This is a genomic window from Paenibacillus sp. URB8-2, from assembly GCF_013393385.1.
GTDB lineage: Bacteria > Bacillota > Bacilli > Paenibacillales > Paenibacillaceae > Paenibacillus_AQ.
In genome coordinates, this window is sequence record NZ_AP023239.1 from 3,977,139 (window position 1) to 4,092,481 (window position 115,343).

Below are 115,343 nucleotides of genomic sequence, written 5' to 3' on the forward strand. Positions count from 1 at the left end.
TATGCATCGTTGACGGCAACCATCGGGAACTTCAGGATGCCTTGTTTTTGCAGAGCCTTCAGCCGGATAATACCGGTAGTCGTCTCCTCCGCCCCGCCGCGGATGTTCTCCATCAGGTCGGGCCGTTCGGAATGCAGCAGCGTCGCAAAATCGCCGCCATCGTCGATAATGAGATCAGGCTTGCTTTCCAGCGCCTTGATGTTGAGCGCCTTAAATTCCTCGGGGGTCGGATTATACTTTGCAAATACGGTAATGCCGTCTTCCACCAACGCGGCGCATACATCGTCCTGCGTGGAAAGGGGATTCGAGCCGGTAATCGTAACCTCCGCTCCGCCGGCCTGAACGACTTTGGCCAAATAAGCGGTTTTCGCTTCCAAATGCAGCGTAATCGATACTTTCAGCCCTTTGAACGGCTGCTCCGCTTCGAATTGCTCTCGGATACGGTTCAATACGGGCATATGCTGGCGAACCCAATCGATTTTGAGATGCCCCTCGGGAGCGAGCGACATATCGGCTACGATACTTTTTTGCCGGGATAAAGAACTCATTGAATAACCTCCTGATTATCGTATGTTGTTATTTCGTTTACATATATATAATGCGATGCGTTCCGCTGTAATCCGCTGGAATCTCCATCAATCCGTCCAGCCAGGAAAGGCCGTACCGGTTCAAATAATACATGATATTATAAACTCGTTCCTGGAGTCTGCCCAGAGGCATTAGCGAACGTTCAATCCGCTCCCACTGCCGCAGCGCGGCTTCGCTCTGCTTGGCCATCGCATCTTCCACTTTACTTTGCAAAAAGGAAATCTGATCCAGTATTTTCTCTTTGTTGCTTCCACCCAGCTTGATCAGACCGGCCTGGACCGTGCCGATTTGTTCGATAAGGGGATCGTACATGGCGGCAAAAGCAGCCTTGGTCTCTTCAAACCGCCTGCCAAGCTCCAGCTCATCCTGAGCCTCCAGCCACCGGCGCTTCTTTTCTTCGAGGCCTTCCAGAACATCGCCGAAAGTCAGCCCGTACTTCTCCAAGTGCTTGTGCAGCGTACCTTCTATAATGGTAAAAGACATGCGGGGAATGATCAGCGGCATCCGCAGTCCCATCTGACCAAAAGCCCGGCCCGTAATCCCCCAATACGATATCTCGCCCTGTCCCAGCACGGTTGCCAGTACAGGCAGAAGATAATCCTGCATAAGCGGACGGGTCAGCACGTTATTGCTGAAGCGTTCGGGATGGCGGTCCAGAAGGTCCAGCAGTTCTTCGCGGGAAAAAGATACCGTCCCCTTGCGGTCCGTGAATACGCCGTCCTTCTTGATCAGCAGCAGCCGCGCGCCTTCATGAATGTAAAAAAGGTTCGCTCCGCCCTCCGCCACATCGGCCTGAAGCTGAAATCCCGCATCCTTAATATCGGCTGCCGTCTTATGGTAGGCGGCTTCGAGAACCTCATTGTTCTCGATCAGCGAGCGGAAGAACGGCTGTTCCAGCCGCCGCAGCGCCGGGTCCGCCGAATCCAACAGCACAAGACCGAATTTGCCGAACAGCGAGCCCATGATTTCTGCAAAAGCAGCGCTCATGCTGCTCTTACGGGCGGCGGTCCGTATAAGCTCCATCATTTCCGCCTTAAATTCACTTTCTTGAAGCAGCTCTTCCAGCTGTTGAAGTGACTGTCCCCAATGCTCCTGCCCTACTTCAATATGGCTGACCGAGGAACGTCCCGTTTCCGGAGCCTCGATTTTCAACTTCGTTACTTCCACCGAACGGTTCAGCAAATACGTATGATTGACCTCGTCCCAGTCGTGGTCCTCTCCGGCAATCCAGAACAGCGGCACGACCGGCCGGTCCAGCTCCCGGCTCGCATCTTTTGCGGCAAGGATGGCCGTGACCGCTTTATAGACGACAAGCAGCGGTCCCGTAAACAGGCCGCTTTGCTGCCCTCCGGCTACGACCAGCGTCTCCGGCCGTTCGAGCAGGTCAAGCGATTGCCTTACCGCTTCGTGGTTATTGTATTTTGCGTTATAGGCCCGCAGGACTTCCGTTAGCCTGCCGCGGTCAGCCCGGGCGCTTGCGCTTTCATCCAGCCAGGCGGCTCGCTGCCGCTTGCTGTGCGGTTTATGAAAATGACCGCCGTAGAAATGCGCCGCCGTCTCGTCGTTATCCATGAACCCGCGGGCGAGCGCCGGTCCGCCAGGCAGCGGCTCCGGTACAACATTCATCTCATGTAGCCTCCTGTTCTCAAACTTCTTAAATGATTGTATCCAAAGGAGCACGCCGCGTCAAAGCTCGTCCCCGAATTTCTTCATTAATATAAGAAGTGCAGTTTATGAATTCTTATATTTTAAAAAAACAAGGTTTCCGGCAGCTCCCTTAGAGCGGCCGGAAACCCCGGTGCTTTCATGCTTTTAACCTTTTGAACATGAGACTTCAACTGGACGGAGATTTAAGCGAATGCCTTGGCTACCCAGTGGCCTTTCGAAACCTCAACCAGCTTCGTCTCTTCTTCATTAGTCTTCTCGTCAGCCGCATAAATCGGGCTGGCAAGCTCGTCATGCATATGCAGCCGCTTCTTGTTGACCTCGATTTCCGGATCGGGAATCGGAATGGCCGACAGCAGCGTTTTCGTATACGGATGAAGCGGGTTGGCGTACAGCTCTTCACTTTCAGCCAGCTCGACCATTTTGCCCAAGTACATAACTGCTACACGGTCGCTGATATGCTTAACCATGGACAAATCATGCGCAATGAACAGATAAGTCAGACCCAGACGGTTCTGAAGCTCTTTCAGAAGGTTGACGACCTGGGCCTGGATCGAAACGTCAAGCGCCGAGATCGGCTCGTCGCAGACGATGAATTTCGGATTGACCGCAAGGGCGCGGGCAATCCCGATCCGCTGGCGCTGGCCGCCGGAGAATTCATGCGGATACCGGGTCGCATGGTCATGATTAAGGCCGACCATGTCGAGCAGCTCTTCGATCCGTTTTTTCCGTTCCGCGCGGCTTCCGGCCATGTTATGAATGTCCAGCGCTTCGCCGATGATGTCCTGTACCGTAAAGCGCGGGTTGAGCGACGCATACGGGTCCTGGAAAATCATCTGCATGTCGCGGCGCATGGCTTTCATTTTGCCGGGAGACAGATTGTAAATATCCGTGCCGTTAAACTTGACGCTTCCTGCAGTCGGTTCGTACAAACGCAGGACCGTACGGCCTGCCGTCGTCTTGCCGCAGCCGGACTCGCCAACCATACCCAGTGTCTCGCCTTCCCGAATCGAGAAGCTGATGTTATCAACCGCTTTGAGCACTTTTCCTTTGCCTACATTGAAATATTTCTTAAGGCCATCGACCTCAATCAATTGCTTGCTCAAGAGCGTTGCACCTCCTTGGCCATCGCATGCAGATTCCAGCAGCGCGCGGAATGCGTGTCGCTGAATTCCGTAGCGTCCGGATCAATTCTTTCACAGATCGCCATCGCTTCGCTGCAGCGCGCGGTGAACGGGCAGCCGATCGGCGGTTTAATCAGATCGGGCGGCGTGCCGACGATCGGAATCAGAGGCTCGCCTTTCTTTTGATCCAGACGCGGCATCGAACGAAGAAGACCCTTCGTGTACGGATGCTGCGGATTTTTAAAGATTTCCCATCTTGTACCCGTCTCTACCACTTCACCCGCATACATGACGATAACCCGGTCGCACATGCCTGCGACAACGCCGAGGTCATGCGTGATCAGAATAATGGAGGTGCCGAGCTTTTGCTGCATATCCTTCATAACGTCCATGATCTGAGCCTGGATCGTCACGTCGAGAGCCGTTGTCGGCTCGTCCGCAATGAGCAGCGCCGGACGGCAGGCAAGCGCAATCGCGATCATGACACGCTGGCGCATACCGCCGGAAAATTCATGGGGATATTGATAAAAGCGGGCCTCGGCATTCTTGATGCCGACAAGCTTCAACATATCGATGCCTTGCTTGGTAGCTTCGGCCGCTGACATTTTCTGATGTTTGATCAATACTTCCGTGATTTGCTTGCCTACTTTAATCGTAGGATTCAGTGAGGTCATCGGGTCTTGAAATATCATGCCAATGTCTTTGCCGCGAATAGCTTCCATTTCTTTCATGCTCTTCTTCAGAAGATCTTGTCCCTGGAAAATAATTTCGCCCTTCTTCACTTTGGACGGCGGCGAAGGAATCAGCCGCATAATTGATTGGGCGGTAACGCTCTTTCCGCTGCCGGACTCACCGACGATCGCTACCGTTTCCCCTTTGCCAATCTCGAAATTCATACCGCGGACAGCCTGTACTTCACCGCCCTTTACAAAAAACGAAACATGCAAATCTTTCACCTGTAAAATCGGGTCCATTATCGTTCACCTCCTATTTCTTCAATTTAGGATCAAGGGCGTCGCGAAGACCGTCGCCGAAAATATTAAAGGCCAGCATGGTCACACTGATCAGAATTGCCGGGAACAGCATGCGCCACGGGAATGCCAGCCAGCCGGTCAGCGCATCACTGATCATCGAGCCGAGCGAGGCTTTAGGGGCCTGCACACCGAGTCCGAGGAAGCTCAGGAAAGCTTCGGCAAAAATCGCGTTCGGAACGGACAGGGTAACCGTTACAATGATAGGCCCAACAGCGTTCGGCAGCAAATGCTTGAACAGCAACCGCTTGGAACCGGCGCCCATCGAGCGGGAAGCCAGCACGAACTCGCGGTTCTTAAGCTGCATAATCTCACCGCGCACAATCCATGCCATGTTAATCCAGCCCGTAATCGTCAGCGCCAGAATAATCGTCCAAAGGCTTGGCTCCAGAACGACCAGCAGCAGGATAACGGTCAGCAGATAAGGAATGGAATACAGAACTTCGGAAATCTTGTTCATGATGCTGTCCGTACGACCGCCGAAGAATCCCATAATTCCACCGTAAATTACACCGATCAGAAGGTCGATCAAGGCTGCGGCCAGACCTACGATCAAGGAAATACGAGCGCCGTACCAGGTGCGGACGAATACATCGCGGCCCAGATCATCGGTGCCGAACCAATGCTCGCCGTTTGGAGGCTGGTTCGTGTTCAGCAAATCATTGGAATAATAATTGAACTTGGTAATATGCGGTCCGATAATTGCGCCAATAATAACCAATACCAGCAGTCCGAGCGAAGCCATTGCCATTTTGTTCTGGCGCAGCCGCTGCCAGGCATCCTGCCAAGCTGACAAGCTCTCGCGCTGAATGACTTCCGCCTGCTTCTCGTCCACGCCGATCTTGCGGAAATCTTCGGGCTTCAGATTGACGCCCTGCGGAACCCTATGTTGTTCAGTTGCCACTCTTTAGCCCTCCTTTCCTCCGGTCAGTTTAATGCGCGGATCTACGAAGACATACGCAACGTCCGTAATAAAGCGCGCAACCATCAACAGAAGTCCGTAAAATATCGTAATCCCCATAATAATCGGATAATCGCGGACCCCGATCGCTTCGACAAATTGTTTGCCGATGCCTCCGATCCCGAAAATCTGCTCGATTACGACGGACCCGGTAACAATGTTGGCCGTCATCGGTCCCATATAAGTAACGACCGGCATAATACCGTTGCGGAGAACGTGGCGGAACAGGATGACTCCCCAGCTAAGGCCCTTGGCCTTCGCCGTCTTGATATAATCCGCATGCAGCACTTCAAGCATGCTTGAACGGGTCAGCCTCGCGATGAACGCAATCGGCTGGGCCGACAGCGCCGCTACCGGAAGAATATAATCCAGCGGATCATTAAAGCCCATAACATCAACCCAGCCCAGCTTGGAAGCAAAAACATACTGCAGCACCGTTGCAAGCACAAAGCTTGGCACCGCAATCCCGAGCACTGCGAGAACCATCGCCGCGGTGTCGATAAATTTCCGGTGGTACAGCGCGGCAAGCATTCCGAGCAGTATGCCGACAATAACCGACACGATAATGGCGACAAGCCCAAGCTTGAGCGAAGCGGAGAATGTCTGGCCGATAATGTGCGACACGTCTTGGTTCATTCGTTTCATGGAAACCCCAAAATCACCCTGAATGATGTTACCCAAATATTTGATATACTGCTGGGAGACGGGCTTGTCCAGACCGTATTGTTCATACAGCCGCTGGCGGATTTCGTCCGGAATTTTCTTCTCGGATGTAAACGGATCACCCGGAATGGCTTTCATCAGGAAAAACGTGGCCGAGATCAGCACAAATAGCGAAACCAGCATATAGAAAAACTTATTGGCAACATAGCGTACCATGCCCGTCAACACCTCCTTCGACAATTTTTTCACACCTAATAATAATTTTATGCAATTATTAACCACTTGTCCATTTTCTATATTTGTAAATTACCCATAACATTCACAAGTCAACTGACACATAAGAAAAGCACCGATTGGTGCCCTTTCGAGATGTCGTCGGATCCTTCATTAGCTTAGCTGAAAACTTATACATTCATTAATCTTAAGAAAAAACGGCTGCGCCTTCTTTGCAGGGACGGCATCCGTTTCTCGTAAAAATATAAGATAAAGGATAAACGCGCAGCTTATAAAGCTTATACTTCAAAAAAAAAGGGATATATATGGAATTCCACATATATATCCCGAAGTGCAAGATCTACTTCAGATATTTAATCATTTAATTAAATATACTTACTGAAGCGTAAGGCAATTCTTCAATCTTAGTGCTCGAGCAGGTAAGCGCGAGTCAGGTCAACAGCGCCGCTGAAATCAAGCGTTACACCTTTGAGGTAAGGCTTGATCAACGAGTTGTTAGTATAGTAATAAATCGGAATCAGGATCATGTCGTCCTGAATGATCAATTTCTCAGCAGCCGCGAACTTCTCTTGACGAACCGCAGCATCACCCGTTGCTTTCGCATCAGCGATCAGCTTGTCATACTCTGGGTTGGCATAGCCGGTATCGTTGTTGCCGCCTTTGGTTACCCACATGTCAAGGAAGGTCATAGGATCGTTGTAGTCAGCTGTCCAGCCTGCGCGGGCAACCTGGAAGTTCTGATGTTGACGGTTTTCGATAAATACGGCCCATTCTTGGTTTTCCAGCTTCACGTCAATGCCCAGAGCGTTCTTCCACATATCAGCGATTGCCAGGGCAATCTTCTTGTGGCCTTCACTCGTGTTGTACGACAGCGTGAACGTAGGCAGTTTGGTAAGGCCTTCTTCTTCCAGACCTTCAGCCAGCAGTGTCTTAGCCTGTGCGTCATCTTCAGTAAAGTAGCTGTCTTTAACAGCCGTGCGGTATTCGCCGTCAGCGCCGGCAATGCCCGGAGGAACATAGCCGAATGCAGGCAGTTGTCCGCCCAGCGTAACCTTGTCGATCAGAGTTTGACGGTCGATCGTCATCGCAAGAGCCTTACGGATTTTAACGTTGCTGAAAGGTTTCTCGGTTACGTTAAACTCGTAGTAGTACACACTTGCAATACCTTTTCTTTGGAACTCATCCGGATATTTTTGCTGTACGATCGGCAGCTGCTCGGTCGGAATTTCGCCGTTAGGACCGCCTGCGCGGTCAAGCTGGCCGCTTTCGTAAGCTGAAAGCTCGGTAGCACTGCTGTTTACAAGGGAGAAGTCGATTTTGCTAAGTTTGATGGAATCTTTATCCCAGTAATTGTCGTTCTTGGATACTTGGATGGATTGGCCTGTTGTCCACTCAGTCAGAGTGTAAGGACCGTCAACGATCATAGTATCTTTATTTGTTGCCCATTTTGCGTTGGTTTCAACCGATTTGTGAACCGGATAGTAAGTATAGAAGGAAAGCAGACCCAGGAAGTAAGGAGTCGGCGCTGCCAGAGTCACTTCCAGCGTTTTGTCGTCTACCGCTTTAACGCCTACTTGGTTGAAGTCGGTAATTTTCTTGTCATAGTATTCTTGAGCGTTCTTGAGGTAGTACAATTGGTAAGCGTAAGGTGCCGGCTCGGCAGCGGCCGGGTCAAGGACCCGTTTCCAAGCGCGAACGAAGTCGGCGGAAGTTACAGGGTCGCCGTTGCTCCATTTAGCGTCGCGCAGGTGGAACGTATATACTAATCCGTCAGCGGAAATATCCCATTTTTCAGCGATGGCCGGCTCAGCTTGTCCGGTTTCATCATTCATGCGGGTCAAACCTTCATACATGGTCTTCAGAACCGTGTTGGCTTGGCTGTCTTGCGCCAAAGCCGGATCGAATGTCGGAGGTTCAGCGCTCAGGTTGATTTTAAGCGTTTGATCGGCGGCAAGTTTCTCGCCCGATGCGCTACCGTCAGTAGCTGCCGGAGTGTTGCCTGTGTTGCCCGCAGTGTTGCCTGTGTTCGTGGCAGCATTATTGCCACCGCCGCATCCTGCAAGCACAGTTCCGATAACTAAAACGAGTGCGAACAGGAGCAAAAGACTTTTACTCTTCTTCATCTAGCAGTTCCCCCTAAATAGAATGTGGTATATGGTTTATGATTATACAACCAGTGGTCAAAAAAATCTAGAGGAATGTCCTCCGAATATGATTTTTTTTAAATTTTTTAACGTTATGTGACAACCGATCTCCTTTTATGTTAGATTACATTACATTACATAACCCGCAAGATATACTTGATCATCCCAAAGACCATGAAGATCACATAGCCAGTCCCCATTACCAAAAAGCCGAGCCTCCAGACCGCCCGCAGCAGTCTTTTTCCATCCACCCTCCCCTTGATGCGATTCTGTGCGCCGCCAATCAGTCCGGCCGAAATCAGCACCAGCAGGAGAATCAGATAGAATCCGAAGCCATTTTGAAAAAGGTTGTTAAACAGCGCCGAAACGGAAAAAAGAAGAAAGACGGTCGTCACGTCCATAGCCAGCTGAAGTGCCGGTTTCTTGCCCCGCCCCAGAGCAACAGAGATATAATAGACAAGCAAAAAAGGCAGTACAGGCATAACGCTTAATACGATCAGCGAATTGCGGAGCCATTCCAATCGGCTTCACCTCTCCTTTACAAACATGCCCTCTACCATCCGGATCACCCATCGGTGCGCCGCGACATCCACGCCCGCCTGTTCCGCCATCGCCACCAAACTGCCGTTAATCCAGCGGATTTCCGTCTCCCTTGAAGACTGAACATCCGCCAGCATGGACGAATGATTGCCTGATGTCGCCCGGCATACCTCCAATATGTCGTCCCACAGGCTGTCTTCATGGGAAATTCCGCAGGCATCGTAGACGGCGGCCGCTTCCTCGTACAGCTCTCTCATCATTCGCACGCGCAGATCTGTACGCAGCAGCTCACCGTTCGGAATACGCCATATGGCGGTCAGGGGATTGATTACCGCATTGATTACAAGCTTCCGGAAAATCATGGTATTCACTTCATTCGACAGAAGAACGGAAAATCCTGCTGAAATAAACGTATCCGCCAACCGGACAGCCCCATTGTTTCGAACGGTCTCGCCTCCGCCCCACAAGCCGATGGACGTCTGCCCGGCCCCGGCATGAACGACCCGGACCGGAGACTCCCGCTTTGCTCCCTCCGTCGTAACGGCGGCATATAAAGAAGCCGCAGGCAGCAGCTTCTGCAGTAGTTCCATATGCCCCCAGCCGTTCTGCAAGCATAAAAGATTCAATTCGGTCTCCCGAAGAGGTCCAAGAAGCTCCGGCAATATACGGTGCAGCACCCCCTGTTTAACAGTGAGCACGAGCCAATCTCCGGGCGTTTCCGGATAGCGCTGCGAAAATTCGCGTATAGGCACCGCTTCGAACTCGCTTCCCGGAATGATGATCGGCTGCCTTCCGTCAATATGGCTTATCGTCAAGCCGGATTCTGAAAGCGCCGCGCACTGCTCATCGCTTCTGCACCACAGCCGGATGCTTGTTCCGGAACAGATGAGCTTCCCTGCCAGCAAAAGCCCGAGCGAGCCCGCTCCGATAATATCAATTTTCACCGCGCCAGTCACCGCCCGTTAATCTTTAGATTATTAATTTCAGAGGTCCCCGCGAAGCATCTTAGCATGCTTAGAAGCCAAGGTCAGCTTTGCGGGGTTACTGGTCTAGTATACCGCGCCGATGACAAAAGGAAAATCCCGCCATCACGGCATTCTTCATGCCAATAGCGGGATTTATTCAAACTTGCGAGACTTCATTCGATCCGTTCCAGATTTCCGTTGGCGTCCATCTTGAACCGGTTCTTGATTTCCTCTTCTTCTTCGCTTAAAAAGGCCAGTCTGCGGGCACGGTCCATGATCTGAATCAGCGCCTTGTAATCGTCGTTAACTACACGGTAATCGCTTTGGGCCGTATTGACTTCTTTGGACAATCTCTCATTTTCCGCTCTCAGCTCAGCCAGTTCCTCTTCCTTATCACGAAGATCCCTCTCCAGCATTTTCAACTGACGGCCGGCTTCCTGGTAAGTGCCTTTCCACTGCCTTAAGAACCGGATGACAGCGTCGATGGAGAGGGAGTTCTGGGCCTCTTCACTTCCGTAATCGTCTTCGCCGTCAGCGATGATGAAACCGGCTACCTGCGCCCCTCTGGACGAGTTTTGTTTTTTCAGATAGCTCCTTTTCTGACGCTGACCTTTCGCAATGGAAATCGCTTCCTCGTAGCTTTTGCGCACACAGCTGTTCCAGCGAAATCCGCAGGCTGCCGATGTCCTGCCGATTTTCTCGCCCACTTCTTCAAAAGCAGCCAGCTGCGTGCTTCCTTCCCGGATATGGCGCAGTGTAACCTCCGCCAGAATGAGATCGTCTTCCTCGCTCCAGGCATCTTGTCTAATGGCTGTCATAGAGCCAAACCTCCTAGTAACATCTTGAAATAACCATCTTCGTAACCGGCGGTGCCACCGGCAAGTGAATGGGGATAAAAGCTGCTTACTTCATTCCTATGCCTCTCATAGAGTTCATAGAATCTATTTGATACTCATTTGTATTTCCATTTTGACTTCCGCTCATACGCAGAACGGGAAATTATCGCTCCACAGCGCCCTTTTTCCTGTCAATAACACAGGTCACATTTCCAGTGAAAACGGCCTCTTTTTTGTTGAATTCGTTTACACTATTTTATTCGCCGGGTATAATGGATTAGAGGTATTCCGTTCGTTCTAACCTAAGGAGGGGATGGTAACGTGGCTCGGATGTTTCGGGTTCTGGGATTCTTTACGCTGGTAATCGGCCTGATGGCCTTTGCTGGAAAAATGGTCGAGATGGCTTTGCTGTTCTTTTTGCAGACCGCATTTTTCGTTATCCTAGGGTATATGAAATTCACCGAAAGAACGTATATCCTTCTGTTTTGGGGTTATATGATCGTTACTTTTACAGGTTTCAGCTATTGGACGATCTTCGAGATGGGCCTTCCCTTGTAAGCCGAAAATCCCCCGCGGTACATCTCAGACAACTTAGTATGTCGAAGCCCCACGCGATGTGGGGTTATTTTGTGTCCCGTGATATAGGCCGAAGCCCTGAAAAGGGGTATGATATTTTTACAGGGTCAAACATATCATACCTACATAAACGTTTAAATCTTGCAAGGAGGTGAAACGGTGCTCTCCCCCAAACGACTGGCTGCCGCCCTGGCTATACCGCTCTTCTGTTCGCTGCTGCTGATCCCGCCGGCACCGTATCTGTCCGCCGATCCGCAACCAAGCGGGCTGGCCCCCGCTCCTTCCGTTTCCTCCCCTTCTTCCATATCGTCTTTTCCGGATAATGCCGAGACCCGCAGGCTCATGCAGCAAACACTGTCCGCAGCTGAAATACAAAAGGAAATCGAACGCATCGGAACTGAGCAAAGCCTACTTGAGCAAACCACTACGGCATTGACACGGCAGGCTGCTGAGAAGAAGAAGGATATCGCGGAAAAAGAAAAGCGGGCAGGCGCCGTTGTGCGCGCTTACTATACGGGGGACAGGGACCCTCTGATTACGGCCTTACTGTCGGCAAAAACCTTAAGCAAATGGTTTATTTTGCTCGATTACTACGAAATGATAATGGGACGCGACAAGGAAATCCTGGCGGAGTATGAGCAGCAATATAAAGGCATGCAGACCACGCTGGCTGCGGCGGAGCGTTCTTCGAAGGAACTGGCAGAGCTAAAGAGTGCTTTGGAGGAACAGAAACTGCGAATCGAGGCTTTGCATAAAGATATTGAAGACGGCATTCAGAGCAGCGGCGATCCGCAGAATATGACGGCGCTGCTGGAGGAGTTTACGGCATACTGGCAAAACATCGGGATGCATGAAGTCAAGACCTATTTCAAAGCGCTGTCTTCGGCGATGGATCATCTGCCGGAGTACGTCGAGAGCCGTGACGGTGTTCTGACACGCCGGGGGATGACTTACGATTTGAATTTGAAAGAAGAGGATCTGAACGCATTTTTGCATTCGCAGAACAAACTGTTCAACAATTTCGCCTTTACGTTCAATAACGGTTCGGTAACCGCCGCCGGCAAGGATGGGGACTTATCGCTTCGTCTGCAGGGTCATTACACGATACAGGAGGAACCGGTCAACGGACTGATGTTTCATGTGGACAGCATCGTTTTCAACGGCCTGGAGCTGCCGGATACGACACGCGCATCGCTGGAGGAGGAATTCGACCTCGGTTTCTATCCATCCAAGATCGTCTCTTTCCTTCACGCCACCGAAGTGGACAGCAAGGACGGCGTTCTTCATGTGAGGCTTGGGCTATCGTTCTAATAAGGATAGGCCAAAAGCACGGTCACGGCTTGTCTTCCTCCGCCCCGGTTGAAGACAAAATCGCTGCGATATAGCCTGCTGAGTCCACTTTGCCGGCCAGCAGCAAACCTGCTGCCGATGTGATTTCGTTCCATTCCGCCTCCGGCTCCCCTTCCAGAGTATCTCCATCCGCCAGAAGACTGACGGTATCAAACGGAAGACTCCCGCCGCCGGGCAATCCCGAGCGGTACGGCTCCTCCGCCCCCGGCAGCCGCCCGGTACTCTCAAGCCAATCGTGCTGCGCCTTCTCCGAGGTTACATAGGTCAGCCAGTCTGCCGCGGCCTCCGGACTTCGGGACTGCGCGGAGAGGGCGAAGCTGCGGCTGTACAGCGTCCGCTCCCCCGCTCCGTCTCCCATCCAAGGCAGTTCCGCCGCCAGGGCTCCGCCTCTGTTCTTCTCCCACTCGGACAGGCGAACAATAGCTGCGGCGATGTTCCCCTCCCGCAGCATATTCCAGATTCCTCCGTCCAATCCATCCGTCAGATAGAGGGAGCCGCGGTTCTGTATAATCCAGTCGAGCGCCTTGCGGCTCGTCGGAAACAGACCGCTCCCGGTGCTTTCCATAAAGGCGGACAAGCCGTAAGCATTGTTCGCGTCCAATGCGAGCACGTACTTCTTGGGCTCTTTGGGGATCTGCTCCAGCAGCCGGTTCCATTGATCCAGTGATCTCGGAAGCGCCTCCGTTTCAAGCTCCTTCATCCGCTGGGGAGAATAAACGAAGACATAAGGATCGATATCCAGCGGCACGCCCCAAGCGTACCCGTTCCATTGCAGCAGCGGCAGCAAAGGGGCCAGCGGCGTTCCCCCGGCCGAGCTTTCATATACTTCTACGGGCAGCAAATATCCTTGCTGCGCCAGTCCCCTGATATGATGGGCGTCAGTCATAACGATGTCGGATCTGTCTCCGATCGTCAGTTCCTTCATCAAAGCGTCTTCTCCAGCTGCCTCCCCGAGATTGTTCAGCTCGATGGTCACACCGCTGAACAGTGTGTAATGGCCGCTTATTTTTTGCAGCTCCCGCAGCTCATTATCGCTGAGCGATACCGATATGCGCAGATGGACAGGCTCGCCTTTTTGCCGGGAAGAGTAGTCTTGTGCCTGCGACTGATATTCGTTCAGGGGAGGCGGCCCGTCCAGCCGGTTCAGATCCATGCTGGGAGATAAGCTCGTCAGCGACAGCAGCAAAATTGCAAACAGAAGCCAATAATTTTTGCGTCTCAGCATGTTCTCCTCCTTGTCCGTTCCAAGCCCGTCCTTTCCATTGTACCAGCCTGCGGCTCATTTGTCTGCCTGTTAATGACAGCGCTTTCTTTCTATTATATATAACAGGAAGGGCCGGGAGTTGGCCCCCCGGCCCTTCCTGTTATCTGAGATACGAACGTCCTTACAGCAAATCCGCAGCCAATTGGGCCAGACGGGAACGTTCGCCTTTTTCCAGCGTAATGTGGCCGCTGATGCCCTGCTGTTTGAACTTTTCAACGATATAGCTAAGTCCGTTGCTGGCGGCATCGAGATAAGGATGATCAATCTGCTCGGGGTCTCCCATCAGAATGACCTTGCTTCCCTCGCCCGCTCTGGAGACAATCGTCTTCACTTCGTGGCGCGACAGGTTCTGCGCTTCATCAATGATGATGAACTGCCCCGGAATGGAGCGTCCGCGGATATAGGTCAGCGCTTCTACCTGAATGCTTCCGAGCCCCATCAGAATTTTGTCGATGTCTCCGGCTTTCTTCGTGTCGAAGAGGAATTCCAGATTATCGTATATCGGCTGCATCCACGGCCGGAGCTTCTCGTCCTTTTCTCCGGGCAGATAGCCGATGTCCTTGCCCATTGGAACGACAGGCCGGGCAATCAGCAGTTTCTTGTATTTATGCTCATCCTCCACCTTGAACAGTCCGGCGGCCAGCGCAAGAAGCGTCTTGCCTGTACCTGCTTTGCCGGTGATGGTGACAAGCGGAATGTCTTCGTTAAGGAGCAGTTCCAGAGCCATCCGCTGCTGCGCATTGCGGGCGCTGATCCCCCATACGGGATCGTTGCCTAGATACAGCGGCTCCAGGCGGCTGGCGTCGCCACTCACCTTGAGCAGCGCCGATTTGCCGCTGCCGATCTCGTCCTTCAGAATGATGAATTCGTGGGGGTACAGAGGATAGGACAGCTGCAGCTGCTTGACGGAAAGGGAGCGGTTGCTGTAATACTCGTCGATCAGCGCCGGGTGAACGGGCAGCGTCTGGTAACCGGCATACAGCTCATTCAAATCGCCTGTCCGGTCGGACAAATAGTCCTCCGGTGTAATACCAAGCACATCAGCCTTAATGCGGACCAGAACATCTTTACTTACAAGTACGACCGGCCGGGGATCGGCCTTCTCGTTCTCCTCCTGCAAATAATTAAGCGCCACAGCCAAAATCCGATTGTCAGTGGATACCTCGCCGAACATTTCCTGCACCTTGATAAAGCTGCGGTGATTCAGTTCAACCTTCAGCTTGCCCCCATGCTCAAGCTCCACGCCGCTGTGCAGATGGCCCCGCTCGCGAAGCCCGTCGAGCAGGCGGGACACCGTGCGGGCATTGCGTCCGATTTCATCGGCGTTCCGCTTCTTATTATCGATCTCCTCCAGCACCACGGCGGGAATGATGACTTCATTCTCCTTAAACGAAAAAATCGAATTGGGGTCGTGAAGCAGTACATTGGTATCCAGTACAAAGATCTTTTTCATGTTATCCCCTCCACAGCGCCTGGTTTGTCTTAAAGATACATAACTCTTTCCGCCCCTGGTAAAGATAAAACCAGAACGTATATTGGACGAAAGGAGCAAGCATCCATGAGAAAATCAATGTGTCTGTTGCTGGTCCTTACGCTGCTGCTGACAAGCTGCGGTATGGTCAAAAAACAGTCATCACCCTCTCCTCAGGATAAACAATCGGCAATGAATGGCATAAATAACAGGGAACACGGGGTAAGACCGCTGGCAGACGAGGGAACGGAAACGCCTCAGGCTTCTGCACCAAACGGAACGGGCGTTGTTACGCTTAGCGACGCCGAGCTGAAAGACCATCTGGAACGGTTGGCCAAAAGAGTTCCCGGCGTAAAGGGAGCACACTGCGTCGTGATGGGCAAAACCGCCGTTGTCGGTATCGACGTGGATGGATCGCTCAGCCGTTCCAGAGTAGGTACGGTCAAATACTCGGTTGCCGAGGCTTTGCGCAAAGACCACGTGGGCGTTAACTCGCTCGTGACCGCGGACGCCGATGTGGCGGCGCGTATCGCCGAGCTGAGCCGACACTTCCGCCAAGGCCGCCCCGTCTCCGGGTTTGCCGCTGAAATGGCCGATATCATCGGGCGGATTATTCCTCAGCTTCCTGATGATACGACGCCACGGGGCCAGCAATAACCTTTATATCGTCAGTTTCACCCGCAAATTAAATGATGACAAGGTCAAAAAAAGCCCAGTGAACTCCTCACTAGGCTTTTTGCATTGCGGCAAACACTTGTCCATCGAGCTTCTCCGCCGCACGCTGGTCGTAGGTTTTGGCATATTTTGGAGCCAATTCCAGCTGCGCGCCATAAAAGAGCGCATTCCGCACCGCCGAGATTTGCACATCAAAGCAACACATCTCGAACGGAACCTCGGGAAGCGGATCGATCTTGACAACGGAACGGCCGTTAATGGCATGAACCGTCCCCTCCCCAAAAACGGTCAGCGTGACCAGAGGGTTCTCCTTCATGTTTCTGACCAGCCGGGAACGGTGGTCGATCGCCAGCCGGAGCGTGGAAGCATTCACCGCATACACCCACGAAATAGCCGTGGAGGTAGGGCCGCCGCTTTCCGCATCGACGGTATTAAGAAGCACGAATGTTTCGTTTTGCAGCATCTTCAGCAGAGATTCGGTAAGCTGGGCAACGGATTCGGACATGATGACAGGCCCCCTTGTGCGGCATAGTAGAGCTTAGTTAATTATATTATACCATAAGCCCAAACTTGCATTCAATTTGGGAAAGCGACGGCTATTGTCAGATGCGGCGCTTCTAAGGGGCTGCGGTTGCCGCCGGAGCGGCTCCGGCCAGCCGGTCTTTCAGACTCCGCTTCGCGGCGTCAAGCTCCTCTTCGTTAATATATACATAAGGGCTGCGCCAGGTGCCGGTTACCGGCTTGAATTCCACGTTATTTTTGGACATTTGCCAATACGCCGCGATCATATTCTTGATCTGGTTCTTCTCAAGGTCGGTCTGCATATTGTCGTTGATCGCATCCAGCACGCCGCCGATTTTGACAACTCCGCCAAGCGACTGCATCTGATCCATGAGCGAATGTAGCACTTCGCTTTGCCGCCGGTTGCGGTCGAAATCGTCGGAGGCTTTCGTCTTCGGATCGCAGTTGGATTTGCGATAACGGACATAGTCGAGCGCCTTGTCGCCGTTCAGCTCGGCGGGACCCTCTTTCAAATTGATGTCGGTGCCGTCCGCGCTGTCCGTATAACACATATCTTCGCTGATGTTAACCTTGACGCCGCCAAGCTCGTCGACCGCCCCGCGGAAGCCCTGGAAATTAAGGACCGTTACATAGTCGATTTTAACGTCAAGATACTTGCCCATCATGGTCTTCATTTCATCCTCGGCCGAGATGCCTGAAGTATCTTCCTTACTCTTGAACCTCGAATAGTATTCGTTGATCTTCGTCCTCTTGTAACCGGCCAGCTCCATATACGTATCGCGGGGAAGCGAAACGATCGTCGCCGATTCCGTCTCCGGATTGAGCGCGACCACCATGATAACATCCGTCAGATACGATTTATGCTTCGGCCGGTAATCCGTGCCGAGCAGCAGCATGGTCAGCGGCTTGACCTTAGCCGAGCTATCGGCGGCCACCGGTCTGTCGACGCCCGTATCCAGCACTCCGCTGTCCAGCTTATAGTACAAATACAGGAAGTAACCTACCACGACGAGCGCCGACAGCATCATGAGAATTAAAATCAATTTTCCGAGCCGGGCCATAAAGCCAGGTTTCTTGTTCTTCTTGCGGATCACATTCTTGGAAGCTTGCCCAGCGGGCCTTCTGTTTCCGCCCCCCTGTCCTCTGGACCTTGGAGGCAAACTGCCTTTACTTGTACTCATAATTAAATAAAGTCCTTTTCTTCATTGGGAATAAGTAAAATGTTACTAAAATATCAGACGTACCTTTTGCTCAAAAGTTGCGTTTCACCGCCGCTTTGCGGTGTCTGCCGCCGCCTTGCGTTTCTGCCTTGCCTCGACGAAATAACGGACCCGTACGAGCAGCATCAGGCCGACCGCGACCAGCAGGCACTGAATAATCGGCAGCTTGTCATGCTGAAAAACGAGCAAAATACCCGCACCGATGGCCATCATCGCATAAAGCAATATTTCCTTCAGCAGAGGCAGCTTCTGATTCACCCGAAATACCCGGTTATACACATAAGTAAGCAGAATGAAAATAACGACATAGGCAATTAAGGGGTGCTCCGCAAACCAGATTTGCAAGGGTACAGTCACTCCTTCCGGGTAATGGATACTGCATCCATTATATCATCGAAGGGTACTCTGCCGCCTTAAAAACATTCGGATGCCTATAGCCAAATAATGCCGCTCTGCTTTTATCACATATGTCCGCAAGGACAAATCAGCCGCCGGAATAAATTCCGGCGGCTGATTCCGTTATAGGCGGATTGCCCTTAATTACATATTGGCCTCAGCCATTTTGCGGTGTTTCTCCGCGCGCTCGCGTTCGCTCTTGTTCAGAATTTTCTTGCGCAGGCGAACCGATTTCGGCGTAATCTCGCAATATTCGTCATCGTTCAGGTATTCCAGCGCCTGCTCCAGGGAGAAGAGGACCGGAGTCTTCAGCTTGACAGTCTCGTCCTTCGTTGCAGAACGGACGTTGGTCAATGCTTTTTCCTTACAGATATTCACGACGATATCGTTGTCGCGCGTATGCTCGCCCACGATCATGCCTTCGTAAATGTCGGTGCCCGGCTCCAGGAACAGCGTACCGCGATCTTCCACACCCATCATGCCGTAGAAGGTGGAAGTTCCGGTCTCGGTCGAGACAAGCACGCCCTGGTGGCGTCCGCCAACCTGGCCGCCGATCAGCGGGGCATAGCTGTCGAACGCATGGTTCATAACGCCGTAGCCGCGCGTCAGTGTCAGGAAATGCGTGTTGTAGCCGATCAGGCCGCGCGCTGGAATCAGGAATTCAAGACGGACCTGGCCGTTGCCGTTGTTGATCATATTGACCATTTCGGCCTTACGGCTGCCCAGGCTTTCCATAACGGAGCCCATGCTGTCTTCCGGCACGTCGATAAGAAGGCGCTCCAGCGGTTCCATCTTGGCGCCGTCGATTTCCTTGACGATAACTTCAGGCTTGGAAACCTGCATTTCATATCCTTCACGGCGCATGTTCTCGATCAGAATGCCGAGATGCAGCTCGCCGCGGCCGGAGACGATAAAGGCGTCCGGACTGTCGGTTTCGTTCACACGCAGGGAAACGTCTGTTTCCAGCTCCTTGAACAGACGCTCGCGCAGTTTGCGGGAGGTTACCCATTTGCCTTCCTTGCCGGCGAACGGAGAATTGTTGACCAGGAAGGTCATCTGCATTGTCGGCTCGTCGATCTTCAGAACAGGCAACGCTTCAGGGTTCGCAGGATCGGCAATCGTCTCGCCGATGTTGATGTCCTTGATGCCGGCAATCGCCACGATGTCGCCCGCGCCGGCTTCTTCGGTCTCCACACGCTTCAGACCTTGGAAACCGAACAGCTTCTCGATGCGCGCCGACTTGTGCTTGCCGTCGCGCTGGATAACCGTTATGGCCTGACCTTGGCGGATAATTCCGCGGTTGACGCGGCCGATGGCGATACGGCCCAAATACTCGTTATAGTCCATCAGGGTAACAAGGAATTGCAGCGGCTCTTCCACGCTCTCCGTCGGAGACGGGATATGCTCGATGATGGTTTCATACAGGGCAAGCATGTTGTCGTCCTGCTTCTCCGGATCAAGGCTGGACGTTCCGTTCAGCGCGGAGGCGTATACGACAGGGAATTCAAGCTGATCGTCGCTGGCTTCCAGCTCAATGAACAGGTCCAGCACTTCGTCGATTACTTCGCTCGGCCGGGCGGCCGGACGGTCGATTTTGTTGACGACGACGATTGGCGTCAGATTTTGTTCAAGCGCCTTGCGCAGCACGAATTTCGTCTGCGGCATGCAGCCCTCGTAGGCGTCGACGACGAGCAGAACGCCGTCAACCATCTTCATAATCCGTTCAACTTCTCCGCCGAAGTCGGCGTGTCCGGGCGTGTCCACAATGTTGATGAGAAAATCTTTATAAGTAATGGCTGTGTTCTTGGCCAGAATCGTAATGCCGCGTTCGCGTTCCAGATCGTTGGAATCCATGGCGCGCTCCTGTACCGTCTCGTGCTCGCGGAAAATACCCGACTGCTGCAGCAACTGGTCGACGAGCGTCGTTTTGCCATGGTCAACGTGGGCAATGATCGCTATGTTGCGAATTTGTTCTCTTGAATGCATGATTTGTATCCAAATCCTTTCATTTATCAAATAAAAACTTTAAAAATTTGCAGCGGGAATCGAAGGCTTCATAAAAGAAGCGCCGGACGCTAAACCCGACGCTTCAACATTATTTTCAATTGTATCGTGAAAGCACAGTGAAAAGCAAGTCTTTTCATGAAAAAACAATTTTCCAAGAAGAAAGAAACTTACCAGCCCTTGTTCCATTTGTTCCGGCCGCCGCTCCGTCCCACGATCAGCCATATTCCTCCCAGAACGAGAACCGCTCCGAGAATATACATGATCCCTGTACCGAGCAGGCTGAAAAACATTAAAACAAGACTGATCACACCAAGAATGACAGCACCGGCAGTCAGTCCGCCGCTCCTCGGAGAAACGAACAGCGAATACTCGTACAAGCCGACCGCCACGCCAAGCGGCAGCACCGGCCAGAGATAAGCCATCAACCCCCAGCCCCACGTATTGCAGAGTCCAAACAGCAGACCGTACACAGTGAGAATACCGGCAGGCATAAGGGCGGCAGGCGTCAAGCGTCTGCCAAAGACAAGAACATGCAGGAACAATCCCGGCAGGAGAACTATAAGCGGCCACAACGCCCGTCCCAAAAATCCGAACACTCCCAGTTTTCCCAGCAAAATAACGAGACCGGCGCACACGATGAACAGACCCAGCTTCATGTCGTTTTTAGAGGACATCCTACCACTCATCCCTTCAACAATCGCATCTCTTTCCCACCGCATCGGCATGTCCGACGCTTCGGGATTCTTCTTTATTTTATCCGAAAAACGCAAAAAGCGCCAACATGCGCCACATTGCGCGAAGCTTTTACTTTTTCATAATTCAAAAAAAGACCCCCTAAATGGGGTCTCTCTTGAAGGTTTGTTCCGATGCCTGATTATTATATCAACAATTGGAGCGCACAGTTACTTATTCTACCCCGCCTTCGGTGTGTGCCGTTTAATCCCTCCAGCCGCAACGACGGCGACGCCCAGCGCGACGGGCAGCAGAGTATGCATAGTCGGAAGCAGGATGGACAGCACCGCACCCAGCTTGGCGTCATGCAGCAGCATCTCCCCGGCGGTGTAGGCGAGAATGTAAGCCCCTATGTAGATAAGCACCGGAAAACGGTGCAGCCATCCGACGATAATGCCGCTGCCCCATACAACAATCGGAATACTGAGCGCAATCCCGATGACTATAAGAGCCAGATCGCCTTTCGCCAGACCGGCAATGGCAAGCACGTTGTCCAAGCTCATAATGAAATCGGCGGCCAAAATAGTCCGGATCGCTTTCCACACCGTGGAGCCTTCGCTCACGCGGATTTGGTCTTCTTCCTCCAGCAGCAGCTTAAATGAAATCCACAGCAGCAAGATTCCGCCGCCCGCTTGAATGTAAGGAATCTTAAGCAGCAGCACCGCCGCCAGCGTCAATATGCAGCGCAAAAGGACAGCTCCCGCCGACCCCCACCATACCGCCTTTTTGCGCTGTTCTTCCGGCAGGTTTTTGCTCGCCATCGCGATAACCATCGCATTGTCTCCGCTGAGAACGAGATTCACCATTAATATTTCTCCAAGCAGCCATATCGAATCCATTGCACATACCTCCCGAACCGGCATGTAACTACTTGTATGCTCGGAGGCGACAAGCTATGCTTCCCGTCCCATTTTCACTGTATGGAAGAATGTCCCCATGAGATTCTGCGTATACAATATTAGGAGATATCTGGGCTTTGCATAGGAGTGAATAGTGTGAACATGCTCGGGGAATTTATGCTGGGATTGCTGAATATCATCTTCTTGGATCTTGTGCTGGCCGGAGACAATGCAATTGTTATCGGCCTGGCCGCGCGGAATCTGCATCCCGCTACACAGAAAAAAGCCATTGTCCTCGGGACGGCGGGAGCCGTGGTGCTGCGTATTGCCGCCACGCTGCTCGTCGTCTGGCTGCTGGAAATCCCCTGGCTGCGGCTGGCGGGCGGAATGCTGCTGCTCTGGATCGCTTACAAGCTGCTGACCGATGGCGGCGGCCCCGCCGAAGTAAAAGCGGGAGACAGCATCGGGTCGGCGGTAAGGACCATCATTGTTGCGGATGCCGCCATGGGCCTGGATAACGTAATCGCCATTGCCGGTGCGGCGCGGCACAATACGGTTCTGGTTGCCCTAGGTCTTCTCATCAGCGTGCCCATCGTCGTCTGGGGCAGCACGCTGTTCATCCGGCTGCTCTCCAACTTTCCCTGGATCATCTATGCGGGGGCCGCGGTCCTGGGATATACAGCTGCCGGAATGATCGCCGAGGAGCGGGAGATGGAATCTTTTTTTGCTTCGCATCCCCTGCTTCGCGCCCTGTTCTACGGACTTGTCATTACCGTCATCCTTGCCGCAGGGTACCGCAAGCGCCGGTCCGGCAGCTCGGATGAAGGACAAGAGAAAGCAGCCGGTTAAGCCGCAGATGCCGGATGCCGGATGCCGTTGGCGCACACGAAAATGGCCGTACTCCGGTGGATTCAGAAGGCTTCGCGAGCCGCCGGCAAGCTTGGAGCGACCGATCGCCGCAGACTGCGCGGATAGATCGAAAGACCCGCCCAAGCAATAGCAGGGCGGGTCTTTTTCAGAACCAGTCTTCCTTGGCGGAAGAGATTAAATCGGCTTCATCGTCAGGGCTCTCATTTCCGTACGGAGTAATATCTACCGTAACAGCCGCCTCAACCGCCTCGGCAAGCCGCTCGGCATAACCAGGGAGCGTTTCTTCGATCTTCTCGACGATCCGCAGATTCGGATTCGTTGTCGGCGACTTTGGCATGAACAGCGTACAGCAGTCCTCATAGGGTAAAATCGATAAATCGTAGGTGCCGATTTGCTTCGCAAGCTCCACAATATCGGCTTTGTCCATCATGACGAGCGGCCGCAGCAGCGGCAAATCGGTCGCCCGGCCGATGACGTTCATGCTCGGCAGTGTCTGACTCGCGACCTGGCCCAGACTTTCGCCGGTGACCAGTGCCAGGGCACCTTCGCGTTCGGCCAGCTTCGTCGTTATCCTCAGCATTGCCCTTCGCATCAGCGTAATCATCAGATTGTCCTGGCCGATTCCGGCAAAAGAGGTCTGCACTTCAGTAAACGGAACCAGGTGCAGCCGGATTCTTCCGGCGTACCGCGACAGCACCCTGGCCAAATCGATGACCTTTTGCCTTGCTTCCCGGCTTGTATAGGGATAACTGAAGAAATGGACGCACTCCACCTCCAGCCCCCGACGCATAGAAGACCAGGCCGCCACCGGGCTGTCGATTCCTCCTGAAAGAAGGAGCATCGCCTTACCGTTGGTACCGAGGGGAAAGCCGCCAACCGCGGGAATATTCTCGCAGAAAATATATGCATACTGCTCCCGGACTTCCACCCGAAGCTCCAGCATCGGTGTTCTGACGTCGACGGACAGTGCCGGGAAGGTCTTCAGCAGCGGGGCAGACACCAGACGGTTCATTTCCTGGGAGCCATGCGGGAAGTCCTTCCACACCCGCCGGGCGTTCACCTTAAAGGTCGTGCCCGGTTCGGGGTTGACCCTTTCGATAAATCGAAGGCTGGCCTCTACGATTTCTTCAAGCTCGGGCTTGACGGCCCTTACCGGACTGATGGATGAAATGCCGAACACTTTGGCGAGCGCTTCCACCATTTCTCCAGCCGGTTCTCCGTTCAATTCCACGTAGATTCGCCCATATTCCTTGATCAATCTGGCCATCGGATAAGGCTTGACTATTTCCTTGACATGCCGCAGCATCGTTTTCTCGAAACGGCTGCGGTTCTTGCCTTTGAGCGTAAACTCTCCGAAACGCAGCAGCAGCATGTCGGCGTATTCTGTGCTTTTTCCCGCCAAACGCGCGGGTTCTATCGTTTTCATGTTACCGCATGCCTCCTTCCACAATCTTTAAAGCTTTAACCGCGCCCAGCAGCGCCTGTTCCAAAGCGTCCACATCGGCCGGGGTATGCTCATCCCCGAAGCTGATGCGGATGCCGCCAAGCGCCGTACTTTCATCCCGCCCGATCGCCAGCAGCACACGGCTCGGTTCGGCCAGCCGGGACGAACAGGCGGAGCGGGTGGATACCTGCATGCCGAGCTGCTCCAACTGACGCGCCATAACTTCGCCCTTCATGCCGGGATAAGAAAAATGCACGATATGCGGCGCCCCCGACTCGCTGCTATTTACAGTAAATTCTGGTATTTCGCGCACAAATGCGAGTAATCTGTTCCGGAGCGGCAGGTTGCGGGAGACGAAGTCTCCGCGCCGCTCGGCAGCCATCCTTATGGCCTTCGCCCCCGCGACTATCGCCGGCACATTTTCCGTTCCGGCGCGGAGTCCCCCCTCATGGGAGCCTCCGCTCAGCAGCGGAAACAATTGAATCCCTTCTTTGACATACAGCAGGCCGACTCCGCGGGGACCGCGGATTTTATGCGGAGACAGGCTGTATAAATCCGCTCCGAAATCCCCGGGACTAGCGGGAAGCTTGCCGAAGCCCTGAACCCCGTCCACATGAAACAGCGTCCGGGGATTGGCCGCCTTGACGGCGCGGCCGATCTCCGGCAGCGGCTGCACTGATCCGATTTCATTATTGACATGCATTACACTCACAAGCACCGTATCGCGGCGCACGGCGGCGCCAACATCCGTAGGATTCACCACTCCGGCCGCGTCAGGCCGGACGAAGGTTACCTCCCAGCCCATTTTTTGCAGCTGCAGACAGCTTTCATAGACGGAAGGATGCTCCAGTTCTGTCGTTACGATATGGCGTCCCCTACCCGCATAATGCAGGGCTGCGCCTTTGATGGCCAGATTGTTGCTCTCGGTCGCCCCGGAGGTGAACCTGATTTCCCCCGGAAGAACGCCAAGCGCCGCGGCGCATACTTCCCGGGCGCGCTCAATCAGAGCCGCGGCCGCGGCTCCGGCGCGGTGCAGCGAGGAGGGATTCGCATAATGCAGCCTCATCAGCTGCTCCACTGTCCGCGCGACCTCATCATAGGGCGGCGCTGCGGCGGCATAATCCCAGTAAATCATATATGGCAAAACTCCTTTGCTGGCAATAAAGTGAAAGGATCAAACAGAGAATCCGGCGTCCGAAACACGGCGCGGGCGAATTGTCCCGTTTGACCCTTTCTATTATACCGCTATACCGCGTATTTGGCGCGGGCGCGTTCAATTTTGGCAATATAGGCCTGAGTCTCTTCCGGCAGCTTGTCCAACTGCCCGAGCATCTCTTCATCCGTGCTGACTCCAAGCTTGAGCACGCGGCCCGGGCCGGCGTTATAGGCGGCAAGCGCCATATTTTCCTGTCCGTTGAACCTCTTAAGCTGATACGATAAGTAGCGGACGCCTCCGTCGATGCTTTGGGCCGGATTGAACGGATCGGAAACGCCCAAGCCTTCGGCGGTGCCGTCCATCAGCTGCATAAGCCCTTTGGCGCCCGCAGAGGAAACGACATTCGGATTGAATGAGGACTCCGTATCGATGACCGCCTTAATCAGGTCGACAGGCACTCCGTATTTGGAAGAAGCCGCCTGGATTAAATCGTCATATTCAGTCGGCTCTGCCGCTGTATGCGCAGCGCCGTTAATCGCCGAATCCGTCATTTCCCCGGAAATAGCGCCTGCCGATACGGCACCGACTCTCTGCCACAGCAGCCCGACTCCGGACGAAGAAACCCGAGATGGTACTTTATCCGCTTCTGTTCCTCCAAGAATTTCCTCAAACCGGGAAGATCCCGATGTTGAACTTTCATTATTTTTTGCCGAAACGCCCGGATCGGCTGAACTTCTCAAGTTAATCCACTTCAATTGGCCAGACTGGCTGGCAACGGCGGGGTTAATCTCCATGCTGCCGCATTCCCTCTTCCCATGATTTCATACTATATCCTCTATATCGGCATTTGGATTTAAATTGTTAAATCTGCCTTCAAAAAAGGCTTTCAGCCCCTTTTTCCAGGTCTGAAAGCCTTTTTCGCGAACCGTGCTTGCCTTCTGATCTTACCGTGCGAAAGGAATCATAACAAAATAGCTCAGCGTCGCGACAATGCCAAGACCGATCGCCCAAGCACCGGCTGTCTTGCGGCCTTTATTGTAGGCATTATAGCCCAGCACTGCCGCAGACGGCCCCAAAATAACCGGCCAAATGAACAGAGAAGCAATCCCTAAGACAAGTCCGACATAACCGACCGTCTTATACGCTTCTCCTTCCCTGTCCGCCGACCTCACAGCCGAACCGGCTGAAGGGTTGGAACGGACCGGAAGCGGACTTACCTCGGCGGCGTATTCCTCTCGATGCTCAGGCGCTTTCCGAGGGTAATCGACTCTGCGCGGACGCAGCGTGATTTTTTTACGTCTGGAACCTTTCGGTCCCGAACCCTTTTGTCCACTGTCCATAGGGCGCCTCCTACGCTTTCGGCTTGAAGGTCAGACAGCAGGTTGCGGAAGAGTTGTTGGCGACATCGCGATGATCCGCGAAGGTCATCTCTTCGGCGAACTCTTCCTTAGCGCGGCTGCCCGAGTGCTTGTCGATTTCGATAATGATCGAATCGGCCCGGCAAATATTGCTTTCTCCCCAATAATTACAGTTGCTCACACTGCAGTTAACTACCGTTTTTGCGGTATTATTCATTTTTATCACCTCGAGTTCATTATGTCCTTCCGGCTGCGCCGCTATACGGCTGGGGAGCTCCCAAATGTGGACAGTCCGGAAGAACTTTGTAATCCAAGGATGTGATTGTATGAGAATGAAAAAAGCCTCCCGCGCACTTAACATGCAACCGGGAGACTTTGGAGGGTTATACTTGATTTTGCATACGTCGTTCGGTCAAATAATCGTTCTCGTAATACGTAAGGTCATCCCGCAGTTCTTCATACACCTTGGTAATGTCCAGAATGATATCGCGCGCCGGACGAACCGGCTTTTTGCGGAAGCGAATGGCATCTTGTCCGGTATAGGCATAACGGCCGTCTTCCGAGTAGCTTTCATTCTTCGGATAAAAGAAGTTGTTGACGCCAAAATGATAAACGTTATAAAGCGCTTTTTGCGCAAAATCCTCATTAAACGTGGCACGGCGGAGTGCAACTCCCAGCTTCTCATACGACATCTCGGAGAATACCAGCAAATGGCGGAGATCGGACAGAAATCCTTGGTAAAAATGCGTCAATTCTTCGTCCTGCTCGGGCGAGAGCTGCGGCAAAGCGTAGTGGTTCAGGAACGCCTCCATTTTCTCGATGGCATATTTAAGCTTTTCTCTCGTCGTTTCGCACAATTTCTGAACATTGGCTGACATGGCGGTAGCTCCCCCTTATTGTCGTTGGCTTTAATTTCATTTGCCTGCTGTTACATTCCTTGCAATTCAATCGTTTTCATGTCTATCCTATCACAAAATAATGAACGGCGGTATCCTTTTTAAGCATGCATAAATCCGGCTGCTGTCTCCCATTCTAACCTTATTACATTGCCAGGGAGGAGCGGAAATTATGTCCCGTAAAAATATAGCCATCGCCGGTCTGCTCACCGCGGTCTGCGCTTCCGTGCTTGTGCTGAGCCTGACTTCGCGTCCCGAAACGGGTCCAATCGGGCGACGTCAAGGAAACGAGCGTCCCCCACAGGAGCATTCCCTGAAAAAGACCGCCTTGGTACAGGATGTGTACGCCACGGAGAGGCTGAACCGCGTCGACGCGGGCAGAGATTTGCGCGCGATGCTCACGGGAACGGCAGGAAAGTCGCCGCGTGATGTTGCATTATATGCGGAAAGCTTGCAGCGCAGCCACGGGCATATTGCCATGCTGATGTGGATTGATTTTTCTTCGGGAACGGTCAAAACGTTCAAATCGGTTCCGCCGGACGGCACACGCGAGCAGCAGCAGCGGCTTCGTCAGTATCTGAATGCCGCCAAGTCGGCCGTGAAAAAGCATCAAGCCTACGAATCGCCTTCATTTGCCGTCGGTGAGCGCAAATACTTCGTTATGAGCCAGCGGAGCTCGGATGGAAAGATCGGCGTTCTCGCCCTGATTGACCAGACCGTGCTGAACCGGGTGGCGGAGCATCAGCGCAAAAATCTTCGCCTCATTCCCTACCCCAAGGAAGGCAAATTCCGCATCGAGTCCGTGCATGCCGACACGCTGCGTGACATCACCGTCAAGACCGGTCATGACAACGAGAACGCGAGCCATTATTACGAGAATGAAATCGTTGTCCGGTTCAGGGACGGGCATCCGAGGTCAAGCCAGCTTCAGACGATATCCGCAGACATTCACTGTGCTGCGCCCCGCAAGCTGGGCTATGCTTACATTTTCCGCTCCTCCGATATGACCTACTCTCAGCTAAAGACGTATTTTTACTATAAGTGGCAGCCGCTGTATACGGAACCGCACTATATGTACTTAACCAATGATGCGGAGGGTGAAAATACAGCCGAGGTGGTAACGCCGAACGATCTGCTGTTCTCCGACTATCAATGGAATTTGCCGGCAATCGAAACAAGCCGGGGATGGAATTTATCCAAAGGAAGCAACAAAGTCACAGTCGCGGTAGTCGACACCGGCGTTCAGGCCGACCATCCCGACCTAAAAGGACAACTGCTCCCCGGATATAATGCCATTACCAAAAAAGGGAAACCGGATGACGATGTAGGCCATGGCACCCATGTCTGCGGCATTATCGGAGCCTTGGTCAACAATAGTGAGGGTGTGGCGGGCATCAGCTGGTTCAACAAAATTTTGCCCGTCAAAGTGCTGGACAGCACCGGAGCCGGCACTACCTATTCCGTTGCCGAGGGCATTATCTGGGCGGCGGATCACGGGGCCAAGGTCATTAACCTCAGCCTGGGCAATTATGCCGATTCGCAGTTCCTGCACGATGCAATCAAGTACGCCTACGACCGGGACGTCCTGCTCGTATCCGCCTCCGGCAACGACAACACGGAACGCCCCGGTTACCCTGCGGCATACCCCGAGGTGTTGGCTGTCGCCGCGACGAACGCTTCGGGTGAGAGAGCGTCCTTTTCCAACTACGGCGATTATATCGATGTTTCCGCGCCCGGCGAGAGCATTGCCAGTACGTATACGGGCAGCCAGTACGCCGCGCTGTCGGGGACTTCAATGGCCAGTCCGCATGCCGCCGCCCTCGCCGGTCTGGTTCGTTCGCTGAACCCGGATCTGTCGAACAAAGAGGTAATGGATCTCATGACCAAGAACACCGTCGATCTTGGCACCCCGGGCCATGACAAATATTTCGGCTGGGGGCAGGTGGACATCTACAAAACGCTGCAGGCTGCATCCGGCGGCGAGGTTCCTCTGGAGCTGTGGCCGCAGCATGTCAGGGAGAAAATCAACTTGCTGGAACGCAGACTGAAAGCCAAGCCGTAAATAGCGGCCGGTCATCTCGTTGTTCCGGTCATGGATTCCTTCAGCAGCGGCATCAGAAGCAGCAGTCCGCGTTCCATTTGCTCTTCCTCCATTTGCGCATAGCAGAGCCGGATATAGTTTGTCGAAGGTTCGCCGACATGGCATACATTTCCGGTCAGAAAAGAGATGCCCAGCCGCGACGCCCTTCTGTACAGCTCCCCGACATGGACCGAATGCGGCAGCTCCAGCCACAAATTGAGTCCGCCTTCGGGGAGTCTCCATTTTACCCCCTGAGGCGCATGACGTTTCAGGAGCTTTGCCGCTCTTTCCATCCGGGACCGCAGCGCGGACCGCAATCCCTTCATATAGACGTCATATCGGTCCGAAATGAACGGGAGCACCGCAAGCTGGATCAGCAGCGGACCGCCAAGATCGCTGGCCGCCTTGGCGGCGGTCAGCCGTTCGAGGATATCGCCTTCGGCGGCGACGCAGGCCATCCGGCAGCCCGGGGCAAGCACTTTGCTGAAGCTTTTCATGTAGACAACATGCCCATCCCTGTCCATACTCTTGATGGATGGCGGAGGGGGAGAATGAAAATACAGATCGGAAAAAGGATCGTCCTCCACAATGAGACAGCGGTAGCTGCGGGCAAGTTCCAGCAGCCGCTGTCTTCTTTCCATGCTCATCGTTGCCCCGCTCGGATTCTGGAACGTAGGCACCGTATAAATCAGCTTGGGCGGACGCCGGTCGCACAGCTTCGTCAGCAGGTCGATGCGCATGCCGTCTTCATCCATGGGAACGGATATCATCTCCGCCCCCCTTCCCGCAAACACATCGATGGCTCCCGTATAGCTGGGCTCTTCCAGGTATACCGCATCGCCAGGACCAATAAATGTTCGGGCCACCAGATCGATTCCCTGCTGGGTTCCGCTCGTAATCATCAGACTTGCGGCAGACAGCGAAATGCCGCGCGTCCGCAGATGCCTGGTCATCACTTCCCGCAGCTCCAGATCCCCTTGAAAATTACCGTAGGCCGACATCAGTTCCGGCCGCTTCGCCACAAGCATCGTCATCGCCTCGCCGATTTCCTTCAGGGGAAGCAGTCCGGAATGAATGGCTGCCAGATGGAAAGAATATTCCGCCTCGGAATAGTCAAAATTCCGCCAGAGCTGCGCCCTCGGCAAATAATCTTCAAAGTCTTCCTGCCATCCGAATCTCTTCCTTGTTCCGGTCTTTTCCTGTCCAGCGTTCAGGCCCGGAATCGGGCTTCGGCCGCGCTCGCCCTCCCCGTTATTCCCGTTCTTCTTTCCGGCATCATGCTTCCAATTCCCGGCCCGTCCGGCTTTTCCTGTACGGTATTCCTCATCCTCGCGATTTCCGTCTTTCGCCGGGGAGACAAAGCAGCCGAGGCCGTGGCGGCGAACGATCCGCCCTCGCCGTTCCAGGTCGGCGTACGCTTTGCTGACCGTCACCTGGCTGACGCCGAGCGAGACCGCCAGCTTCCTTACGGAGGGCAGCCTCATTCCCGGCTGAAGCAGTCCGGAAGCTATGCGCTGTCCGAGCGCCTCGCTGATCTGCAGCGGGAGCGGCTTGCCGCCGGTTCGGCATAATTCGATATGCATCGTCAGGTCGCCTCCACTGTTATATTCGCATCTTTACTGTTATACTGCTCTGCCGCTATGATACCATCAAATCACTGGGTAAGGAGCAAAATAGCATGAATATTGTTTATTCCACTATGGCGCAACATCTCGGCTCGTCGGCCGTACGCGATATTCTGAAACTGACTCAAGGGAGTGATGTTATCTCATTGGCCGGCGGACTGCCGGCGGAGGAGCTGTTTCCCCTCGAAGCGGTTCGTGAAGCTTACAACCGGGTTCTTTCCGGACACACCTCCGTACTGCAGTACGGCCTGACCGAAGGCTATGCCCCGCTCCGCGAAAAAGTCGCGGCAAGGCTGGCCCGGCAGAGAATCTCGGTATCTTCGGCCGAAGTGGTGCTGACCACCGGCTCCCAGCAATCAATCGACCTGCTGTGCAGAATGCTGCTTGACCCCGGCGACACCGTTCTCGTCGAATCGCCGACCTATCTGGCCGCGCTTCAGGTGCTGGGTTCCTACCGCGCCAATATCGTGGCGGTCGCCAGCGACAAGGACGGCATGCTCCCGGACGATCTGGAGCATAAGCTCCGGCTCCACCGCCCCAAGCTGCTGTATGCCGTTCCAACCTTCGGCAACCCCACGGGGGCGACCTGGAGCGAAAGCCGCAGACGCAGCGTTGTAGAGCTGTGCCGACGCACCGGCACGCTCATTCTGGAGGATAATCCCTACGGCGAAATCGCGTTTGCCGGGGGAGACAGAACCGGACTTCCGCCGCTCGCAGCCATCGACGGCGAAATGGGAGGCGGCGCCGTCGTTTACACCGGCACTTTCTCCAAGATTGTCGCCCCGGCCCTGCGCACAGGCTGGATCGCGGGCAGCCGGGAGCTTGTCTCCACGGTCGCAAGAGCCAAGCAGGCGGCCGACCTGCATTCCAGCACCATCGACCAGCGCGCCCTGGATGAGCTGCTGTCGGGATATGACCTTGACGGTCATATCGCCGCCATTTCCAGAGAGTACGCAGCTAGGATGAAGGCACTCTCTTCCGAGCTGCGGTCCCGGAATTGGAAGGGCGCCCATTGGGAAGAGCCTCAGGGAGGCATGTTCCTGTGGCTGACGTTGGACAAGACAGTCAATACGGCGGAGCTGCTGCCGCTGGCCGTCGCCCGCGGCGTTGCCTTCGTGCCGGGTGAGGTGTTCTATCCAGGTGAACCGGATCGCAGCACCATGCGGCTAAACTTCACCCATACGCCGCCGCATCTGCTGCCGCTGGCCGTGAAACGGCTGGGAGAAGCGCTGGAAGAATGGAGCGGCAGACAGCTGGAATCCTTGCTCCCCTGAAGCCTCTGTAAAGGACCTTTTCTATATGCATTTCAAGTAGCTATTGCAGTTAAAAAGCGGCGGCGCTTCCGGTTTCCCGGATGCGCCGCCGCTTATGACGTGCGATAGACTTGTCTGATATTAGGTGTTGCCAGTTTAGGAAAGTTTGCCGTAAGCCGGGTTCTGTGCTCTTTGTGGTATTGACGGGAACTACCCTCCCACTGTGAGCGACAATCATCTATCTAGGCCGTACATTGCTGCACAGCTCCAGCGACCAACCCGAACGCGCCTCAGGCGAAGGCTGCCTCCTCCTTGCGGAATCGGCCGCGTTCCATTAGGTCTTGCTCCAGGTGGGGTTTACCAGGAACGAAGTCACCAGCGTTCCTCGGGGTCTCTTACACCTCGGTTCCACCCTTGCCTGTGCCGCCTGCAAGCAAGCGGCCATCGGCGGTCCATTTCTGTGGCACTATCCTTCGGCTCGCGCCGACTGGACGTTATCCAGCACCCTGCCTTATGGAGCCCGGACTTTCCTCCCGCGGCTCAAGGCCGCCGGCGATTGTCTGTCAAACTTTCCGAACAACATTGTATATTATACAGACTGCACAGTCTCAGTACAAGTGTAAAGATTACCCTTTTTCCGGTGAAGTGCTCTCAGAATTCTCTTAGCTAATTAGGTAAATTGGAACGGCTCCGTATTGACTTCCGAAGCAAAGACCTGAGTTCCGTACTTATGCTCCGCCAGCTTGGCCTTGATCCATTCGGCCACCTTTTCCTTCATAATCTTCTCGGCGTTATGGCCGGGATCGATCAGCGCGACGCCGGCCATCAGCGCATCCTGCGCCGTATGGTAGTCGATATCGCCCGTGACCAGCACATCGGCGCCGCGGAAGATCGCGCTGCCAAGGAATTTTCCGCCCGATCCGCCAAGCACGGCGGCTTTGCGGACAGGCCGGTCCAAGTCCCCCACCACGCGCACCTTGTCTACGTTCAAACCGGTTTTTACGGTTTCCACGAGCTGCCCCAGAGTTGTCGGCTCTTTAAGCTTGCCAACCCGGCCCAGTCCGAAGCTGCGGCCTTTGAGATCCATGGAATAGAGGTCATAGGCGACTTCCTCGTAAGGATGGGCCTTTAGCATCGCCTGAATGACCTTGGTGCGGATGCCGAGGGGGACGATCGTCTCAATCCGGATTTCCTCCGCCCGCTCCATTTTGCCCTGTTGGCCGATGAACGGGTCGGTTCCTTCGCGGGGAACGAACGTGCCGTAGCCCTCAATGTTGAAGCTGCAATGGCTGTAATTGCCGATCCACCCCGCCCCGGCGTTCAGGACGGCATCCAGCACCTTCTGATGATGGTCCTTCGGCACGAAGACGACGAGCTTGGACAGCTGTTCGGTATGAATATCCTTCAGTGGAGCGCCATTCTCAATGCCGAGCGCCTCGGCCATCCAATCATTCATGCCGCCCTCGGTCACATCCAGGTTCGTATGGCTGATATAGACGGCGATATCGTTCTTGATCAGCTTCTCGTACAACCGTCCCATAGGCGTATCCGTCTGCAGCTGCTGCAGAGGCCGGAAAATAATCGCGTGATGCGCAATAATGAGATTGCAGCCGCGGGATATCGCCTCCTCCACGACCTCGTCGTTCACATCAAGCGCAACCAGAACGCCGGTGATTTCTTTTTGCAGGCTGCCGAGCTGCAGGCCGATTTTGTCGCCTTCCTCCGCCACATGCTTCGGAGCAAGCTGCTCCATGTATTGAATTACGGTTTGTCCTTTGGCAAGCATGCCAGCACCTCCGTGATCTCTTCGATGAATTCCCCGATCTCCGAGCTTTTGCTTTCGGCAGATTCCTGCTCCGAGTGCGAGAGCGACTTTCGGATACGCTCCAGCTTCGATATTTCGTCCTGCCATTTGGCAAAAAAGACCGGGCTTGGCTGCCTGATCAGCCAAGGTCCCATATTCAGCAGCAGATCCATGCGGTACGGGCGTTCCCCTCCGGCCTTCGCCGCATCAGCATACAGGCGTTCGTTGGTTACGCCCGTCTCCATGTCTTCCGGCACAGCCGTGAGGACTTCATACCGTTTGCCGTCCTCTTCAAGAAGAGTTTCGGCGGTCAGCACCCAGCTGTTATCCAGCAGCCACCGGCGAAGGATATCCTCGCCGACGTTCGGCTGAAGCAGCAGAGTCCTTACACCCCCCAGCTTGCCTTCCAACGAGCCCCGGTTCAGAATCGAGGCAATGAGAGCGCCGCCCATGCCCGCAATTGTGATACAGTCCGCTTCTTCCGGCCGCAGCACCTCCAGCCCGTCCCCGCGGCGGACGGATATACGATCCGTCAGTCCCGCATCCTGCACAGCCTTTTGGGCCGCGCGGAACGGTCCAGGGTTCACCTCCCCGGCCACCGCGCTTGCGGCCCGTCCGGACTGCACGGCGGCTAACGGAAGCAGCGCATGGTCTGAGCCGATATCGGCCAATTTACAACCGCGCGGAATTTGTTCCAGCAGCAGTCCCAGTCTTTGCGATAATTTGACGTTGTTCATGTAGCCACCCACGCAATCCATTTTTTTCGAAAAAGAAACAGCGCCGTAAGTTCGGCCGCGATTTTGCCGATCAACAGCAGAGAAATCCACGCCGGGTAATCCCGCCGCAGCAGCAGGCTGTCTATTTCGGGCATGAGCCACAGCAACACGCCGACTCCGAAATAGACACCGGAAACGCCTTTTACCCTATGGTACAGCAGCCAGCTCAGCCAGATCATCAGCACGCATAGCGGTAGCCAGAGCAGTTGCAGTTCCAAAACCCCCGCCTCCGGACGAACCCTGCCCGCGAAACCCGCGTACAGTAGACAGAGTGCTCCGTATCCGCTGAAATGAAGCAGGCCGATCCGAAGCACAAAGCCAAGAATGATCCAGAGCAGCCCGCAAGCTCCCACGAAAATCGGAATCGAAATCCCACCATCCAAATTATGGAGAAAGATCATCCATAAGCCGAAGCCCAGTGTCAGAAAACTGCCGATTCCCGCCAGAGACAGGCCGATTACCGGCATTTTGTTCCTCAATAAACCGGCATATCCATAGCATACCACAAGCACCGAGACTGCTGTCGCAAGTTGCAAACCCCAGGGAAAAACGCTAAAATAAAAACCAATTAACAAAATCAAGGAAATAATTCCAAAAGAAAACATCCATATTTTAATACTTCCCTGCTGCAAATTATCCAGCGTTATCGGATTTCTATTGTTTACCGTGCCTTCATCATTGTATAAATTGGTCAGAAAATCGCAGTACTGTTCCGGAAGGAGCTTGGTACGGCGCCAGTACTGAATTTCTTTTAAAATAATGTCACGCTTCTCCACATTCAACGGCTCTTATCCCTCTTTTCAGGCGGTCCCTATGGCAAATAGACAAAAGGACCTCCTGCCGCATGCAGCAGAAGGTCCTTGAAAAGCCGTTTATTCCAGAAAATCCTTAAGCCGTTTGCTGCGGCTCGGATGGCGCAGTTTGCGCAAAGCCTTGGCTTCGATCTGGCGAATCCGTTCCCGGGTAACGCCGAATACTTTGCCGACTTCCTCCAGCGTTCTCGTCCGGCCGTCATCGAGGCCAAAGCGCAGGCGAAGCACATTCTCCTCACGCTCGGTCAGCGTATCGAGCACATCCTCCAGCTGCTCCTTGAGCAGTTCGTAAGCGGCTGCGTCCGCAGGGGCAAGCGCCTCCTGATCTTCGATAAAATCGCCCAAATGGGAATCGTCTTCCTCACCGATCGGGGTTTCCAGCGATACCGGCTCCTGGGCAATCTTCATGATTTCCCGTACCTTCTCTACGCTAAGCTCCATTTCGGCCGCAATTTCTTCCGGCGTGGGTTCGCGCCCCAGCTCTTGAAGCAGCTGACGGGACACGCGGATCAGCTTGTTAATCGTTTCCACCATATGAACGGGAATACGAATGGTCCGCGCTTGGTCGGCAATGGCGCGGGTGATGGCCTGCCGGATCCACCAGGTTGCGTACGTACTGAATTTGAAGCCTTTGTTGTGGTCGAATTTCTCCACCGCTTTAATTAGGCCCATATTGCCTTCCTGAATGAGATCGAGGAACAGCATGCCCCGGCCTACATAACGCTTCGCGATGCTGACAACCAGCCGCAAATTCGCTTCGGCCAGACGGCGCTTCGCTTCTTCGTCGCCGTTCTTGATCCGCATGGCCAGTTCAACCTCGTCGTCGGCCGACAACAGCGGCACCCGTCCGATTTCTTTCAGGTACATGCGGACGGGGTCGTTAATTTTGATTCCGGGCGGAAGCGACAAATCATCGTCAAAGCTGAAATCGTCGCTGTCTCCGCTCTCATTCTCGTCATTCGGACGAAGCGTCACTTCCTCGTCGTTGTCGTTAACGACTTCAATCCCCAAATCACTGAGCTGCTCATAAAATTCATCCATTTGCTCGGGGTCCTGATCAAATGGCGACAGTTTCTCCATAATATCTTTAATATTCAGTGAAGATCTTTTCTTGCCAGACTCAATAAGCTGATCTTTAACCTGGTCGAGCGTAAATTCCGTCTCCAGTTCGGTATGCTGTTCGTTCGCCATTATTCGACTCCCTCCTCCCTAGGTACATCCTGTCAATCGTTCACTGTCTGTCTAGGGCTATAATCTCACTTGCTATTTGTGCCGCACGCAAAAAATCACCGGCTTTTTCTGCCTCAATCATTTCTTCCCGTTTCTTATCCATCATGCGCTGCACGGGGTATTTCCGCACTTCGCGGATATAATCGTCCAGCACCTGCGGACTCCAGTCCGGCGGCGATTCCATCATTGAAATGGAGGCCGCGATCTTCTCCAGCCGGTCGTCCTGCAGCGAGGACAGAAACCGGCTGATATCCGGCTGCTTGCCTTGCGCATAATAGGCGTATAGATAAGCGGCAATTGCCGCATGATCATCGATGTTGAAATCTTCTCCCAGATGTTCATTAACATATGCGGCGGCGTCACCATCCTGAAACATCAGGGACAGCAGACTCCGTTCCGCTGCGTGGTAAGCCGGCAGCAGGGCTCTTGCCTGGATCCGCTCTTTTTTATGCCTACCATTATTCCACCTTTTATCGTTATTATCCCCTTCGGGAATGTTTTTTTGCATCGAAGCCCTGAGCAAATTGCAATCCTGCTTCAAGCTGTCATAGCTCAGTTCCAGCTCGGAGGCAATTTCCTTCAGATATACTTCTCTTTCCGTAGAGGAATGAAGGGATGCGATTACTTGCAGCGCCTCCTTGACATAGGCGATTTTGCCGTCTTCCTCTAGGAGTATATGGTTTTTTTTCAGATATATAAGCTTAAATTTCACGGTCGAAACCGCAGACTCAATGATCTGTTCCCTGAAGCGCTCTCCCCCGTACTCCGACACGAACTCGTCTGGGTCCATGCCTCCGGGCAGCACCGCCACCTTGACGCGCAAGTCCACGGCTTCGAGCATCGAAAGGGTCTTGATCGCCGCAGTTTGTCCCGCCCGGTCTCCGTCATAAGCGATTACGACTTCGTCGGCCAATGCCTTTATCATCGACGCATGGTTCTCCGTAAGCGAAGTCCCCATAGTCGCGACGCCGTTATGCACACCCGATTCCCAAGCCGAAATGACATCCCCGTATCCTTCAAAAAGAACGATTTGCCGCGTTTTGCGGATGGATGCTTTGGATTGGTGCAGATTGTACAGAATCCGGCTTTTGTTAAAGAGCTTGCTCTCCGGGGAATTTATATACTTCGGCTGTCCTTCCCCAAGAATTCTACCGGCAAAAGCCACTACTTTACCGGCACGGTTCGCAATCGGAAAAATAATCCGGCCGCGAAAACGGTCGATATAGCCTTTGCCCTCACTTCTGGCCGACAGCAGGCCGCCTCTCTCCATTTCGGCGAGGTCAAAATTACGTCTTTCCAGAAACTGCAGAAGCGTATCCCAGCGGTCCGGGGCAAATCCGATCTGGAATTGGTCGATCATTTTATCGCTGAATTTCCGGGATCTTAAATAATCCATGGCGGCTTTGCCGTGTTCCGTATTCTTCAGCAGATAATGATAGAACTTCGCAGACCATTCATACGCCTGGAGCAGCCGGTCGATTTCCGGGTTGTGCGCAGACTGAATGCCTCCCGCGCCTTCCGGCACCGGAATGTCACTTTCTTCGGCCATGATTTTAACGGCTTCGGGAAAGGATAACCCTTCGATTTCCATCCTGAATTTGATGGCATTTCCGCCCATGCCGCAGCCGAAGCAATGAAACACTCCACGATCCGGAGTTACTGTGAAGGAAGGGGTGCTTTCCGAATGGAACGGGCAGAGGCCCCATAAATATTTCCCCCGCTTGGTCAGATGGACAACCTTTCCTACGGTATCGACAATATCATGCCGCGCCAGCACGCTTTCGATAACTTCCTCGGGAATATTGCCGTGTCCGCTTGCCACTAACAACCACCTTCATCTCTTGACAAATAAATAATATTCGCTACAGCTGAACATTCTCCTGCAATAAATTCAAAAGTTTTGTCAGTTTATGTTGAAAAAAATTTCGGTCCTCCGCGGTAAACGGTTTTGGGCCTTTGGAGTGACGGCCTCTTCTGCGCTCTTTCGCCCTTGCATGCCTTCCTTCCAGCATCATATCCATGTTGGTCTCGTCGTATGTCTGTCCCCTGAAGGATAGGACATGGCATCCTTTCGCAAGCGCCAGAGCCGCCAGGCCGTAGTCGCCTGTCAGCACGACATCCCCGGGCTTGATATGGTTGGCGATGTAAAGATCGGCGCTTTGATCGCTGTTGTCCACACGGACGACCGCGACGCCTTCTCCGCCGCGAAGCTCATGGGCGTAAGACGACACCATCATTACCGGAACGCCGCAAGCACGGGCGATGTCCGCCGTTTCCTTCTTGACCGGACAGGCGTCCGCGTCGACCACTATAGTCATTCCCTGAGCATCCGAGCTGTTCATAGGCTGTCACCGTTTCCCGTGTAATATATATACGCGCCTATCCCCAAAAATCCTTCCGTCTTCTTCCGAATCTTTAAAAAGCATAAAATACGGAACGAAAGCCGCAAGCTTACGCTTTTGGCGCCGTTCCGTATATTTATACCCTAAACCGGCGTTCTATACCACCAGGCTGACATTTTCTTCATGAATAGCCCTATTATCGGCTAAATGACAAGCTACCAGACCAGTTTGCTGAAGTCAGCAAAGTTCTTCAAATCGGCGTCAATGCCTGCCAGCAGCGAAAGCCGGTTCGCCCGCACCCGTTCATCCTCGGCCATGACCATGACGGAATCGAAGAAGACGGTTATCGCATCGCTAAGACCAGCCAGCAGCGTGAGCGCCTCAGCCGCATTATCCGCTTCCAGCGCTTTTTGGTACGGCGTGTGCAGCGACTGCCAGGTTTCGTACAGCGCGCTTTCGGCCGCTTCACCCAGGAGCGCGGAATCCAGAACGGCACCGGCAGCTTTGGCCGCCAGATTGCTAACCCGGTTGAAGGAATCCACTGTATTCTTGAAATTCTCCTTGGACTCTACAGCATCCGCGAGCGCCTGACTTCTGGCGACAACGGCAACAATATCGTCGTATCCCGCGGCCATGACCGCGTCGACCACATCATAGCGAACATTGTCCGACAGAAGACGCTTTACGCGCAGTCCGAAGAACTCATACAGGTTTCTACGCAGCTCATCCACTGAAAGTTTCAATTTTCGAGTATTTTCATGAACCTGAACGGCAATTTCGAAGATTTCGTTCAAGCCGACCGGAAGCCCCCGCTCCAGTACGATCTGTACAATGCCCGCGGTCTGGCGGCGCAACGCATAAGGGTCCTGTGAGCCGGTTGGAATAATGCCGATGGAAAAGCAGCCGACGATCGTATCAATTTTGTCGGCAATGCTCACAATCGCGCCGGCTTCCGTAGACGGAATGGCATCTCCGGCAAAACGCGGCTGATAGTGCTCGAAGATCGCCTTGGCCACCTGCTCGTCCTCACACGATTTGCGCGCATAATCCTCGCCCATCGTTCCCTGAAGCTCCGGAAATTCGTACACCATCTGGGTAACCAGATCGAATTTGCAGATATCCGCTGCACGGCTAACTTGAGCGGCCGCCTCCGGTGCCGTCTGCAGCTTGCCAGCCAGGCTGTCCGCGATTTGGCGGATGCGGCGGACCTTGTCGGCGACGCTGCCGAGTTCTTCATGGTAAACAATGTTTTCGAGCTTGGCGAGCGCATCCTCAATCTTAAGCTTCTGATCTTCTTCATAGAAGAACTTCGCATCCGACAGACGGGCGCGCAGCACCTTCTCGTTCCCTTTGGCGATGGTCTCCAGATGTTCGGCATTTCCGTTGCGTACGGTAACGAAATACGGAAGAAGTGTGCCTTCGGCATCCAGTACGGGGAAGTACCGCTGGTGCTCACGCATCGAAGTAATCAGCACTTCCTGCGGAATATTCAGGAAAGCCGGATCGAACGTTCCGAACAGTACCGTCGGCGTTTCCACCAGGAACAGCACTTCTTCCAGCAGGTCGTCCTTGATTGCAATCGTCCAGCTTTTATCTGAGGCAAGCTTGTTGATTTGTTCAAGTATCAGAGCCTCACGTTCCTTCACATCGGCAATGACATGCTGGGACCGCAGGCTTTCTACATAATCGGCAGGCTGTCCGATGACAGCTTCCTGCCCGAGGAACCGATGGCCGCGGCTGACATTGCCGGTTTTGACGCCCGTAATTTCAAAGTTGATAGTGTCGCTGCCGAACAGCGCGACCAGCCAGCGGATCGGACGAACGAACTTGAAATCATACGCTCCCCAGCGCATATTCTTCGGGAACGTCATCGCGTTTACAATTCCGGTTAGCCCTTCGGCAAGCAGGGAAGAAGTGTCTATACCTTCGCTGTTCTTGGTAGCATAAATATATTCGACTCCGCCCAGTTCCTTAAAAGTGAACTGTTCGGGAGAAACTCCCTGGCTGCGGGCGAATCCAAACGCCGCTTTGCTCCACTCGCCGGCCGCGTCAAGCGCGATTTTGCGGGAAGGCCCTTTGACTTCTTCGCTGACATCCGCTTGTCTTTCGGCTACATCCTTTACAATAACGGCCAGACGCCGCGGCGTTGCGTACGACTTCACTTCCCCGTGCTCAAGGCGGGAAGCATCCAGCCATTTTGTCATTCTGTCCTGAAGCTGCTCCATCGCCGCCCGGATAAACCGCGCGGGGATTTCTTCCAGCCCGATTTCAAACAGCAAATCCTTAGCCAAGCTGAACACCTTCTTTCTTCAGCAGCGGGAAGCCGAGCTTCTCGCGCTCTTCCACGTAAGTCGCCGCCACCTGGCGGGCCAGATTGCGCACTCTTGTAATAAAACCTGTTCGCTCCGTCACGCTGATTGCGCCCCGGGCGTCCAGCAGGTTGAACGTATGCGAACATTTCAGCACATAGTCATAGGCGGGGAATACGAGATGGCGGTCCATCGCCCGGCGTGCTTCCGCTTCATACGTATTGAAGAGCCCAAACAGCATGCTCACGTCTGAAACTTCGAAGGTGTAAGTGGAATGCTCCACCTCCGGCTGATGGAACACGTCGCCGTACGTCAAGCCGTCCACCCATTCCAGTTCGAACACGTTCTCCTTTTCCTGAATATAGGAAGCGAGACGCTCCATGCCATAGGTGATTTCAACCGAAACCGGGCTGGTCTCGATGCCGCCCACCTGCTGAAAATAGGTGAACTGCGTAATTTCCATTCCGTCCAGCCATACCTCCCAGCCGAGTCCCGCGCAGCCAAGCGACGGATTCTCCCAGTTATCCTCGACGAACCGGATATCATGCTGCAGCGGATCAACGCCCAGCGCCTTCAGGCTGTCCAGATAAATCTCCTGAATGTTATCCGGGGATGGTTTGATAATAACCTGATACTGATGATGCTGATATAGACGGTTCGGGTTCTCTCCGTAACGTCCGTCGGAAGGACGGCGGGACGGCTCGACATAGGCGACCTTCCACGGCTCGGGTCCGAGCGAACGCAGGAATGTCATCGGGTTCATCGTGCCTGCGCCTTTTTCCGTGTCGTACGGCTGAACGATAATGCAGTTCTGTTTCGACCAGAACTCATTCAGCGTCAAAATCATCTGCTGAAAATTCATGTTACCGACTCCTTCGCTTAAAGTTTGAGCACTGCCGAAATTCGCGGTTTTTGGGACCGGCGAACTTAACGCCCGGCAAAACGCCTTGCGATGGAGGCGGTGTTTCTATGCCGGAAGAGAAAAGATTATCCCTTTCCAGACCAAAAAGCTCCCGCCCCCATGCCTGAAATTCAGACATAGGGACGAGAGCCAATCCTATTCTCCCGCGGTTCCACCCTACTTGATTCCGTTCTTCACTGACTGCTGCCGGTGCTGACGAAATCCACTTTTCATGCTGCCGCTCCGCACTCCCGGGTGCCGTTTCATGATCGCTGCTTTACCGGGCTCTCACCGTCCCCGGCTCGCTATTTCAAGCAATCGCTCACTACTTTCCCGTTCTACATGCGTGCCGGCTCAGCCGGCGGCGGCCTTCTCGTTATTTGCCTTTGGTAAGGCATATTTCAACAAGAAGAAACTGTTCCCTATATTAACGGAAAATCCGGCGTTCGTCAAATATTGTATTTATCGAGCTGATCCAGAAAATTCTGCGACTTCAGCCGAAGACCCAACTGGGTATCCATGAACGCCCGCATGTTTTTTTTCAACTCTGCCCGTGTACTCTCCTTGACGTCGACATTGCCCAGACGGGTGAGATCCAGGGCAGCGAACAGACGGAGGAGCTTTAATGCGCGGGGCGAAACCTCCATTGCCGGCGGATCATTGTGGCGGCAGCTTCGGCACAAAGCGCCGCCCAGCCGGGGACTGAGCAGCAACTCATTGTCCGGCTTCTCCCGACCACAGGCGACACAGGAATCAAGCTGCGGACCGTAGCCGGCCGCCTGGAGTATTTTCATCTCGAATACATTGATAATAACTCCCGGGTCCTTCCCCTCTTCCAGCGCGTCCAAGCAGGCTGACAGCTGCCGGAACCAGAAGCTCCCCGTCTCCTCATCATGCAGCACCCGGTCCAGCAGCTCGCAGGCATATGAGCCGTAGGCGGCTTTAATCAGATCTTCCCTGATGGGATGATGGGAGTTCATAATCTCGCCGGAATTCAGCGTACCGAGCCCTCCGTTATTCCTGAAAAAAACATATTGCCCTAACGTAAACGGCTGGATCAGGGCAGCATGGCGGCTTTTTACTTTTTTGGCTCCCCGGACGAGAACACCTACCTTACCCGCGTTTTCGGTGCAAAGCGTAATGATTGCATTCCCCTCGCCGTAGTCCATACTGCGGATGACGATCCCTTCCACCCTGTGTAGCATGCCTCTTCCCCCAACCACTCGGCAAGCAACCAGTCTTTATTGCGCTTCTTCGTCATAGACCTGCTCTTCTTCCGCCGGGCTCTCAGCCGCCAGATTCAGCGGTTCTCCCGCTTCCCGGTACAGCAGATAAGCATCGACATCACCAGTCATTGCAAAATACTTCCACGAAAAATCTCGCATTCGTATTTATCCCCCTTCGCAAAACACGATGTCTTCACAAAGTAGGATGTGCGATGGAACGGGTTCTATCCTTGCAATTACTGGCAGTCGATTGTGATGAAGATCACAGGTCTTTGTGAAAGCCCAAATCGCGCAGTACGCGTTCGTGGTTACGCCAGTCTTTTTTCACCTTTACCCAAAGCTCCAGAAACGTCTTGGACCCCAGCAGATTCTCAATATCGGTACGGGCCCTTCTGCCGACTTCTTTCAGCATGGCGCCTTGTTTGCCGATGATAATCCCTTTTTGCGAATCCCGTTCGACAAAAATAACAGCGGAGATATGCACCACTCCGTTCGGCTCTGCGCGCATATCCTCAATGGCCACCGCAATGGAATGCGGCACTTCCTCGCGGGTCATGTGCAGAATCTTCTCGCGGATCAGCTCGGCGATAACGAACTGCTCCGGATGGTCGGTCACCTGATCCTCCGGATAATACTGCGGACCTTCCGGCAGGTATTTCTGCAATTGGTCCAGCAGTGTATTTACATTGCTGCCTACCTTGGCGGAAATCGGAACGATCTCGGCAAAATCATGCAGCTTGCTGTATTCCGTGATCATCGGCAGCAGCGCCTCGGGCTCCAGCTTGTCGATCTTGTTCATCACCAGAATAACAGGCGTCTTGAGTCCCTGAAGCTGCTCGGCAATAAAACGGTCGCCTCCGCCAAGGCCCTCGGCGGCGTCAATCAGAAACAGCACCGCCTCAACCTCGCCGAGCGTGCTCATTGCCATCTGGTTCATGTAATCGCCCAGCTTGGACTGGCGTTTATGGATGCCGGGCGTATCGAGGAAGACGATTTGCGAACCGTTCGTTGTATACACCCCGTGAATTTTGTTGCGGGTCGTCTGCGGCTTGTCTGACATGATGGCGATTTTCTGCCCGATGACTTGATTCATCAGTGTCGATTTCCCTACATTGGGTCTGCCGATAATGGCGACAAAACCCGATTTGAATGACATATAATCTCAACCTTTCTAAAATCGTTTTCGATCCCCCTAAATCCCCCTTAGCCATAGCTTAGGCTTCCGAAGAGAGTTTCCCTGAAGGAAACTTGCAGGACCCCAAGGGCCCGCCCTCTGGACACCCGGAAATGGGCGTGCCTGCTACGGTTGGAGAGATGAAGGGGAATGCGGCGAATGACACGCTTACGTTCCCTGCGGTCGCCCGCTCCGGTTTGCGCCGGGAAGAGCGGTGCGTAGAGTGACGAGCGGCTGTGTACGGAAAGACTCCGTGCGGGTAATCGCTGGCGGCTTCGCCGCTTCGCTTACGCTTGCGCCGACATAAGCGCATTACTGCGGCGGGGTTTCTTCCACTGCCTGCGGACAATCGCTGGCGGCTTCGCCGCTTCGCTTACGCTTGCGCGGACACGTGCGTGCTACTGCGGCTGGGTTCCTTCTACTGCCTGCGAGCAATCGCTGGCGACTTTGCCGCTTCGCTTACGCTTGCGCGAACACGTGCGTGCTAATGCGGCGGGGTTCCTTCCACTGCCTGCGGGCAACGCTGGCGGCTTCGCCGCTTCGCTTACGCACTTACTCCGAAGCTTGTCCCTGTTTTAGCTCGTCGGGGCCGAAAGCGCCGGGGAGCAGCTCGCGAACCGTTGTCTCGCGAATGTCCCCTTTCATATTGCCCAAGATAACCTTCATATCGGGATCGCACAGCTCCACGATTACCTGCCGGCAAGCGCCGCAAGGGGTAATCGGCAGGTCGGTGTCACCTACAACGGCAAGCGCTTTAAAGGTGCCGCGTTTATGACCTTGGCCCACGGCGCTGAAGAGAGCGGTGCGCTCCGCGCAATTGGTGACGCTGTAGGCGGCGTTCTCAATATTGCAGCCATGATGAATCTGACCGTCCTGGTCCAGCAGAGCGGCGCCGACACCGAAACGGGAGTACGGAATATAAGCTTTCGCTCGGGCTTTGATCGCCTCTTGCAGCAGCGTGATGGAATCCATAGTTGTCCTCCTAAAAGTTTTGTTAGCTTAGACTCCCTTGAATGTTCTTCGGCAAAACTTGCTTCGGAAGCGTTACTTAGTTTTGTTAGCATAGGCTCCCTTGAGTATTCTTCGGCAAAACTTGCTTCGGATGGAAGCAGGCCTTAGACCTTGAGAACGGGCTGATCAGCGATACAAAAAAAGCGGAACAAAGACAAAGATGGCGGAACCGCCTAACGGCTTATCCGCCTTTTCCGCCTGTAAAGTTGTAGTTCGATTATGACATAAATGCTGCAATCCAGTCTATCACCGGATGGTAAAAAACATAAATACCCGCGATAACGGCAAACGCCGCTGTCAGGAACACGGCTCCCGCAGCGGTGTCCTTGGCCGCCTTGGCCAAGGGGTGGATTTCCGGCGACACAAGGTCGACTACCGACTCGATTGCCGTATTGAGCAGCTCTGCCGCCAGCACAAGCGTGATGGCCAGCAGAAGCAGCATCCAATCGCCCGGCGGGACGCGAAAGAGCGCGGCAAGCAGCAGAACGAGGACGGCGAAGCCGGTATGCACTCTCATATTCTGTTCGGTCCGGAAGGCCTGTCTGATCCCCTGGGCCGCATACCAAAAGGACTTCCAAAATCGTTTGGGGCCTGCCGCCGTATTTTTGGGCATCAGCGGGTCAACCCTACCTGTGACAGCACCTGCTCCTGCTTGCCCATCATTTCCGCCTCGGAAGCCTCATCCTGATGGTCGTATCCCAGCAAGTGGAGAAATCCGTGCACGAACAAAAAACCCAGCTCCCGCTCCAGCGAGTGGCCATAATCGTCCGCCTGCTCCTTGGCACGGGTGACGGAAATAATGATATCGCCGAGCATATCGGGAATTCCTTCCGATTCCTCCTCGTCTACCTCATAGATGATTTCAGGCTCGTCCTCTCCGGATTCGTTCAGCGCGAAGGACAGCACATCGGTGGGGCGATCGATGCCGCGGTACTCCCTGTTCAGCTCATGAATCCGTTCATTGTCGACAAAAGTCAGATCCACCTCGCCGCTGCCGACTCCTTCCAGCTTACCCGCTTTTTTCAGAATGTCTTCCAGCAGCGAGATCAGCCGATCGTCGATTTCCATTTCATCTTGCTCATTGTTCCAAACCAGCTGCAGGCTCATGCGTTAATGGCCCCTTCCTCTTTTTTCGGCTTTTTCACTTCCTCCGGATATTCGATACGCGAATGGAAGATGCCCATCACCGTTTCTTTCAGTGTCCGGGCGATAATGTCCAGCTCTTTCAGCGTCAGATCGCATTCGTCGAATTGATGATCGTCCAGCCGGCTCTTGATAATTTTCTCGATCATCGTCTCCACCTGGTTTACCGTAGGGCTGCGCAAGGAACGGACGGCCGCCTCCACGCTGTCGGCTATGCCGATTACGGCGGATTCCTTGGACTGCGCCTTCGGACCGGGGTAGCGGAAATCGTCTTCGGTGAAATCGGGCTGGGTGCCTTTTTCCTCCGCCTGTTTCAGGGCCTTATGGTAAAAATAATGCAGGAACGTAGTGCCGTGATGCTGCTCCGCGATATCTCTAATGGGCTTGGGCAGCTTGTATTCCTTCAGCATCTCCACTCCGTCGCGAGCATGGGCGATAATAATCGATTTGCTCAGCTTCAGTTCGATGGAATCATGCGGATTCTCCATATTGTTCTGGTTCTCGATAAAATAGAACGGGCGCTTCGTCTTTCCGATATCGTGATAATACGAACCGACCCGGCAGAGCAGGCCGTCCGCTCCGATCGCCTCGGCCGCCGCCTCCGACAGATTGCCGACCATTACGCTGTGATGATACGTGCCCGGCGTTTCCGTCAGCAGCTTGCGCAGCAGCGGATGGTTCGGGTTGGACAGCTCAACAAGCTTGAGCGCAGACAGAATACCGAATGTCGATTCAAAAAAGGGCATAAGACCGATAACCAATACAACCGTCAGCAGACCGCCGGCAAAAGCGAAACCGATGGCGTACAGCGTATGAATCTGCTGCCATGCGCCGCCTCCGAGCAAATTGATCATAAAGACAACGAGCGAACCGAACAGGCAGACCATGATGCCGCCTTTAAGCAGCGTCGTGCGCTGCCCTGCCCGATGAGTTGCGAATACGGCCACATACGATACGACCAGCGCAAAGAAACCAAAATTGAAATCAAAAATCGTATTCTGCTGCACATTCAAAATAATGCTGGCCAATGCGGCAAACAGAATGGAGCAGAAGTAGGCAAGCGTGATATCCAGCAGCAGCGCGACCAGCATCGCCCCGATGGCTACCGGCGCCAGAAATCCCATAAACGGCCGCGTATCGGTCTGCAGGAACGCCGCCAGCCGCAAAGAGATAATCGTAATCAGAAAGACAATCACCAGCATCAGAAGCTGGGAGTTGTTGTATTTGAAGCCGGAAGAGCCGGAGGTTCCAGACTGTCGGATAAACATCAGCAGGCCTACCGACAGGATTCCCGCGAGCATGAGCAGTCCGAGCTGCGGCCAGTAGTTGATATTGTTGCGCAAAAGGCCATTCTCGTCCAGCAGCTGATACAGCTCCGGTGTGATGCGTTGTCCTTTGGCCACAAGCACTTCACCCTGCTCAATATATACAGGAGGTGTATTCTCTCGGGCCTGCACTTCCGCTTCCTTCGTCGCGTCCTCATCGTAGAATTTATTGGCCGTGATTGCAGCGCGCGCCAGTTCCTGGACCACTTCCCGGGCAGTGCGCTGGGTGAGTGAGCTGATGCTGACCTGCTCCGCCACCTTGGCGCGGGCGGCGTTAGCATCGGAAATCTGGTCATTCATCAGCCGGCTGACGATATCCCGGGCCACGGGCTTCATCTCGATGATGTCCTGCGAGGTCAGCCGGGGTATTTTGATATACGTCTCTTCCGGGATGGAATAGGCCTGCTCCTTGATTACCTTCTGCATTTCATTCAACAAATTGTCCGAGTAAGCTCCGTTGCTTCGGCTCGACGCTACAAAACCAAGAACGAAATCATTCGCCCTCTGCGGAATCTCTTCCCGGTAAATGGAAGTCTTGTCGCTTTGGGAAATGGTATCGTCCTGATTGAGGCGGTCGATGCGATCCAGCAGAGAGGTGACGAGGTTCTCCGACCGGAGCGGGATAATTTGATATTTGGGCTGAACGTTCTCGGCGGCTTGTTCCTGCGCCTTCAGCGTCGCCTTTTTATCCAGAATTTGCATCGGCGCCACAATTTCCTTGGCACTGTTCGTTTCTTCTTTGATGTCATACCGTTTTGGGAGCAGATCCGGAGACAGACTGAAATAAACCAGAATGCCTAGCAGCAGAAATAGAGCATAGCGCGTAACGGCGCTATACTTCCATCCGCTCACATTGTATGAGAATCCGCTGAATTTCGACGGTTGTTTTGAAGCCATGGTGACAGTCCCCTTTATTCAAGGTTTTCGGCTGAATGTTCATAAGCAACGATGATTTTCTGCACCAGGGAATGCCGCACTACATCCTGCTCCGCAAAATAAACGAACCCGATATCCTCAATGGAGGACAAAATCGTATTCGCCTCGATGAGGCCCGATTTCTTTCCCCGGGGCAGGTCGATTTGAGTCACGTCGCCCGTGATTACCATTTTCGAGCCGAAGCCGAGCCGGGTCAAGAACATCTTCATCTGTTCCGGCGTCGTATTCTGGGCTTCATCGAGAATAATAAACGAGTCGTCAAGCGTGCGGCCGCGCATATATGCCAGAGGCGCAATCTCGATCAGTCCGCGCTCCAGCGCCTTGGCTACCTGATCGGGACCCATTACGTCATATAGGGCGTCGTACAGAGGCCGAAGATACGGGTCTACCTTCTCCTGCAGATCTCCCGGCAGAAAACCGAGGCTTTCTCCCGCTTCAACGGCTGGGCGGGTCAGGACGATGCGCTTGACAGATCCTTCCTTCAGGGCGGAGACGGCCAGTACGACCGCAAGATACGTCTTCCCCGTGCCTGCCGGGCCGATGCCGAATACGATGTCCCGTTTCTTGATCGTCGTTACATAATGTTTCTGTCCGATCGTCTTGACCCGGATCGGCTTGCCGCGGAATGTCGTAGTGATTTCGCCCTTGAACAGATCCAGCAGCTGATCGGCGCGGAAATCCTTAGCCAGCTCTACGGCATACTGCACATCCCGCTCGCTCAGGATATACCCGCTCCGGACAAGGGAGAGCAGCGAATGAAACAGCTGCGCCAGCATGTCCACTTCCCTTTCCCCGCCGAACACCGTCAGCTCGGCTTCGCGCGAGTCTATTCGAGCGGGAATTTCTCTCTCGATCAGCTTTAAGAATCCGTCCTGTGGGCCGAAAAGCGCCAGCGCTTCTCCCGCATTTTGCAAAGATATGCTTATACTTGCAGTCTTATCTGACAAATAGCCTCATTCTCCTCGGTTGTATACTATCGGAAGCTCTTCCGTGATTCTTTCTTCCACCTCAAAAAGCACTTTCATATAAACTTTACCATTCTCTTTCTTCTCATGCAAAATTTTTTGGCTTTTAATGACACTGTCGCTGCCGTAACGGGCAGCAATATCGGCCTCCGCGCGGGCCAGCCCTTCTTGTTTTGCCGCCTGCGGCGTCAACGTTTCGACAGTCTCCCTGACTTCCATTTCTTTCTCCGTCATCCAGCCGAACGGCAGCCGGGTGCCCCGCCAGGTCAGCGGATCAAGCTCGGTCAGCGTGCGAGACTCTTCAAAAGGCGATTTGCCGTAACCCCACAGTTGGACCGCCCTGTTGCCGAGAACGAGGAAGCTTCGGTCCTTCCGCTCCCCGGTATAGGCGGTATTCTTTTTTTGCAGCGGAACCTCAATATTGTACTCATGCCATACAAGCCCCTTGACTTCACCTTTGGCAACAACCGCCTGCATATTTGCCTCATCGCCAATAATCCCGGAAATGAGAATATCCCCTTTCTTCACTCTCGCGTTGCGCTGAACCACGGGCCTGCCCTGTTCGGCGTAGATGTCGGAAATCACCGCATCGGTGCGGCTGATGAGATGGCGCGGACTGTTCAGCGGCTTTGCCTCTGGGAGGGCGGCTTCGACAATCTGGATTTTCACCGTTGTTCCGTTCCGCTCGACTCCAACCCAGGATACGCCCGGAAGCCGCGCCGCCAGGTGCTTGGAGAGCTTGTCCGGAGAATCCATGCGCCAAATCCACTGATAGGGATAAATCCCTTCCTGCCGGGCGGCATCCAGCACGTCCTCCGATGCCAGGCGGTTATTCCCCTCTACCCGGACGGTCCAGACCAGAGAGCACAGCAAAACCAAAACAATGCCGAACAGCAGCAGGCCCGCGGCAAAAAAACTCCGTTTCCACAGCCTTGCCGCCACGAACGGCAGTCCGATCCGTCCCGTAATATGCATCCTGCAGCCTGTCTGCTTCAGCAGCGGCCGGAGAGCGTAGAAATCGTTCAGCAGCAGCCGGAGACTGACTCCGCTTTCAGTCGCTTTGACATTCCATATGACAATCCCGGCTTCGGTGACGGCATTAATCAGCCCTTCCGTCCGATCGCCGGATATATGCAGCGCAACAGTCCCCCGAAGCCATGACAGTGGCGGTTCCTTCATCGGTTCTCCCCGCTTTCCTTATATCTGATTTCCCCGATCACGCCCTCCACCGCCAGCTCCCTTCCCAGAATGGAAGTGATGACGAGCCCTTCTCCGGCGATTTCGAGCGATCCCTTCGCAAGCTTCAGCGTCAGCTGGCCGGGGGAAAAATTCAGTACGCCTTTATGATTCTCTATTACCATTTCCTTGTTTCCGATGAGGGTGATCCGGGGCATGTCGCTCAGCAGGTCCTGCGGCAAATCCAGCATCCCGTTTGTCCATCCCCGCAGACTGCGGCCAATCCGGGTCATATGTAGACGCCCCCCCTTCCTGTACTGTACACCTTATGCGGGAAGTCGCTGTTTTATGAAAGCCGGGAGGCTTGAAATCACTAGGAAAGGAGTTCGCCAAAAAAGAAAAACGGGTGACCGCCGCACCCAAGAAACCGCCATCCTTTCAGAGATGAACGAATTCTATTTTGCGGACGATACACCCGTTTTGAGACATCTTCGTACATTCGGTTGAAATTTAAAAAGAGGCGGAAAGGCGCGCTTCTCACAATCCGCCGGGACGGCGGGAGCCCAAGGACCTGCGGGAGCGCGGAGGACCGAGAATTTCCGCCCAGATAAGCCCGCTGCGCAGATCGCCGCCAAGAGCCTCCCGCTTGCGTGCAGACGAAGCCGAAGCGCTGCCGGATGATGCCCGTCCGGTTCCGCCGCTTCCCATATCGTCGGAAATCCGGTCCAGCGCGCGGTGTACGCGTTCCAGTTCGCGCCGCATGCGCTCCTGCCGGACCTCGACTCCGTCCTCTTCTTCAGGCTGCTCCAGCGATGCCCCTTCGCCCGACTCGTAATCCGGAGTCGGAAAGAGGGCTGGCTCGGGGAACGCCGGTGCCGTGTCGGACTCACGGCCTTCATCCATCCGTTCCGACTGCCGGGATGAAGGTGCTGGAACAGGGAAGCCGCTGCCCTGCGATTCCGCTGCTCCGCCCCTTTCGGGCAGTCCGGACCCTTGACGGCGCAGGGGACCATCGCCCGAACCGCTGCCAAAAGGCGGCATTCCACCGCGTGGCAATCTTCCATTTTTATTTTTATTTTTGTTCGCCTTATTGGCCTGGGACACAATCGCAAAAATAATGACCGCAATGACATAGATCCAGCTCATGGGGCCTCATCTCCCCTGCTTGTTGTATTCATTACTTATCGTTCTTGGAACCGTCGTTATCCTGATCGCCCATTTTGCCGAGCGAACCGCGCATCTGCGTGTCGGCTTCGATATTTTTCAGATTCATATAATCCATGACGCCGATTTGGCCTCCGCGCAGCGCTTCCGCCATGGCCAGCGGCACCTGGGATTCGGATTCGACGACCAGGGCTTTCATCTCGACGACGCGGGCTTTCATTTCCTGCTCCTGGGCCACGGCCATCGCTCTGCGCTCTTCGGCCTTTGCCTGGGCAATCCGCTTGTCGGCCTCGGCCTGTTCCGTTTGCAGATAAGCGCCGATATTTTTACCTACATCCACGTCCGCGATGTCGATGGACAATATTTCAAACGCCGTTCCGGCGTCAAGCCCTTTCTGCAGCACGGTTCGGGAGATGGAATCCGGATTCTCGAGCACGTCCTTATGCGAGTTGCTTGATCCGACTGTTGTAACGATCCCTTCGCCGACGCGGGCGATAATCGTCTCCTCGCCGGCGCCGCCGACGAGCCGGTCGATATTGGCGCGAACAGTGACCCGCGCCTTGACCTTTACTTCAATACCGTCGCGGGCAACCGCGGCCACGGTTGGCGTCTCGATTACACGCGGGTTAACGCTCATCTGAACGGCCTGGAGCACATCGCGTCCGGCCAGATCAATGGCGGCCGCCCGGGTGAATTCCAGCGGAATATCGGCACGCTGCGCGGCGATCAGCGCGTTAACGACACGGTCGACATTGCCCCCCGCCAAATAGTGGCTTTCCAGCTGGTTGATGTTCAACCCAAGGCCAGCCTTGGTCGCTTTAATCAGCGGATTAACGATCCGGCTTGGCGTGACGCGGCGCAGCCGCATGGCGACCAGCGTAATAATGCTGATCCGGACGCCGGAGGCCAAAGCCGAAATCCACAGCATGACCGGAAAGAAGCTGAGAAAGATGCTCAAAACAATGATCACTACGACCGCGATCAGTAAGACGGTTATTAGAGATGCTTCCATTTTTACATCTGCCCTTTCTATCTACCAAATTGGATACTAACGCAACACTTCCATAGTTTACCTTATTCCCGCGCTTCCTTCACTACAATCCTGCCGCCTTCCACTTTGACGACGGCGACGGGAGTATTCGCACCGATAAATCCGCCCTCGGTCACCACATCAAGACGCTCATCCTCAATAAGCGCCGTTCCAGACGGACGAAGCGGTGTAATGCTTATTCCTCTCCGGCCTACGAGCTCTGATTTCTCGGGACCGGGGATAAAACCCTGCTCCTTGCTCAGACTGTCGCTGAGAATGAACCGATTCCATATGCCCCGGTCCTTGAATGCAATTGCGACAATGATAATGACCACCACGGCAGCCCCAAAAGCGATGCCCAGACTGAACAGCGCATGTGTAAAGCTGTAGGCGGCCCGCACGACGCCCGCAATCAGACTGACGGAGCCCAGAATACCCAGAATGCCGAAGCTTGGAACGAACAGTTCAAGCACCATCAGAACCAGACCGATGATAAACAGCAGCCAGGTCTCCGCTCCGGCGAATCCCGCCACATAATTGCCGAAGAAATACAGCACAAAAGCCAAAGTTCCCAGAATGCCCGGAACCCCGAAGCCGGGGACAAGCAGTTCTATGACCACCCCGGCGATCCCGATGAACAGCAGTATGGTCATAACGGCGGGATGGGTCAGAAATTGCGACAGCTTCTCCGCGCCGGTATGCTGCACGCGAAAGATCTCATCGGTGGAATAGCCCATCCAGGCAACCGCCTCCTCCGGCGAATCTCCGGTGGCATCGGCGTAGCCCGCCTTCAACGCTTGTTCGCTGGTCAGCGCGATAATCTCGCCCTTGCTCTTGTGAACGCCCAGTTCAGGCTTGTCGACGACCAGATTGACGTCCGTCATTCCTGCGGCAATATCCGGATCGCGCCCGTTCAAAGCCGCCGCGCCCGCCATTTTGGATTTCCAGAACGACACCAGCTTGGCGTCGTCCACCCTTTTGCCGCTCATATCGACAAGCGAAGCCGAACCAATCATACTTCCGGGCTTCATTACAATCTTCTTCGCGTTAAGGGCGATATAGCTGCCGGCGGAAGCCGCGTCTCCTTCGATAAAGGCCAGCGTCGGAATTTTGCTCTCCCTTACCATGATGCCGATCTGCTCCGCGCTGTCCACCCGTCCGCCCGGCGTGTCGATCTCCAGCACAATTAGCGAAGCGCCGTATTTCCCGGCTTCCTCGAAGCCCCGTTTCAAGAAGCTCTCGAGTCCCCGCTCGATTTCCTGGTCCACAGGCAGAATAAATACCGGGCCCTTTTTCAGTCCGCTGCCAGCAACCTGCGAGCCCGGGCTGCCGGAGGCCTGAACCGTCAAGGCTCCAAACGGCACCAACAGGAGCAGGAACAGGGCGCAGACGGCCAGCATCATTTTCCGCAAACCCGTCACATCATATCCCTCCGATCCACTTAGATTAGTTTCGATCATTTTTCCGGATAATATAATTGGCGGATATAAATGTTATTACGGGGTAGACGGATCGGCGTTTCATCAATCACCAGATGCGCGTGGCTTCCTGACCACTCATCTATCTTGCATCATAGGTTTTAGGCTTATAAAATCAAAACCACCCGTATAACGGGTGGTTTGTTCTGCGGCTGAAAGCCTTTATTACTGGCCAGCCCTAAAGGGCACTGAATGGTTCGCCAACCGCACTACTTTTACTGCTACCCCTAAAGGGGTTTTCTATTTCTTCTTCTTTCGATTATCTTTGATCTCTTCTCCTGTAAATGGATCAATGTATTCCATGATTGTTATTTGTTCCGCGACGATATCCTCCTGCAGTTGATTTTGGATATATTCTTGTATCACTTTCTTGTTCCTTCCGACGGTATCCACGTAAAACCCTTTACACCAAAATTTCCGATTTCCATACCGATACTTTAGGTTGGCATGTCGGTCAAAGATCATCAAGCTGCTCTTTCCTTTTAAATATCCTATAAACGCCGATACACTGAGCTTTGGTGGAATACTCACCAGCATATGAATATGATCTTTACACGCTTCTGCTTCGATAATTTCTACATTCTTTCTTTCACATAGTTGTCTCAGTATTTTCCCAATATCTTGTTTCAATTTCCCATAGATTACTTGGCGTCTATACTTTGGGGCGAACACGATATGGTACTTACAATTCCATTTTGTATGTGCTAAACTGTTCACATCAGATGACATCTGTATTCCTCCTATTGTGCGATAAATTCGGTTGGCGAACCAAATTTATTGTAACATTAGGAGGAATTTTTTTTGATACATCGCTGGAAGCTCTCCCGAACCATACGCATAGCGTATGGTTTTCTTTTGCCAAAAAGAAAAACACCCCTTAAAAAGGGGTGTTCACCTTATGTTATTGCAGAAATTTCAGAACCGCCTGGTTCACGAGTTTACCGTCAGCGCGGCCTTTGACTTTCGGCATCAGCGCGCTCATCACCTTGCCCATTTCACTTTTCGAAGAAGCACCGGTTTCCTGGATGGTCTGCTGTACAATAACCTGAATTTCTTCTTCGGAAAGCTGTTCGGGAAGATATTGCTGAATAATCTCGATTTCTGCTTTATTGCTTGCAGCAAGCTCGTCACGACCCGCTTTTTCAAATTCTTGGAGGGCATCTTTGCGCTGTTTGATCTCACGACTAAGGATATCAAGCACTTCGTTGTCGTCTAATGTTCTTTTCAAATCTATCTCAAGATTCTTGATCGTAGAACGAACCATTCGAATCGTGGAGAGTTTGAACTTGTCCTTACTCTTCATCGCCTGCTTCATATCTTCGTTCAATCGTTCGCTAAGATTCATGCTTGGGTAATCCTCCTAAAACTTTCTCTTACGAGCAGCCTCGGACTTTTTCTTGCGCTTAACGCTTGGCTTTTCATAATGCTTGCGTTTCTTCACCTCAGCCAAGACGCCATCTTTAGCGATGGAACGTTTAAAGCGACGAAGTGCAGCATCAATTGTCTCGTTTTTGCGAACTTTCGTTTCAGACACCAGTTTTCCCTCCCTCCGACCAGACCGTCCAAGAGCATAACACGGTTCATCAAATTTCATTATAGGTCAAACCGAAATAAGGTGTCAACCTTCAAGCCCATTCTTTTTTCGGTAGAGCTATATTTCCCGGTCACTCTCTTTAGGCGTGGGATTTGGAATTGCCGATCAGCGCGCCCAGTTTCGCTCCACCGATAAGATGATAGTGCAGATGCTGAACCGCCTGCCCGCTGTCCGGTCCGCAGTTGTTGATCAGACGGTACCCGGTTTCCGCGATGCCCAGTTCTTTGGCGATTTGCTGCGCCACGCTATGGATTTCTCCGATCAGCGGCAAATCCTCCGAAGCTACCTCGTTCATCGACGGAATCGGTTTCTTGGGAATAATCAGCACATGCACCGGTGCGGCGGGCTCGATATCGTAAAATGCCAAAATCCGTTCATTCTCAAACACTTTGTTGCAGGGAATGCTTCCCTCAATAATTTTGCTAAAAATGGTTTCCATACCGCAGCTTCCTCCTAAAGGATATTTGAAGCGCCCTTCCCGTTCGTGGTTCGGGCCGTCCCTGACAACAATCGGACTCTCGGATCACCGGCAAAAATAACCCCGTAGAGGCCGTCGTCATTATTCATTTATCATACAGGAATTTGTTCTTTTTCGAAAGCGAAGCGGCGGAGCACGGAATATAGGCTTTCTCCCATAATAAATATCGGTTGCTGAGGCTGTACCAGATACAGCAGCAACAAAATTTCATTGACTCCGGTAAATAGGCAAAAAAAAAGAAACACCCTTCACAGCTGATAAAGCTGATTCGGCGGCGGACGTATGAAAAGGAAGAATTTCCCGGTCATACGTCCGCCGAGGTGTTTCAAATGATGTCGGCTTAGCTGTATTATAACAGGGGGGTGTTGCTGTCTCTGTGACGGATATCACAACCCCCTGCCCGATTTTAATTTTTTTCCAAAAGGATGCGGGAACCCTCTCCGCCCGGCAAAGCAGGAACCACAATCAGCTTGCGGGCAAGCCTTGCCCGAAGCTCGGGAACGTGGCTGATAATGCCGACAGACAGCCGATCGTTATGCAGCCGTTCAAGCGATGTAATCACGGTATCCAGCAGTTCGGGGTCCAGCGTGCCAAAGCCCTCGTCCAGGAAGAAAAATTGCAGCGGATACTGGCCCCGAAGCTGAATCTGCGTGGACAATGCAAGCGCAAGCGACAGTGAGGTCAGGAACGTCTCTCCGCCCGACAAGGTGGATACCGGCCGCTTGACTCCTCCGTTTCCGTCGTCGCGGATGACAAAGCCGCCGCCGGAGTCAACCTCCAGCGCATAGCGCTGTCTGCTCAAGAAGCGCAGACGCTGCGAAGCCGCCTGGCATACCTGCATCAGCTGCTCCTCCGCGATATATTCGACGAAGGCGTTGCCGCGCAGACAGGACTGCAGCTTGGACAGCCGGCTCTGCAAGCTCTCGTGCCCCGCCCGCAAGCTCTCTAGCTCTGTCCACCGGATATGCCTTTGGCGCAAATCCTCCAGATCCCGTTCTCCCCGGGCCTTGGCCTGCAGCGCCGCTTCGTCATCCTCCTTGCACCGCCGAAGATTCGTCTCGCATTCCCGCCACTCGTCCTCGGTCAGCGAGGCTCCGCCAAGCTTCTCTTCGATGTGGCGAAGCTGAACCTTGACTTCCGCCTCGCCGTCGCGGTGCGACCGCACACGCGCGAATGCCGCTTCGCGTTCTCCGTCATCCAGCGCTGCCGCTTCTGCTTCATCGGCCGAAGCGAACGGCGAAGAAGCAAGGCATTCTTCCCAGTTCGCAGCCGCGGCATCGCAGTGCTCGCGGGCCGAATCCGCCGCCTGGCGGGCGATCGCCGCCTCTCTGGCATCCTGCTGCGCCCGGTCTGCAGCGGCCCGGTGACGGCGTCTGCCTTCCTCTGCGGCTGTCTGAAGCTCCTGCAGGCGCCGCTCGCATTCGGCCAGCAGGGAACCGGCGGAACGGCCTTCGGTCCACTGCTGCAGCCGTCGCTCTTTCTCGTCCAGCAGTTCCTCTTTGCCCGTATGCTGAGCTGTCCAAGCGGCAAGCTCCTTATCCAGCCCAGCTATTCTTTCCTGCAGCATTTGCACGGAGGCGCTCTTCTCTTCCAGAAACTTCACGCTGATGTCCAGTCTGCCCCGGATTTCCTCGGCTTCTTCGTCCTTGCGACGCAGTTCGCCGTAGGCATTCTCCGCTTCCCCCGGCGCAAGCTGCGGAAACCGGCGCTCCCATTCCTGGCGCAAAACCGAGAGCTGCCGCTTCAATTCTTCCGCCTTGGCAGCTGTCTGCTCCTCCCAGCTCCGTGCGGCTTCGGCTTCGGCCGTTTCTTTCAAGAGACGCTGCTGCGACCGGCGGTCTTCCTCCTGCCACTGCGCAGCCTCGCGGCGCAGCTCCTTAGAGCGGCTCTGCAAACCGGCAAGCTGTTCTTCCAGCTCCGCCACGCCGGATGCTGCCGGCCATGCGGAAGCAGCTTCGCTTCCGGCTGCCGCCGCGCCAAAGACAGGCTTCCGGTCCGTGTCCGGAGCAGATTCAGTTAAGCCGGAGACAGCCTCCCGGCTCAGGGCCGCAGCAGCTTGGCTAGATCCGGATACGCCTTGCCCGGTTCCGGCCAGTGAAGCGCCTGCCGCCGCGGGAATCCCGGAGAAGGAGCCGGATTCACCGTACGCCTGCTCCAGCCAGGCGCGGTCCTGCTCCCGCAGGCTCCTCAGCCCGGCCCGCGCTTCAAGCGCACGGCCCGCCAGAGCCTTCGCCTCCTGCAGCCTTCGCTCCTCAGCCGGATCTTCTCCTCCGTCCCGCAGCGACGCCGGGGCCGGATGGTGGCTGCTGCCGCAAACGGGGCACGGAGCCCCGTCCTGCAGCTCGCGGGAGAGCGCCAGCGACAGCCGGTGCAGCTCCCGCTCCCGGAGCGCGGCTTCCAGCTCCGCGCAATGCTGTTCCAGCCGCCCGGCAATGGCGGCTGCGGCATCTTCCGCGGACGCCGCCCGCTCCAGATGCAGGGCGGCGTTCCTCACGGCGGCTGCTCGCGCTTCAGCCAGCCGCGCCCCAGCCGCCTCGGCCTCCGCGAGGCGGCCCCGAACCGCGCCGAGCGCAGCGGCGCGCTCAAGCCACTCCCGCTCCGCCTGCTCCCATTGGGACTCGGCGGAGCGCAATCCCTGCAGGCTCTGCATCGCTTCCTGCAGAGCCTGCCGCTCCTGGGAGCGGACCTCGAGCGGCAGGAGGCTGCGCTGCAGCTCCTGCTGCCGCTTTTGGCCCTTGGCCAAAAGTTCACGCTCCCGCGCCAGCGTCTCCCGCGAGGCTTCCAGCCCGCGGGACGCCTCGCCCTTGCGCTCGGCAAGCGCCGCGAGCTCGCGCCGCAGCCCGGCGAGCTCGGCTTCCAGCTCGAGCGCCTGGCGCAGCCGGCCTTCGCGTTCCCGCAGGGCCGGCTCTTCCGCGCCGAGCGCTCCATGCGCCTGCTGCTCGGCCTCGGCGGCCCGGACGGCTTCCTGCTCGGACGCCGCAAGATGCGACTCCAGCCGCTCCGCCGCCGCGCCCCGGGTTCGCCAGGCCTCCTCCGCGCTTCTCCATGCCTTCAGCGCGGGTGCGATCTTCGCGGCTTCGTCGCCTTTAAGAAGCCGCGACTCAAGAGAGGCTATCTGCTCCTCCCGCGCCCGGAACTCCAGCAGCTGCATCTCCCGGCGGGTGCGTTCCTCCTGCAGCTCGCGGATTCTTCCGAACCGCTCGAAGCGGCCGGTCGCCGCCTCCAATCGCTCTCGGCATTCGGCGGCATGGCGGACAGCCTCATTAAGACGCTCCTCGGCCGCCTGCACATCCTCCGCGCCGGCGCTGCCCAGACCCTGCTGCTCTGCCTCCACAGCGCGCAGCGCCGCTTCGTTCTCCTTGACCCGGCGGCTGAGCTTCAGCGCCAGCTGGTCGCCATACTGCTCCAAATGGAACAGACGCTGAAGCATCTGTCTGCGGTCCACGCCGCGAAGGGATAGAAACTCGGCGAACTTGCCCTGAGGAAGGACTACGGCTCGGGTGAAATCGTCCATCTTTAGCCCGATTTTGTCCTCGACGCAGCGTGTCACCTCCGCGAGCTTGTCCGCCACTACGGTCTCTCCGTCCGGGCCAATCTCGATGAAGCGGCTCACCGAATTGCTGACGGACTGTTCTCCTGTCCGTTTGAATCTTCGCTCTACCCGATAGCGGTGCGACCCTTCGGAGGAAGCCAGCTCGAAGGTAAACGCCACGGCAAGGGAATCCTCAGAATGATTCATGATCCCCTGCGTCCCGTTCACCGCCCGTTCCACCTTGCCGTACATCGCTAGGGTAATTGCGTCGAGCAGGCTCGATTTGCCGCTGCCCGTCGGTCCGAAGATGCCGAACAGCCCGGTCTCGCACAAGCCCAAAAAATCGATCTCCTGGCTTTCGCGGTAGCTCTGCAGCCCGCTTACTTTCAATAGTATCGGCTTCATCTCGTATCCTCCGCCTCCTGTCCGTCACGCTCTTCCTCCGCTAGCTCCAGAAACAGCTCCACAAGGCTGTCCTCCGGCTCCGCTCCCCCGGTCTGGCGTTGATAGAACTTTCTGAACAGCTCCTGAACCGGCATCCGGGAGCGGAGGGACGCTTCCAGTTCCTTCTCCATCTCCGGGTATACCGGCCGGATATGTACGATACCTTCCCGCGACTTGCGCAGCCGCTGAATATCTCCCATCGACAGCGCCTCGCTCAGGCGGATTCTCAGATCGATGAACGCATTGGCGTCTCTGCCCTCGTCCAGCCACCGGTACACTTCATCCAATCCGCCTGCGCAATCCCACTCCACCAGGGGACGGCCGCACCGGAGCAGAATTTCTTCCGGCTTCGCCTCCGCTCCCGGCGAGAGCTCCAGCATCGTCACGGACTTGGCTTGGCCCGCCTCCGAAAAGCTGTACGCCAGCGGAGAACCGCTGTAGCGGATCATCCCTTCTCCCTTGACCTTCTGAGGCCGGTGGAGATGGCCGAGCGCCGTATACTGCGCACCGCAGGCCAACGCCGAAGGATCGACGGTATACGCCCCGCCGACCTGGATCGGACGCTCGGAGTCGCTCTCCACGCCACCAAGCACATAAATGTGGCTCATCGCCAGATTGACCGTGTCAGGCGTGAATTCCCGGGACAGCAGCTTCATCAGGCGTCCTACGCGCGCACTGTATGCGAGCCGCAGTCCGGCTTCGTCGCTGTCCTCGGCCAGCAGCTCGCCAAGGCGGGCTTCGGAAGGGTATGGAAGAGCCGCGATACGCGCGGTTTCTCCGGTACGGGCCACCCGGACCGTCACCGGATTGCTTGCGGGCAGGCCGACAAGAGTAATGCCCTGTCCGAAGACAAGCGGGGACACGGAGGATACCCGCTCTGGCTGGTCATGGTTGCCAGCAATTACGACCAGCTGCCTTCCGCCGGAGGCAAGTCTTGAGGCCGCTTCGTAGAACAGCTGCTCGGCCGCAGCCGGAGGGTTGACCGAGTCGTACACGTCCCCTGCCATCATTATGAGGTCCGCCCGTTCCTCCTCGGCAATGGCGACCAACTCATCAATAAACGCCTCCTGCTCCTTCTGCCTGCTTCTTCCCTCCAGCGTACGGCCCAAATGCCAGTCGCCCGTATGCAAAATCCGCATGTTCCGCCTCTTTCCCGCCCCAGCCGGGCGAATATGAATATCATAAATTTCGTATGGTATAAACCCTAAGTCAATTGCCCCTTGCCGCAGATCCTTGTTTAATGGTGCGAGTTCAAGGTATGGGTGGTTAGTGGCATGGATGGTTCACGGTATGGGTGGTTTACGGTATAGCAAGTTCAAGGTATAGCCGATTCATGGTATATCAGGTTCACGGTATAGCAGGTTCACGGTATAGCAGGTTCATGGTATAGCCGAGACTGGTCCAGTGTCGTCTGGCAGCGTCAACCTGATACTCGGACGGCATGGCCGCCGTCAAAGAAATACAACCATGATTCAGCGATCTCTTCACCCAAAATATCGCCGAGCGCCTCTGAATACAGACTGAGCTGGTAGCGGTATTTCTCCTCCAGTGCTTCCAGTCCGCCTTTATGCTCCAGAATCGCATCGCTCTTGTAATCCAGCAGGATCAGCCGCCCTTCCTCGCGGAACAGACAGTCGATAACCCCTTGGATTAATACGGAAGGAGAGGCTGTGCCGCTCTCTCCAAGCAGCTCCGATGATGCCCTGTCCAGAGCCTGAAGACCCCGGTAGGCTTCGGAAGCGGGCACCATATAGCTGAAAGGCATTTCCCTTCTCTTCCACGGAGAAGCGAGCAGCCTGCGACCAAGCGGATGGTCGTAAAAAGCCGCTGCTTTCTCCGGATCGACCGCCGCCGCTTGTTCTTCCGTCAAAATACACAGCTGCACCAGCCTTGCCAGCGTCTCCTTCACTTCGGCAAGGCCAACCTCGCCCTCCAGCGGAATATGCTGCATGACGGTATGGTATACCGTCCCGCGTTCCGCCGGGGTTACGCCGCGCTGTTCCATGAACCTCGGACGCCGCAAATGCAGGCTGTCGGCGGCGGCGGAGCTGCGCTCCCGTGCTCCGGGAAGCTGTTCTTCCAATAGGTCGAACGAAGGTTGATCTTGCAAAGACAACAGGGATTTCAATTCCGTAACGGAAGTCTTGGCCGGAATACCGGCAGCCGCCTCATAAGGGTAACGCCATGACAGCCGCTCGGCCGCTCCGGCCTTTTCCCCATCATAAGCCGTAACCGGAACCCCCCGTCTCAGTTCATGAAGCGCCGTTCTTCTCGCTTCTTCACCGTCTTCTCTGCCATCCCTGGCTGTTAGCGCGCCCGCTTCCAGTTCGGAGGATGGCAGGACGCTGACGCTCCAGTTGGACAGATCGCCACGCAAGGTAAGCGGAGCCGCTCCTTCCTTGCCGGCGATTTTCCGCAAAATCGCCGCGCCGGGGTGTCGGATCAACGCCGGGCCCACCCAATCCAGATAGCTGCGCCCCCGGGCGAGCAGATGATCGGGGAGCAGTTGATCTTCTCCGGCGCCCGACGACATCCAGTTCGCCGCTTTGCCCGCAAGATCCCGGACGGTTCCGACGAGAATCATCTTGTCGCGCGGGCGTGTAAGCCCCACATACAGCACCCGCATTTCCTCCGCCAACAGCTCCAGCCGAGAACGGCGGCCGATGGCGAGATAGGGCAGCGTCGGATAGCTGACCCGGGTCTCCCGTTCCAGAAAACGCGGGCCGAAGCCGAGCTCCTTGTGCATCAGAAACGGCGCGTAAAGATCCTGCCGGTTGAAGCCCTTGGACATTCCGGCAAGAAAAACGACCGGAAACTCAAGGCCTTTGCTCTTATGGATCGTCATGATCCGGACGCCTTCACCCTGCTCGCCGCTTCCGCCGGCCGCGCCCAAATCTCCGCCGTTCTCCCGGAGCCGGGATATGAACACCAGGAACCGGAACAAGCCGCGGGCCGAAGTATCGTTCTCGAATTGAACCGCCCGGTCGTACAGCGCTTTAAGATTGCTCTGACGCTGGGCGCCCCCGGGAAGACCGCCGATCCATTCCAGATATCCGCTTTCTCGGTAAATGCGCCAGATCAGGCCGCTTACGTCGCCTTGACGTGCCTCATCGCGCCAGCCCTCGAGCTGTTCGAGAAACCGGTTCAGCTTATTTCGGAGACTGACGGAAATGGCCGGACCGACGGTTTCCGACTCACCGGACACCGTCGGCTCAGCATTTACCGTCTCGCTGGCAGCCGCCGTCTCCTCCGCGTTTTCGGCGCCGCCCCGAACGTCGAATGCACCCTCGACTTCGTTTCCGATTACGCTCCCGACGCCGGCTGTAGTCACGTCTGTAGTCACGTCTGTAGCCACGGCAGCATGAGCGGCTTCATGTCCGGTGCTTCCCGCGCCGCCCGCCGTTAGGCCTCCCGAGACCGCCGCGATTACCGCGTCGTAAAACGAGCCTACGCCGCACAGGCGCACCTTCGCCAATTCTTCTTCGGTCAGGCCGACGACAGGCGAGCGCATCGTTCCGGCCAGCGGGATGTCCTGCTGAGGATTGTCGACGACTTTCAGCAGGGAGAGAATAACCTCCACCTCGGTCGCCTGAAAATAGCCCCTATTCTGGTCGCCATAGGCCGGAATGCCTTCCAGCCTTAGCTCTTCCATCATCAGCGGCGCCCACAGGCTTGCGGAACGCAGCAAAATCACAATGTCGCCGTAAACAACCGGGCGCATCGTTCCAAGTCCCTTATCATAAATCTGCAGCGGCTCGCCGCCATCCATGCCCGTCATACGGATAATCCGCCGGGCGATGGCGCGGGCTTCCAGCTGCGCCGTTTCACTTTCGATCAATTCGCTTTCAGCCGTCTCCGCTTCCCCATCCTCGGCCTTTTCCTCCGGCATGCCTTTAGAGCTTCCCCGGTCGATCAGCAGCAGTTCCGGAGCAAAATACGTATCCGGCCCCTTGTCCGCCGCGCCGGGAAAGTTAGCGCCGTATACAAGCTCCGCCCGCTCGTCGTAGGCGATTTCGGCCACCGTTTCGTTCATAATCTGGCGGAACAGCATATTGACGGCGTTAACGACCTCCATCCGGCTGCGGAAATTTCGCGACAGATCGATGACAATTCCTTTTTTCTCTCCGGTTTTAGTCTCGCTTATCGCTGTGCCGCCAGATTCGTCCGTTCCCTGACTTTCCTGCTTGTGTTCCTCTTTGAATCCGCTCTTGCCATAGCTGCGGTACTTGTCCAGGAACAATCCCGGCTCCGCGAGGCGAAAGCGGTAAATACTCTGCTTCATATCGCCTACCATGAACCGGTTGCCCGGATCTTCTCTCGAGATCAGCCGTACAATTTCTTCTTGGACACTGTTCGTATCCTGATATTCATCAAGCAGCACCTCGTCGAACTGCGCCCGGTACTCCAGTGCGGCATCCGAAGGCATGGAATATCCCGCCGCCGACTCGGGGTGGCGCAGAATTGCCAGGCAGTAATGCTCCAGGTCACTGAAATCGACCAGCCCTTTGCCCGCTTTCTCCGCGCGGTAACGCTCTCCGAACAGGATCACCGTTTCCGCCAGTTCCGTCATCAGCGGAGCCGCTTCATGCAGCTCCCGGAGGAACGCGTCCGCCGGACGTCCGAACAGCGAATTCTGCAGCTCGACGATGATCTTCTTGACTTCGTCCCGCAGACCCTTGACGGTCTCCTGCAGAGCGGGATCAGTCGCGTCTTTCTTGCAGGGCTTCAGCTTTCCGAAGGCGGCGCCGCTGAACAGGTCATAGAGCTCGGCCCAGGGCCTCTCTTCCACGGCCCGCCGCAGCCCTTCGACCATGTCCAAATCCGCCGCCAGATTATCGGCGTATGGCGCGGGTCCGCCGGGCTGAAGGGCGATTTGCCGTCCCCGCTCCAGTTGGCTGGCCGCGGCGGCCAGCGCCAGCGCCGCCTCCTCGAGTATGCTCCGCACCCAGGGGGTGCGGGACAAGGCTTCGGTATCCGGCAGCGAGAAGCCCGCAGCTGTCTCTCTCAGCCACTCCTCCGGCCACGGATGGCTTCGCGCAAAATCATGCAGCCGCTGAACGAGCGCATGCACGGCGTCATCGGTGCGCTCCCCGCTGAACCAGTCCGCCAATTGCACGAACACGCCGTCTTCGCCGGCCTCTTCATATTTTTCCTCGAACAGCTCCTCAAGGATTTCCTGGCGCATGATCTCCGCTTCGTGTTCATTCAGAATACGGAAACCAGGGTCTAGCGGAATCAGTTGATAATAGCGCCGGATGACCTCAAGGCAGAAGGAGTGCAGCGTCGTGATCGAGGCTCTGCCAAGCAGCGCCAGCTGGCGCCGTAAATGGGCGTTGTCCGGATCTTGCTCCAGCTTACGGTCCAGCGCCTCGCGGATGCGCTGCCGCATCTCGGACGCGGCAGCTTTGGTAAAAGTCGCCACCAGCAGCCGGTCCACGCTGAAGCCGCTGCTTTCGTCGCCGATTTTGCGGATGATCCGCTCAACGAGCACAGCGGTCTTGCCGGAGCCGGCAGCAGCCGCCACAAGAATGTCGTCCCCGCTCTCCACGATGGCCCGCCATTGATCGTCGCTCCATATGCTTCCTTCCGGTTTTGCCGGCATGATCACGGTCTGTTTCCTCCTTCGTCTTTGCGGGACAGCATCTCCCAGATTGCGTCTTTGCCCGGCTTGCCCAAATGCTTGTATCCGTTGCCCTCCACGGCCTCGTCGAACTGGCACACCGCCCTGTACGAACAGAACGTGCACGCGGTCTCCTGCTGAATCCGGTAAGGCGTGATAGCCACGTCCCCTTCCGTAATACGGGTTCCGATCTCCGTGATCGTCCCTCTTACCGAAGACAGCAGGCGGTCCCACTGCTCGGGCGTGGCAACGGAGGCGCTGCTGTAGAAGCTGCCATCGCTCTTCAATGCAACCGGCACGATGCTGGAATGTCCCTTGTCCAGACTCGTATCCATGAGTGAGACAACCTCTCGGTCCGCCATAAGCAGACCCTTCATCTTGAACCGCTTTAGCAGCTCCTGCTGCGCCTGCTCCCGGTTCATGCCGTTAGGCGACGATAGCAGCGGATCATGGACGTGAAAATACAGCGTTCCCGCCGGGAATGCGGGCTCTCCAAGCCACTCCTCGGCATAGGTCAGCAGCACGTCCAGGTAGGTCAGCATCTGCAGCGACAACCCGTAATACACTTCATGCAGCTTAAGGTCCTTGCGGCTTGATTTATAATCGATGACCCGGAGCAATATCCCGTTCTCGCCCTCCGCGGTATCGACGCGGTCGATCCTTCCTACAACTTCCATCAGGCAGCCGTTCGGCAGCTGGATGCGCAGGGGCGGCAGCGACTTGCCCGGACCGAAATCCAGCTCTAGAAAAGCGGTGTCGAAGCTGCCCCGGCGCGCATGCTCCCCGAGAATAACGGAAGCCCGCCCGACAATATTCTTAAGCTTGCGCGAAATATACCCGTAACGCTTGGAGCTCATCAAAATCTCTCCCTGAAGCATCGGAGACAGCATATCCACCGTCTTTCCGGCTTCATTCCGGCATTCCTCTGGGGTCATAGCGCCCCAGCTTCGTCCCTCGTCCCGCAGCTTTGTCGCCATGGTGCTCAGCGCGGCGTGAAACAGCTGCCCGATATCCGGAGCCTGAAGCTTATAAAGCTGGCGCTCCTTGAGCCGCAAGCCGTAGGAGGCGAAATGAGAGAACGGGCAGGAGACGAATTTCTCCATACGCGAGACGCTTCCGCGCAATGTGGGGCCGCCATATAACCGCAGACTCGTTTCCCGCCTGAGCGGAACTCCGGGATTGCTGTAAAACAGCGAGCTTATCAACGTCTGCATGCGCGGCCGCCATTCCGCGCTCTCCGCAAACCAGTTGTAGACCTCCCACCAGATTTGCGGGATATCCTGTCCCTGCTTCCATTGGCGAAGCTGTACGATCAGCATGCGCAGACTCTGCTCCGGATTGCCGATGAAGTCATGGTGCTCCTCGGGCGGAGCCGATAACGGAAGGCTCTGCAGAGGATGCTCGGCAACCGCCGGATACATCCGGCGCAAATGGCGGATAACCTCCGACGGAAGCAGCGCCTTGCCCTCATCGTCCGTACACGCATAGCTGATCCACAGCTTGCGGGAAGCCGCTGTCAGCGCGTTGTAGATCAGGAAGCGCTCGTCCAGCAATTTTCGCGAAGCACCCGGGGCCAGTTCCATGCCCGCGCCTTCCAGAAGGGACCGCTCCGACTCGGACAGCACCCCGTCCTCATGGAACTGAGCCGGTACGACACCTTCATTGAAGCCGAGCAAAAAGGCATATTTGACTCCCGACGTCCGGGTCCGGTCCATCGTCCCGACAAGCACCTGATCGAGCGACGGAGGAACGAGACCCATCCGCAGTTCGGCAAGCCCTGTCTCCAAAATGCCGGCGAACATGTCGAAGCTTAAAGCCTCTTCGCCCATCATCTCCACGATCTGATCCAACAGATCGAGGACGGCTCCCCACAGCTGCCGGTGCTCCCGGGCGTCCTGCGTTCTTCCTTCTTCCAATGCCGCTGCGCCCATGTATTCCAGCTTCCGGGCTGCGGCGGTGTCTTCCAGCAGTTCGAATACCGCTCTGCATAAGTCCTCGCCGCTGCGGCTCTTATTGATTCGCTGTTCAAAAGCTTTCAGCGGCCCGGTCACCGCCACCCGGCATGCTTCCATCAGCGGCACCAGTCTGTCGTCAGCCTTTCCTCCGCCTTCCAGCGACAGGCTCGGGATCGCCTTCCATTTGTAATTCTTGTCGGTCCAGCGGTAGCCTTGAATGCCGCAGGCAAGAACGTAGTTTTCCAGGATGTCCATATCGTCCCTGGTCAAGCTGCCGTCCGGCGGAAGCAGAAAATCCGTCTTTATGCACCGGAACACATCCTCATACCGCCAGCGGCGTCGGACGATGTCCAGCGACGAACGGATAAACTCCACCAACGGATGATGCAGCTCGCCTGCCTTGCGGTCCAGGAAGAACGGTACGCCGTAATCCCGGAAAAGCGCAGGCACGAGGTAATCGTAATCCTCCAGCTTGCGGACGAACACGGCCATTTCGCCGTACTTCGCTCCTTCTTCGCGCGCCAGCCTCATCATCTCGCGCAGCGCACCTTCAATCTCCGCCCGCTTGTTTACAGCCGCCCGGATCGTAATTCCCTCCTCCACGGGCTCAGGTCCCCGGTACGCCAGCCTGCGGTCAAAGCCCCGCTCCAGATGCGCCAAAGCGGGAGCCTCTGCAAAGCGCGGAAGCGCCGCAGGGGCGAGCACTTCATCCCTGACATCCCCGCCGAGTTCTTCCGCCATCCCTCTCAGCTTGATGTAAGCGGAGGCCGAAGGATGGAACAGATCCAGCTCATGGGGCCGGTTAACGCCAAGAAAAGGCCGGTCAAGCGTCAGCGCGATCGTTATATCGGCGGCATGCAGCATCAATTGGCGCAGCACCGTAAACTCGCGGGCCGTAAACCCCCGGAAGCCGTCTACGAAAATGGACGAGCCCCTTACGAAAGAGGAAGAGGGTATCAGCTCCGTAAGTTCGGCCAGCCGGTCTTCTTCGTCCATATACAGCTTGGACATTTCCATCTCAAGATCGTCGAATACGAGTTTCAAATCCTCCAGCTTGCCGGTAAGGATCGGACTTCCGCCCGCAGACTCCCGCAGCCGGGACATCTGCTCCTCCAGATCGGATGCGCCGAGACAGCAGCGCTTCAGTTCGGAATGCAGACGGCTCAGCCGGTCCACAAATCCCGGACGGTCCGACGAAGCTCCGAACAGCTTCAGCTCTTCCTTGCGCCGGCTCAAAATCTTGTAAAGAAGCATCTTCTTGCCTTCATCGCCGATCGGAACGCCGCCCTGGCCGCCGGTTTCCTGCTTCACCCGGTAGGAGAGGCGCGGAAAGCTCAGCGTCTGCGCCCGCAGGCTTCCCCGGGCGTCGCAGGCACTCAGAAGCCCTTGCTCGGCGCTAAAGGACCCCTGCTCCGGAACCAGTTGAATAATCGGAGGGCCGAGCGGGTCTTCGCGCAGAGCGGAACAGATCGCATTCCATATTTTCGTGGTCTTGCCGCTTCCCGAGCGGCCGATCAGAAACGTTACCGACATGCTTCATAAACTCCTTCCGCAAAAAAACTGCAATTCGATCGTTCTGTACAGCAGAGTCTGCCGCTTCAAAGCGAACAGAGGCTGTCATTCGTTCTATCATTATATCATACGATAATGAATCGGAACATACGTTTGCAGTTCTTCCAATACTTAGCGCGAAAACCAGAGGCCACACAAAAAGAAACGAACGCCGTCCCTATAAGGCAGCGCTCGTTTCTCACAGATATATGACCAAAGATATACGCCCAACAGGCTGGCTCACCAGACGTTGTAAACAGAGGCCGAACGAAAACACCGACCTATCACGGCGCGTTCAGTCCCTTGGTGCCTATGCCGCTTACTTGGAAGTCACCTCAAAAATAGCAAACTTCAGGTAATGCCCCTCGTCCACGCCCAGAATTTGCGGATGATCCTTGCCGGCTGCTCGCCACTCGATCAGCCGCAGCACCTTGCCTGCATCCTCGGCGGCTTCGGCAATGGTCTGCAGAAACAGCTCCGGACGCATGTGATAGGAACAGCTTGCGGTAACCAGATAGCCGCCTTCATTCACAAGCTTCATACCGTGCAGGTTGATGTCCTTGTAGCCGCGGCAAGCCCCTTTAACCGCGCCCTTTGTCTTGGCAAAAGCAGGCGGATCAAGAATGACGACATCCCAGGTACGTCCTCCTCCGGCTGTCATCGGCTTGGAGGTATCCGTCTTTGAGGCGGATTTGTTCCCTCCCGCTTTGGCTGCGGATTGTTCCGGCGAAGCTCCGACGGCGTTTATGACTGCCCGTTCCGCCCGTTCCTCCAGCCCTTTCACCTGGCTGCGCAAATACTGGAAAGCGTCGTCCACGACGAACTCCACCCGGTCCCCGAAGCCGTTCAGCTCCACGTTCGCCTGGGCGCTTTCAATTGCATGCGCGGAAACGTCGAGACAGGTGACCTTTTTCGCTCCGTATTTACAGGCGTTTAGCGTAAAGCTGCCCGTATGCGAGAAGCATTCGAGCACGGTGGCGCCGTCCCAATAAGGAAAAGAGACTTCTTTGCCGCTCTTGTTGACGGGAACCTTCCGGCTTATGCCGTCCTCACCCGCAACCTTTTGCAGTGTAATGCCGCTGCGTGCCCCCCAGCCTGTCATCAGCGGAGCGATGGACGCGCGGTTCTCCCGCTGATCGAAGAAATACCCCGTCTTCTGGCCCTGCTCGATGTCGACAATCAGCTTTAGTCCATTCTCGGTCACGGTAACATGACGAGGGCATTCGCCGTACAGAACCCCCGTCTTCTGCTCCAGCCCCTCAAGCTCGCGCACGCCGACATCGCTGCGCTCGTAGATGCCTTTCGGCTCCAGAACTTGCACCAACGCTTCGACGATTTCGGCGCGGCGCTTGTCCATTCCGAGCGTCAGCAGCTGCACGACGAGCACGTCGCCGAAGCGGTCGACGATCAGTCCCGGCAGAAAATCGGCCTCCCCATACACCAGCCTATAGGCGTTCTCCCCGCCAAGAAACCGCTCGCGGTGATTCAGACAGCGGGCAAACCGCTCCGCGAAAAAGGCCGTATCCATTGCCGCAAGCGGCTTGTGCGACACGACTCTGATCCGGATCTGCGATGCCGGATTGTAATATCCGGTTGCCAAATATTTTCTTTGATGGCTGAGGACGTCCACCAGCCCACCTTCTTCGGGATTTCCCTCCACCGTTTCCACTTCGTTGCCGAAAATCCACGGATGTCCCGATTCCAGCCTTTTTTTGCGGCCGCGCTGTAAAATGACCGATGCCACTAACCTCAACTCCCAGTTGTTTGTTTAATATAGGACCCTGACCTCAGTCATGTCCCGGTTGCTGCATTCATATATTGGTGTACAACCTGCTAAGAAGAAACGGCTTCGCCGTCCTTTTAGGGACGGCATCGTTTCTCGTAAAAATACAAGGTCTTTGATAAGCGTGAAACTTATAAATTCTTGTATTTTAAAAAAAGGAGAACCGCTGCCATGATTCGCGAAGTGCTGTTCCCTGTATTATACGGCATTGTTATTTTTCTTGCCGGGATGAAGCTGATGGAGACCGCGCTCTCCAAGCTGGCCGGTCCGCTTCTTACCGGCTTCCTGAACAAGGCGACGGCCACACCCCTTATGGGCGTGGCCTCCAGCACCCTGCTCACTGCCGTTCTTCAAAGCAGTACCGCCGTAACGGTTCTGTCGATCGGCATGGTCAACGCCGGCCTGCTGACCTACGCCCGGACGCTTGGGATTATACTCGGCAGCAATATCGGCACCTGCCTGACGACGGAGCTCATCGGCCTGCAAATCGGCCGGTTCGCCGCTCCGCTGCTGGCGGCCTCGCTCGCCATATGGGCTGCGGCCGTTACGCTCGGCGAGCTTCCGCCATATAAATCGCGTCTCGTGGAAGCCGGACGCAAAATCGCCCTGCCGCTTCAGTTCGCCAGTCTGGCGTTCGCCGGTTTCGCGCTCGTGCTGTGGGGCATCTCCGTCATGCAGTCCATCGGCCCTGCGCTGCAGGAGAGCGGCCTCTTCGGGTGGTTCCTGGGCCGGGCGGCGGAGAACGTCCTGTGGGGCTTTGCCGCCGGGGCCTGCCTGACGGCGCTTCTGCACAGCAGCAGCGCCGTCATCGGCATGGCTATGGGCGTCGCCGCTTCCGGGGCGCTGCCTCCCGAGCTCGGCATCGCCATCGTGCTGGGCGCCAATGTCGGCACCTGCGTCACCGCCGTCATCGCTTCCATCGGCGGCAGCCCGTCCGGCGTCTTCGTCGCCTGGTCGCATGTTGCGCTCAATGTCGGCGGCGCGGCTCTGTTCCTGCCCCTGACCGGTCTGCTCCAGGAGACCGCCGCGTGGATCGGCGGGGGTCCGGCCGCGCAGATCGCGCACGCGCAGACCCTGTTCAACGTCGCCTGCTCGCTGCTGGCGCTTCCCCTATGTTATCTGCCTGTATGGTCAAGGCTGGAAAGGCGGCTGCAATAAAGCAGGCCGCCTTTCGTTTATTTTACCGTTACTGTTACCGATACGGTTTTGCCGTCGAATTTCCCTTTTAACACAGCCGTTCCTTTGGCAGAGGCGGCGATAACGCCGTTCTGGGAAATCGCCGCCACGGACGGCTTGGAGCTTGTCCACATGACGCTACCTGTTACGTCCGCTGTTTTCCCGGTATCAAATTCAGCTGTAACGGAAACCGAAGCCGTGCTTTCCGGAGACAGTTTAAACCGGGTCTCGCTTACTTTCAGCTTGGCCAATTTCGGGACTACGGATACTTTGACCGTAACCGAAATTCCCTGGTAAGAGCCCGACAAATCAGCCGTTCCTTCGGCCAGCGCCTTGACGCTTGCTCCCTTAACGGAAGCCACGGCCGTATTGGATGACGTCCAGTTCATTCCCGAGGTCAGACTCACAGTCTTTCCAGCCGCAGTATATCCGGTGGTCTTAATGGATTTGGAGCTCTTGATATTCATTGTCAGAACGGCGGGTTCCACCGTGATTTTAACGATTTTTTGCTCAATCCTAACCGGAATGGAGATGGTCTTGTTGGAGTAAGTGCCTTTCAGCGTCGCAGACCCTTTGACAAGCCCCTTGATGACTTTGCCTGTGTTTGTCTGCTTAATAACGGCATTGCTGCCTGAAAGCGTCCACTCGATCTCCTCTGTGACAACCTTCTCGTCTCCGTTTTCCATAACGGCATTTACTTCGGGCAGCTGCGTTTCTTCGCCGGTCACGAGACCGAGACCGTCTTCGGGACCGATCAGGACGAGCACTTTATCTTTAACCGTCAGCGCGACGTCCACGCTTTTGCCGCGAATGTCCGATTTGGAAGACACCGCCTGAGCCTCTTTCAACTTCCCCGTAAGATGAACCGTCCCTGCGGAAACCGCCGAGATTTTGCCGTCCTTGATCATGGCGATATCTTCGTCCGCGGAAGTCCACTCCATTTCCTGACTGATATCCAAAGCGGACTCGTCCAGCCTGGTTCCGCTGACTTTTGGCAATCCTGCGGTATCGCCGGTATAGAGTTCAAGCTCTGTGCTGTCCGCCTTCATGGCGCTCAGTGTCGGATAAACAGTCAGCTTGAAGCTTTTGGAGCTGCCCTTGTATTCCGCCTTCACCGCCGAAGTTCCGGCTGCCTTGGCGGAAATGACGGTATCGGTGCCCGTGTCCAGCGTCGCCGCAAGCTTGTTGTCCAGGCTGAAATCCGCAGCGCTTGTCACATCGACAGTCGAATTCGCCGCATTGCGCACCTCGGCCTTCACCTTCAGCGATTCACCGATAAACATTGTCTGATCGCCGGACGGTGTAAGCAGCAGCGCCTCATAAGGAGCCCGCACATAGACGTCGACCGTCTGTGAAACCCCGAGATACTCTGCCTTTATCGTAGCTTTTCCGATGCCCACGGCTGTAATGGAACCTTGCGAAACCGTCACGGCGGACACGTTGGAGGAAGTCCATTTCGCATCCGCGGTTACATTCTTCTCATCGCTCTGATCAGAAGCCTTGGTAAAGGCGCTTAAGGAGACGGCATCGTCCCCAACCAGCATCTCCAATTCATCCGTACTTGCCGCGCCGTTTCTAAGCTCGAGACCGGAATACGGCAGCGACACGACCGCTTTGAAGGAAGCGGTAAGCCCGCCCAATTTCGCCGTAACGGTGGCCGATCCCTCGCCGATAAGTGTTAGCAGTCCATCGGACACGGTCAGTACATTGGTATTGGAGCTGCTCCACTCGGCATCTTCCGTCACGTCGTTTACGAAGACTTCCGAAGCGCCGCCGGTAGCGGTCGCCGTGACCTGCAGCAGGTTCTCGCTGTCGCCCAGCTTGTAGTTGCCGGAGTTCTCATGCTCCAGCTTCAGATTTTTGTAAGGATAGGATACGGATACCTCTATGGTCGCCACCGAATTATTATACGTGGCCTTTATGATGGCGCTGCCGCTTCCCTTGGGTGTAAGCAAGCCGCCGGCTGCGGTCGCCACGCTAATATCGGACGATGTCCATACGGCGGCGGCCGTAATGTCCTTCTTGGAGGAGCTTCCTTCCACGGTGGCCAGAACCTTCAGCTGCTTCGGCGTCTGGCCGACTGTCAGTTCGATTTTGGAAGCGCCGTCGATTTCGATAGCATTAATATCGCCGGCTGCCGCGAAGGCGCCCGCCGGGAACAGGATTGAAACGAACAGGGTGACAATCAGAACCCATTGAGTCATTTTGTTGTTCGATAACATGGTAGGTCTCCTTTGGTAATGAATAGTTGCGCGATCTTCTCCAAACCCTTCCAAATATATCGACAACCCTGCCCGAAATCATTACCTTATTGGAAAAAAATTCATGAAAAATGAAGGGTCCCATCCTCCGGAGAATGAAACCCTTGAATAGGCGGCGGCTTCCCGGCTAAATCGAACGCAAAGCTTCTCCGTGTACGCCGACCAGCTCGCCCCTGCACTCGTTCACGCCGGCTTCTGTCACCTTAACGCGGCACAGCTGGCCTTGCAGCTCATCGCCGCCTTCAAACAGCACCTGCAGATAGTTGTCGCTGAAGCCGTGCTGGATATCCCGGCCGGGTGCACCTTTCGCCGATCTCTCCGTGACCACGCCGACCGTCTGTCCGACGAATCTGCGGGCATAAGCCAGCTGCATCTCCTCGGACAAGTCGATCAGCTGCTGGACGCGGTCGTTCTTGATTTCCTCGTCGACCTGATCCTCCATGCGGGCCGCGGGCGTGCCTGTGCGCTTCGAATAAGGGAACACATGCATTTCCGAATAATCGACCGCCTTCATGAAGTCGTAACCCGCGCGGAACATCTCATCCGTCTCTCCCGGGAAGCCCACGATGACGTCGGTGGTGATGCCAACGTCGGGCATCGCCTGGCGGATCAGCTGCATTTTGGCAAAATACTCTTCGGTCGTATATTTCCGGCGCATCCGTTTCAGCACTTCGTTGTGTCCGGCCTGCAGCGGAATATGCAGATGACGGCACATCTTGGACGAACGGTTCAGTACATCAAGCAGCTTCTCGTCGATCTGGCTCGCTTCAATCGAGCTGATGCGCACGCGCTCCAGTCCGTCCACCTTGTCCAGCTCCCAGAGCAGATCGGCGAGGCGGTAATTGTCGAGATCGTCGCCGTATCCGCCGGTATGGATGCCGGTCAGCACAAACTCCTTGTACCCGGCCTCCACCAGCTGATGCGCCTGTTTAATAATACTCTTCGGATCACGGCTGCGGGACAGCCCCCGGGACCACGGAATGATGCAGAAGGTGCAGAAGTTGTTGCAGCCGTCCTGAATTTTGAGAAAAGCTCTCGTCCGTTCAGCAAAGCCCGGCACGTCCAGCTCCTCGAACTCCCGCGTCTTCATAATGTTGCGCACGGCGTTGACGGGCTGCCGCGACTCGCGGATGCCGTTCACATGCCGGATGATCTGGTCGCGGTCCTGGTTGCCGATGACCAAATCGACGCCGGGGATATCGAGAATCTCGCCCGGAGAAGTCTGCGCGTAGCAGCCGGTAACGGCCACAATCGCTTCCGGATTGCGCCGGACGGCGCGGCGGATCATCTGCCGGCTTTTTTTATCGCCCGTATTGGTGACTGTGCATGTATTTATGATGTAAACATCGGCCTGTCCCTCGAAATCCACCTGCTCGTAGCCTTCCTGTTTGAACAGCTGCCAGATGGCTTCGGTATCGTAAAAGTTGACTTTACAGCCTAAAGTATAAAAAGCAACGGATGGCATTTTCAAGCCTCCCCCATTTCTCCAGTTTCATATAAAATGCAGGCTGCGGCCACCATTCCGGCCGTCTCGCAGCGCAGAATGCGCTTGCCCAGGCCGACAGACACCGCGCCCGCCGCTTCGGCCTCCCCGCACTCGCCCTCGCTGAAGCCCCCCTCGGGTCCGACAATAACCAATACAGAGGCTTTACTTGCGGCTCCGAGCTGCGCCGCCCACGGCGCAACCGCGGAGCGCAGCTGAAGACCTTCTTCCTTCTCATAGCAGAAATAGACCGCATCATAGCGATCAACCGATTTCAGCAGCTGCTTCCAGGTCAGCGGCGCGGCGACTTCCGGCACGATGTTCCGGTGGGCCTGCTCCGCGGCTTCCTTAGCGATCTTGCGCCAGCGGTCCAGCCGCTTGCTCTCCTTGCGCTCATCATACTGAACAATAGTACGCTCCGATAGAAACGGCTGGAACGAGGCCGCGCCGATCTCGGTGCATTTTTGAATGACGATTTCCATCTTGTCGCCCTTGGGCAGACTCTGGGCCACCGTAATATTGACACGGGCCTCCTGCGTCATCGGCATGTTCTCTATAATGGAGACGGTAACGATTCCCTCGCCAATCCACGCGATTTCGGCCAGAGCCTCGCGGGACACACCGTCGCTTACAATCAGCTTGTCCCCGGCCTTGCCGCGCATCACCCTGGCGATATGACGGGCATCTTCACCGCCGATGGATACACTGTCTTCCCCGAAGTTCTCGGGGGATACGAAATATCGCTGCATGCTTATCAACATCCTGTTCTGAATTAAAAAGCATAAACATTCTTATATTTCAGGCGAAAACGGCGGCGTCCCTCGCCTGCCGGGCCCTGCCGCCGTTTCTATTCAAACACATTCCATCATACAACGTTTGTTTCATGATGAACAGTCCTACAGATTTATTTAAGTAAAAAGCTGATAGAAAAAATTAAGAGTATCCGACCGCATAATATAAGCCCACATGCTCAAAGGCGTGATCGTGTACGCCTGAAGCGCGGGTATAAACACAATCAGCAGAAACAGAAACATCGCCCACTGCTCGATTCGCTGAAGTCTTCCCCGAAGGGGACGCGGTGCGAGATCCTCGACAATCCGGTAGCCGTCCAGCGGCGGCAGTGGAATCAAATTAAATAAAAACAGGAAGAAGTTCCAGAAAGTAAAAACGCTGAAAAACAGCTGTCCCGCCTCCTGACCCTTGCCCGAAGGTATGGCGTCGAAGACACCGGTCGCAATCAGCAGCGCGTAGATCAGACAGCCGATGATCGCCATCAGCAAATTGCTGACCGGTCCGGCCGCCGACACGATGATGCCCATGAGACGCGGACGGCTGAAATTGTCCCGGTTGACCGGCACCGGCCGCGCCCAGCCGAAGCCCGCAATCAGCAGCAGAACAATGCCGAAAAAATCAAAGTGCACCGCCGGATTCAGCGTCATGCGGCCCAGCAGACGGGCCGTCGGGTCGCCGAACCGGTTGGCGAAATAAGCATGGCTGAACTCATGCACTGTAAAGGCAATCAGAATCGTTACCAGAAAAAACGGGAGCTGATCCAGCGGCATACGAATAATGCTTTGCAAAAAATCCATCTTTACCTCTTTCCGGCTGTAAACGCCACCCAGTCTTCTTCCTTCGTTACTTCCCGGATTTCAAATCCGGAGGCCAGCAGAGCGCGCCTTACCAGCTCTTCTTTATCCTTGTAAATGCCGGAAGTGATATAAATCCCGCCGGGCTGAAGCGCCCGGTACACATCATCCGTGAACAGCACAATAATCTCCGCCAAAATATTGGCAACCACAATCTGGACCGGCAGCGTCACGCCGAGTCCGCCCGGCGTCGTACCCGAGCCGGCGGCCTTGCCGGCGTCTTCGTCACGGCGGCTTCCGCCGTCCGCGCCGCTTAGTATCGGCGCGTCCTTTCCGGCTGCTTCATCGGCCGGGCCATCCCCGTCCGGCCGCTGCGCCGGTCTTGCCGAGGGCCACATCGCCCCGGCAGGCGTCTCCGCCGCTCCTTCACCGCCGAGCAGGGACAGAAGGTCGCTCTCTTTTACCGTTATGACGTCCGAGAGACCGTTCAGCTGCACGTTCTCTACGGCGCTTTGAACGGCCACGGGGTCAAGATCCAATGCAAGAACGGACCGCGCGCCCAGCAGCATCGCGCCGACGGCCAGGATGCCCGAGCCCGTGCCGACGTCGATCACTTCTTCTCCGCCGGAGATCGCTTTCTCCAGCGCCCTGAGACAGAGGGCGGTTGTCGGATGGGTGCCGGTGCCGAAGGCCATGCCGGGGTCCAGCTCGATGATTTTCTCCTCAGGACTTGCGGGAGCGTACTCTTCCCACACCGGCTTGATCGTCAGCCGTTCACTTACCCGAAGCGGCTTGAAATACTGCTTCCAGGCATGTGCCCAGTCCTCCTCGTCAACCGTCTTCCAGCTAATCTCGGCCTTCCCGGGATCGATGCCGAATTCCCGCAGCTCCTCGATGCGGGGCGTAAGTTCCGCGCAAATGCCGTCCATCGGCGATCCTTCTGTGAAATAACCCTTGATTACCGCTTCCCCTTCGGGGATATCGTTCAGCGGCTCGTCGTAAAGCTCGCCGTAGCGCGTGTCGCGCGCCTTGTTCAGCGTGCCGGATTCTTCAATGGAAACGCCGCCTGCTCCCGCTTCATGAAGCAGCGCGGATATCATCTCCTGCGCTTCCTCGGTTGTATGTATCGTCAATTCATGCCATAGCATTGCTGTCCCGTGCCTCCTACAAGTTTTGCTTCCGCACTTTCCAAACGGAAGTCGTAGTTATTATACCTTACCGCCGCGCCAAGCGCCAAACACGAACACGGTCCTGCGCTAAACCCGCAACTGAATGAGCCAGATTGACAAAGGCGGCTCTAACTTTTCAAGGCGCCTTCCTTTCGGCAAAAACAGTCCCTTACATGGTCGTCCACCATTCCCGACGCTTGCATAAACGCATAGCAGATTGTGGAGCCGACGAACTTCATGCCTTTCTTTTTCAGCGCTTTGCTCATGGCATCCGACTGCGGCGTCGACGCGGGAACATCCTTCAGGCTCTCCCTGTCGTAAGCGACTGGCGCGCCGCCGGCAAAGCTCCACAAATAACGGCTGAAGCTTCCCTCATCCCGGCATATTTCGCCATATACGCGCGCGTTGGCAATGATAGCCTTTATTTTTAGACGGTTGCGTACGATCCCCGCATTGTTCATCAGCTCTTCGATTTTAGCGTCGTCATACCGGATAATTTTTTCCGGATCGAATCCATCGAAGGCCTCGCGGTAGTTCTCTCTTTTTTTCAAAATCGTGTACCAGCTCAGGCCCGCCTGCATCCCTTCCAGCATCAGCAGTTCGAACAGCTTAAGGTCATCGTACACCGGCTTTCCCCATTCTTCGTCGTGATAGGCTATATACAGCGGATCGCTGTTTACCCAGCCGCATCGGGTTACATTCATGGCTCATTCTCCTTTTCGCCGCCCGCTTAAACGCTCGTTCCAAATTCACGCAGACGGCCATATATCAGTTCAATAACTGTATACGAAAAAAAGGGAGGGGCACAAGGCCCGCTCCCAAAATAGCTGAACAACACGTCTTCACTTTAGCCGAATTCGGCGTTTCTCTCCATCCCTATTCTATCCCTCTCCATCAAGGCTGCAGCGAAACCCTCGCTTCCCTCTCCGGTTCATCAGTCGAGTAAAAAAACATATAGACGGACGCTTCCGTTCCCCCGAAATTCTTATACATGTCGATTGCCTTGTTATTGCCATCACCGATGAAGTTCGCCGTCACCGGCTTGCCGATCTTCCGGTTTTTTCCCGTGCCGATGTACGTTTGATTGACACCGCCGAAAACGGGGCTTTCGCTCTCTGATTCGACATACAGGTTCCCGTTCTGCTTGTAATACGTCCATTTCACTGGATACCCGGAGATATTCGTAGTCAGCGTTTGCTTTTGCGTACCGATTCCGGTCAGCAGGACCGGAGTATCGCCCCCGCTATGATACGTAACCTTGTACCTGCAGACCAGAACGATCGGCGTGTCCGGGGTTATGACCAGATCCACAGGCCGCTCAAAACGGAAAGTTTCGGTACGCGGCTTGCGGCCTTCGCTAGACCATAATCTCCCTTCCAAGGTTTTGCCTCCAACCAGCAGTTCATATTTTTGATAAGGCATGATCCCTAACTTGCCGGAGTTTTCTATGGCCACGCGGATTTGCATGGGAGTGATCACCATTTTCTTCAGCACCGACTGGGAGTTTTCTTCCAGCGGCGTATTCAGCGTCCGGATAACCGTACCACTCTTCATTTTCTCCTTGCTGAGTTTAAGATCAAAGGTCCACGGGCCGTCCAGCGATTGCTCCAGCTTCGTGTAGAGAAGCCTATAGGACACGGACCCGTCCGTAAGATCGCTGCGGTTAAAATATTGCTGCATCGTGTATTCCCCATGCTCTCCGGGAGTCCCGAACGTTCCGCCGGACAGGCTGCGGACCTCGGTCCCGTTCCGGTATACGGCAATGCGCGGATAAGCCCAGTCTTTCGTTTCAGGCCGGTCGAAAACGACGGATGACGCCAGCAGCACTTTGTCCTCGCCCTGCTCGAAAGCCTGCACCGCTACCGATTTCAATCCGTCTTGGCTAATTGCGGTTTCCTGGAGCTTCGGCGAACCGGGGTCCAATTCAAGTCCCTTCTCCTGTTGGCTGTACGACTGCAGGCCGTGCGCGGACAATTCAACCTCCGCCGTACCGCCGGAAGGCGTCCAGTCGGTCTGCAAATAGCCCGTAAACCGGCCGCTCTTGTCATCCCACACTTGGGAGCCTTTTTCCAGATCGACGACTTTCCCCTCTTTATCCTTCAGGCTGACCCCGGCAAAGCTCCAAAGCTCTTCTTTGTTGTGTTTGCCGATGTCAAGACTATACAAAATAACCGTCTGGTTCTCGTCAACAACCGCCGTGTGGAGCGTCAGCGTAACTCCGTCACGGGTGATGGACTGCCCCAGCTCCTGGCCAAGATTCTGCTCCAAGGCGCTCTGCACGCCGCTGTTCCACCGCAGAAGAGTGTCCCAGTCATAATGAATGGCGGCATAGACGGGGGCGGCGGCAAGCAGCGCTCCGAGGGTTGCGGCAACCGCGATTCTCTTCACCTTCCGCTTCCGGATGAAAGGAACGGAATGGGTCATCATCCTTTCCGGACCGGCCTGATCCGGCTGCTCCATCCGTTCCCACATTGCACCGAAGTCGGGATAAGGCACCTGTTCATCGTCATTTAACCGAAGCCTGAGCTCGTCTTCCAGCCTCTTCATAGTTCTCCTCCTTCTCTGCCTGTCCTTCCTTTTCAAGCATCTTCTTCATCAGCCTCAGTCCTTTATGCAGTCTCGATTTAGCCGTTCCCACCGGAACGGACAGCATTTCCGAGATGTCGGACAGGCTGAAATCATGCATATACCTCAGGGTGATGGCCGCCCTGATCTTGATAGGCAAACATTCCAGATAAACGGCCCATTCCCCCGCCGTCTCCCGGTCCTCCACAATCCGGTCCACCGGCTTGTTCGCCGCTCCGGCCAGAAGATGCCGGTTGTCCTCGACCTTCAGCTTCAATTTGCGTCTGCGGCTCAGATGGTTCAGACAATGATTGACGGCGATTTTTAAAATCCATGCCTTCGGGTTCCCGATCTCTTCCCGGCGGCTGCGGAACGCGGCAATAAAGACGTCCTGGCATAAATCTTCTGCGTCCGCCGCGTTATGCACCATATAATAGCAGGTTCTGTAGACATCCCGGTTGTAAGTCTCAAACAACTCACGGTCATCCAATACAAGGCCCTCCTTTCCTGTCGGTTTCGTCTATATAACAATCGGCGAGGCAAAAAGGTTCATTTTTAGGGTACGCAGCATAAAAAAAAGGGGCCGGCTCCAGGCCGTCCCCAAACAAGATATTTTCATTTCTTATACAAACCATTTCAGCAGGTGGTACGGCAAATAGTTGCCAATCCCGACCGTCCCCTCCGGGCTGACCTTAACTCCAATTCCTCCGCCGAACTTGGTGTTGTCCGCTTCCAGCTTGCCGGCCTGAATTTTATCCCCGGAAAAGCGAACCTCCAGCTCGCTTCCGTCCTCCAGCGTCAATGCAGCTCTGGCCTCGGCGCCGATTTGCAGCTGATAGACAGGCCGCCCGGTATTGTCCTTAACCGCAAACACGCCGGGAACCGAATTAACGATATTCGAATGCGGACTGCCGACGGGTTCATTCTTCAAAATATCGAATACCGGCGCTTCCTCCAGGTCGAGCAGAACGCTGACCTTGAGACCATCCGGGGCCGATTCAAGAATAAAATAGCGGTTCGCAAAAGACAGCGGTATTGAATACTCCTCAAATTGATAGCCTAAAATGAGTGTCATTTTATGTATCCCTCCCAAACATTCTCAATTCGACGCCGGGAGGCGGAACCCTGCCAGGCGGATCCGCCAAAATTCAAAAAGTCCCTGGATCAGAGCCTATACCGAGGGCTGGGCAACCAGGGACAATCCGTTATTTAATTCAGACAACACGGCTAAAATATCTTCTATTCCTCTTCCTCAATAATCTCGTGAAGCTGTCTGCGGTCCGCTGCCTGCGCCCGGTCCAAAGCCTCTATGTCGTCCCGGTCCGCTTCCACCGCGGAAAATTCCACGTCTTCATTCTTGGCTTCGAACAACTTCTTCATCTTCTCGTTCTTGGACAGCACTTTTGAATTTCTGACCATTCCGCACAACATCCCCTTTTCTTATTCATATAGAACCATTTTCTGGCAGAGACAATCAGATCATGCCGCCGGCTTCCTCGATGATGGACAGAGCCTGATGGAAGGAGGCCTCATCAACCACGACGGTCAGCAGAATATCCCGTCCCGTCGGCCCTCCCGACCCTCCATGGCTCATTCCGCTCGCACTCGGATCGGCGGCGGCCATAACGCCGGCGTCGGGATATCCGGCAGCAGCCGTTCCCAGGCTTGAAATTAAGCCGCTGGCCGGATCGGCATGGGAGGTGAAGCCTCCGCCGTAACGGCTGAAACGGTCGATGGATAAATCGACAACCCGCAGCGACTGCAGCTTGCGTGAGACGCCCTCCGCTTCCTCCGGACTTTTGAAATAAGCAAGTATACTTTTTTCAGACATAAATCTTTCGCACGCTCCTCTTCGAATGCGGATAACTGCCCGCCGGGATTTCAGGCTTAGAGTGTGCAGGTATGCATTAATTTATCCTGTTCGCGGCCCTCTGTGCAAAAAACGGACAGCGCGTTGAGTCGCGCTATCCGCATTGGGGGATGATCGTCAGGCTTGATTGGCAACCGCGTAGTTAACCTTTATAAGCCGGTCGGCGGCAGCGGTTACATGTCCGCTGGAAGTAAGGCTGAAATCGAGCAGGCCTTCGGTTCCGTTTGGAATAATAACGGGAGTAATGGTGGACAGTCCCGCTCTGCGGATCGTCTCCGGGTCGAATTCGATCAGCAGCTGTCCCGCCTTTACTTGGTCGCCGGTTCGGACGCTCAGCGCAAATCCTTCGCCTTTTAAAGAAACGGTGTCGATTCCAACATGAATCAGCATCTGCACTCCGCTGGCATGCTCAAGAATTACAGCATGTTTGCTCTTCTCCATGACATGTGCCACGACAGCGTCAAAAGGAGCATAGACCTTTCCTTCATCCGGCTGGATCGCAACACCGTCTCCCATCTGTTTTTCGGCAAAGGCCGGATCGGGCACCTGTTCCAGCTTCACCAGCGTTCCGCTTATCGGAGATAGCACGGTGAGCGTTCCGGGAGCATCGACCAAGGCAATGCGGCCTTTTGCAAAAACAGGGGCCTTTGCGGGCTCGGCACTCCGGGCGGCGGAGTCTGAGGAAGCTTGAACCGCAGCACCCGCGCTTAAATCACGCCCCGTTGGGTCAGCCGACATGTTTTCCGTACCTTCCGTACCTATGGATTCGGCATCACGGTATCCGAACATCCAGGTGAGAACGAAAGAGACAGCCATAGCGGTAAGGTTGCATACAATGTACAGCGGAAGCTGGCCGTTCATATAGAGCAGGGTGCCGGGGATGACGGTAATCGCCATGCCCGTGGCGGACAGCTGAACAAGGGAAGCCAGGAAGCCGCCAACTGCGCCGCCGACTAACCCCATAATGAATGGCTTCATGTAGCGCAGGTTCACCCCGAAAATGGCGGGCTCGGTAATGCCAAGAAAAGCCGACAGCGAGGATGGCAGCGCCAGAGCCTTCAATTTGAGATTCTTTGTCTTCAGCCCGACGGCCAGACATGCCGCGCCTTGAGCGGCCATTGCGCATGTAATGATCGCGTTGAACGGATTGGAGCCCGTTTTCTCCAACAGCTGAATTTCCAGGAAATTAAAAATATGATGCACACCTGTAACCACAACGATCTGTTGAAAGAAACCGATAAGCAGACCTGCAATGCCAAACGGCAGGCCGAGCAGATAAGTGGTTCCGTTTAATACAACAGTTTCCAGGGAATGAAACACCGGTCCGATCGCGAATAATCCGAGCGTAATCATGACCAGCAGCGTAAGGAAAGGCGTCAGAATTAAATCAAGCGCTTCCGGAATGCGCTTACGTAAAAGTTTTTCCAATTTGGCACCAAGCAATCCGATGAAAAAGGCAGGCAGAACGGACCCCTGGTAACCTACGACAGAGATGAATCCGAGAATTTTAAGCGGCTCAGCGCTTCCTCCCGCAACGGCATAGGCATTGGGCAGCGCCGGATTTACCAGCATCAGCCCAAGCACGATTCCGAGAACGGGACTTCCCCCGAATACCCGGAATGCCGACCATGCGACAAGAGCGGGCAGGAAGGCAAAGGCGGTGTCGGTTAAAATCTGCGTGAACAGCAGAAAGTTCGGCGAAATGTCTTCGGGAGCAGCTCCGAACAGGGAAAGAATTTGCGGCTGAGTCAGCAAACCGCGCAGGCCCATGAACAGGCCGGTCGCCACAAGGACGGGAATAATGGGGACAAATACATCTCCAAATGTGCGAATGGCCCGCTGAAGCGTATTCCCCGCTTTTTTCCCCTCCTGCTTCAGATTCTCCTTGGAAGTGCTCTGAATACCGAGCTTCTCCACCTCCTCGAAGATCCGGTTGACGGTACCCGTACCGAATATAATCTGATACTGCCCCGAGTTGAAAAAGGCTCCCTTTACCTTATCGATGCTCTCCGTGAGCTTCTGGTCGATCAATTCTTTATCGCGTACCATAATCCGCAGGCGGGTGGCGCAGTGCGCAAAAGAAACGATATTTTCTCTTCCTCCAACAGCATGCACAACCTGCTCGGCGATTTTTTGATTATCGGACATGGTTATCTTAGCCTCCCTAATTATTGAGTATCCCATTTTACAGCGTCAAACACGGCCTTGCCGCCTTCGGCGAACAAGTTGACCCCCGTACTTTCCCGCTCCGGAAAAATTCTGGCCGTAAAGGTTGCCTCCCCGTCATTCGCAAAGACTTCTACCGAAGAAATATCGACGAACAAATGCAGAATCAGCATTCCGTCCCGAAGCTGCAGCGGGCATTTTCGTTCCGTTCCGTATTCCAAGGCAAAGCTTTGTCCGGAAAGGGAACGGTCCAGCACCAGCTTTCCCTCTTTACGGTCGTAATAAATTACCGTTCTCTCATGCCGGCCTGCCCGGAATTCGATGCCGAAGCGGTCCGCTCCATCCTCTTGGATATGAACCAGCAGCTCATACGCCGTGCCTGCAAGCTCAGCTATGGATACCGTTTCGTCCTTCACAACCGTTCCTGCTTCAGTCTTGCAGCCTCTTAGCTTAGTCAATTCCCGAACCGGGCGTTGAATCAGCCTGCCGTTCTCCAGACTTAATTCCCGGGGAAGTGTAAGGCAATGCGCCCAGCCATGATCATCCGTCGGATAATCGATTTCCGGCAGCCCCATCCAGGCCGTCATTAGACGTCTGCCATCAGGTGCCTGCGTCGTCTGCGGAGCGTAGTAATCAAAGCCATAGTCCAATTCGCGGAACTCGCCGTGGTGGAATTCCCGGTCAGATAGGTTAATAGGCTTTCCAGTCAAATATCCTGACTGATAGATGTTACGGAAACGGTCTCCCTGCGGAGTCATCCCCTGCGGCGAGAACAGCAGAATTCCCGTTCCATCCAGTTCAAAATAATCCGGACACTCCCACATATAGCCGAACGACTTCAAGCTCGTGCCGATTTCTCCTTCAAAATGCCACTGGCGAAGGTCGGGGGAGCGGAACAGCACCGCGCTTCCCGTCATGTCTAGGCGTTGCGCGCCGATTACGCAGTAGTAGCTTCCGTCCGCCTTCCACACCTTGGGGTCCCTGAAATGATCGGTATAGCCCCGGGGCACTTTAAGGATAACCGGCTGCTCCAGCTTGGTTATAGCCCCATCCGGCTCCATAACGGCCATACACTGAAAGGGATGTCTGATCCAGTCTGGACTGCGGGTATTGCCTGTATACATCAGGTACAGCTTCCCGTCTTTCTCAATGGCGCTTCCCGAAAAGGCTCCGTGCGAATCGAAGGGTCCGCCAGGAGCGATGCCAATCCCACGATTCTTCCAGTGAACGAGATCGGAAGAAGAAGTATGATACCAATACTTCATGCCATGCCCTGTTCCCAGCGGAAACCATTGGTAGAACAAATGATATTCCCCTTCATAAAAGGCGAAGCCGTTAGGGTCGTTAAGCAGCCCCGCAACGGGTTGGATATGATACTTCTGCCTCCAGGGACTCTGTTCCGCCAGCCGTTTCAGCGATTCCCATTCCCCTTCTTCCGCTTGATCGATTCGCCGGTATAATTGCGCTCTGCTCATTTTCATAATTTGCTCTCCGATTTGATTTGTTTTTTCTTCATGATTCTCTTAAACTTCGTTTGGAACCGGTTCCAAGTAGGATGTAGAAAATAACGGAACCGGTTCCAACCAGTTGAATAAAAACGCCTCTCCAATGAATTCGAAAAGGCTCGGAACCGGTTCCAAAGTTATTATATGCTGCGTCTATACAAAATGTCAACGCTTTCTCTATCGATAATCTGACAATCCAAAACGGTCACCATGTCTACGTTCTCACGGTTTACTAAAGAAATGATGTTTTCGGCGGCGAGCTTGCCGGCCCGCTTATAATGGTATTTTACAGTCGTTAAAGCCGGATGTATGATTTCGGTGATTTCGTACCCCCCGAACCCGGTTACGGAAAGGCCCGACGGGATAGGGATCTGCTTCAAAAAAGCGGCCCTCATCACGCCCAGCGCAATATTATCGGTTCCGCAAACGACGATCGTGGGCGTCCAATCCTCCAGCAAATGATTTGCGGCTTCTACGGCCGCATTCATTCTGAAGCCGGACTCATAATATCGGACCTCGCATCCGTTATATTCGGCCAGCGCTTTTCTAAAGCCTTCCTTGCGCATTACACCTACCGCTATATCCCGCTCGGTAACCCCCAGATAAGCGATACGGCGGTGGCCTTTATCCAGGATATGCTTGCCCATCATGTAGCCCGCATGAAAATCGTCATGGATTACACTGTGAAGCAAAGAATGCTGCTGACCAATTACCACAACCGGGACTCTGCAATCCCGGATGGCTTTTAGATGCTGTTCCGTAATTTCGGCGGCCAAAAGCAGCAGACCGGAAATTTTCTGCCGGGCCAGGTCGTAGATCGCTTCAATTTCACGGTTCAAATCCTGATTGGCGCTGGATATCAGCAATTGATGCTGCCTGTCCCGGAGTTCATCGTCTATTCCCATCAAGGTCTGCGAAACCGCAAACGAGTCAAGCCGGGGAACGATGGTTCCGATAATGCTGGTCTTCTTCGCTTTCAGGCTTTGGGCAAACGTATTGGGCACATAATTGTGCTGCTTGATAATACGCTCGATCTTTTCCCTTGTCTCTTCACTGACAGATCCTCCGTTAAGGTAGCGGGAAACCGTGCTCTTGGCCACTCCCGCAGCCCGGGCTATATCGATTATGGTCTTCATCCTTCGGCTCCTTGCTGCATTTTGCCGGCGTTCGCCGTGCAATTATACTCCATTATACAACAAACGGCAGCCGCTCCGGGAAAGGAGAGACTGCCGTTTGTAACAACATGGATCAAATACGGGCTGACTCAGCTTGAACTAATCTCCGCGGAATGCGCGTTTCATGCGGTCAAAGAAGGACTGCCCCTGTTCATGCGTATTCTCGCCGTCGAAGGAAGAGAACTGGCGAAGCAGTTCTTTCTGTTCTTCACTCAGCTTGCTTGGCGTCACCACGATGACTCTGACATGCTGGTCACCGGTGCCGCCCCCGCGAAGCCGCGGAACACCTTTGCCCTTAAGGCGGAAGAACGTGCCGGTCTGGGTGCCTGCGGGAATTTTGAGCTTGACCTTCTCGGTCAGGGTCGGGATCTCGATCTCATCTCCCAGCGCTGCCTGGGCGAAGGTCAGCGGGACCTCGCACAGGATGTCGTCGTTCTCGCGAACGAAGAAATCATGCGACTTGACGCGGATGACAATATACAGATCGCCCGCAGGACCGCCACGAAGGCCGCCTTCGCCTTCGCCGCTCATGCGCAGCTGCGCGCCGTCGTCCACGCCCGCCGGAATCCGGACATGGATTTTGCGCTGCTTCTTCACACGGCCATTGCCGGAGCAGGTCGGACATTTCTCCTTGATGATCTTGCCAGTGCCTCCGCAATTCGAGCACGGTCTGCGGTTGACCATCCGGCCAAGCGGCGTGTTCTGCACAACCTCTTGCTGCCCGCTGCCATGGCAGACGGAGCAGGTATGCGGCTTCGTGCCGGGCTTTGCGCCGGAGCCAAAGCAGGTGTCGCAGGTTTCCGTCCGCGGAATCGTGATGTCGGTTTCTTTGCCGAACACCGCTTCCTTGAATTCAATGGTCATCGTATACTGCAAATCATTCCCGCGCTGGGGAGCGTTCGGATCGCGTCGTCCTCCGCCGCCAAAGAACATATCAAAGATGTCGCCCAGGCCGCCTCCGAAATCGCCGCCGCCAAAGCCGCCGCCCATTCCCTGGTTCGGATCAATATGGCCGTACTGGTCATACCGCGCCCGGCCCTGAGGGTCACTCAGAACGTCGTACGCTTCTTTAACTTCCTTGAATTTGGCCTCGGCGTCGCTGGCCTTGTTCACATCCGGATGATACTGACGGGCAAGCTTGCGGTACGCTTTTTTTATCTCGTCTTCCGCAGCGTTCTTGCTTACGCCAAGCACCTCGTAATAATCGCGTTTATCTGCCAATGCCTTCACCTCCGTACAGGAACGTATCCCTTTTACATAAGAAGAAACGGCTGCGCCGTCCTCTGGAAGAGGAAGGCATCCGTTTCTCGTAAAAATATCAGGTTAAGGATAAGTGCGAAGCTTATACTTTCTGATATTTCAAGAAGAAACGGCTTCGCCATCCTTTGACGGACGGTGCCCGTTTCCCGAAAATATAAGAACAAATGATCAGGCGCACAGCCTGCGAATCTTATATTTTATTAAAAGGAAAGCCAAAACTCGGGATGCCCCGGTTTTGACCTTCCCCTGACTTAGAGCTATCGTTTAACTTTATCCTTGATTCTTCTCGTCGTCAACCACTTCGTAATCCGCGTCGACCACGTTATCTCTCTTTGCGCCCTCGCCTGCGTCAGCCGCGCCTTCAGCGCCTTGCTGAGCTTGCGCCGCTTGCTCATACAGCTTCACGGACAGCTGCTGCACAACTTCGTTCAGCTCGTCGGTAGCCGCCTTGATCTCTTCCAGATTGTCGGTTTCCAGCGCGGACTTCACTTTGTCCTTGGCCTGGTTCGCCTTTTCAATCTCGGATGCGTCTACTTTGTCGCCAAGGTCCTTGATGACCTTATCCGTGGAATAAACGAGCTGGTCGGCATTGTTCTTCGCTTCTACCAGTTCCTTACGGACGCGGTCCTCTTCGGCATGAAGCTCGGCGTCCTTCATCATTTGCTCGATATCGGATTCGCTGAGGCCGCCGGAGGAAGTAATGGTAATCTTCTGGCTCTTGTTCGTGCCTTTATCCGTAGCGGACACGTTCACGATGCCGTTGGCGTCGATGTCGAAGGTAACTTCGATTTGCGGAACGCCGCGCGGTGCCGGCGGAATCTCGCTCAGCATGAAGCGTCCCAGCGTTTTGTTACCGTTCGCCATTTGGCGTTCACCTTGCAGAACATGAATTTCAACGCTCGGCTGGCTGTCGGCGAAGGTCGAGAAGATTTGCGATTTGCTGGTTGGGATTGTCGTGTTGCGGTCGATCATCTTCGTGAATACGCCGCCTGCGGTTTCAATACCCAGGGACAGCGGGGTTACGTCCAGCAGAACCACGTCTTTTACGTCGCCGGTCAATACGCCCGCTTGAACCGCTGCGCCAAGAGCAACGACTTCGTCCGGGTTAACGCCTTTATGCGGCTCTTTGCCGGTCAGCTTCTTGATGGCTTCCTGTACGGCCGGAATCCGGGTGGAACCGCCGACGAGCACGATTTTGTCCAGATCAGCTGGAGTCATGCCGGCATCGTTCAGAGCCTGGCGTGTAGGTCCGAGCGTGCGTTCAACGAGATCGGATGTCAGCTCGTCGAATTTCGCGCGGGTCAGGTTGACCTCCAAATGCTGCGGTACGCCGTCTACAACGGTGATGAACGGCAGGGATACCGTAGTGGTCAGTACGCCAGACAGCTCTTTCTTCGCTTTTTCGGCTGCGTCCTTCAAACGTTGAACAGCCGCCTTGTCCTTGCTCAGGTCGATGCCCTGCTCTTTTTTGAACTCGGCTACGAGATAGTCGATGACTTTTTGGTCAAAGTCGTCGCCGCCGAGGCGGTTGTCACCGCTCGTCGCTTTTACTTCGAAGAAGCCATCGCCCAGTTCCAGGATGGAAACGTCGAACGTGCCGCCGCCAAGGTCATAGACCAGGATCGTTTGATCTTCGGATTTTTCCATACCGTACGCCAGGGCTGCCGCCGTAGGCTCGTTCACGATACGCAGAACGTCAAGACCGGCGATTTTGCCCGCATCCTTGGTCGCCTGGCGCTGACCGTCGTTGAAATAGGCCGGAACGGTAATAACCGCCTGCGTAACCGACTGGCCGAGGTAAGCTTCAGCGTCGGATTTCAGCTTTTGCAGAATCATTGCAGAAATTTCTTGCGGCGAATAGTCCTTGCCGTCGATCGTTTCTTTATGGTTCGTGCCCATATGGCGTTTGATCGAGATGATCGTGCGGTCCGGGTTCGTGATCGCTTGGCGCTTCGCTGTTTCGCCGACAATGCGCTCCCCGTCCTTCTTAAAGCCTACAACCGAAGGGGTAGTGCGCGCGCCTTCCGGGTTGGGGATGACGACGGCCTCGCCGCCTTCCATTACGGCCACGCATGAGTTCGTGGTTCCAAGGTCGATACCGATAACTTTACTCACAGTAATTTGCCTCCTTAAAAGTTTTACGAATGTGATTCAACTACAACCAAGCTTCAAGTAAAACTCGCTTCGTAAGCATCTTGCTTAAGTTTTACGATTGAGTTACTGCCCCGTGACTGATTTGCCTCGGCCGAGAGCCGCCGCATGATGAGTCCGGTCAGGCGCACGGCAATATCGCCGGAATACAGTTCCGGCGATCCATGCGTCTATATGAAGACTACATGCTGACTTTAACCATAGCGGGACGAAGCACCTTGTTTTTCAGAAGATAGCCCTTCTGGACTTCCTCCGTAACAATGCCCTCTTCGTACTCGTCGCTCTCCACCTGCATGATGGCCTGATGGAATTCGGGGTTGAACGGCTGTCCCACCGATTCCATTGGTGTAAGTCCCTCAGACTTCAATACCCCATCCAATTGGCGAAAAATCATATTTACGCCTTTGGCGAAAGCATCGCTGTCCGATCCGGCCGGCGCCGTAGCCAGCGCGCGTTCGAAATTGTCCAGCACCGGCAGCAATTCCGTAACCAGTTTGGAGGTGGCGTACTGAGCCAGTTCCTCTTTCTCCTTCAATGTACGGCGGCGGAAATTGTCATAGTCGGCCTGCACCCGCAGCACACGACCTTGATAATCGTCCGCAAGCTCCTGCAGACGCTTGATTTCATCGCTGTCGCCGGAAGTCGCCTGTACGGCTTCATCGACCGCTTCGCTATGGTTATCCGAGACGGCTTCGGCCTGATCGGCCGCGCTCTCCTCGTTGATGGCGTTATCTTCGGTCACACCTGATTCTTGAACCTGTTCCTCTTTCAAGTATGTTCACCTCCTTAAGATTATCACGGCAATCGTCTTGCACTAAACTCACTTATACCAGTGACCCAGCAGCGCTGTCAAATCCCGGGACAAAACGCCCAGAATGCCCATCACTTTCGCATATTCCATTCGGGTTGGCCCCAATATGCCTATGCTTCCCAGCGCTTCGCCGTCAACCGAATAAGTTGCTGTAATCAAGCTGCAGTCAGCAAAAGCTTCATGCTTATTCTCGGTGCCGATCCGCACCTGAATGCCCGTGCCGCCGGCGGCCGGCGCCAGCATTTTGAGCAGGGTGGGCGTCTCTTCAAGCAGATCAAGGATATCCTTGACCTTGTCGACATCCCGGAATTCCGGCTGGGTCAGCATGTTCGTCGCGCCGCTGAGGTATATGCGCTGTTCCGGGTCGCTTTCGAGCGCCGCGTCAAGCACATGCATCAGTTCCTCATAATGGGAAATATGACGCTGCATTTCCTGTCCGAGTTCGGAATAGAGCCTGGTCTTCAATTTGTATAGCGGCACATTGACCAGCTTGCTGTTGAGCAGATTGACAACCTTCTCCATTTCCGAGACCGAAATCTCCGGCGGAATGCTGACTTTCCGGTTCTCAACTTGTCCGGTGCTGGTGACGATAATCGCCACGGCGGTTCGGTCATCCAGCGGCAGCAGCTGAAAATGGCGCAGTGAAGTATGAAAAACCTCCGGTCCCAAAAGGATGGAAGTATAATTCGTCATCGTCGATAAAATCATGGCCGCATGTTGAATCAACTGCTCCATCGCATTCAGCTTCTCGGCGAAAAAAGCGCGGATCGTTTCCGTTTCAGTCGATCCTTCTGAATTCCACGGCACAAGATGATCCACATAATAGCGGTAGCCTTTATGGGACGGGATCCGGCCTGCCGACGTATGCGGCTGCTCCAAGAATCCCAGGTCTTCCAGGTCCGCCATTTCATTGCGTATCGTCGCGGGACTGTATTTGACATCTCCCCGTTTGGATATGCTGCGCGATCCTACCGGCTCGGCCGAACGGATATAGTCATCCACAATGGCATTCAATATCATTCTCTGGCGTTCGGTTAACATGTCATCCCCTCCTGACCGCCTGTGGAATTCGTTCGTTAGCACTCATCTGCATAGAGTGCTAATCACTAATACAAAAATACCAAACCGAACTTAACATTGTCAAGTAAGTCGGCAAAGCAGAGCAGGCCATTTTGTGTACAGATACGCTGCCCCGCGGTCACATTCTTGGTTCGATACCCAAATAGTCAAATAACCACTCTCCGCCGGGTTGGACAAGCATCCGGCAGGAGAGTGGTCGGTTTATGAAAGCAATTTAGATTAGTTCAGCATTTTGAGTACGGCGATTTCGTCGCAGGCATGCTGCTTGGAGCAGTTGACGCAGTCTGTCCATACCTTTTCCGGGAAAATCTCCTTGTTAACGACCTGAAATCCGTTCTTCAAGAAGAAGTTGACGGCATAGGTAAGAGCCATAATCTTCGGAATCTTCTGGCGTCTCGCTTCCTTGGTCAGTTCCTCCACGATCATGGAACCGATGCCTTGGCCCTTGCACTCATCGCGCAGGCCGAGCGAGCGAACCTCGACAAGATCGTTACCAAGACGGCACAGTGAACCGCAGCCTACAACCCTACCGTTTATTTCCGCTACGACGAACTGATCTATCTGCCTCTCCAGCACCTTTCGGGAACGGGGCAGCATGATCCCGCGCTGCGCATACTCTTCTATCATTAAATACAGCGGTTCGACATCTTCCAAAGTAGCGCTTCTGCAAATGGCGGCGGATGTTGGTTCCGGCTCTGCGGGTTTCGGTTTCGGCTTGGCTAGCACTGTGCTTCACTCCTCCATCAATAACTATGAATAAATATACAACACAGTGAATTAGGATTCAATAGTTATTTTAAAAATTAACCTTCTGTCAACGCTCCGACAAATTCTCCGAACACATCATTTCCGAACAAAATCCCCTGACGGCTTAATCGGTAGTTTCCGCCTTCCCGCTCAAGCAGGCCTGCGCTCAGCATCTTCTGCAGCGGTTTGCCAAACACGTCCTCCAGCTGCCGGTCGAACTGCTCCCGAAAAGCCTTATCGCTGATTCCCTCCCGCATCCTCAGCCCCACCATCATGAAATCTTCCATGGCCTCTTCCTTCGACACAGGATAAGCATTCAGCCGGGGCAGTCCGGTCTTTGTCGCTTCGATGTACGGGCTCACGCCCTTCACATTCATATGCCGCATACGCCGCGCATATCCGTGCGCTCCGGCACCGAGCCCGTAGTAATCCTGATTGCGCCAGTAAGTGATATTATGACGGCTCTCCATTCCGGGCTTGGCGAAATTGCTGATTTCATACTGCCTGTAGCCCGCCTCTTCCATGGAAGACATCAACAGCAGGTACATGGCCAGTTCGTCCTCTTCGGCGGGAAGCGGAAGCTGGTTCTTGTTAAAAAGCGTATGGAACAGCGTGTTCTCCTCAACCTTGAGGCTGTAGATGGAATAGTGGGGCAGGCCTAGGTCAAGCGCCCGCTTGATACTTTCGGCCAGCATATCGACCGTCTGGTTCGGCAGGCCGAACATCAGGTCGATGGACAGGTTGGACAGCCCTGCTGCGCGGGCATTGTCAAGGCTGCGGTAAACATCATCGGTGTTGTGTATGCGGCCGATCCCGCTCAGCAGCTCGTTCTGGAATGCCTGAACTCCAAAGCTGACGCGGTTCACGCCGCCCGCCTTCATAACCGCCAGCTTGTCCGGATCAGTCGTACCGGGATTCGCCTCCATCGAGAACTCGATATCCTCCGCCCAGTCCGGGAAGTAGGTGCGCACCGTCTTCAGAAAATACTCCATTTCATCCGGTTTCAGCACCGTAGGCGTGCCTCCGCCCACAAATATGCTTTGGATAACGCCCGGCGGATTGTCGCGAACGGTGAGTTCCATCTCCCGCTCCAGCGCGCGAAGATAGTCCATTACAGGCTGATCCTTCAGCACATAAGAGTTGAAATCGCAATAAAAGCACTTGTTCGTGCAGAAAGGAATATGAATGTATACCGCCTCGGGCGGACGGCTCCCTTGCAAGCCTGAAAGGTTAGTCATTAAGCGGTCCTCCTTAGATGAAAAGGGAAGCCGGAAGGCTTCCCTGAATAAGCTGCAATATTTGCCTGATTGTCTACTCGTCGATCTTGAGCACCGCCATGAACGCTTCCTGCGGCACTTCGACGCTGCCGACCTGCTTCATGCGCTTCTTGCCTTCCTTCTGCTTCTCCAGCAGCTTCCGCTTCCGCGAAATGTCACCGCCGTAGCATTTGGCAAGAACGTTCTTGCGCATCGCCTTAACCGTCTCGCGGGCAACAACTTTGGTTCCGACGGAAGCCTGAATCGGCACCTCGAACATTTGGCGCGGAATGATGCCGCGCAGCTTCTCGCAAATGATACGGCCGCGATTATAGGCGCGGTCGCGGTGCACGATGAACGACAGGGCGTCGACCTGTTCGCCGTTAAGCAGAATGTCCATTTTCACCAGGTTCGACTGGCGGTAACCGGACAGTTCATAATCGAAGGACGCATAGCCTTTCGTTCCGGATTTCAGCTGGTCGAAGAAATCATAGACGATTTCCGACAGCGGAATTTGGTAAGTGATGGTCACCCGGTTCGCGTCCAGGTATTCCATGTTCACGAATTCGCCGCGCTTGTTCTGGCACAGCTCCATGACCGTCCCGACGAAATCGTTGGGCACGATAACGGCTGCCTTGACGTAAGGCTCCTCGACATAATCGATCTTGCCGATCTCCGGATAGTTCGACGGGTTGTCAATCTGGATCATTTCGCCGCTCGTCAGCATAATGCGGTAAATAACGCTCGGCGCCGTCGTGATGAGCGGCAGATTGAACTCCCGCTCGATCCGCTCCTGGATGATCTCCATATGCAGCAGGCCGAGAAATCCGCAGCGGAAGCCGAAGCCGAGCGCACTGGACGTCTCGGGCTCGAAGCTCAGCGAAGCGTCGTTGAGCTGCAGCTTCTCCAGCGCCTCGCGCAGATCATTGTAATCCGACGTCTCGATCGGATACAGACCGCAGTATACCATCGGATTGATCTTCCGGTAGCCGGGCAACGGCTCGGGCGTCGGGCGTTTGGCGTCCGTCACGGTATCGCCGACACGGGTATCCCCCACATGCTTGATGCCGGCCACGATAAAGCCAACATCGCCTACGTTCAGCTCGTTCACGATGCTCATGCGCGGCATAAATGCGCCGACTTCAATAACCTCGAACGTCTTGTCGGTCGCCATCATCTTGATCTTCGAGCCGGCGCGGATGCTGCCGTCAACAACCCGGACATACACGATTACACCTTTGTACGGGTCGTAATGGGAGTCGAAAATCAGCGCCTTCAGCGGCTGATCGGGATCTCCCGTAGGCGCCGGAACCTGCTTGACTACCTGCTCCAGAATCTCCTTGATGCCGATTCCCGCCTTGGCGGAAGCAAGCACCGCCTCGCTGGCGTCCAGGCCGATGACGTCCTCAATCTCCTGCTTCACCCGTTCCGGGTCGGCGCTCGGCAGATCGATCTTGTTGACGACCGGCAGAATTTCCAGATTGTTGTCCAGCGCCAGATACACGTTGGCCAGTGTCTGGGCTTCAATTCCCTGGGCCGCGTCGACGACGAGCAGCGCGCCTTCGCAGGCCGCGAGACTGCGCGAAACTTCATAAGTGAAATCGACATGCCCCGGCGTGTCAATCAGATTGAGCAGATATTCTTGCCCGTCATCGGCACGATACGTGAGGCGAACGGCCTGCAGCTTGATCGTAATGCCGCGCTCGCGCTCAAGATCCATCTGGTCGAGCACCTGTTCCTGCATTTCGCGCGAGCTGAGCGCCCCGGTGTATTCCAAAATCCGGTCGGCAAGCGTCGACTTCCCGTGGTCTATATGTGCAATTATCGAGAAATTGCGGATTTGTTCTTGTCTTTTCTTAACGTCAGTCATTCCTTACCCCCACAAACAGCCTGTTGTTAATCATCTTATTATAGCAGTACATGTTCCCACCAGCAATCCAGCTCCTGCATTCGAGCGCATTATATTTTAAAATAGAAGGTTTTGGCTGCGGAAACGGATACCACCCCCTGAAGGGCGGAGAAGCCGTTCCTTCAGGGGGTGGGAAAAGATAAAGCGTTTATTCGGAGGATTCAAACAGCGAGACTACCCAGCGGATTCCTTTTTGCGACGCATTCTGGAGCAGGCCCGCCGTCTTGTCCGCCAGTGCGTCCACTGTGGATTTATGCTCTCCGGGAATGAGAATCTGACCCGGCGTAAGCGTAGTGTTGTTAGGGACAGTCTGCTGCGGAAGGCTAGCCGGGGACGAAGGGGTACCTGCAGCAGGCTGTCCCGCAGCCGGAGTCTGGACTTGCGGGGCGGACGATGGAGCCAGCGTTACGGGGACGTAGATGTATCCCCCTTTCCCGTCGCTCTGCACCTGAAGCCCGGTAACCGCCCCGGACTGGGGCTGGGACACAGGCGCCGCATTCTGAACGCCGCCGGAAATTACGCTCCAGCCCGGGACGGGCGAGGCGGCGGTTCCGCCGCTCCCGCCGAACTGCATACCCACCAGCACACCGATGCCGGCCCAAATGCCGACCGCCACCATCTTTTTTCCGAAACGAGACATGGATACCCACCCTTTCTTTCCATTCTTGCAGCGGCCCCCGCCGGGGAGCTACACCATATTATTGGGCAGCCGGTTCCGTGCCCGTTCCGCTATTGGCCGTTCCAGCCTCGGCGTTTGCTTTTTCTGCCTTATGACTGCTCCAATATAAATCCGCGATGGCGTCCGCCAGCACATCGGAGGTTGCCTTCAGTTCGGCTTCGGTGCTGTCTATTCCGCCCACCTCGATCAGGACGCTGTTCGGCGATATCGACTGGTTGTACTCCCCGTTATTGCCTTTGCCCGACGATTTGCCCCAGATGCCGCGGGAAACACCCGGATACCGTTTCTCCAGTAGCTGATGAATTTTATTTGCGAATTCCTCATTCTTTTTCCAGTCCTTGTTTGAACGCCCGAGAATAAAATACACCTGAGCGTAGCTTTTTCCGCCGATAACCGTAGTCGTCTTGTCATGCCGCTGCGAGTCGCGGTGGATGTCGATCAATTCGGTCATTTCCTCATTCTCGGTCATCGCCGTCTTGACGGTCACCCGGGAATATTTATAGGAAAAGTTCCAGTTATAATCGGCGACATTAGTAGCATAGTCCACTTCCGAGTGGAGGGTGCCGATGCCCCGTTTCTCCAGCCGCTGGGCGATGAAGGACCCCACCAGCATGACATTTTTGGAAGGATCGGCGGAGCTTGGATTGTCGCTCTTCGCGGAGAGCAGCGGATTGTACGCTTCGCGCGGATGGGAATGGTAGATCATAATCCGCTTCATATCCGTGTCCGAAGGTTCCGTATCCTTTGCGGGAGCGGAGGACGGCGCCGGAGCGTCGCTGTTCTCCGGCAGCGGCGACTCTTGCGTGCCGCCGCTGCCCCCTGAGGTCGGCGCCGGCGTCGCAAGCTCGTCCGTTCCAGGATGATAGTCGACCGGGGCGCCCTCCACTCCGCCGGAACCTTTGCGCAGCAGCACGGCGTCGTCGGCGGCCATTCCCGGCACCTCCCGGGACAGCAGGCTTTTTGGGTCCCCCGGGTTCACGCTGGTAAGAAGCTGAAAGACAAAGCTTGTGACTTTCCCTCCCGACAGCGCGGACGCTTCCGTGGTCTTGGGCAGATGTGGAACCTCCATCCCGAGAATCTCCTTGAATAGTCCGCCGGAGAGGGAAGCCGCAAGACCTTTCATCGAAGGAAGCGGCGAATTATCCAGCTTTTCTCCCGCCATGCCTCCGGTTCCCAGCAGGATGAAGAAGACCAGGGAACCGCAGGCGAGCAGCAGCATCGTCCTGCCGAGCGCCAAAGCGTCAAGCGCTTTTGAACGCAAACGGCCAATGTTCCACAGATGAAACCATTTTCTGTTCATTATTGTTATGTCCTCCTCAAGCTCTCTGTAATCTCTTATACTTCAAATCTATGAGAGGAAGAGAGACGGTAGAACGAAAGGAAGACAAAATCTCCCACAATATCCGGTCACGGCTTATTTTCCAAAAAAAAGAGCCGGCCCAGTAAGGCTAGCTCATCTGAAATATATTCACTTAATGATTCCCGGATGTTACCCTGATCTTAAATACGCAAGAAGTATCGCCCGTGGAATACAAACCATCCTCCGTCTTCCAAAAAGCCGAAACTCCGTAGTAGTATACGCCGTCTTCGAGAGGTGCTGTAAAAAAATTACCGTTCATCGCAATCTCAGTCAATCCGTTCTCGGTGAACCGGACGAGGTTCATTTGACCGGGCTGCTGCTGATACGGATAGACGACCGAGATTTGTTCCCCGGGGCGGACAAGAGCAGGCGGCGTCTCCTCCATTCCCTGCATCCCCCCTATATAATCGGCGCAGCCCAGCTTTCCCCAGCAGTAGGACCGCTGTTCCGACGGAATTTCGTCTCCGCTGCCTTCGGCGGTAATTACGGGAGTCGGCACTTTGTCATCGGTAACGGATGGATATGCGGTTTTCCCGGAGTCTGCGGATAATGACCGCGTTCTGTCGCAGCCAGCCAACAATACCGCTATCACAATGAACAATATAGCTGAAGTTATAACCTTGCTCATGCGTTTCCCTCCTTTTTCTATTAGACGGTTCGTAGAACAAGGCGGTTGCAGGAGAAGCGGGATTTCAAACAAAAAAAGGGAACCGGCAGGAGGAAATGTCCCTCGCCGATTCCCACTCGTATATTCATAATCCGCGCCTGCTGCGGGCGGCACAGGTCAGTGAGTATAAGCGCCGACGTTGCCGGGATCAACGGCGTCATGCAGCGCCGCATTCAGTCCGGTTGCCACAACGTTGGCGATATCTTCGATAAATTCGTCAATTTCCTTCGGCGTTACAATCAGATCATGGCCGAGCGGCTCAAGAACCTCCTTAACCAGAGCCAGCCGCTCTTGTTCGGAAATACTGTCCAGCAGCCCCATAATTTCCTTGGTGCGCCCGTCCGCCCCGCCGAAGTGGCTTCTCATCATTTCCAGCACGTTGCCCACAATGGTGGAGGCGTAGCATACCGTCGGCACGCCGATTGCGATGCATGGGACGCCCAGCACCTCACGTGTCAGCCCGCGCCGCTTGTTGCCGATGCCGGAACCGGGGTGGATGCCGATATCAGCAATTTGAATCGTCGTGTTGACCCTCTCCAGCGAACGGGAGGCCAGGGCATCGATGGCGATAATGGCGTCCGGCTTCGTTCGGTCGACAATGCCCTGGACGATCTCGCTTGATTCGATTCCGGTCAGCCCCAGCACGCCGGGAGCGACCGCGCTGACATTGCGGTAGCCGGGAGATACCTGGTCCGGCATCAGCTCGTAAAACTGGCGGGTAACCAGGGCGTTCTCCACCACAAGCGGCCCCAGCGAATCCGGAGTCACATTCCAGTTGCCGAGCCCGACAATGAGCACGGAAGCGTTTTTGCCGATGCCGATCCGTGACATAAAACCTTCGAACTCGCGGGCGAAAGCTTCGGACACTTTTTGCTGAAGTCCCGTATCTCCGCCTCGAAGTCCCGGGATTTCCAGTGTGACATAATTGCCGATCGCCCGGCCGATTCTCTGAGAGCCGGCATCATTGCTCACGGCAAGCCGCGTAATTTTGATCCCGTCCGATTCCTCCACTTCCTCGTTCACGCCGGGAATCGGCATGTTGTTCAAGCCCTGGGCCATTTCCTTGGACTCTACCGCCAAGTCGGTACGCACTGAATAAAGCTGCAGATCCAGTTCCATACGTTATTCGCCTCCTAACCTTTTATTCACTAGTGTGCGGGAGGAGAGGCAGGATTATACAAAAAGGAATAGGGAATTTACACGGTTTCTTGTTGCATTTTGCTGTTCTGCATGCTAAACTATTTTAAGTTGTGAATCATTTTGATGATTTCCGAATGCCTTACAGGAGGTGAATGCAATGCCAAACATTAAATCCGCGGTAAAACGCGTTAAGACAACGGAAAAACGCCGCGCGCTGAACGTTTCCCAAAAGTCCGCGCTTCGTACAGCTGTTAAAGCTGCCGACCTCGCGCTGGAAGGTACGGAAGTAGAAACTGCCAAAGCCGCTTTCCAAGTTGCTTCTCAGAAGCTGGACAAGGCCGTAACGAAAGGTCTGGTTCATAAAAATGCGGCTGCCCGCAAGAAATCCCGCTTGGCTAAGAAACTGAACGCTCTTTCCGCTCAAGCGTAAGAGCTTCCATAACAAGCAATTGAAGAACCTGACCGCTCCCGAACGATGCGGTTCAGGTTTTTTTGTGTTTATTTTCCCCCTATCCCTCCATTCACAAACTCTTCACTGGACATATTAAAATGGAAATTATATCCTCTTAACATACCGAACGTTCGGTATGTTAATGAAAGGAGGCATCCCAGGTTTGACTGCTAAACATCGTGCCTATGATTCTGTTCAGACCAAAGAAACCATACTCCTGCATGCCAAAGCCCTATTTTCACAAAAAGGATACAAGGGCGTTTCGATCAGCGATATTTGCGCGGCGGCGGGTCTCAGTAAAGGAAGCATCTATCATCATTTCAAGAATAAAGAGGATCTATTTGTCCAACTGGCCGAAATTTCGTTCGTGGATTCCTGGAAAGATTGGGACAGCCGCTCCGCACGGTTCTCTTCGGCGATCGACAAGCTGTATGCTTACAGCGAGCTTTATGCCGACAACGTAGATCTTTCGCTTACCAAAGCCGGCGAGGATTTTATGGCGACCACCCGGGCCGATTCCGCAGCGTTTCAACAATTTGGAGCCATTCTTACAGACTATGTGCGGCGATTCGAGGAAATTATTCGGGAAGGAATCGAAAGCGGAGAATTCAAGCCGGAGGAGCCCGGCGATATGGCTTTTGCCCTGCTCAGCGCTTATTCGGGATTGGCGAACAACACCCGCTATCTGGACAAGGAAAATGTGAGACGGCTGTTTCGCAAGATGACGGACATGCTGCTTGACGGCATCCGAAATAGGAGATGAAATCTAATGGAACGACCCTTGTTTGCCGGGCCGGAAGAAACGGAAGAGATCTTGTTCTCCGTCCTGATTCCCGCGCATAACGAAGAAAAGTATATTAAGAAATGCCTGGACTCCATCGCTGCCGCCTCGGAGAACTGCGTCGGCCGGGTTGAGGTCATTGTTATTCTGAATCGCTGTACCGACAAGACGGAAGAAATCGCAAGCTCGTATAACTGCGTTATTGTACGCGACGACCGCAAAAATTTATCGCAAATCCGGAACAGCGGCGCGGCTGCGGCCAGAGGAGAAATCATCGTGACAATCGACGCGGACAGCCGGATGACGGCCAACATGCTCTCCGAAATCGAGTGGCATCTTTCCACAGGGAAATACATAGGCGGCGGCACCACCGGGAGATTCGAGCGGATGAGCCTTGGCATCGTCGTATCCGCACTGGCGCTCCTCGTGCCGATGGCCATTAAATATGGAGCGATCTCGGTCGGTATATTCTGGTGCCGCAAGAGCGACTTCGACACCATTGGCGGCTTCAATGAAGATATGCTGATGTCCGAGGATGCCGATTTTGCCCGGCGGCTCAAAACTCACGGAAAGCGCTTCGGAAAAAAATACGGGACGTTGACCAAAGCCTATATGATTACCTCCTGCCGAAAGTTCGATCGGGAAGGAGACTGGTTTCTTGTCAAGCATCCGAAGCTGATTCTCGCCTACTTGAAAGGTACCGACCACCGGCATGCGGACCAAGCCTATTACGAGAATCAAGGAAGATAGTCCTCACCGGCCGTGCACTTAAATCCTAAGCCGGCTTTCCGGCGCCAAGCCGCAGCATGAACAGCTCCAGCCCCAGCACCTTGTCGATTCCGCCTGTCTTCATCTGGTAATCCAAATCAGCCAGTCGGCTTAAAATTTCTCTAAGCTGTTCCCCGCCGAACTTGCGGGCCTGCTCTCCGGCCAGCTTGACGGCATACGGATGAAGCCCGAGCTGGGAGGCGATTTGCCCCTGGGAATAGCTCTGTGCCGACAAGTCCTTGACCTGCAAAATAATCCGGAACTGCCGCGCGATGAGCGCGGCGATCTTGATCGGCTCCTCCCGCTGCTTCAGCAGTTCATGCAGCGTTCCCACAGCCTTGTCCAGCCGCAGGTTTGCAATATCCTCCACCAGCGTGAACACATTCTGCTCCGTTCCGCGCGGCACCAAGCTCTCAATAGCCGCCGTATCCACCGTTCCTCCGGAGCCTGCAAACAGGCACAGCTTGTCCATCTCCGCCGTCAGCCCCTGGAGCCCCGTGCCGGCGCTGGCGATGAGCGCCTCTGCCGCGCCATTTGCTGCGGTGCAGCCGCGGTCGCGGATGCCTTTCTCCACCCAACGGAGCAGTTCCTCCGCGCCGAGCGGGTTGAAAGACAACACGGTGCCGGCCGATTTCAGCGCCTTGACGATTTTTTTGCGCTCATCCAGCTTATCGCTGTTCACCAGAAAGACGACTACGCTGAATTCGGCGGGACGCGTTAAATATTCCTGAAGAACATCGATGCGGTGCTCCAGCTTGGCGTTATCCTTGCCCGCCGTGAACAGCGAGGCGTCCCGAACCACCAGCAGCTTGCGGGGCACCATAAACGGCACGGTCTCCGCCTCTTCCACTACCGACTGCACCGGCGTCTCGGAAAGGTCGAACGGAATCACTGCGAAATCGCGGTCCTCCTTCGCAATCAGCTCGCTCTCCAAAAAAGCCGCAAATTCGTTCATGCGGAATTTTTCGCTTCCATATAAACAATAGACGGGGGAGAAATTCCCCTGCTTGATTTCCTTGGCCGCCGTTTTGGCATCCATGCTGCGCCACTTCCTTCTTCATATCTGCTCGACTCATAAGTGTGTACGTTCCAATAGTTTAACAAAAAACGTACCTGCGTGTAAGAGCGTCAAGCTTGGACATTCTCATATTTACATGCAAAAGCGGAGAAGCCCCGGCACCCATGCCAAAGCCCCTCCGCCCTTACGCGGCTCATCTATATAAACGGCGGGGCGGGAAGCCCTAGAAACTTCCCTGCCGCCGGTCATACCAGATGTCTTCTGCGGCGAACTGCCGCTCCGTGACAATTCCTGTCCTCATACTTTATTGTATTCGGCAACGCCGCAAAACGTGCCAACTTTTCACTATTTTGTTGAAGCTCCCGGCGATGAAGACGGAGATGGAGACGAAGACGCTGGCGCTGCCGAAGCCGACGGGGTAGCAGACAGGTCCGGAGTCTCTTGAGGTACGGTATAGACGCTGTGCTGCTCTTTCCCTTCCACTGCCGTCACATAAGTAAACTGCCGGCTGTCCGCCGTCCATTCTCCCGATACCCATGTTCCTTCGAAGGGAATCGTGTCAACAGCCTGTCTTCCTTCTGAACCATCACCTGCGGCGCGGTAAATAACCAGTTTCTGCCCGTCGATCACCGCGGTATACAGACCGTCGAGAGACGTCCAGGACGGGGAACCGGGCGGAGTTTCCATAGGAGCTATATCCATAATCCCCATATCTCCGCCCTTATAGGCAGGCGCTTGCAGCGACATTGCCGGATCGCTTGGACTATCGGCCTTATCGGTCGGACCTGCTTCCTGCGATGCAGACGTTTTGGCGGACGGTTCAGGAGATGCCATTTTCTTGGAAATCTCACTACGATTCTTATTTGGCGACACACTCTTCGCAGGCGCGCTTGCCCGGCCGTCCAGCGTTCGTTCGGTTGGAGCGGCTGTGTCCGGCGCAGAGACGCCGCCCTTCGCTGTTTGCCCGCCATCAGTCGGCGAAGGGCTTTCCGGTACGGAAAATGTAGACATTCCGGTATCGACTGAATTGCTGTTCTCTTCACTTCCCGGGGAGCCTCCGGCTTCGGCGCCAAAAGTTGATCCCGTACCGGCATTCGCTCCGCCGATGTCTGCAGCCGAATCATTGCTTCGCTTTAGCTCGGCATTGCTGTTCATCATATCTTCCACCTGTGCGCCCGGCAGCTTCTCCGGCATATTGAAAAGCGCAATGCCGAGCACCACCGCGGCAGCGGCTGCGCCTATTCCGAAACGGGACGCCAGGGAGGAATTCCGGTTCTTGGCTCTTGAAGCCTTACGGCTCATAGGCTGTGCCTGCTGTTCTTCTGCGGGCAGGGCTGCCATAACGTCATCCTCCCGGTCGATGGCCTCAAGCTTTGGCAGAATCGAATCCACCAGACTGAAAGGAGGGCTTACGTCGGGGAGCTGCTCCAGCTCTCTGGAGAGCGCGTTCAACCTTTCGAACAATTCCGCGCAGGAAGGGCAATTGTCGATATGACGGAACATTTCAAGACTCTCGTCCCGGCTCAAATCATGATCCAAATAACGGTGCATCCATTCCATCACCTCCGCGCAGTTCATCCCGATACACCACCTTTCTGATACTCCTGTAGTCTGTTTTGCAGCTGCTGCCTTGCCCTGAACAGATAAGATTTCACCGTATTCAGCGGCAGATTCAGGCAGTCCGCAATCTCGTTGTAAGAAAAATCCTGCAGATAGCGCAGCACGATAACCGTACGGTGATGCTCGGGCAGCTGGTCGATCGCTTCCCGGATATCCTCCGCCAAATAGGAGGACAGCACTTCCCGCTCGACATTTTGCTTGTCTTTGAATACCAGTTCATGCTCGTCAATGGAAACCGTCGGTTTTGTCTTTCTGAATTTATCAATGCATATATTGGTCACGATCCGCTGAACCCATGTCTTGAACTGGGCCTTCTCCTCATAGGAGCCGATTTTGGTGTATACCCGGATCAATGCCTCCTGCGAGGCGTCCAGCGCATCCTGTTCATTATGCAAAATGTAAAAGGCCGTCTTGTATACCTGGCCTTCAATTTCTCGCAATAGGGTGATTAGAGCGTCGCGATCGCCCGATTGAGCGGCTCTGATGAGTCCCTGCTCCACCACGAAGGTTCCCCCTCTCTATGCAATCTTACTGACGCGCAAGATCGCTTAATTGTTGCAATCTGTAACAACATTTTGGAATATACCAGATTTTGATAACTGCGGCATTGGGATAGTAAGCGTTTCAATAAAGAGCCTGTTTTCAAGGCGCACACTTTTCTAAGCATACAGGGAATCTTTAAGGCAATCAAACGTTCCGGAACCCAATTTTATTACAAAAATGACATAATGCGCCTCTTATAAGCCGGGTTGTCTTCCTGCAACACGATTCGGATCAGCCGACGTTAAGAAGAAACGGCTTCGCCGTCCTCTGGAAGAGGAAGGCATCCGTTTCTCGTAAAAATATCAGGTTAAGGATAAGCGCGAAGCTTATAGTTTCTGATATTTCAAAAAAGCCGCCTTCCTAATTAGGAAAGCGGCTCCTGTCCAAGCTGGAACTATTTTACGGAGCTTGCCTTAATCTCCTGGAATTTCGCCACATACTTGGCAGCCAGCTCGGTAATGAGATCGTAGCGGCCTTCTTTGGCCGGAGCGGTCAAATTGCCGCCGATTCCCACCGCGATGCAGCCTCCCCGAATCCATTTCTCCATATTCTCCAGGTCCACGCCGCCGGTAGGCATAATATTCACATGAGGCATCGGCCCCTTGACTGCCTTAACGATGTCGGGACCGAAGGCGCTGCCAGGGAACAGCTTCAGCACATCGACGCCCAGCTTCAGCGCTTCCTTCATTTCATCCAGCGTCAAGGTACCCGGCATGTACGGAATTCCATACAGATTACAGATTTTGGCGGTCTCTTCTTCAAAAGAAGGGCTGACTACGAATTCCGAACCGGCCAGAATCGCAATCCGGGCCGTAATCGGGTCCAGCACCGTACCTGCTCCGATGACCGCCTGGTCTCCATATTCGGCGACAAGCCTTTTGATGGCGACATCCGCCTCAGGCGTCGTAAACGTCACCTCGATATTGGTCAGTCCACCTTTAATGCACGCTTCCGACATGCGGAAAGCATCTTCGGCGTTATCCGCGCGGATGACGGCCACCACACCAACCGACACTACATTTTGCAGCACTTTTAACTTTTTCATTCGTATACTTCCTCTCGCTTGAAATAGAAATATTGATAAATAGATAAAATATTTTATTAAAGTTTAGTAATCAACAAATAAAATACACTAATAAAATAGTAATAACAATTGCATTCAGAGTCAATTCTTTTTAAATCGCTCCAGCATAAAGTATTAAAAACAGGGGGAAATCGTTGATAAATAAAGACTTTTTCGACTATTGTTATCGTTTCTTCACGAATGATTCAGCGATTCCAAAGATCTTGTTATTGAACAAAACCGATTTATGTGATACCTTCAAAACAAAGCATAACAAATACAGGATGATTCCCTATACCCTAGGAGGTGCCCGCAATGAATAAACGATTGGACGCAGTGACTTTCGGAGAACCGATGGCAATGTTCTACGCCAATGAGACCGGACCCCTGGACGAAGCGATGTCTTTCTCCAAAGCTATGGCCGGAGCGGAGAGCAATGTGGCTGCCGGCTTGTCGCGGCTGGAGCATAAGGTCGGTTACGTAACCAAGCTTGGAGAGGACAGCTTCGGAACATTCATTATGAAAGCGCTAAACAAAGAAGGCATTGATACCTCCAGCGTCACTTTCTCAAGCGAAAACCCGACCGGAATATTAATCAAATCGAAGGTAACCACCGGCGACCCTAAGGTGGAGTATTACCGCAAATGCTCGGCGGCTTCCACATTGGGACTTGCCGATTTCGACGCGACCTACTTCGCTTCGGCGGGACATCTGCACGTTACCAGCATTTCCTCAGCACTCTCCCGGGAATGCCACGAGTTCTCCGTACACGCCATGGAATTCATGAAGCGCAGCGGCAAAACCGTATCACTCGATCCCAACCTGCGCCCGTCTCTTTGGTGTGATACCAAGACAATGGTGGACACGATCAACGATCTGGCCGCCCGATGCGACTGGTTCCTCCCGGGCCTCGGAGAAGGCCGGATTCTGACCGGACTTACATCACCGGAGGAAATCGCGTCCTACTATCTGAATCTGGGCGTCTCTCTGGTTGTCATCAAGCTGGGACCGGAAGGCGCGTACTACAAATCCTCCGATTCGGAAGGCTTTGTCCCGGGGTTCAAGGTCGATCAGGTCGTTGACACGGTGGGCGCGGGCGACGGCTTTGCCGTCGGTGTGATCAGCGCGCTGCTGGAGAAACTCCCCTTATCGGAAGCGGTTAGACGGGGCAATGCCATCGGTGCTTTGGCGGTCATGTCGCCGGGCGATATGGATGGGCTCCCGACCCGGGAGCGGCTAGAACAGTTCATGAATGCTGGCGCAGTCTGACCGGAACGGTTTGAAGACAAACCAAGGACATCTCTCCGTAAGAACGGACGATGTCCTTGGCTTTTTTATATAAACCGTTTTATTAAGATTTTGGCGCGGCTTGAACCGAATTCCCCTGCTGAAGGGCCGGGGTAAACCGATAGGTTATCGGCACGGAGGAGCCAGTGTCTTCTATGCCGGCGAGGATGATTTTCGCGGCCTGCATCCCCATTTCATACGCGGGCTGACGGATCGTCGTTATCGCGGGGTTGTAGATCGTTGCGAATTCCGCGTCGTCGATGCCGATGACCGATAAATCCCGAGGAATGGACAAGTCATGTTTATTCGCATATTTCAGCACTTCGGCAAGCGCGATATCGTTGGCCGCCAGCAGGGCGGTCGGAGGCTGCGGGAGAGACAGCAGACGCTCAAGCGCTTCGGACATTCCATCCCTGGGCGCGCTGCACACATACTCCTCCCGCCATTCCTGCCCAACCTCCTCGACCGCCTTCCGGTAACCGCTGACCCGTTCCTTGCGCGGCGTAATCGCATAGCGTCCGACGGGCAGCGTCAAAAGGGCGATCCGCTCATGGCCGTAACGGATAAATTCTTTAAAGGCCGTCTTGACCGCCATCTCATTGTCCAGCAGCAGGCACTGTGTCGCGATGCCCTCCATAACCCGGTCCAGGAACACCAGCGGATATCGTTCGTCAAGCAGACGTTGATAAAGGGACGGATTGTCTCCAGTGGGAAAAACAATCAGGCCGTCCACCTGCCGGGCTATCAGTGTTTCGATGTATTTGGTCTCCTTGTCCGGATTCTCGTCCGCGTTGCAAATAATCACCTGATTACCGCTGAGCTGAAGCTCGTTCTCAATGGCATGGATGCACTGAATGGACAGTGAGTAATTAATATCCCCCACGACGACGCCGACCGTGTTCGTCCGGTTCCGTTTCAGCCCCCGCGCCAATCCGTTCGGCTGATAATTCAGCTCGTCGATCACCTCGGAGATCCGGTTCCTCGTCGCCTCGCTCATATACTTATAGCGTTTGTTCAAGAACTGCGAGACCGTGCTTTTCGACACGCCCGCCTTCTGCGCCACATCTTCAATTGTGAATTTTTTCATCTTGTTTCCGCTCCATACTTTTACTAAAGGAACAAACCTTTATCAAAAGTATAGCTTTTTTTTAGTAAATTTACTACAAAAGGATCGTCATGAACGCGATGCCTCATTCACAAGATGAACGCGGGTGCGCTACGATATCTTTCTTTTTTTCATATACTTAATTTACGCAAAAAATATATTTGTTTTTCGTTATTTTTTTCGTTAAAAATCCATAAAAAGTGTTATTATAGTAGCTGCACACAGATTATGCACCAGGAAACAGCTCACGAAGCGGGGGATTGGATTGAAGAATAAAAAAGTAACGATTACCGACATTGCTGAAGCTATGGGTCTCTCGCCGGTATCGATCAGCCGCGCCTTGTCGGACCAGACCGGCATCAGCGACGAATTGAAACGGAAGGTCATTCAGAAAGCGGCGGAAATGGGCTATGTCAAACCAAAGAGGAATATGTCCGCTCGCATTCTCGTACTTCATCAAACGCCTTACCGCGAAGATAACAGCAATTTCAGCCACATGATGCAGGGGATCGAGAAGGCGCTCCAAAAGGAAGACGCCGACTATAGCATTGAATTTTTGGATAAGGAAACCCAGAACCGAATGATTCTTCCCTATCGGCTCAGCAAGGGCTTCGCCTTCGACGGCGTCATTTTGATCGGCAGGTTCAACCTGAACTATGCCGCATTGATCAACGAAAAGATACCGAATTTGATTTTTCTCACCGGTTATTCGCCGGCTTACGACTATGACAGTGTGTGGTTCAGCTTCATCAACGCCGGTTACAAGCAGTGCCAGTATTTAATCGACAGGGGCCACACCCGGATCGGCTTTGTCGGCAACCGGAAAGTTTACCGGAACAAGGAGAAACAAAACGGCATTGCCTTCGCGCTCGAAGAGAACGGGCTGCCTGTCGACGAAGCTCTTTTTTGGGAATCGGATGAGGACTACCCTGCGAAATTGCAGAATCTGATCGCGGACAATCGGCTTCCGACCGCCTTTATTTGCGATCATGATTTTACCGCTATCGAATTCATCCGTGCGCTTCATCAGCATGATATAAAAGTACCGGACGATGTCTCGATTCTCGGCAGCGGCAACACGGAAGTCTCCGCTCTATCGTTGCCTCCTCTAACCACGATGGATTTAAATATCGAGTACTCTTGCCGGGTGGTTGTATCCACTCTGCTCAAACGGATTGCCGAACCCGACAAGCCCGCCGAAAACATCGCGGTACTGAGCACTCTCGTGGAAAGGGAATCGGTCCGGCGCATTTGACTTGGCATAAGGTGGGATGATTATGAAGGCTTCTTTTCTGCTGCGGTTCTTCAAGAGCCGCAAATTCAGTTACGCCGCCGGCTTTGCATTTATGTTCGCCGCTTCGTTTATCCAGACGCTATTTCCCAAAGTGCTTGGGAGCTCCGTTGACCTGATGAAAGAGAGGGGCTTTGCGCTTCACCCGGTGCTGATGAATGTGCTGTGGATGGTGCTGATCGCCTTCGCCGTCTTCGCCTTCACCTTCTTGTGGCGGAATATGATTATCGCGAATGGGCGAAATTTGGAATGCTATATTCGGGAAGAGCTGTTCCGTCATTTATTGACCCTGTCTCCTGCCTTCTATGGCAAGCGTAAAACGGGAGATCTGATCGCCCATGCCATCAACGACATTTCCGCCGTACGCATGACTTTTGGGCCGGCCACGGCGATGTCCTTCAACGGTATCGTGATTTGCATTTCATCCATTTATTTTATGTTTGCCGCCGTGGATGCCCGGCTTGCTCTTCTGACGCTCGCGCCACTGCCGTTCATCATCGCTCTTATGCTCTATATTGGCCGCAAGATCCAGAGCCGGTTCCGAATCGTTCAGGATCAGTTCGGGCTCGTGTCCGACAAAGTTCAGGAGAATATTTCGGGTATCCGGGTGATCAAAGCGTATGCCCAGGAGCGTTCGGAAATAGAAAAGTTCAGCGTGTTAAGCAGCAGCATGGCCCAGTCGAATGTTAATCTTATCAAGGTATCCGCCGCGCTCCCCCCCTTGATCGAATTCGGATTTGCAGTTTGCTTCGTGATCAATCTGTTCTACGGAAGCCGCATGGTGCTGCGGGGAGACATAAGCGTCGGAGATTTCGTGGCGTTTAACGGATATTTAAGCCTGATCGTCAGCCCCATCGTGTCCATAGGAAGAGTCGTCACCTATTTCCAGCGCGGCATGGCTTCCCTCGGGAGGCTGTACGACATTATGAGCGTCAAGCCGGACGTCACCGATTCCCCTCACGCTCTGGGGCTTCGCCCGGAAGGCGAGATCGAACTGCGCCATTTAACCTTTTTACATGACGGCGCCAGCGTTCCTGCGCTTTCGGATGTCTCGCTGCGGCTCCCCAAAGGACGTACGCTGGGCGTCATCGGACCAACCGGCTCTGGCAAAAGCACGCTGGCCGCTCTGCTGCTGCGGCTGTACAATACGAAGCCAGGGCAAATCCTGCTGGATGGCCGGGATATCGGCGATTATTCGCTCGCGTCTTTGCGGGAAGGCTATGCTTTTGTGCCGCAGGATACTTTTGTATTTGCTTCCTCCGTTAGAGACAATATCGTATTTTTTAAGGATACATACGACGATGAAGAGGTTGAGACGGCTTCCCGGCTCAGTCTTATCGCGGACAGCATCTCCCGCTTCCCTGACGGTTACGATACCCTTCTCGGAGACCGCGGGGTCAATCTTTCGGGCGGCCAAAAACAGCGGATGGCTATCGCACGCGCTCTGATCAGAGACCCTGCCGTCCTCATTCTGGACGATGCGCTTTCGGCGGTCGACGCCGTCACGGAAGGGCGTATACTGGAAAGCCTGCGCCGGGCGCGGAAAAGCAAAACCAATATTATCATCTCGCACCGGATTTCCGCCCTGATGGAAGCGGACGAAATTATTGTCCTGGATAAAGGCACCATTCGCGAACGCGGGACACATGAAAAGCTCCTGAAGAAGGGAGGAATGTATTATGATCTCTACACGGCTCAACAGGAAGACGGCCAACCCCAGTCTTGAGAAGAAGACGACGTCCGGTCCGGTAAAAGAACTGCTGCGGCTCTCCGCGCCGTATGCCACTCCGCTCGTAATCGCCTGTCTCTGTGTGGTCATTGTAAACGCAGCTTACCTCGTTCAACCGCTGATTCTTCAGCGGGTAATCGACCACTTTCTGATCGGGCATGCCGCTCCCAGCGGCCTTGATTCCATCGGGGGTATGGCGCTGCTGTATCTTATCATTTCGGCGGCAGGCGGCGTCTTCTCCTACATTCAATCGCTGCTCGTCGCCAGGGCGGGACAGGGTCTGATTCATAACCTGAGGGTCAAGGTGCTCTCAATTATTCAACTACTTCCTCTCTCCTATCTGGACCGGACACTGCCCGGCAGGCTCATTACGCGGGCGACCAACGATACATCAGAAATCAGCGATCTGTACACCGACGTTGTCGTTATGCTGATCAAGGATGTACTGCTCCTTGGGGGAATCGTGTACGTCATGCTTTCGCTCAGCCTGGAGCTAACACTCGTTTCTTTCATCGTTATTCCGGTTATCATCTTCCTGGTCGTCTATATCAAAAACCGGATTCAAAGGAACTTCTTTCATATGAAACATTTCATCGGCAGAATCAACGGCTTTATCGCGGAGAGCATCTCCGGAATGCGGGTCATTCAAATCTTTCGGGCGGAAAAAGAGAAGGAAGCGCAATTTCTCGAACTGAACGGTCAATATTTCGAAACCACACTGACCCAAGTGCGGCTGAACAGCATTTTGAAGCCCGCCTCCGATCTGTTTCAAAACCTTTCCATCGCTATACTGGTCTGGTACGGAGCGGGCAAAATCTTCGGCGGCTCGCTGCAGATCGGCGTCCTATATGCGTTCACTACGTACATTAAGCAGTTTTTCGCACCGATCTCCGATCTTGCCGACAAATATACTTCGATCCAGTCGGCGCTTGTCTCCACGGAACGGATTTGCGAACTCTTCCGGGAACAGGACCGGCTGGAAACTCCCGAGGAGGGACTTCCTGTAGAGCGTCTGGACGGGGCCATCGAATTCAAGCATGTGTGGTTTGCTTATAACGATGCCGACTGGGTGCTGAAGGACGTAAGCTTTGTTATCAAAAAAGGCCAGACCGCCGCCTTTATCGGCGAAACCGGCGCGGGCAAAACGACGATCATCAGCCTCATCAACGGCTTCTACCGTGTGCAGAAAGGTGAGATTCTGATCGACGGCATCAACGTCAACGATATCCGGCTGACCGACCTTCGGCGGAACGTATCGGTGGTGCTTCAGGATGTGTTTCTGTTCTCGGGCAACATCCGCGACAATGTTACGCTTGGGGACGACATCGCAGACGAAGCCGTACGGGACGCTCTGCGGGCGTCATGCGCCGAGACGTTTATTCAAGATCTTCCGGCCGGCATGAACGAGCCCGTCACGGAACGAGGGG

Annotated in this window: 99 protein-coding genes and 1 other RNA gene (2 of these 100 cut by a window edge); 14 read left to right on the plus strand and 86 right to left on the minus strand. The window is 54.7% G+C overall.

Annotation, left to right across the window (positions count from 1 at the left end):
* The 10 genes from PUR_RS18445 to PUR_RS18490 all read right to left on the minus strand — a co-directional run.
* Nucleotides 1-548, minus strand: partial view of an adenosylhomocysteinase gene (locus PUR_RS18445; RefSeq protein WP_179036508.1) — the start only. It extends 724 nt beyond the left edge of the window; only the first 548 of its 1,272 coding nucleotides appear in the window; it begins with the start codon at nt 546-548; its stop codon lies off the left edge, out of view.
* A 37-nt stretch (nt 549-585) separates the two neighbouring features.
* Nucleotides 586-2,214, minus strand: coding sequence for a bacillithiol biosynthesis cysteine-adding enzyme BshC (gene bshC, locus PUR_RS18450; protein ID WP_179036509.1), 1,629 nt, complete (start codon nt 2,212-2,214; stop codon nt 586-588).
* 224 nt (nt 2,215-2,438) lie between these two features.
* The gene (locus PUR_RS18455) at nt 2,439-3,359 is read right to left on the minus strand and encodes an ABC transporter ATP-binding protein (protein WP_179036510.1); all 921 of its coding nucleotides are present in this window, start codon (nt 3,357-3,359) and stop codon (nt 2,439-2,441) included.
* Entirely contained in the window at nt 3,356-4,351 is a 996-nt protein-coding gene (locus PUR_RS18460; RefSeq protein ID WP_179036511.1) for an ABC transporter ATP-binding protein, read from the minus strand. The genes PUR_RS18455 and PUR_RS18460 overlap by 4 nt, the downstream gene beginning before the upstream one ends.
* A 13-nt stretch (nt 4,352-4,364) precedes the next feature.
* Nucleotides 4,365-5,312 (minus strand): ABC transporter permease, encoded by a 948-nt coding sequence (locus tag PUR_RS18465; protein WP_179036512.1) that lies wholly within the window; start codon nt 5,310-5,312, stop codon nt 4,365-4,367.
* Nucleotides 5,313-5,315: 3 nt separating this feature from the next.
* Complete coding sequence (locus PUR_RS18470; RefSeq protein ID WP_179036513.1) at nt 5,316-6,248, minus strand: ABC transporter permease; 933 nt, start codon at nt 6,246-6,248, stop codon at nt 5,316-5,318.
* Between the two features lie 422 nt (nt 6,249-6,670).
* Nucleotides 6,671-8,389, minus strand: a complete 1,719-nt coding sequence (locus PUR_RS18475; protein ID WP_179036514.1) for a peptide ABC transporter substrate-binding protein — start codon at nt 8,387-8,389, stop codon at nt 6,671-6,673.
* 155 nt (nt 8,390-8,544) lie between these two features.
* Complete coding sequence (locus PUR_RS18480) at nt 8,545-8,931, minus strand: DUF3397 domain-containing protein (RefSeq protein ID WP_232101559.1); 387 nt, start codon at nt 8,929-8,931, stop codon at nt 8,545-8,547.
* Between the two features lie 6 nt (nt 8,932-8,937).
* Complete coding sequence (locus PUR_RS18485; protein ID WP_179036515.1) at nt 8,938-9,894, minus strand: ketopantoate reductase family protein; 957 nt, start codon at nt 9,892-9,894, stop codon at nt 8,938-8,940.
* A gap of 194 nt (nt 9,895-10,088) precedes the next feature.
* Nucleotides 10,089-10,733 carry an RsfA family transcriptional regulator gene (locus PUR_RS18490; RefSeq protein WP_179036516.1) on the minus strand — a complete coding sequence of 215 codons (645 nt, stop codon included), beginning with the start codon at nt 10,731-10,733 and terminating at the stop codon, nt 10,089-10,091.
* Between the two features lie 339 nt (nt 10,734-11,072).
* Here PUR_RS18490 and PUR_RS18495 point away from each other — a divergent pair, with 339 nt between their 5' ends.
* Entirely contained in the window at nt 11,073-11,309 is a 237-nt protein-coding gene (locus tag PUR_RS18495; protein WP_124695688.1) for a DUF2626 family protein, read from the plus strand.
* Nucleotides 11,310-11,486: 177 nt separating this feature from the next.
* A complete protein-coding gene (locus PUR_RS18500) occupies nt 11,487-12,638 on the plus strand; it encodes a hypothetical protein (protein ID WP_232101560.1) in 1,152 nt (383 codons plus the stop codon).
* Nucleotides 12,639-12,660: 22 nt separating this feature from the next.
* On the opposite strand, the gene PUR_RS18505 is transcribed toward PUR_RS18500, so the two are convergent.
* Nucleotides 12,661-13,902: an extracellular solute-binding protein gene (locus PUR_RS18505; RefSeq protein ID WP_179036517.1), complete on the minus strand. Its 1,242-nt coding sequence runs from the start codon at nt 13,900-13,902 to the stop codon at nt 12,661-12,663.
* Nucleotides 13,903-14,062: 160 nt separating this feature from the next.
* Complete coding sequence (locus tag PUR_RS18510; protein ID WP_179036518.1) at nt 14,063-15,394, minus strand: PhoH family protein; 1,332 nt, start codon at nt 15,392-15,394, stop codon at nt 14,063-14,065.
* Nucleotides 15,395-15,499: 105 nt separating this feature from the next.
* Between PUR_RS18510 and PUR_RS18515 the strand changes: the two genes are divergently transcribed.
* The gene (locus PUR_RS18515) at nt 15,500-16,069 is read left to right on the plus strand and encodes a YhcN/YlaJ family sporulation lipoprotein (protein ID WP_179036519.1); all 570 of its coding nucleotides are present in this window, start codon (nt 15,500-15,502) and stop codon (nt 16,067-16,069) included.
* 70 nt (nt 16,070-16,139) lie between these two features.
* Here PUR_RS18515 and PUR_RS18520 read toward each other — a convergent pair whose 3' ends face one another.
* The 6 genes from PUR_RS18520 to PUR_RS18550 form a co-directional block, all read right to left on the minus strand.
* Entirely contained in the window at nt 16,140-16,592 is a 453-nt protein-coding gene (locus tag PUR_RS18520) for a pyridoxamine 5'-phosphate oxidase family protein (protein WP_179036520.1), read from the minus strand.
* Nucleotides 16,593-16,704: 112 nt separating this feature from the next.
* Nucleotides 16,705-17,790, minus strand: coding sequence for an LCP family protein (locus PUR_RS18525; protein WP_179036521.1), 1,086 nt, complete (start codon nt 17,788-17,790; stop codon nt 16,705-16,707).
* An 84-nt stretch (nt 17,791-17,874) separates the two neighbouring features.
* Nucleotides 17,875-18,174, minus strand: coding sequence for a YlaH-like family protein (locus PUR_RS18530; RefSeq protein ID WP_124695694.1), 300 nt, complete (start codon nt 18,172-18,174; stop codon nt 17,875-17,877).
* Nucleotides 18,175-18,369: 195 nt separating this feature from the next.
* A complete protein-coding gene (typA, locus tag PUR_RS18535) occupies nt 18,370-20,211 on the minus strand; it encodes a translational GTPase TypA (protein ID WP_179036522.1) in 1,842 nt (613 codons plus the stop codon).
* 188 nt (nt 20,212-20,399) lie between these two features.
* Nucleotides 20,400-20,906 (minus strand): hypothetical protein, encoded by a 507-nt coding sequence (locus PUR_RS18545; protein WP_179036524.1) that lies wholly within the window; start codon nt 20,904-20,906, stop codon nt 20,400-20,402.
* 237 nt (nt 20,907-21,143) lie between these two features.
* Complete coding sequence (locus tag PUR_RS18550) at nt 21,144-21,803, minus strand: TerC family protein (protein ID WP_124695697.1); 660 nt, start codon at nt 21,801-21,803, stop codon at nt 21,144-21,146.
* A 162-nt stretch (nt 21,804-21,965) separates the two neighbouring features.
* On the opposite strand from PUR_RS18550, the gene PUR_RS18555 reads away from it, so the two are divergent.
* On the plus strand, nt 21,966-22,652 hold the full coding sequence (locus PUR_RS18555; RefSeq protein ID WP_179037985.1) for a TerC family protein: 687 nt from the start codon (nt 21,966-21,968) through the stop codon (nt 22,650-22,652).
* A gap of 166 nt (nt 22,653-22,818) precedes the next feature.
* On the opposite strand, the gene thiI is transcribed toward PUR_RS18555, so the two are convergent.
* From thiI to PUR_RS18585, 6 genes are all read right to left on the minus strand, one after another.
* Nucleotides 22,819-24,099, minus strand: coding sequence for a tRNA uracil 4-sulfurtransferase ThiI (thiI, locus tag PUR_RS18560; protein ID WP_179036525.1), 1,281 nt, complete (start codon nt 24,097-24,099; stop codon nt 22,819-22,821).
* 1 nt (nt 24,100) lies between these two features.
* A complete protein-coding gene (locus PUR_RS18565; RefSeq protein ID WP_179036526.1) occupies nt 24,101-25,252 on the minus strand; it encodes a cysteine desulfurase family protein in 1,152 nt (383 codons plus the stop codon).
* 110 nt (nt 25,253-25,362) lie between these two features.
* The gene (locus PUR_RS18570) at nt 25,363-26,067 is read right to left on the minus strand and encodes a lytic transglycosylase domain-containing protein (RefSeq protein WP_179036527.1); all 705 of its coding nucleotides are present in this window, start codon (nt 26,065-26,067) and stop codon (nt 25,363-25,365) included.
* Between the two features lie 150 nt (nt 26,068-26,217).
* A complete protein-coding gene (locus PUR_RS18575; RefSeq protein ID WP_232101561.1) occupies nt 26,218-26,613 on the minus strand; it encodes a DUF5353 domain-containing protein in 396 nt (131 codons plus the stop codon).
* A 10-nt stretch (nt 26,614-26,623) separates the two neighbouring features.
* A complete protein-coding gene (locus PUR_RS18580; protein WP_179036528.1) occupies nt 26,624-26,848 on the minus strand; it encodes a DUF1540 domain-containing protein in 225 nt (74 codons plus the stop codon).
* A gap of 166 nt (nt 26,849-27,014) precedes the next feature.
* Entirely contained in the window at nt 27,015-27,509 is a 495-nt protein-coding gene (locus PUR_RS18585) for a YpuI family protein (RefSeq protein ID WP_124695703.1), read from the minus strand.
* Between the two features lie 190 nt (nt 27,510-27,699).
* Here PUR_RS18585 and PUR_RS18590 point away from each other — a divergent pair, with 190 nt between their 5' ends.
* Nucleotides 27,700-29,589 (plus strand): S8 family peptidase, encoded by a 1,890-nt coding sequence (locus PUR_RS18590; RefSeq protein WP_179036529.1) that lies wholly within the window; start codon nt 27,700-27,702, stop codon nt 29,587-29,589.
* An 11-nt stretch (nt 29,590-29,600) separates the two neighbouring features.
* Here the strand turns inward: PUR_RS18590 and pdxR are convergent, their stop codons facing one another.
* Complete coding sequence (gene pdxR / locus PUR_RS18595; RefSeq protein WP_232101562.1) at nt 29,601-31,190, minus strand: MocR-like pyridoxine biosynthesis transcription factor PdxR; 1,590 nt, start codon at nt 31,188-31,190, stop codon at nt 29,601-29,603.
* 95 nt (nt 31,191-31,285) lie between these two features.
* Here pdxR and PUR_RS18605 point away from each other — a divergent pair, with 95 nt between their 5' ends.
* Nucleotides 31,286-32,506: an aminotransferase-like domain-containing protein gene (locus PUR_RS18605; RefSeq protein ID WP_179036530.1), complete on the plus strand. Its 1,221-nt coding sequence runs from the start codon at nt 31,286-31,288 to the stop codon at nt 32,504-32,506.
* A gap of 136 nt (nt 32,507-32,642) precedes the next feature.
* Here PUR_RS18605 and rnpB read toward each other — a convergent pair.
* From rnpB to PUR_RS18760, 31 genes are all read right to left on the minus strand, one after another.
* Nucleotides 32,643-33,057, minus strand: an RNA gene (gene rnpB / locus PUR_RS18610) — RNase P RNA component class A.
* 98 nt (nt 33,058-33,155) lie between these two features.
* Complete coding sequence (locus PUR_RS18615) at nt 33,156-34,271, minus strand: Nif3-like dinuclear metal center hexameric protein (protein WP_179036531.1); 1,116 nt, start codon at nt 34,269-34,271, stop codon at nt 33,156-33,158.
* Nucleotides 34,247-35,026 carry a tRNA (adenine(22)-N(1))-methyltransferase gene (locus tag PUR_RS18620; RefSeq protein WP_179036532.1) on the minus strand — a complete coding sequence of 260 codons (780 nt, stop codon included), beginning with the start codon at nt 35,024-35,026 and terminating at the stop codon, nt 34,247-34,249. The genes PUR_RS18615 and PUR_RS18620 overlap by 25 nt, the downstream gene beginning before the upstream one ends.
* On the minus strand, nt 35,023-35,847 hold the full coding sequence (locus tag PUR_RS18625) for a hypothetical protein (protein WP_232101563.1): 825 nt from the start codon (nt 35,845-35,847) through the stop codon (nt 35,023-35,025). The genes PUR_RS18620 and PUR_RS18625 overlap by 4 nt, the downstream gene beginning before the upstream one ends.
* Nucleotides 35,848-35,937: 90 nt before the next feature.
* Nucleotides 35,938-37,068, minus strand: a complete 1,131-nt coding sequence (gene rpoD / locus PUR_RS18630; RefSeq protein ID WP_124695709.1) for an RNA polymerase sigma factor RpoD — start codon at nt 37,066-37,068, stop codon at nt 35,938-35,940.
* 40 nt (nt 37,069-37,108) lie between these two features.
* Nucleotides 37,109-38,929 (minus strand): DNA primase, encoded by a 1,821-nt coding sequence (dnaG, locus tag PUR_RS18635; RefSeq protein WP_179036534.1) that lies wholly within the window; start codon nt 38,927-38,929, stop codon nt 37,109-37,111.
* 40 nt (nt 38,930-38,969) lie between these two features.
* Nucleotides 38,970-39,425, minus strand: a complete 456-nt coding sequence (locus PUR_RS18640; RefSeq protein ID WP_232101564.1) for a YaiI/YqxD family protein — start codon at nt 39,423-39,425, stop codon at nt 38,970-38,972.
* 239 nt (nt 39,426-39,664) lie between these two features.
* The gene (glyS, locus tag PUR_RS18645; RefSeq protein ID WP_179036536.1) at nt 39,665-41,740 is read right to left on the minus strand and encodes a glycine--tRNA ligase subunit beta; all 2,076 of its coding nucleotides are present in this window, start codon (nt 41,738-41,740) and stop codon (nt 39,665-39,667) included.
* A complete protein-coding gene (glyQ, locus tag PUR_RS18650) occupies nt 41,733-42,620 on the minus strand; it encodes a glycine--tRNA ligase subunit alpha (RefSeq protein WP_124695713.1) in 888 nt (295 codons plus the stop codon). The genes glyS and glyQ overlap by 8 nt, the downstream gene beginning before the upstream one ends.
* Before the next feature lie 488 nt (nt 42,621-43,108).
* Entirely contained in the window at nt 43,109-43,864 is a 756-nt protein-coding gene (recO, locus tag PUR_RS18655; RefSeq protein WP_179036537.1) for a DNA repair protein RecO, read from the minus strand.
* Nucleotides 43,865-43,900: 36 nt separating this feature from the next.
* Nucleotides 43,901-44,044: a YqzL family protein gene (locus PUR_RS18660; RefSeq protein WP_124695715.1), complete on the minus strand. Its 144-nt coding sequence runs from the start codon at nt 44,042-44,044 to the stop codon at nt 43,901-43,903.
* A gap of 103 nt (nt 44,045-44,147) precedes the next feature.
* Entirely contained in the window at nt 44,148-45,041 is an 894-nt protein-coding gene (gene era, locus PUR_RS18665; protein WP_179036538.1) for a GTPase Era, read from the minus strand.
* A 570-nt stretch (nt 45,042-45,611) separates the two neighbouring features.
* Nucleotides 45,612-46,031 carry a cytidine deaminase gene (locus PUR_RS18670; RefSeq protein WP_179036539.1) on the minus strand — a complete coding sequence of 140 codons (420 nt, stop codon included), beginning with the start codon at nt 46,029-46,031 and terminating at the stop codon, nt 45,612-45,614.
* Between the two features lie 256 nt (nt 46,032-46,287).
* Complete coding sequence (locus tag PUR_RS18675; RefSeq protein WP_179036540.1) at nt 46,288-46,683, minus strand: diacylglycerol kinase; 396 nt, start codon at nt 46,681-46,683, stop codon at nt 46,288-46,290.
* A complete protein-coding gene (ybeY, locus tag PUR_RS18680) occupies nt 46,683-47,177 on the minus strand; it encodes an rRNA maturation RNase YbeY (protein ID WP_179036541.1) in 495 nt (164 codons plus the stop codon). Before ybeY ends, PUR_RS18675 begins: the two co-directional genes overlap by 1 nt.
* Nucleotides 47,174-49,435, minus strand: coding sequence for an HD family phosphohydrolase (locus PUR_RS18685; protein ID WP_179036542.1), 2,262 nt, complete (start codon nt 49,433-49,435; stop codon nt 47,174-47,176). Before PUR_RS18685 ends, ybeY begins: the two co-directional genes overlap by 4 nt.
* A 14-nt stretch (nt 49,436-49,449) precedes the next feature.
* Entirely contained in the window at nt 49,450-50,421 is a 972-nt protein-coding gene (locus PUR_RS18690) for a PhoH family protein (protein ID WP_179036543.1), read from the minus strand.
* 6 nt (nt 50,422-50,427) lie between these two features.
* Complete coding sequence (gene yqfD / locus PUR_RS18695; RefSeq protein WP_179036544.1) at nt 50,428-51,618, minus strand: sporulation protein YqfD; 1,191 nt, start codon at nt 51,616-51,618, stop codon at nt 50,428-50,430.
* Entirely contained in the window at nt 51,615-51,908 is a 294-nt protein-coding gene (gene yqfC, locus PUR_RS18700) for a sporulation protein YqfC (protein WP_124695723.1), read from the minus strand. Before yqfC ends, yqfD begins: the two co-directional genes overlap by 4 nt.
* Before the next feature lie 244 nt (nt 51,909-52,152).
* On the minus strand, nt 52,153-52,761 hold the full coding sequence (locus tag PUR_RS18705) for a hypothetical protein (protein WP_179036545.1): 609 nt from the start codon (nt 52,759-52,761) through the stop codon (nt 52,153-52,155).
* Between the two features lie 31 nt (nt 52,762-52,792).
* A complete protein-coding gene (floA, locus tag PUR_RS18710; protein ID WP_179036546.1) occupies nt 52,793-53,791 on the minus strand; it encodes a flotillin-like protein FloA in 999 nt (332 codons plus the stop codon).
* Nucleotides 53,792-53,853: 62 nt separating this feature from the next.
* Entirely contained in the window at nt 53,854-55,212 is a 1,359-nt protein-coding gene (locus PUR_RS18715) for an NfeD family protein (protein ID WP_179037988.1), read from the minus strand.
* A 315-nt stretch (nt 55,213-55,527) separates the two neighbouring features.
* A complete protein-coding gene (gene tnpA, locus PUR_RS18720) occupies nt 55,528-56,016 on the minus strand; it encodes an IS200/IS605 family transposase (RefSeq protein ID WP_179034640.1) in 489 nt (162 codons plus the stop codon).
* Between the two features lie 172 nt (nt 56,017-56,188).
* Complete coding sequence (locus tag PUR_RS18725; RefSeq protein ID WP_179036547.1) at nt 56,189-56,632, minus strand: GatB/YqeY domain-containing protein; 444 nt, start codon at nt 56,630-56,632, stop codon at nt 56,189-56,191.
* A 15-nt stretch (nt 56,633-56,647) separates the two neighbouring features.
* Nucleotides 56,648-56,821, minus strand: coding sequence for a 30S ribosomal protein S21 (gene rpsU, locus PUR_RS18730; protein ID WP_005547957.1), 174 nt, complete (start codon nt 56,819-56,821; stop codon nt 56,648-56,650).
* 139 nt (nt 56,822-56,960) lie between these two features.
* Nucleotides 56,961-57,320 carry a histidine triad nucleotide-binding protein gene (locus tag PUR_RS18735; protein WP_179036548.1) on the minus strand — a complete coding sequence of 120 codons (360 nt, stop codon included), beginning with the start codon at nt 57,318-57,320 and terminating at the stop codon, nt 56,961-56,963.
* Nucleotides 57,321-57,765: 445 nt separating this feature from the next.
* Entirely contained in the window at nt 57,766-61,296 is a 3,531-nt protein-coding gene (locus tag PUR_RS18740) for an AAA family ATPase (protein WP_179036549.1), read from the minus strand.
* Nucleotides 61,293-62,474: an exonuclease SbcCD subunit D gene (locus PUR_RS18745; RefSeq protein ID WP_179036550.1), complete on the minus strand. Its 1,182-nt coding sequence runs from the start codon at nt 62,472-62,474 to the stop codon at nt 61,293-61,295. The genes PUR_RS18740 and PUR_RS18745 overlap by 4 nt, the downstream gene beginning before the upstream one ends.
* A 281-nt stretch (nt 62,475-62,755) precedes the next feature.
* Complete coding sequence (locus PUR_RS18750) at nt 62,756-66,937, minus strand: UvrD-helicase domain-containing protein (protein WP_179037989.1); 4,182 nt, start codon at nt 66,935-66,937, stop codon at nt 62,756-62,758.
* A gap of 2 nt (nt 66,938-66,939) precedes the next feature.
* Nucleotides 66,940-70,443, minus strand: a complete 3,504-nt coding sequence (gene addB, locus PUR_RS18755) for a helicase-exonuclease AddAB subunit AddB (protein WP_179036551.1) — start codon at nt 70,441-70,443, stop codon at nt 66,940-66,942.
* Nucleotides 70,444-70,780: 337 nt separating this feature from the next.
* Nucleotides 70,781-72,205: a class I SAM-dependent rRNA methyltransferase gene (locus PUR_RS18760; RefSeq protein WP_179036552.1), complete on the minus strand. Its 1,425-nt coding sequence runs from the start codon at nt 72,203-72,205 to the stop codon at nt 70,781-70,783.
* Nucleotides 72,206-72,415: 210 nt separating this feature from the next.
* Here PUR_RS18760 and PUR_RS18765 point away from each other — a divergent pair, with 210 nt between their 5' ends.
* Nucleotides 72,416-73,402: a Na/Pi cotransporter family protein gene (locus PUR_RS18765; RefSeq protein WP_179036553.1), complete on the plus strand. Its 987-nt coding sequence runs from the start codon at nt 72,416-72,418 to the stop codon at nt 73,400-73,402.
* Between the two features lie 17 nt (nt 73,403-73,419).
* Here the strand turns inward: PUR_RS18765 and PUR_RS18770 are convergent, their stop codons facing one another.
* From PUR_RS18770 to gpr, 25 genes are all read right to left on the minus strand, one after another.
* Complete coding sequence (locus tag PUR_RS18770; RefSeq protein WP_179036554.1) at nt 73,420-75,642, minus strand: hypothetical protein; 2,223 nt, start codon at nt 75,640-75,642, stop codon at nt 73,420-73,422.
* Nucleotides 75,643-75,808: 166 nt separating this feature from the next.
* Nucleotides 75,809-77,146: a tRNA (N(6)-L-threonylcarbamoyladenosine(37)-C(2))-methylthiotransferase MtaB gene (mtaB, locus tag PUR_RS18775; protein ID WP_179036555.1), complete on the minus strand. Its 1,338-nt coding sequence runs from the start codon at nt 77,144-77,146 to the stop codon at nt 75,809-75,811.
* A 2-nt stretch (nt 77,147-77,148) separates the two neighbouring features.
* Nucleotides 77,149-77,913 (minus strand): RsmE family RNA methyltransferase, encoded by a 765-nt coding sequence (locus PUR_RS18780; RefSeq protein WP_179036556.1) that lies wholly within the window; start codon nt 77,911-77,913, stop codon nt 77,149-77,151.
* A 159-nt stretch (nt 77,914-78,072) separates the two neighbouring features.
* Nucleotides 78,073-78,753 (minus strand): site-2 protease family protein, encoded by a 681-nt coding sequence (locus PUR_RS18785; protein ID WP_179036557.1) that lies wholly within the window; start codon nt 78,751-78,753, stop codon nt 78,073-78,075.
* A 2-nt stretch (nt 78,754-78,755) separates the two neighbouring features.
* The gene (prmA, locus tag PUR_RS18790) at nt 78,756-79,898 is read right to left on the minus strand and encodes a 50S ribosomal protein L11 methyltransferase (protein ID WP_179036558.1); all 1,143 of its coding nucleotides are present in this window, start codon (nt 79,896-79,898) and stop codon (nt 78,756-78,758) included.
* A gap of 149 nt (nt 79,899-80,047) precedes the next feature.
* The gene (locus PUR_RS18795; RefSeq protein ID WP_179036559.1) at nt 80,048-80,623 is read right to left on the minus strand and encodes a DNA-3-methyladenine glycosylase I; all 576 of its coding nucleotides are present in this window, start codon (nt 80,621-80,623) and stop codon (nt 80,048-80,050) included.
* A 190-nt stretch (nt 80,624-80,813) separates the two neighbouring features.
* Nucleotides 80,814-82,466 carry a DUF4179 domain-containing protein gene (locus PUR_RS18800; protein ID WP_179036560.1) on the minus strand — a complete coding sequence of 551 codons (1,653 nt, stop codon included), beginning with the start codon at nt 82,464-82,466 and terminating at the stop codon, nt 80,814-80,816.
* Complete coding sequence (locus tag PUR_RS18805; RefSeq protein WP_179036561.1) at nt 82,426-82,974, minus strand: RNA polymerase sigma factor; 549 nt, start codon at nt 82,972-82,974, stop codon at nt 82,426-82,428. Before PUR_RS18805 ends, PUR_RS18800 begins: the two co-directional genes overlap by 41 nt.
* 132 nt (nt 82,975-83,106) lie before the next feature.
* Nucleotides 83,107-83,559, minus strand: coding sequence for a hypothetical protein (locus PUR_RS18810; protein ID WP_124695741.1), 453 nt, complete (start codon nt 83,557-83,559; stop codon nt 83,107-83,109).
* A 164-nt stretch (nt 83,560-83,723) separates the two neighbouring features.
* Nucleotides 83,724-83,903, minus strand: a complete 180-nt coding sequence (locus PUR_RS18815; RefSeq protein WP_124695742.1) for a YfhD family protein — start codon at nt 83,901-83,903, stop codon at nt 83,724-83,726.
* A gap of 55 nt (nt 83,904-83,958) precedes the next feature.
* Nucleotides 83,959-84,315: a hypothetical protein gene (locus PUR_RS18820; protein WP_124695743.1), complete on the minus strand. Its 357-nt coding sequence runs from the start codon at nt 84,313-84,315 to the stop codon at nt 83,959-83,961.
* 156 nt (nt 84,316-84,471) lie between these two features.
* A complete protein-coding gene (locus PUR_RS18825; RefSeq protein WP_179036562.1) occupies nt 84,472-86,502 on the minus strand; it encodes a sucrose-specific PTS transporter subunit IIBC in 2,031 nt (676 codons plus the stop codon).
* 20 nt (nt 86,503-86,522) lie between these two features.
* Nucleotides 86,523-88,001, minus strand: coding sequence for a glycoside hydrolase family 32 protein (locus PUR_RS18830; RefSeq protein WP_179036563.1), 1,479 nt, complete (start codon nt 87,999-88,001; stop codon nt 86,523-86,525).
* 164 nt (nt 88,002-88,165) lie between these two features.
* Nucleotides 88,166-89,161 (minus strand): LacI family DNA-binding transcriptional regulator, encoded by a 996-nt coding sequence (locus PUR_RS18835; RefSeq protein ID WP_179036564.1) that lies wholly within the window; start codon nt 89,159-89,161, stop codon nt 88,166-88,168.
* A gap of 138 nt (nt 89,162-89,299) precedes the next feature.
* On the minus strand, nt 89,300-90,421 hold the full coding sequence (dnaJ, locus tag PUR_RS18840) for a molecular chaperone DnaJ (RefSeq protein ID WP_179036565.1): 1,122 nt from the start codon (nt 90,419-90,421) through the stop codon (nt 89,300-89,302).
* Nucleotides 90,422-90,730: 309 nt separating this feature from the next.
* Entirely contained in the window at nt 90,731-92,575 is a 1,845-nt protein-coding gene (dnaK, locus tag PUR_RS18845; RefSeq protein ID WP_179036566.1) for a molecular chaperone DnaK, read from the minus strand.
* Nucleotides 92,576-92,792: 217 nt separating this feature from the next.
* Complete coding sequence (grpE, locus tag PUR_RS18850; protein ID WP_179036567.1) at nt 92,793-93,383, minus strand: nucleotide exchange factor GrpE; 591 nt, start codon at nt 93,381-93,383, stop codon at nt 92,793-92,795.
* Nucleotides 93,384-93,431: 48 nt separating this feature from the next.
* Nucleotides 93,432-94,463 carry a heat-inducible transcriptional repressor HrcA gene (gene hrcA, locus PUR_RS18855; protein WP_179036568.1) on the minus strand — a complete coding sequence of 344 codons (1,032 nt, stop codon included), beginning with the start codon at nt 94,461-94,463 and terminating at the stop codon, nt 93,432-93,434.
* Between the two features lie 258 nt (nt 94,464-94,721).
* Complete coding sequence (locus tag PUR_RS18860; protein ID WP_269474675.1) at nt 94,722-95,228, minus strand: N-acetyltransferase; 507 nt, start codon at nt 95,226-95,228, stop codon at nt 94,722-94,724.
* 77 nt (nt 95,229-95,305) lie between these two features.
* Complete coding sequence (gene hemW / locus PUR_RS18865; protein WP_179036569.1) at nt 95,306-96,487, minus strand: radical SAM family heme chaperone HemW; 1,182 nt, start codon at nt 96,485-96,487, stop codon at nt 95,306-95,308.
* A 73-nt stretch (nt 96,488-96,560) separates the two neighbouring features.
* On the minus strand, nt 96,561-98,375 hold the full coding sequence (gene lepA / locus PUR_RS18870; RefSeq protein WP_179036570.1) for a translation elongation factor 4: 1,815 nt from the start codon (nt 98,373-98,375) through the stop codon (nt 96,561-96,563).
* 187 nt (nt 98,376-98,562) lie between these two features.
* Complete coding sequence (locus PUR_RS18875; RefSeq protein WP_179036571.1) at nt 98,563-99,054, minus strand: hypothetical protein; 492 nt, start codon at nt 99,052-99,054, stop codon at nt 98,563-98,565.
* Nucleotides 99,055-99,112: 58 nt separating this feature from the next.
* On the minus strand, nt 99,113-100,393 hold the full coding sequence (locus PUR_RS18880; RefSeq protein WP_179036572.1) for a stage II sporulation protein P: 1,281 nt from the start codon (nt 100,391-100,393) through the stop codon (nt 99,113-99,115).
* 172 nt (nt 100,394-100,565) lie between these two features.
* Nucleotides 100,566-101,081 carry a hypothetical protein gene (locus PUR_RS18885; RefSeq protein WP_179036573.1) on the minus strand — a complete coding sequence of 172 codons (516 nt, stop codon included), beginning with the start codon at nt 101,079-101,081 and terminating at the stop codon, nt 100,566-100,568.
* A gap of 156 nt (nt 101,082-101,237) precedes the next feature.
* Nucleotides 101,238-102,239: a GPR endopeptidase gene (gpr, locus tag PUR_RS18890; protein ID WP_179036574.1), complete on the minus strand. Its 1,002-nt coding sequence runs from the start codon at nt 102,237-102,239 to the stop codon at nt 101,238-101,240.
* A gap of 178 nt (nt 102,240-102,417) precedes the next feature.
* Between gpr and rpsT the strand changes: the two genes are divergently transcribed.
* The 3 genes from rpsT (at nt 102,418) to PUR_RS18905 (ending at nt 104,242) form a co-directional block, all read left to right on the plus strand.
* Complete coding sequence (gene rpsT / locus PUR_RS18895; protein ID WP_124695755.1) at nt 102,418-102,690, plus strand: 30S ribosomal protein S20; 273 nt, start codon at nt 102,418-102,420, stop codon at nt 102,688-102,690.
* A 184-nt stretch (nt 102,691-102,874) separates the two neighbouring features.
* A complete protein-coding gene (locus PUR_RS18900; RefSeq protein ID WP_179036575.1) occupies nt 102,875-103,474 on the plus strand; it encodes a TetR/AcrR family transcriptional regulator in 600 nt (199 codons plus the stop codon).
* Nucleotides 103,475-103,480: 6 nt separating this feature from the next.
* On the plus strand, nt 103,481-104,242 hold the full coding sequence (locus PUR_RS18905) for a glycosyltransferase (protein ID WP_179036576.1): 762 nt from the start codon (nt 103,481-103,483) through the stop codon (nt 104,240-104,242).
* 25 nt (nt 104,243-104,267) lie between these two features.
* Here PUR_RS18905 and holA read toward each other — a convergent pair whose 3' ends face one another.
* From holA to PUR_RS18925, 4 genes are all read right to left on the minus strand, one after another.
* On the minus strand, nt 104,268-105,299 hold the full coding sequence (gene holA / locus PUR_RS18910) for a DNA polymerase III subunit delta (protein ID WP_179036577.1): 1,032 nt from the start codon (nt 105,297-105,299) through the stop codon (nt 104,268-104,270).
* Nucleotides 105,300-105,623: 324 nt separating this feature from the next.
* Nucleotides 105,624-106,856, minus strand: a complete 1,233-nt coding sequence (locus PUR_RS18915; RefSeq protein ID WP_179036578.1) for an anti-sigma factor family protein — start codon at nt 106,854-106,856, stop codon at nt 105,624-105,626.
* Nucleotides 106,853-107,401, minus strand: coding sequence for an RNA polymerase sigma factor (locus PUR_RS18920; protein ID WP_124695760.1), 549 nt, complete (start codon nt 107,399-107,401; stop codon nt 106,853-106,855). The genes PUR_RS18915 and PUR_RS18920 overlap by 4 nt, the downstream gene beginning before the upstream one ends.
* 434 nt (nt 107,402-107,835) lie before the next feature.
* Entirely contained in the window at nt 107,836-108,486 is a 651-nt protein-coding gene (locus PUR_RS18925; protein ID WP_179036579.1) for a bifunctional 2-keto-4-hydroxyglutarate aldolase/2-keto-3-deoxy-6-phosphogluconate aldolase, read from the minus strand.
* Between the two features lie 333 nt (nt 108,487-108,819).
* Between PUR_RS18925 and PUR_RS18930 the strand changes: the two genes are divergently transcribed.
* Nucleotides 108,820-109,773, plus strand: coding sequence for a sugar kinase (locus PUR_RS18930; RefSeq protein ID WP_179036580.1), 954 nt, complete (start codon nt 108,820-108,822; stop codon nt 109,771-109,773).
* A gap of 82 nt (nt 109,774-109,855) precedes the next feature.
* On the opposite strand, the gene PUR_RS18935 is transcribed toward PUR_RS18930, so the two are convergent.
* Entirely contained in the window at nt 109,856-110,878 is a 1,023-nt protein-coding gene (locus PUR_RS18935) for a LacI family DNA-binding transcriptional regulator (RefSeq protein WP_179036581.1), read from the minus strand.
* 283 nt (nt 110,879-111,161) lie between these two features.
* Between PUR_RS18935 and PUR_RS18940 the strand changes: the two genes are divergently transcribed.
* The 3 genes in view from PUR_RS18940 to PUR_RS18950 are tightly spaced (at most 22 nt apart) and all read left to right on the plus strand, a layout consistent with a single transcriptional unit that may run on beyond the window.
* On the plus strand, nt 111,162-112,151 hold the full coding sequence (locus tag PUR_RS18940; protein ID WP_179036582.1) for a LacI family DNA-binding transcriptional regulator: 990 nt from the start codon (nt 111,162-111,164) through the stop codon (nt 112,149-112,151).
* A gap of 22 nt (nt 112,152-112,173) precedes the next feature.
* The gene (locus tag PUR_RS18945; protein ID WP_179036583.1) at nt 112,174-113,913 is read left to right on the plus strand and encodes an ABC transporter ATP-binding protein; all 1,740 of its coding nucleotides are present in this window, start codon (nt 112,174-112,176) and stop codon (nt 113,911-113,913) included.
* Nucleotides 113,867-115,343, plus strand: the 5' portion of a protein-coding gene (locus tag PUR_RS18950; RefSeq protein WP_179036584.1) for an ABC transporter ATP-binding protein. Its footprint extends 326 nt past the window's final position; only the first 1,477 of its 1,803 coding nucleotides appear in the window; it begins with the start codon at nt 113,867-113,869; the stop codon falls past the right edge of the window. The genes PUR_RS18945 and PUR_RS18950 overlap by 47 nt, the downstream gene beginning before the upstream one ends.

Excerpts from the sequence above, each read along its gene's own strand:
- bshC (WP_179036509.1), bottom strand. The coding sequence starts at position 2,214 with ATGAATGTTGTACCGGAGCCGCTGCCTGGCGGACCGGCGCTCGCCCGC.
- PUR_RS18460 (WP_179036511.1), bottom strand. The coding sequence starts at position 4,351 with ATGGACCCGATTTTACAGGTGAAAGATTTGCATGTTTCGTTTTTTGTA.
- PUR_RS18470 (WP_179036513.1), bottom strand. The coding sequence starts at position 6,248 with ATGGTACGCTATGTTGCCAATAAGTTTTTCTATATGCTGGTTTCGCTA.
- PUR_RS18475 (WP_179036514.1), bottom strand. The coding sequence starts at position 8,389 with ATGAAGAAGAGTAAAAGTCTTTTGCTCCTGTTCGCACTCGTTTTAGTT.
- PUR_RS18490 (WP_179036516.1), bottom strand. The coding sequence starts at position 10,733 with ATGACAGCCATTAGACAAGATGCCTGGAGCGAGGAAGACGATCTCATT.
- PUR_RS18505 (WP_179036517.1), bottom strand. The coding sequence starts at position 13,902 with ATGCTGAGACGCAAAAATTATTGGCTTCTGTTTGCAATTTTGCTGCTG.
- PUR_RS18510 (WP_179036518.1), bottom strand. The coding sequence starts at position 15,394 with ATGAAAAAGATCTTTGTACTGGATACCAATGTACTGCTTCACGACCCC.
- PUR_RS18515 (WP_179036519.1), top strand. The coding sequence starts at position 15,500 with ATGAGAAAATCAATGTGTCTGTTGCTGGTCCTTACGCTGCTGCTGACA.
- PUR_RS18520 (WP_179036520.1), bottom strand. The coding sequence starts at position 16,592 with ATGTCCGAATCCGTTGCCCAGCTTACCGAATCTCTGCTGAAGATGCTG.
- PUR_RS18525 (WP_179036521.1), bottom strand. The coding sequence starts at position 17,790 with ATGAGTACAAGTAAAGGCAGTTTGCCTCCAAGGTCCAGAGGACAGGGG.
- typA (WP_179036522.1), bottom strand. The coding sequence starts at position 20,211 with ATGCATTCAAGAGAACAAATTCGCAACATAGCGATCATTGCCCACGTT.
- PUR_RS18545 (WP_179036524.1), bottom strand. The coding sequence starts at position 20,906 with ATGTCCTCTAAAAACGACATGAAGCTGGGTCTGTTCATCGTGTGCGCC.
- PUR_RS18550 (WP_124695697.1), bottom strand. The coding sequence starts at position 21,803 with ATGGATTCGATATGGCTGCTTGGAGAAATATTAATGGTGAATCTCGTT.
- PUR_RS18555 (WP_179037985.1), top strand. The coding sequence starts at position 21,966 with ATGCTCGGGGAATTTATGCTGGGATTGCTGAATATCATCTTCTTGGAT.
- thiI (WP_179036525.1), bottom strand. The coding sequence starts at position 24,099 with ATGAAAACGATAGAACCCGCGCGTTTGGCGGGAAAAAGCACAGAATAC.
- PUR_RS18565 (WP_179036526.1), bottom strand. The coding sequence starts at position 25,252 with ATGATTTACTGGGATTATGCCGCCGCAGCGCCGCCCTATGATGAGGTC.
- PUR_RS18570 (WP_179036527.1), bottom strand. The coding sequence starts at position 26,067 with ATGGAGATTAACCCCGCCGTTGCCAGCCAGTCTGGCCAATTGAAGTGG.
- PUR_RS18575 (WP_232101561.1), bottom strand. The coding sequence starts at position 26,613 with ATGGACAGTGGACAAAAGGGTTCGGGACCGAAAGGTTCCAGACGTAAA.
- PUR_RS18580 (WP_179036528.1), bottom strand. The coding sequence starts at position 26,848 with ATGAATAATACCGCAAAAACGGTAGTTAACTGCAGTGTGAGCAACTGT.
- PUR_RS18585 (WP_124695703.1), bottom strand. The coding sequence starts at position 27,509 with ATGTCAGCCAATGTTCAGAAATTGTGCGAAACGACGAGAGAAAAGCTT.
- PUR_RS18590 (WP_179036529.1), top strand. The coding sequence starts at position 27,700 with ATGTCCCGTAAAAATATAGCCATCGCCGGTCTGCTCACCGCGGTCTGC.
- pdxR (WP_232101562.1), bottom strand. The coding sequence starts at position 31,190 with ATGCATATCGAATTATGCCGAACCGGCGGCAAGCCGCTCCCGCTGCAG.
- PUR_RS18605 (WP_179036530.1), top strand. The coding sequence starts at position 31,286 with ATGAATATTGTTTATTCCACTATGGCGCAACATCTCGGCTCGTCGGCC.
- PUR_RS18615 (WP_179036531.1), bottom strand. The coding sequence starts at position 34,271 with ATGCTTGCCAAAGGACAAACCGTAATTCAATACATGGAGCAGCTTGCT.
- PUR_RS18620 (WP_179036532.1), bottom strand. The coding sequence starts at position 35,026 with ATGAACAACGTCAAATTATCGCAAAGACTGGGACTGCTGCTGGAACAA.
- rpoD (WP_124695709.1), bottom strand. The coding sequence starts at position 37,068 with ATGGCGAACGAACAGCATACCGAACTGGAGACGGAATTTACGCTCGAC.
- PUR_RS18640 (WP_232101564.1), bottom strand. The coding sequence starts at position 39,425 with ATGACTATAGTGGTCGACGCGGACGCCTGTCCGGTCAAGAAGGAAACG.
- glyQ (WP_124695713.1), bottom strand. The coding sequence starts at position 42,620 with ATGAATTTTCAGCAGATGATTTTGACGCTGAATGAGTTCTGGTCGAAA.
- recO (WP_179036537.1), bottom strand. The coding sequence starts at position 43,864 with ATGCTACACAGGGTGGAAGGGATCGTCATCCGCAGTATGGACTACGGC.
- PUR_RS18660 (WP_124695715.1), bottom strand. The coding sequence starts at position 44,044 with ATGCGAGATTTTTCGTGGAAGTATTTTGCAATGACTGGTGATGTCGAT.
- era (WP_179036538.1), bottom strand. The coding sequence starts at position 45,041 with ATGTCATTCAAATCGGGTTTTGTCGCCATTATCGGCAGACCCAATGTA.
- PUR_RS18670 (WP_179036539.1), bottom strand. The coding sequence starts at position 46,031 with ATGGATTCCATCACGCTGCTGCAAGAGGCGATCAAAGCCCGAGCGAAA.
- PUR_RS18675 (WP_179036540.1), bottom strand. The coding sequence starts at position 46,683 with ATGCCCAAAAATACGGCGGCAGGCCCCAAACGATTTTGGAAGTCCTTT.
- ybeY (WP_179036541.1), bottom strand. The coding sequence starts at position 47,177 with ATGAGCCTGCAGCTGGTTTGGAACAATGAGCAAGATGAAATGGAAATC.
- PUR_RS18685 (WP_179036542.1), bottom strand. The coding sequence starts at position 49,435 with ATGGCTTCAAAACAACCGTCGAAATTCAGCGGATTCTCATACAATGTG.
- yqfD (WP_179036544.1), bottom strand. The coding sequence starts at position 51,618 with ATGAAGGAACCGCCACTGTCATGGCTTCGGGGGACTGTTGCGCTGCAT.
- yqfC (WP_124695723.1), bottom strand. The coding sequence starts at position 51,908 with ATGACCCGGATTGGCCGCAGTCTGCGGGGATGGACAAACGGGATGCTG.
- PUR_RS18705 (WP_179036545.1), bottom strand. The coding sequence starts at position 52,761 with ATGAGCTGGATCTATGTCATTGCGGTCATTATTTTTGCGATTGTGTCC.
- floA (WP_179036546.1), bottom strand. The coding sequence starts at position 53,791 with ATGGAAGCATCTCTAATAACCGTCTTACTGATCGCGGTCGTAGTGATC.
- PUR_RS18715 (WP_179037988.1), bottom strand. The coding sequence starts at position 55,212 with ATGATGCTGGCCGTCTGCGCCCTGTTCCTGCTCCTGTTGGTGCCGTTT.
- tnpA (WP_179034640.1), bottom strand. The coding sequence starts at position 56,016 with ATGTCATCTGATGTGAACAGTTTAGCACATACAAAATGGAATTGTAAG.
- PUR_RS18725 (WP_179036547.1), bottom strand. The coding sequence starts at position 56,632 with ATGAATCTTAGCGAACGATTGAACGAAGATATGAAGCAGGCGATGAAG.
- PUR_RS18735 (WP_179036548.1), bottom strand. The coding sequence starts at position 57,320 with ATGGAAACCATTTTTAGCAAAATTATTGAGGGAAGCATTCCCTGCAAC.
- PUR_RS18740 (WP_179036549.1), bottom strand. The coding sequence starts at position 61,296 with ATGAAGCCGATACTATTGAAAGTAAGCGGGCTGCAGAGCTACCGCGAA.
- PUR_RS18745 (WP_179036550.1), bottom strand. The coding sequence starts at position 62,474 with ATGCGGATTTTGCATACGGGCGACTGGCATTTGGGCCGTACGCTGGAG.
- PUR_RS18750 (WP_179037989.1), bottom strand. The coding sequence starts at position 66,937 with ATGCCGGCAAAACCGGAAGGAAGCATATGGAGCGACGATCAATGGCGG.
- addB (WP_179036551.1), bottom strand. The coding sequence starts at position 70,443 with ATGTCGGTAACGTTTCTGATCGGCCGCTCGGGAAGCGGCAAGACCACG.
- PUR_RS18765 (WP_179036553.1), top strand. The coding sequence starts at position 72,416 with ATGATTCGCGAAGTGCTGTTCCCTGTATTATACGGCATTGTTATTTTT.
- PUR_RS18770 (WP_179036554.1), bottom strand. The coding sequence starts at position 75,642 with ATGTTATCGAACAACAAAATGACTCAATGGGTTCTGATTGTCACCCTG.
- mtaB (WP_179036555.1), bottom strand. The coding sequence starts at position 77,146 with ATGCCATCCGTTGCTTTTTATACTTTAGGCTGTAAAGTCAACTTTTAC.
- PUR_RS18780 (WP_179036556.1), bottom strand. The coding sequence starts at position 77,913 with ATGCAGCGATATTTCGTATCCCCCGAGAACTTCGGGGAAGACAGTGTA.
- PUR_RS18785 (WP_179036557.1), bottom strand. The coding sequence starts at position 78,753 with ATGGATTTTTTGCAAAGCATTATTCGTATGCCGCTGGATCAGCTCCCG.
- prmA (WP_179036558.1), bottom strand. The coding sequence starts at position 79,898 with ATGCTATGGCATGAATTGACGATACATACAACCGAGGAAGCGCAGGAG.
- PUR_RS18795 (WP_179036559.1), bottom strand. The coding sequence starts at position 80,623 with ATGAATGTAACCCGATGCGGCTGGGTAAACAGCGATCCGCTGTATATA.
- PUR_RS18800 (WP_179036560.1), bottom strand. The coding sequence starts at position 82,466 with ATGAAGAGGCTGGAAGACGAGCTCAGGCTTCGGTTAAATGACGATGAA.
- PUR_RS18810 (WP_124695741.1), bottom strand. The coding sequence starts at position 83,559 with ATGACACTCATTTTAGGCTATCAATTTGAGGAGTATTCAATACCGCTG.
- PUR_RS18815 (WP_124695742.1), bottom strand. The coding sequence starts at position 83,903 with ATGGTCAGAAATTCAAAAGTGCTGTCCAAGAACGAGAAGATGAAGAAG.
- PUR_RS18820 (WP_124695743.1), bottom strand. The coding sequence starts at position 84,315 with ATGTCTGAAAAAAGTATACTTGCTTATTTCAAAAGTCCGGAGGAAGCG.
- PUR_RS18825 (WP_179036562.1), bottom strand. The coding sequence starts at position 86,502 with ATGTCCGATAATCAAAAAATCGCCGAGCAGGTTGTGCATGCTGTTGGA.
- PUR_RS18830 (WP_179036563.1), bottom strand. The coding sequence starts at position 88,001 with ATGAAAATGAGCAGAGCGCAATTATACCGGCGAATCGATCAAGCGGAA.
- PUR_RS18835 (WP_179036564.1), bottom strand. The coding sequence starts at position 89,161 with ATGAAGACCATAATCGATATAGCCCGGGCTGCGGGAGTGGCCAAGAGC.
- hrcA (WP_179036568.1), bottom strand. The coding sequence starts at position 94,463 with ATGTTAACCGAACGCCAGAGAATGATATTGAATGCCATTGTGGATGAC.
- hemW (WP_179036569.1), bottom strand. The coding sequence starts at position 96,487 with ATGACTAACCTTTCAGGCTTGCAAGGGAGCCGTCCGCCCGAGGCGGTA.
- lepA (WP_179036570.1), bottom strand. The coding sequence starts at position 98,375 with ATGACTGACGTTAAGAAAAGACAAGAACAAATCCGCAATTTCTCGATA.
- PUR_RS18875 (WP_179036571.1), bottom strand. The coding sequence starts at position 99,054 with ATGTCTCGTTTCGGAAAAAAGATGGTGGCGGTCGGCATTTGGGCCGGC.
- PUR_RS18880 (WP_179036572.1), bottom strand. The coding sequence starts at position 100,393 with ATGAACAGAAAATGGTTTCATCTGTGGAACATTGGCCGTTTGCGTTCA.
- PUR_RS18885 (WP_179036573.1), bottom strand. The coding sequence starts at position 101,081 with ATGAGCAAGGTTATAACTTCAGCTATATTGTTCATTGTGATAGCGGTA.
- gpr (WP_179036574.1), bottom strand. The coding sequence starts at position 102,239 with ATGGAACTGGATCTGCAGCTTTATTCAGTGCGTACCGACTTGGCGGTA.
- rpsT (WP_124695755.1), top strand. The coding sequence starts at position 102,418 with ATGCCAAACATTAAATCCGCGGTAAAACGCGTTAAGACAACGGAAAAA.
- PUR_RS18905 (WP_179036576.1), top strand. The coding sequence starts at position 103,481 with ATGGAACGACCCTTGTTTGCCGGGCCGGAAGAAACGGAAGAGATCTTG.
- holA (WP_179036577.1), bottom strand. The coding sequence starts at position 105,299 with ATGGATGCCAAAACGGCGGCCAAGGAAATCAAGCAGGGGAATTTCTCC.
- PUR_RS18915 (WP_179036578.1), bottom strand. The coding sequence starts at position 106,856 with ATGAACTGCGCGGAGGTGATGGAATGGATGCACCGTTATTTGGATCAT.
- PUR_RS18925 (WP_179036579.1), bottom strand. The coding sequence starts at position 108,486 with ATGAAAAAGTTAAAAGTGCTGCAAAATGTAGTGTCGGTTGGTGTGGTG.
- PUR_RS18930 (WP_179036580.1), top strand. The coding sequence starts at position 108,820 with ATGAATAAACGATTGGACGCAGTGACTTTCGGAGAACCGATGGCAATG.
- PUR_RS18935 (WP_179036581.1), bottom strand. The coding sequence starts at position 110,878 with ATGAAAAAATTCACAATTGAAGATGTGGCGCAGAAGGCGGGCGTGTCG.
- PUR_RS18945 (WP_179036583.1), top strand. The coding sequence starts at position 112,174 with ATGAAGGCTTCTTTTCTGCTGCGGTTCTTCAAGAGCCGCAAATTCAGT.